The organism is Aquimarina sp. AD10 (assembly GCF_003443715.1).
In the GTDB taxonomy this organism is placed as follows: domain Bacteria; phylum Bacteroidota; class Bacteroidia; order Flavobacteriales; family Flavobacteriaceae; genus Aquimarina; species Aquimarina aggregata.
Genome location: NZ_CP031965.1, coordinates 5,131,387 through 5,246,729 on the forward strand (window position 1 = coordinate 5,131,387; position 115,343 = coordinate 5,246,729).

Annotated in this window: 94 protein-coding genes, 2 tRNA genes and 2 rRNA genes (2 of these 98 only partly in view); 54 read left to right on the forward strand and 44 right to left on the reverse strand. The window is 33.4% G+C overall.

Translation table 11 applies throughout. The features are described from left to right. The 3 genes in view from D1816_RS21255 to D1816_RS21265 are tightly spaced (at most 22 nt apart) and all read left to right on the forward strand, a layout consistent with a single transcriptional unit that may run on beyond the window. Nucleotides 1-378, forward strand: partial view of a hypothetical protein gene (locus D1816_RS21255; RefSeq protein ID WP_066307957.1) — the final stretch only. The gene continues 504 nt to the left of window position 1, outside the view; only the last 378 of its 882 coding nucleotides appear in the window; its start codon lies beyond the left edge, outside the window; the stop codon is at nt 376-378. 22 nt (nt 379-400) lie between these two features. Next, complete coding sequence (locus tag D1816_RS21260; RefSeq protein WP_118505548.1) at nt 401-1,282, forward strand: hypothetical protein; 882 nt, start codon at nt 401-403, stop codon at nt 1,280-1,282. A gap of 12 nt (nt 1,283-1,294) precedes the next feature. Next, nucleotides 1,295-2,179: a hypothetical protein gene (locus tag D1816_RS21265; RefSeq protein WP_118505550.1), complete on the forward strand. Its 885-nt coding sequence runs from the start codon at nt 1,295-1,297 to the stop codon at nt 2,177-2,179. A gap of 117 nt (nt 2,180-2,296) precedes the next feature. Here D1816_RS21265 and D1816_RS21270 read toward each other — a convergent pair whose 3' ends face one another. Genes D1816_RS21270 through D1816_RS21295 form a run of 6 tightly spaced genes read right to left on the reverse strand, consistent with a single transcriptional unit; the run spans nt 2,297 to nt 6,590 of the window. Next, the gene (locus D1816_RS21270) at nt 2,297-3,091 is read right to left on the reverse strand and encodes a YgcG family protein (RefSeq protein ID WP_118505552.1); all 795 of its coding nucleotides are present in this window, start codon (nt 3,089-3,091) and stop codon (nt 2,297-2,299) included. Further along, on the reverse strand, nt 3,092-3,532 hold the full coding sequence (locus D1816_RS21275) for a TPM domain-containing protein (protein WP_118505554.1): 441 nt from the start codon (nt 3,530-3,532) through the stop codon (nt 3,092-3,094). It lies immediately after the preceding gene. Further along, a complete protein-coding gene (locus D1816_RS21280) occupies nt 3,532-4,134 on the reverse strand; it encodes a LemA family protein (protein ID WP_118505556.1) in 603 nt (200 codons plus the stop codon). The genes D1816_RS21275 and D1816_RS21280 overlap by 1 nt, the downstream gene beginning before the upstream one ends. A gap of 31 nt (nt 4,135-4,165) precedes the next feature. Next, complete coding sequence (locus tag D1816_RS21285) at nt 4,166-4,495, reverse strand: MerR family transcriptional regulator (RefSeq protein WP_066307935.1); 330 nt, start codon at nt 4,493-4,495, stop codon at nt 4,166-4,168. Between the two features lie 3 nt (nt 4,496-4,498). Further along, a complete protein-coding gene (locus tag D1816_RS21290) occupies nt 4,499-5,605 on the reverse strand; it encodes a CapA family protein (RefSeq protein ID WP_066307933.1) in 1,107 nt (368 codons plus the stop codon). 7 nt (nt 5,606-5,612) lie between these two features. Then, nucleotides 5,613-6,590, reverse strand: a complete 978-nt coding sequence (locus tag D1816_RS21295; RefSeq protein ID WP_066307932.1) for a M23 family metallopeptidase — start codon at nt 6,588-6,590, stop codon at nt 5,613-5,615. A gap of 279 nt (nt 6,591-6,869) precedes the next feature. On the opposite strand from D1816_RS21295, the gene alaS reads away from it, so the two are divergent. Next, complete coding sequence (gene alaS / locus D1816_RS21300) at nt 6,870-9,500, forward strand: alanine--tRNA ligase (protein ID WP_118505558.1); 2,631 nt, start codon at nt 6,870-6,872, stop codon at nt 9,498-9,500. Nucleotides 9,501-9,565: 65 nt separating this feature from the next. After that, nucleotides 9,566-10,513 (forward strand): GSCFA domain-containing protein, encoded by a 948-nt coding sequence (locus D1816_RS21305; RefSeq protein WP_118505560.1) that lies wholly within the window; start codon nt 9,566-9,568, stop codon nt 10,511-10,513. Nucleotides 10,514-10,526: 13 nt separating this feature from the next. On the opposite strand, the gene D1816_RS21310 is transcribed toward D1816_RS21305, so the two are convergent. Beyond that, nucleotides 10,527-12,287, reverse strand: a complete 1,761-nt coding sequence (locus D1816_RS21310; protein WP_118505562.1) for an aromatic amino acid hydroxylase — start codon at nt 12,285-12,287, stop codon at nt 10,527-10,529. Nucleotides 12,288-12,700: 413 nt separating this feature from the next. Here D1816_RS21310 and D1816_RS21315 point away from each other — a divergent pair, with 413 nt between their 5' ends. Continuing rightward, the gene (locus D1816_RS21315; protein WP_158597701.1) at nt 12,701-14,344 is read left to right on the forward strand and encodes a T9SS type A sorting domain-containing protein; all 1,644 of its coding nucleotides are present in this window, start codon (nt 12,701-12,703) and stop codon (nt 14,342-14,344) included. A 16-nt stretch (nt 14,345-14,360) separates the two neighbouring features. Here the strand turns inward: D1816_RS21315 and D1816_RS21320 are convergent, their stop codons facing one another. Next, on the reverse strand, nt 14,361-14,798 hold the full coding sequence (locus D1816_RS21320) for an META domain-containing protein (RefSeq protein WP_066307923.1): 438 nt from the start codon (nt 14,796-14,798) through the stop codon (nt 14,361-14,363). A 227-nt stretch (nt 14,799-15,025) separates the two neighbouring features. Between D1816_RS21320 and D1816_RS21325 the strand changes: the two genes are divergently transcribed. The 18 genes from D1816_RS21325 to D1816_RS21410 all read left to right on the forward strand — a co-directional run bounded on the left by D1816_RS21325 (nt 15,026) and on the right by D1816_RS21410 (nt 32,897). Continuing rightward, nucleotides 15,026-15,595: a TetR/AcrR family transcriptional regulator gene (locus tag D1816_RS21325; RefSeq protein WP_066307917.1), complete on the forward strand. Its 570-nt coding sequence runs from the start codon at nt 15,026-15,028 to the stop codon at nt 15,593-15,595. Nucleotides 15,596-15,698: 103 nt separating this feature from the next. Next, the gene (gene paaE / locus D1816_RS21330; protein ID WP_118505564.1) at nt 15,699-16,772 is read left to right on the forward strand and encodes a 1,2-phenylacetyl-CoA epoxidase subunit PaaE; all 1,074 of its coding nucleotides are present in this window, start codon (nt 15,699-15,701) and stop codon (nt 16,770-16,772) included. Between the two features lie 65 nt (nt 16,773-16,837). Then, nucleotides 16,838-17,794 carry a 1,2-phenylacetyl-CoA epoxidase subunit PaaA gene (gene paaA, locus D1816_RS21335; protein ID WP_118505566.1) on the forward strand — a complete coding sequence of 319 codons (957 nt, stop codon included), beginning with the start codon at nt 16,838-16,840 and terminating at the stop codon, nt 17,792-17,794. A gap of 65 nt (nt 17,795-17,859) precedes the next feature. After that, nucleotides 17,860-18,144 (forward strand): 1,2-phenylacetyl-CoA epoxidase subunit PaaB, encoded by a 285-nt coding sequence (gene paaB / locus D1816_RS21340; protein WP_066307909.1) that lies wholly within the window; start codon nt 17,860-17,862, stop codon nt 18,142-18,144. A gap of 60 nt (nt 18,145-18,204) precedes the next feature. Beyond that, entirely contained in the window at nt 18,205-18,960 is a 756-nt protein-coding gene (paaC, locus tag D1816_RS21345) for a 1,2-phenylacetyl-CoA epoxidase subunit PaaC (protein WP_066308522.1), read from the forward strand. A gap of 67 nt (nt 18,961-19,027) precedes the next feature. After that, nucleotides 19,028-19,531 (forward strand): 1,2-phenylacetyl-CoA epoxidase subunit PaaD, encoded by a 504-nt coding sequence (gene paaD, locus D1816_RS21350; protein ID WP_118505568.1) that lies wholly within the window; start codon nt 19,028-19,030, stop codon nt 19,529-19,531. A gap of 52 nt (nt 19,532-19,583) precedes the next feature. Beyond that, nucleotides 19,584-19,949 carry a VOC family protein gene (locus D1816_RS21355; RefSeq protein WP_066307905.1) on the forward strand — a complete coding sequence of 122 codons (366 nt, stop codon included), beginning with the start codon at nt 19,584-19,586 and terminating at the stop codon, nt 19,947-19,949. A gap of 6 nt (nt 19,950-19,955) precedes the next feature. After that, nucleotides 19,956-20,735, forward strand: coding sequence for an enoyl-CoA hydratase-related protein (locus tag D1816_RS21360; protein WP_118505570.1), 780 nt, complete (start codon nt 19,956-19,958; stop codon nt 20,733-20,735). Nucleotides 20,736-20,739: 4 nt separating this feature from the next. Then, nucleotides 20,740-21,894 (forward strand): 3-hydroxyacyl-CoA dehydrogenase NAD-binding domain-containing protein, encoded by a 1,155-nt coding sequence (locus tag D1816_RS21365; RefSeq protein ID WP_118506313.1) that lies wholly within the window; start codon nt 20,740-20,742, stop codon nt 21,892-21,894. Nucleotides 21,895-21,931: 37 nt separating this feature from the next. Continuing rightward, nucleotides 21,932-22,339: a PaaI family thioesterase gene (locus D1816_RS21370; protein ID WP_199729930.1), complete on the forward strand. Its 408-nt coding sequence runs from the start codon at nt 21,932-21,934 to the stop codon at nt 22,337-22,339. Nucleotides 22,340-22,405: 66 nt separating this feature from the next. Beyond that, complete coding sequence (locus D1816_RS21375) at nt 22,406-22,948, forward strand: hypothetical protein (RefSeq protein WP_118505572.1); 543 nt, start codon at nt 22,406-22,408, stop codon at nt 22,946-22,948. A gap of 76 nt (nt 22,949-23,024) precedes the next feature. After that, nucleotides 23,025-24,236, forward strand: coding sequence for a 3-oxoadipyl-CoA thiolase (pcaF, locus tag D1816_RS21380; RefSeq protein ID WP_118505574.1), 1,212 nt, complete (start codon nt 23,025-23,027; stop codon nt 24,234-24,236). Nucleotides 24,237-24,239: 3 nt separating this feature from the next. Further along, nucleotides 24,240-26,738: a phenylacetic acid degradation bifunctional protein PaaZ gene (paaZ, locus tag D1816_RS21385; RefSeq protein ID WP_118505576.1), complete on the forward strand. Its 2,499-nt coding sequence runs from the start codon at nt 24,240-24,242 to the stop codon at nt 26,736-26,738. Nucleotides 26,739-26,795: 57 nt separating this feature from the next. Then, entirely contained in the window at nt 26,796-27,548 is a 753-nt protein-coding gene (locus D1816_RS21390; protein WP_118505578.1) for an enoyl-CoA hydratase/isomerase family protein, read from the forward strand. Beyond that, nucleotides 27,545-28,141, forward strand: a complete 597-nt coding sequence (locus tag D1816_RS21395; RefSeq protein ID WP_118505580.1) for a transferase hexapeptide repeat family protein — start codon at nt 27,545-27,547, stop codon at nt 28,139-28,141. The genes D1816_RS21390 and D1816_RS21395 overlap by 4 nt, the downstream gene beginning before the upstream one ends. An 83-nt stretch (nt 28,142-28,224) precedes the next feature. Next, entirely contained in the window at nt 28,225-29,535 is a 1,311-nt protein-coding gene (locus D1816_RS21400; RefSeq protein WP_118505582.1) for a dihydrolipoamide acetyltransferase family protein, read from the forward strand. 133 nt (nt 29,536-29,668) lie between these two features. Beyond that, nucleotides 29,669-30,736 (forward strand): branched-chain amino acid aminotransferase, encoded by a 1,068-nt coding sequence (locus tag D1816_RS21405; RefSeq protein ID WP_233565222.1) that lies wholly within the window; start codon nt 29,669-29,671, stop codon nt 30,734-30,736. Nucleotides 30,737-30,797: 61 nt separating this feature from the next. Next, a complete protein-coding gene (locus tag D1816_RS21410) occupies nt 30,798-32,897 on the forward strand; it encodes a thiamine pyrophosphate-dependent enzyme (RefSeq protein ID WP_118505586.1) in 2,100 nt (699 codons plus the stop codon). Between the two features lie 5 nt (nt 32,898-32,902). Here D1816_RS21410 and D1816_RS21415 read toward each other — a convergent pair whose 3' ends face one another. The 7 genes from D1816_RS21415 to D1816_RS21445 form a co-directional block, all read right to left on the reverse strand. Continuing rightward, nucleotides 32,903-33,508: a methyltransferase domain-containing protein gene (locus tag D1816_RS21415; protein ID WP_118505588.1), complete on the reverse strand. Its 606-nt coding sequence runs from the start codon at nt 33,506-33,508 to the stop codon at nt 32,903-32,905. A gap of 268 nt (nt 33,509-33,776) precedes the next feature. Then, nucleotides 33,777-35,414, reverse strand: coding sequence for a M64 family metallopeptidase (locus tag D1816_RS21420; RefSeq protein ID WP_118505590.1), 1,638 nt, complete (start codon nt 35,412-35,414; stop codon nt 33,777-33,779). Nucleotides 35,415-35,449: 35 nt separating this feature from the next. Then, complete coding sequence (locus D1816_RS21425) at nt 35,450-35,977, reverse strand: hypothetical protein (protein WP_158597702.1); 528 nt, start codon at nt 35,975-35,977, stop codon at nt 35,450-35,452. A 412-nt stretch (nt 35,978-36,389) separates the two neighbouring features. After that, entirely contained in the window at nt 36,390-39,800 is a 3,411-nt protein-coding gene (locus tag D1816_RS21430; protein ID WP_118505594.1) for an amidohydrolase family protein, read from the reverse strand. A 115-nt stretch (nt 39,801-39,915) separates the two neighbouring features. Next, nucleotides 39,916-43,002, reverse strand: a complete 3,087-nt coding sequence (locus D1816_RS21435; RefSeq protein ID WP_118505596.1) for a glycoside hydrolase family 2 TIM barrel-domain containing protein — start codon at nt 43,000-43,002, stop codon at nt 39,916-39,918. 1 nt (nt 43,003) lies between these two features. Then, entirely contained in the window at nt 43,004-44,821 is a 1,818-nt protein-coding gene (locus tag D1816_RS21440) for a glycoside hydrolase family 36 protein (RefSeq protein WP_118505598.1), read from the reverse strand. A 21-nt stretch (nt 44,822-44,842) separates the two neighbouring features. Further along, a complete protein-coding gene (locus D1816_RS21445; protein WP_118505600.1) occupies nt 44,843-46,435 on the reverse strand; it encodes a solute:sodium symporter family transporter in 1,593 nt (530 codons plus the stop codon). A gap of 233 nt (nt 46,436-46,668) precedes the next feature. Between D1816_RS21445 and D1816_RS21450 the strand changes: the two genes are divergently transcribed. After that, nucleotides 46,669-47,538: a bile acid:sodium symporter family protein gene (locus tag D1816_RS21450; RefSeq protein ID WP_118505602.1), complete on the forward strand. Its 870-nt coding sequence runs from the start codon at nt 46,669-46,671 to the stop codon at nt 47,536-47,538. A gap of 26 nt (nt 47,539-47,564) precedes the next feature. Here D1816_RS21450 and D1816_RS21455 read toward each other — a convergent pair whose 3' ends face one another. The 9 genes from D1816_RS21455 to D1816_RS21495 all read right to left on the reverse strand — a co-directional run bounded on the left by D1816_RS21455 (nt 47,565) and on the right by D1816_RS21495 (nt 59,346). Next, nucleotides 47,565-49,424 (reverse strand): FG-GAP-like repeat-containing protein, encoded by a 1,860-nt coding sequence (locus D1816_RS21455; RefSeq protein ID WP_118505604.1) that lies wholly within the window; start codon nt 49,422-49,424, stop codon nt 47,565-47,567. Between the two features lie 94 nt (nt 49,425-49,518). After that, nucleotides 49,519-51,558, reverse strand: a complete 2,040-nt coding sequence (gene ppk1, locus D1816_RS21460) for a polyphosphate kinase 1 (RefSeq protein ID WP_118505606.1) — start codon at nt 51,556-51,558, stop codon at nt 49,519-49,521. A 107-nt stretch (nt 51,559-51,665) separates the two neighbouring features. Beyond that, nucleotides 51,666-52,907 (reverse strand): sodium:proton antiporter, encoded by a 1,242-nt coding sequence (locus D1816_RS21465; protein WP_118505608.1) that lies wholly within the window; start codon nt 52,905-52,907, stop codon nt 51,666-51,668. A gap of 147 nt (nt 52,908-53,054) precedes the next feature. Next, a complete protein-coding gene (locus D1816_RS21470; RefSeq protein ID WP_118505610.1) occupies nt 53,055-55,010 on the reverse strand; it encodes a thiamine pyrophosphate-dependent enzyme in 1,956 nt (651 codons plus the stop codon). A gap of 22 nt (nt 55,011-55,032) precedes the next feature. Beyond that, complete coding sequence (locus tag D1816_RS21475; RefSeq protein ID WP_118505612.1) at nt 55,033-55,416, reverse strand: DUF2721 domain-containing protein; 384 nt, start codon at nt 55,414-55,416, stop codon at nt 55,033-55,035. Nucleotides 55,417-55,418: 2 nt separating this feature from the next. After that, nucleotides 55,419-56,174: a hypothetical protein gene (locus D1816_RS21480; protein ID WP_118505614.1), complete on the reverse strand. Its 756-nt coding sequence runs from the start codon at nt 56,172-56,174 to the stop codon at nt 55,419-55,421. Between the two features lie 43 nt (nt 56,175-56,217). Beyond that, entirely contained in the window at nt 56,218-57,828 is a 1,611-nt protein-coding gene (locus tag D1816_RS21485; RefSeq protein WP_118505616.1) for a glutamate synthase-related protein, read from the reverse strand. Nucleotides 57,829-58,167: 339 nt separating this feature from the next. Further along, the gene (locus D1816_RS21490) at nt 58,168-58,824 is read right to left on the reverse strand and encodes a Crp/Fnr family transcriptional regulator (RefSeq protein ID WP_199729931.1); all 657 of its coding nucleotides are present in this window, start codon (nt 58,822-58,824) and stop codon (nt 58,168-58,170) included. Between the two features lie 186 nt (nt 58,825-59,010). Further along, entirely contained in the window at nt 59,011-59,346 is a 336-nt protein-coding gene (locus tag D1816_RS21495) for a single-stranded DNA-binding protein (RefSeq protein ID WP_066307832.1), read from the reverse strand. Between the two features lie 404 nt (nt 59,347-59,750). Between D1816_RS21495 and D1816_RS21500 the strand changes: the two genes are divergently transcribed. The 9 genes from D1816_RS21500 to D1816_RS21540 all read left to right on the forward strand — a co-directional run bounded on the left by D1816_RS21500 (nt 59,751) and on the right by D1816_RS21540 (nt 65,374). After that, entirely contained in the window at nt 59,751-60,302 is a 552-nt protein-coding gene (locus D1816_RS21500) for an RNA polymerase sigma factor (RefSeq protein ID WP_066307830.1), read from the forward strand. Beyond that, on the forward strand, nt 60,299-60,712 hold the full coding sequence (locus D1816_RS21505) for a hypothetical protein (RefSeq protein ID WP_118505618.1): 414 nt from the start codon (nt 60,299-60,301) through the stop codon (nt 60,710-60,712). The genes D1816_RS21500 and D1816_RS21505 overlap by 4 nt, the downstream gene beginning before the upstream one ends. Nucleotides 60,713-60,726: 14 nt before the next feature. Then, nucleotides 60,727-60,945 (forward strand): hypothetical protein, encoded by a 219-nt coding sequence (locus tag D1816_RS21510; RefSeq protein WP_066307825.1) that lies wholly within the window; start codon nt 60,727-60,729, stop codon nt 60,943-60,945. 165 nt (nt 60,946-61,110) lie between these two features. Continuing rightward, nucleotides 61,111-61,512, forward strand: a complete 402-nt coding sequence (locus tag D1816_RS21515; protein ID WP_118505620.1) for a hypothetical protein — start codon at nt 61,111-61,113, stop codon at nt 61,510-61,512. A 220-nt stretch (nt 61,513-61,732) separates the two neighbouring features. Further along, complete coding sequence (locus tag D1816_RS21520) at nt 61,733-62,452, forward strand: DUF6503 family protein (protein ID WP_118505622.1); 720 nt, start codon at nt 61,733-61,735, stop codon at nt 62,450-62,452. Between the two features lie 41 nt (nt 62,453-62,493). Then, nucleotides 62,494-62,994, forward strand: a complete 501-nt coding sequence (locus D1816_RS21525; RefSeq protein ID WP_118505624.1) for a hypothetical protein — start codon at nt 62,494-62,496, stop codon at nt 62,992-62,994. Nucleotides 62,995-63,058: 64 nt separating this feature from the next. Next, nucleotides 63,059-63,859: a hypothetical protein gene (locus tag D1816_RS21530; protein WP_118505626.1), complete on the forward strand. Its 801-nt coding sequence runs from the start codon at nt 63,059-63,061 to the stop codon at nt 63,857-63,859. A 29-nt stretch (nt 63,860-63,888) separates the two neighbouring features. Next, a complete protein-coding gene (locus D1816_RS21535) occupies nt 63,889-64,425 on the forward strand; it encodes a sigma-70 family RNA polymerase sigma factor (protein WP_118505628.1) in 537 nt (178 codons plus the stop codon). Between the two features lie 61 nt (nt 64,426-64,486). Continuing rightward, complete coding sequence (locus D1816_RS21540) at nt 64,487-65,374, forward strand: PhzF family phenazine biosynthesis protein (RefSeq protein WP_118506316.1); 888 nt, start codon at nt 64,487-64,489, stop codon at nt 65,372-65,374. A gap of 480 nt (nt 65,375-65,854) precedes the next feature. On the opposite strand, the gene D1816_RS21545 is transcribed toward D1816_RS21540, so the two are convergent. From D1816_RS21545 to D1816_RS25875, 3 genes are all read right to left on the reverse strand, one after another. Beyond that, the gene (locus D1816_RS21545; RefSeq protein ID WP_066307813.1) at nt 65,855-66,469 is read right to left on the reverse strand and encodes a DUF4230 domain-containing protein; all 615 of its coding nucleotides are present in this window, start codon (nt 66,467-66,469) and stop codon (nt 65,855-65,857) included. 140 nt (nt 66,470-66,609) lie between these two features. Further along, entirely contained in the window at nt 66,610-67,146 is a 537-nt protein-coding gene (locus D1816_RS21550; RefSeq protein WP_066307811.1) for a DUF4136 domain-containing protein, read from the reverse strand. Between the two features lie 82 nt (nt 67,147-67,228). Next, nucleotides 67,229-67,405, reverse strand: coding sequence for a DUF5522 domain-containing protein (locus D1816_RS25875; RefSeq protein WP_158597703.1), 177 nt, complete (start codon nt 67,403-67,405; stop codon nt 67,229-67,231). Between the two features lie 29 nt (nt 67,406-67,434). Between D1816_RS25875 and D1816_RS21555 the strand changes: the two genes are divergently transcribed. Further along, entirely contained in the window at nt 67,435-67,761 is a 327-nt protein-coding gene (locus D1816_RS21555) for a hypothetical protein (protein WP_066307808.1), read from the forward strand. Nucleotides 67,762-67,807: 46 nt separating this feature from the next. Here D1816_RS21555 and D1816_RS21560 read toward each other — a convergent pair whose 3' ends face one another. After that, complete coding sequence (locus tag D1816_RS21560; RefSeq protein WP_118505630.1) at nt 67,808-68,743, reverse strand: polysaccharide lyase family 7 protein; 936 nt, start codon at nt 68,741-68,743, stop codon at nt 67,808-67,810. A gap of 75 nt (nt 68,744-68,818) precedes the next feature. Here D1816_RS21560 and D1816_RS21565 point away from each other — a divergent pair, with 75 nt between their 5' ends. From D1816_RS21565 to hemL, 3 genes are read left to right on the forward strand one after another with little or no spacing between them, the layout of a single operon-like run. After that, complete coding sequence (locus tag D1816_RS21565) at nt 68,819-69,763, forward strand: 1-aminocyclopropane-1-carboxylate deaminase/D-cysteine desulfhydrase (RefSeq protein WP_118505632.1); 945 nt, start codon at nt 68,819-68,821, stop codon at nt 69,761-69,763. Between the two features lie 7 nt (nt 69,764-69,770). Then, complete coding sequence (locus D1816_RS21570) at nt 69,771-70,709, forward strand: glucosaminidase domain-containing protein (protein WP_118505634.1); 939 nt, start codon at nt 69,771-69,773, stop codon at nt 70,707-70,709. Between the two features lie 2 nt (nt 70,710-70,711). Further along, nucleotides 70,712-71,998, forward strand: a complete 1,287-nt coding sequence (hemL, locus tag D1816_RS21575; protein WP_066307794.1) for a glutamate-1-semialdehyde 2,1-aminomutase — start codon at nt 70,712-70,714, stop codon at nt 71,996-71,998. A gap of 71 nt (nt 71,999-72,069) precedes the next feature. Here the strand turns inward: hemL and D1816_RS21580 are convergent, their stop codons facing one another. The 3 genes from D1816_RS21580 to D1816_RS21590 form a co-directional block, all read right to left on the reverse strand. Then, nucleotides 72,070-72,618, reverse strand: coding sequence for a hypothetical protein (locus D1816_RS21580; RefSeq protein WP_118505636.1), 549 nt, complete (start codon nt 72,616-72,618; stop codon nt 72,070-72,072). Between the two features lie 379 nt (nt 72,619-72,997). After that, complete coding sequence (locus tag D1816_RS21585) at nt 72,998-73,453, reverse strand: hypothetical protein (RefSeq protein WP_118505638.1); 456 nt, start codon at nt 73,451-73,453, stop codon at nt 72,998-73,000. Between the two features lie 141 nt (nt 73,454-73,594). After that, nucleotides 73,595-74,539 (reverse strand): hypothetical protein, encoded by a 945-nt coding sequence (locus tag D1816_RS21590; RefSeq protein WP_147405020.1) that lies wholly within the window; start codon nt 74,537-74,539, stop codon nt 73,595-73,597. A gap of 193 nt (nt 74,540-74,732) precedes the next feature. Here D1816_RS21590 and D1816_RS21595 point away from each other — a divergent pair, with 193 nt between their 5' ends. Then, nucleotides 74,733-75,377, forward strand: a complete 645-nt coding sequence (locus tag D1816_RS21595; protein WP_118505642.1) for a DUF4494 domain-containing protein — start codon at nt 74,733-74,735, stop codon at nt 75,375-75,377. 196 nt (nt 75,378-75,573) lie between these two features. Here D1816_RS21595 and D1816_RS21600 read toward each other — a convergent pair whose 3' ends face one another. The 4 genes from D1816_RS21600 to D1816_RS21615 all read right to left on the reverse strand — a co-directional run bounded on the left by D1816_RS21600 (nt 75,574) and on the right by D1816_RS21615 (nt 85,431). Further along, nucleotides 75,574-78,702, reverse strand: coding sequence for a family 16 glycosylhydrolase (locus D1816_RS21600; RefSeq protein ID WP_118505644.1), 3,129 nt, complete (start codon nt 78,700-78,702; stop codon nt 75,574-75,576). 478 nt (nt 78,703-79,180) lie between these two features. Beyond that, the gene (locus tag D1816_RS21605; RefSeq protein ID WP_118505646.1) at nt 79,181-80,668 is read right to left on the reverse strand and encodes a hypothetical protein; all 1,488 of its coding nucleotides are present in this window, start codon (nt 80,666-80,668) and stop codon (nt 79,181-79,183) included. Nucleotides 80,669-80,960: 292 nt separating this feature from the next. Then, nucleotides 80,961-83,477, reverse strand: a complete 2,517-nt coding sequence (locus D1816_RS21610) for a zinc-dependent metalloprotease (RefSeq protein ID WP_118505648.1) — start codon at nt 83,475-83,477, stop codon at nt 80,961-80,963. Between the two features lie 472 nt (nt 83,478-83,949). Continuing rightward, a complete protein-coding gene (locus D1816_RS21615) occupies nt 83,950-85,431 on the reverse strand; it encodes a hypothetical protein (protein ID WP_118505650.1) in 1,482 nt (493 codons plus the stop codon). A 154-nt stretch (nt 85,432-85,585) separates the two neighbouring features. Between D1816_RS21615 and yiaA the strand changes: the two genes are divergently transcribed. The 4 genes from yiaA (at nt 85,586) to D1816_RS21635 (ending at nt 88,903) form a co-directional block, all read left to right on the forward strand. After that, the gene (gene yiaA, locus D1816_RS21620; RefSeq protein ID WP_066307771.1) at nt 85,586-86,062 is read left to right on the forward strand and encodes an inner membrane protein YiaA; all 477 of its coding nucleotides are present in this window, start codon (nt 85,586-85,588) and stop codon (nt 86,060-86,062) included. Nucleotides 86,063-86,217: 155 nt separating this feature from the next. After that, nucleotides 86,218-86,958, forward strand: a complete 741-nt coding sequence (locus tag D1816_RS21625) for a ceramidase domain-containing protein (RefSeq protein ID WP_118505652.1) — start codon at nt 86,218-86,220, stop codon at nt 86,956-86,958. 31 nt (nt 86,959-86,989) lie between these two features. Then, nucleotides 86,990-88,291 carry a DUF2157 domain-containing protein gene (locus D1816_RS21630; RefSeq protein ID WP_118505654.1) on the forward strand — a complete coding sequence of 434 codons (1,302 nt, stop codon included), beginning with the start codon at nt 86,990-86,992 and terminating at the stop codon, nt 88,289-88,291. A gap of 51 nt (nt 88,292-88,342) precedes the next feature. Then, nucleotides 88,343-88,903 carry a GDYXXLXY domain-containing protein gene (locus D1816_RS21635; protein WP_066307760.1) on the forward strand — a complete coding sequence of 187 codons (561 nt, stop codon included), beginning with the start codon at nt 88,343-88,345 and terminating at the stop codon, nt 88,901-88,903. Nucleotides 88,904-88,979: 76 nt separating this feature from the next. Here the strand turns inward: D1816_RS21635 and D1816_RS21640 are convergent, their stop codons facing one another. Next, on the reverse strand, nt 88,980-89,582 hold the full coding sequence (locus D1816_RS21640) for an SPOR domain-containing protein (protein WP_066307758.1): 603 nt from the start codon (nt 89,580-89,582) through the stop codon (nt 88,980-88,982). A 196-nt stretch (nt 89,583-89,778) separates the two neighbouring features. Between D1816_RS21640 and D1816_RS21645 the strand changes: the two genes are divergently transcribed. After that, complete coding sequence (locus D1816_RS21645) at nt 89,779-91,512, forward strand: alkaline phosphatase (protein WP_233565223.1); 1,734 nt, start codon at nt 89,779-89,781, stop codon at nt 91,510-91,512. A gap of 82 nt (nt 91,513-91,594) precedes the next feature. Here D1816_RS21645 and D1816_RS21650 read toward each other — a convergent pair whose 3' ends face one another. Next, on the reverse strand, nt 91,595-93,187 hold the full coding sequence (locus D1816_RS21650) for a hypothetical protein (protein WP_066307754.1): 1,593 nt from the start codon (nt 93,185-93,187) through the stop codon (nt 91,595-91,597). A gap of 95 nt (nt 93,188-93,282) precedes the next feature. Next, complete coding sequence (gene lysS, locus D1816_RS21655) at nt 93,283-94,971, reverse strand: lysine--tRNA ligase (RefSeq protein WP_066307751.1); 1,689 nt, start codon at nt 94,969-94,971, stop codon at nt 93,283-93,285. Nucleotides 94,972-95,274: 303 nt separating this feature from the next. On the opposite strand from lysS, the gene D1816_RS21660 reads away from it, so the two are divergent. Continuing rightward, nucleotides 95,275-96,789, forward strand: coding sequence for a hypothetical protein (locus D1816_RS21660; RefSeq protein ID WP_118505658.1), 1,515 nt, complete (start codon nt 95,275-95,277; stop codon nt 96,787-96,789). A 66-nt stretch (nt 96,790-96,855) separates the two neighbouring features. Here the strand turns inward: D1816_RS21660 and D1816_RS21665 are convergent, their stop codons facing one another. The 3 genes from D1816_RS21665 to D1816_RS21675 form a co-directional block, all read right to left on the reverse strand. Further along, complete coding sequence (locus D1816_RS21665) at nt 96,856-97,413, reverse strand: thioredoxin family protein (RefSeq protein WP_118505660.1); 558 nt, start codon at nt 97,411-97,413, stop codon at nt 96,856-96,858. Between the two features lie 98 nt (nt 97,414-97,511). Then, the gene (locus D1816_RS21670; protein WP_118505662.1) at nt 97,512-97,994 is read right to left on the reverse strand and encodes a DUF1573 domain-containing protein; all 483 of its coding nucleotides are present in this window, start codon (nt 97,992-97,994) and stop codon (nt 97,512-97,514) included. Nucleotides 97,995-98,106: 112 nt separating this feature from the next. Next, the gene (locus D1816_RS21675; protein ID WP_118505664.1) at nt 98,107-99,171 is read right to left on the reverse strand and encodes a LuxR C-terminal-related transcriptional regulator; all 1,065 of its coding nucleotides are present in this window, start codon (nt 99,169-99,171) and stop codon (nt 98,107-98,109) included. 112 nt (nt 99,172-99,283) lie between these two features. On the opposite strand from D1816_RS21675, the gene D1816_RS21680 reads away from it, so the two are divergent. The 3 genes from D1816_RS21680 (at nt 99,284) to lipB (ending at nt 101,910) form a co-directional block, all read left to right on the forward strand. Continuing rightward, nucleotides 99,284-99,442 carry a YqaE/Pmp3 family membrane protein gene (locus tag D1816_RS21680; protein WP_082832250.1) on the forward strand — a complete coding sequence of 53 codons (159 nt, stop codon included), beginning with the start codon at nt 99,284-99,286 and terminating at the stop codon, nt 99,440-99,442. Between the two features lie 83 nt (nt 99,443-99,525). Continuing rightward, nucleotides 99,526-101,118, forward strand: a complete 1,593-nt coding sequence (locus D1816_RS21685) for a S41 family peptidase (protein WP_118505666.1) — start codon at nt 99,526-99,528, stop codon at nt 101,116-101,118. A gap of 96 nt (nt 101,119-101,214) precedes the next feature. Beyond that, on the forward strand, nt 101,215-101,910 hold the full coding sequence (lipB, locus tag D1816_RS21690; RefSeq protein ID WP_118505668.1) for a lipoyl(octanoyl) transferase LipB: 696 nt from the start codon (nt 101,215-101,217) through the stop codon (nt 101,908-101,910). An 84-nt stretch (nt 101,911-101,994) separates the two neighbouring features. On the opposite strand, the gene D1816_RS21695 is transcribed toward lipB, so the two are convergent. The 3 genes from D1816_RS21695 to D1816_RS21705 form a co-directional block, all read right to left on the reverse strand. Continuing rightward, nucleotides 101,995-102,786: a hypothetical protein gene (locus D1816_RS21695; protein ID WP_118505670.1), complete on the reverse strand. Its 792-nt coding sequence runs from the start codon at nt 102,784-102,786 to the stop codon at nt 101,995-101,997. A 215-nt stretch (nt 102,787-103,001) separates the two neighbouring features. Beyond that, the gene (locus D1816_RS21700; RefSeq protein ID WP_118505672.1) at nt 103,002-105,470 is read right to left on the reverse strand and encodes a hypothetical protein; all 2,469 of its coding nucleotides are present in this window, start codon (nt 105,468-105,470) and stop codon (nt 103,002-103,004) included. Between the two features lie 155 nt (nt 105,471-105,625). Continuing rightward, nucleotides 105,626-106,225 (reverse strand): ribonuclease HII, encoded by a 600-nt coding sequence (locus tag D1816_RS21705; protein WP_066307729.1) that lies wholly within the window; start codon nt 106,223-106,225, stop codon nt 105,626-105,628. A 125-nt stretch (nt 106,226-106,350) separates the two neighbouring features. Here D1816_RS21705 and D1816_RS21710 point away from each other — a divergent pair, with 125 nt between their 5' ends. The 6 genes from D1816_RS21710 to D1816_RS21735 all read left to right on the forward strand — a co-directional run. After that, nucleotides 106,351-108,324: a putative porin gene (locus tag D1816_RS21710; RefSeq protein WP_118505674.1), complete on the forward strand. Its 1,974-nt coding sequence runs from the start codon at nt 106,351-106,353 to the stop codon at nt 108,322-108,324. 208 nt (nt 108,325-108,532) lie between these two features. Continuing rightward, nucleotides 108,533-110,833 carry an FdhF/YdeP family oxidoreductase gene (locus D1816_RS21715; protein WP_118505676.1) on the forward strand — a complete coding sequence of 767 codons (2,301 nt, stop codon included), beginning with the start codon at nt 108,533-108,535 and terminating at the stop codon, nt 110,831-110,833. Nucleotides 110,834-111,661: 828 nt separating this feature from the next. After that, nucleotides 111,662-113,183, forward strand: a 16S ribosomal RNA gene (locus tag D1816_RS21720). Nucleotides 113,184-113,323: 140 nt separating this feature from the next. After that, nucleotides 113,324-113,397: transfer RNA gene (locus D1816_RS21725), tRNA-Ile, on the forward strand. Nucleotides 113,398-113,505: 108 nt separating this feature from the next. Continuing rightward, nucleotides 113,506-113,579, forward strand: a tRNA-Ala gene (locus D1816_RS21730). A 217-nt stretch (nt 113,580-113,796) separates the two neighbouring features. Then, nucleotides 113,797-115,343: ribosomal RNA gene (locus tag D1816_RS21735) — 23S ribosomal RNA — on the forward strand; it runs 1,273 nt beyond the window's last position. Together the 16S and 23S rRNA genes with 2 tRNA genes alongside form the textbook arrangement of a ribosomal RNA operon.

The following is a 115,343-nucleotide window of genomic DNA, read 5'->3' on the forward strand; positions in this document are numbered from 1 at the left end:
GAAGAAGATAAAAAATATATGGGTATTCATAATGATGGTGCAGAACCTACAACTGTTCATGAATCATATAAATCAGGAAATCGTTTTACCATAAACCTTGGGTCAGAAACACGTTATTTTTTATATATGAACCTTTCATTACCCCAAGCTTATACTATGCTTGAAACAAAATTAGGCCTAGCTATCAAAGATGTTGATTTGTTTACAATTTCAAAACTATTTTTTGAGCATTTTCCAGATTATCCTGTGATTAAGATTCCTCAAAAGCCATATCAATATTATATCGCTCCAACAGATCATTGTTTTCATGATGGATCAACTTTTGGAATGACAAAACTTGATGTGCTAATGATATATTTTGGCAAATTTCAATATTAATCATCGTTTTAAAAAATAATATATGAAAATCAAAAGGCATATAATGGTTCATAATTCGCTTCCAGAAGGGACAGGTGCACTGGCTATAAATTCTGGAACAGTTTACCATAAGCAACACAAAGCAGCTTTAGTTCATTATTTAGATGAGGAGTTTACTCCAGAATACCTAGATCATGCATATGTAAACAAAAGAGATTGGCGAGAATTAACGGTAGAAGAACTTGAATGTTTAAAACCAGACGAGAGTTGTAATGATGTTAATACTGTGTATTTAGGTGAGATTCCTAAACCTTTGCAAGCATGTTTTAAAGAGTTACAGTTGCAAGAAAGTGAAAGTAGAGATGAGGTTTTTAGTAATTTTGAAAAGAATCCAGAGTTGACTAAACAAGCAACACAATTACTTCATGAATTTTTGCTCCCTCTATCTAATGATAAAAAGTTTCATTTTCACTGTATTGGTGTGAATTATCCAAATGTAGAATTAGTGGCTGCAAATACTACCATGCTGCCAGATGGTTTTAAGCAGGCAGATAAAAAATTTTTAGGACTGCATAATGATGGAACACAGTCTATGACAATTGATACCGCACATGAGTTCGGAAACAGAATTAGCATTAACTTAGGTAAAGATTCACGTTATTTGTTATTCGTAAACCTGCCTATAAAAGAAGTATATGCAATGCTAAAAGAAAAGCTGAAAACCAGTGAGTTAGCACTTGTAAATATCTCTAATATTCCAGAATATTTCTTTAAACATTTCCCAGATTACCCAGTGATTAGAGTAGAACAAAAACCCTATCAATATTACATTGCTGCAACCGATAATTGTTTTCATGACGGTTCTACATTAGGAAGTAGGTACTTAGATGTATGTATAGTATATTTTGGGAGTTTTCAATATTAAAAAGTAAATATAATGACACAATCAGTTACTATTAAAAAAGGAATTAGTATTCACAATAGATTACCAAAAGGATATGAAAGTATACAAATTAATTCTGGTGTCGTGCATCATACAGACCATGAAGGTTCTAGGGTGAATTTTGAACAATACTCTTTTATGCCATTATATATTGATGAAGCGTACATACCAAAGAGAGATTGGAGGACTTTAAGCAATAATGAAAAAAGAAGATTAAATTCAAGTGCTGATCTAAAAGATCATAATAACATTTATCTTGGCGAACTCCCTGAAAAAGTGAAGAGCCTATTCAAAAAAATAGATTTTAGTGAATGTAAAGATAGAGATGATGTTATGAGTTGCTTTGGCAAAACAGAAGCGTTGACAAAAGCCTTGAATGAAGAACTTACTGATTTTTTGAAAACAATATCAAATGCTAAACCCTTCCATTTACATTGTATAACTGCAAATTTACCAAATATTGAAATGGTAGCATGTGATATTACAAGGTTGCATCCAAATTTCACGATTGATGAGAAAAAGTATATGGGATTGCATAATGATGGTACGCAATACATGACATTACATACTACGCATAAGTTCGGAAATCGAATATGCATCAATATAGGAGAAGAAACACGTTATTTTTTATATGTTAATCTTTCTATGATACAGGTGCATAATATGTTAAAAGAAAAGACAGATGTTACAAAAGTTGATGTGTATAATGTGGCAGAAACTTTTTTTAAATATTACCCAGATTATCCTGTGATTAAAATTAAGCAAGAACCTTTTCAATATTACATAGCACCAACAGACAACTGTTTTCACGATGGATCAACTTTAGGGAATACTAAATTAGATATTAATATGGTTTATTTTGGAAACTTCACACATTAGAAAAATATTCATTTAAATTAAACAGTATTTCGATTAAAGCTTTTGTGTGATTTTTAGATACATGATTTGGGTAGTATTATGAGATATTAAAGATTGATAGATGAGTGTGAGTTAATCTTACCAACTACCACCTGCTCCACCGCCTCCGAAGCCGCCACCTCCGAAGCCGCCTCCAAAACCACCACTGGATCCACCTCCAAAACTACCTCCGCCATAACTACCTCGTCCCATATTGCTTAGAATAATAGCATCCAAAAGGCTGCCACTTCTTGATCGGTTTCCTCGATTTCCTCGGCCATTATTTCCGTGATTACTTTTAGAGAATGCCTTGATAATGATAATAAAGAAAATAAGTAATAAGAACAATTGTCCTATCGGGATATCGTTGCTTTTTTTACGAGAACCTTTAAAAGTACCATTTAGTACCTCAAAAATAGCTGTAGTGCCTTGGTCTAATCCTTGGTAATAGTTCCCTTGTTTAAATGCAGGAGTGATAATTTCATCAATTATAGTCTTTGAATTAAAATCGGTAAGCTTTTCTTCGACACCATAACCAGTAGCGATCCAGATTTTTCTATCGTTTTTGGCAACAAGTATAAATACGCCATTATCTTCTTTTGCTTGACCAATACCCCATTGGTGAGCCCATTCTGCCGCGTATAACCCAATATATTCTCCTTGTAATGACTGTATAGAGGCAATAACGACTTGAGTGGATGTTGTATCACTATATTGTATTAATTTTTCTTCTAAACTTTTTGCTTGTGAAGGGGCAAGCATGTTTGCCTCATCATAAACTGATGTTTGTAATTTTGGCTTAGGAGGAATTGCTCTTTGTGCATTAATAATATTACAAAACAGAGAGATTGCAAGAACCAGAAATAAAGTAAGAGTGCCTTTGGTGTTTTTCATTTATCCTTTTGAGATTTCATCAGAAAGTTCATTAATATCATCATGATCCCATGGAAAATAGTGTTGCAATTGTACTCCTGCAAGTAAAATACCATCGACTAATCCTTGGGTAAAGTTACCTTCTTTAAACTTGTGCTGGATTGCATTTTTGGTACTTTCCCAAAAATTATTAGGAACAACTTTATTAATTCCTTCGTCTCCATAAATCGCAAAAATATGGTCATCTACTGCAACATAGATTAATACACCATTTTTCTGAGCGGTAGTATCCATTTTTAGAGAGTGAAAAACTTCTTTTGTTCTTTCTAATACATCTAAATCAGTATGCCTTTCAATATGAACACGTATTTCTCCAGAGGTAGTCTTTTCCGCACGTCGTATAGCAGCAACTATTTGTTGCTCCTGATCTGCGGTTAAAAAATCTTCAATTGTGTTTGACATTATTTAAAATCAAAATCTACATCTGGTGCTTTTTCTGCTCCCTCATCGGCTTTAAACCTAGTCATTTTCTCAAAATTTCCAAGCATGCCAAGTATGATGTTGTTAGGGAATATTCTAAGATTTTTGTTGTACAGTCCAACTGCCTCATTATATCGATTACGTTCTACGTTAATTCGATTTTCTGTTCCTTCTAATTGGGTTTGTAGGTTTAAAAAGTTTTGATTAGACTTAAGATCAGGATAACGTTCTACTGTAACTAGTAGTCGTGATAGCGCAGAGGATAATCCACTTTGTGCTTGTTGGAACTGAGCCATTTGCCCTGGAGTGATATTACTAGGATCAATATTTATAGAAGTAGCTTTGGATCTTGCTTCAATAACCTCTTTTAGTGTAGAGCGTTCAAAATCTGCAGCTCCTTGTACTGTTTTCACAAGATTTCCGATAAGATCACTACGCCTTTGATAAGCGCTCTCTACATTAGACCAGGCAGTTTGTGCATCTTCTTGAAGTATTATAGCCGAATTATATCTTCCAGCAGATAGAGAATATAAAATACCGCCAAGTATAAAAATAACAGCTAATACAATTAAGAGTTTTTTCATGATAAAACTATATTAAATACCCATTAAGGGCTTAAAGTTGTTCTTTTATTTTAAGTAATTGGCCTTTGATAGATTCGAGTTTTCTAATAATGTCAAAACTATCTAGTGCGTCTTGTTTTTGTTCTTTTAATCGAATTTTAGCACCTTCAAGGGTAAAACCACGTTCTTTAACCAAATGATAAATCAATTCTAGGTTTTTAATGTCTTCTTGAGTGAATTTTCGGTTGCCCTTTGCATTCTTTTTTGGTTTAAGGATATCAAATTCTTTTTCCCAAAAACGAATTAGAGAAGTGTTTACATCAAAGGCCTCGGCAACTTCACCAATTCCGTAATACATTTTTTTCGGTAAGTCTACATACATAGATTAGTTGTTTTGTTGTGTAAAACTTCCATCATCATTAAAAATGAGCTTGCTTTCAGGAAAATCTTCTGCGGTTAGTTTTTTAATTTCCTTTAAGGCCCTTTTCTTATCGTCCATAAAAGGATAAATCTCATCGATTTGTTTAGCTGAGTGCAGCATCCCTTTTATAAAATTACCTTCTAGATCAATATCAATCTCAGCAATTGGTGCATATCCTTTTATACCACTAAGATTAAACCTTGAATACGTGCAAAAATTACCAAGACTATAGGCTATAAATTTATTTTTATAAATTTCAAAACCTCTAGATACGTGTGGTCCGTGGCCAATAATCATATCTGCTCCGGCATCTATCATTGTGTGAGCAAAGAGATAAACATCACCACGGTCTTCTCCATAAAACCGTTCAGTTTTTCTGGGGACATGTGTGTGATCCAGTCCTTCGGCACCGCCATGAAAAGAAACAATCACAATATCTACTTTTGATTTTAGTTCGGTTACGATCTTTTTTGCCTTTGTTAAGTTATGAATTTTTAGGCAATCTTTATTAGGAGCAAAAGCACAAAATCCATAAGTAATGCCATTTTTTTCAAAAACCATAGAGGGTTGAGCAAAAACTCCAGCATATGCAATATTATGTTTTTTTAGTGTTTTCGAGGTGTTTTTAATACCGATTTCACCAAAATCCCCAATATGATTATTTGCAATACTCATAACATCAAAACCGGTTTCTTCAAGATATTTTCCAAATTTTTCTGGTGATCGAAATGAATAACATTTTGATGGGTCAGAGCACCGTTTTGCATTTTCGCCTTCGTCGGTTAACGTGCCTTCTAAATTTCCAAAAAGAATATCTGCTTTAGTCAAAACTGTATTAACATCGTCAAAAGGACCCTTACCATCAGGAGGTAAGTAGCTTTCATTTGGAAAATCAGTTCCCATCATAATATCCCCAACAGCCATTATTTTAATTTGAGAGGGTTTAGCAAGTTTTTGTTGTGTTTGTTGTACGATAACGTACATCGAGTCTAACACTTCTTTTGAATATTTTTGGGCTTGAACAGAAAAACTATACCCAAAAATAACAAGAAGAAGAAGGAGTTTACGCATAAACGATTTAATCTAGAGTTTCATTAATTAAGTTTGATGCTTTAAGCATTTCGGCAAATTCCTCAGGGGTTAGACTTCCGTAATAGAAGTTTCTTGGATTAATTTTTTTGCCATCTTTGAAAATTTCATAATGCAAGTGCGGAGCTACAGATCTACCAGTATTACCAACATAACCTATAACATCTCCACGTTTCACTTTTTGTCCTTTTTTTACATTATATCGACTAAGATGTGCATATAGGCTTACATAGTTAAAGCCATGATCAATGCGTATATGTCTTCCGTAACCTGTAGAGTTTGCATCTGCTCTTTTTACAACACCATTACCTGATGCGTATACAGGGGTTCCCGTAGGTGCCGAAAAATCCATGCCATAATGAAATTTTCGAGCTTTAGTAAAAGGGTCACTTCTCCAACCGTAACCAGAAGCCATACGTTTTAAATCAGAATTTTGTATCGGTTGTATAGCAGGGATTGTAGCTAGAAGCTCTTCTTTTTTCTCTGCTAAAGCGGCTATTTCATCAAGAGATTTTGATTGTACAACAATCTGTTTAGTCAATTTGTCAATTCGTTCACTACTTTCTACAATCATTTTCGAATTGTCAAATCCTTCTAGATTTTTGTATCTATTAACGCCACCAAATCCAGCGTTACGAAGTTCTTCAGGTATTGGATTTGCTCCAAAATAAAGACGGTAAATATTGTCATCTCGCTCTGCAATTTCTTTTAATATATCTTCATCACGTTTCAAGCGCTTATTCATTAAGTCATATTGCAGTTGCATATTTTCGAGCTCCCTTTTGTATGCTTTTTCCTTAGGAGTCTCTAACTGGGGGATATTTAAATAAATAAGTAGTAAAATGAAGCCTGCCAAAAAAGTACCAACAACACCAATTGCAGCTAAACCGAATTTTCGTCCTTTCTTGTGCTCGATTCTTCGATAAGAAAGTGTCTCACTATCATAGTAATATTTAACCTTTGACATAATCTAAAATATGCTATTTTTGCAGGATATCAGTCAAAAAAAACTTGTTTTTTTATCAGACATCGCAACAAATATAATAAAATGTTGCAAAGTGCCGAAAAAACTGACAGATATTGAAAAAATGATTTTGATACAAGTGGTATTTAATAGGTTGATTTTTAGATTTTTATTCGGCATTTAAGAGTGTTGAACTAATATAACTGAAGATTTCAATAATTTATTAAAAATGATTATCTATGCCAACTATATCAGACCTTGAAAAATAGTAAACTTAAACGGATGAAATCCCAAGAAATTAGAAACCAATTTTTAGACTTTTTTAAATCAAAGAAACATGATATTGTATCATCTGCACCAATGGTGATTAAAGATGACCCAACATTAATGTTTACCAATGCAGGGATGAATCAGTTTAAAGAATTCTTTTTAGGCAATGGTACACCTAAAAATAATAGATTAACTGATACACAAAAATGTCTTCGTGTAAGCGGTAAACACAACGATTTAGAAGAAGTAGGTATGGATACCTATCATCATACAATGTTTGAAATGCTGGGGAACTGGAGTTTTGGAGATTATTTTAAAAAAGAAGCTATTGAATGGGCATGGGAATTACTAACAGATGTCTATGGTATTGATAAAGATATTCTCTATGTTTCAGTTTTTGAAGGAGCAAAGGATGAGAATCTAGAAATGGATCAAGAGGCTTATGACTTGTGGTCTGCAATTGTACCCGAAGACAGAATTATCATGGGGAATAAGAAAGATAATTTCTGGGAAATGGGAGATCAAGGTCCTTGTGGTCCGTGTTCCGAAATTCATGTGGATTTAAGGTCTGAAGAAGAAAAAGCTAAAATTCCCGGGCGTGATTTGGTAAATCAAGATGATCCCTTGGTTGTAGAGATTTGGAATCTGGTTTTTATGCAGTTTAATCGAAAAGCAGATAAATCTCTTGAGAAATTACCAGCACAACATGTAGATACTGGTATGGGGTTTGAGCGTCTGTGTATGGCATTGCAAGGTGTAAAGTCAAATTATGATACAGATGTTTTTACGCCTTTAATACGCGAGATAGAGACCATTACAAACTCAAAATATGATAAAAATAGCTTGCCAACAGAAGAAAATGGTAAAGTGAGTGTTGCTATTCGAGTGATAGCTGATCATGTTAGAGCTGTTTCATTTTCTATTGCCGATGGTCAATTGCCCAGTAATACAGGAGCAGGTTATGTAATTCGTAGGATTTTACGTAGAGCAATTCGATATGGTTTTACTTTTTTAGATACTAAAGAACCGTTTATTTATAAATTGGTAGAAACCTTAAGTAATCAAATGAGCGATGCTTTTCCTGAACTTAAAGCTCAGAAAAATTTAATTGTTAATGTAATTAAAGAAGAAGAGCAGTCTTTTTTAAGAACGTTAGATCAAGGATTAGTGTTGTTAGATAATGTGATAAAAAACACAAAAGGTAACGTGATTTCTGGTGAAAAAGCATTTGAGCTTTACGATACGTTTGGTTTTCCTATTGATCTTACAGCTTTAATATTAAGTGAACAAGGTTATGAGTTAGACGAACAAGGTTTCGAGTCAGAATTGCAGAAACAAAAAGATAGGTCTAGAGCAGCCTCTCAAGTGTCTGCTGGTGATTGGGAAATCCTGTTAGATAATGCTACCGAAGAGTTTATAGGATATGATACGCTTACTACAGATGTGAAATTAACACGTTACCGCAAGGTAAATAGTAAAAAGGATGGTGAGTTGTATCAAATGGTCTTTGATAAAACACCATTTTATCCAGAAGGAGGAGGGCAAGTTGGAGATAAAGGATATTTAGAAGTGCCTAATGGAGATGTCGTATATATAATAGACACTAAAAAGGAAAATAATCTGATTATTCATTTTGCTAAAAATTTACCAAAACATATCAACGAAACTTTAACCGCGGTTGTTGATGCAAAACAACGATCAAGATCAGCTTCTAATCATACTGCTACACATTTAATGCATCAGGCATTACGAACAATTCTAGGCACGCATGTAGAGCAAAAAGGATCTATGGTACATAGTGGTAATTTGCGATTTGATTTTTCACATTTTTCAAAAGTATCGGCCGAAGAATTGAAAGAAGTCGAAGATTTTGTAAATGCTAGAATACGAGAGCAACTTCCTTTAGAAGAACAACGTAATATTTCTTATGATAAGGCTATAGAAGAAGGTGCAATTGCATTATTTGGAGAAAAGTACGGGGATACTGTGCGGGCAATACGTTTTGGAGAGTCAATGGAACTATGCGGAGGAACCCATGTTACGAATACAAGTGATATTTGGCATTTTAAAATTACTTCAGAGAGCGCAATCGCTGCAGGAATACGAAGAATAGAAGCAATTACAGGTGATGCTGCAAAAGAATATTTTACAACACAATCTGAAGCGTATGCAGAGGTAACCAGTATACTGAAAACGAAAGACCCTATAAAGTCTATTTTGGCAATACAAGAAGAAAATGCAGAGCTTAAAAAACAACTTGAAGCCCTACTTAAGGATAAAGCTAAAAATTTAAAAGGCGATCTTAAATCTGAATTCGAAGAGATTAACGGAGTCAATTTCCTTGCAAAAAAAGTAGATCTTGATGCTGCCGGAATTAAGGATATTTCTTTTGAACTGGGAGGAGAGCTAAATAATGTATTTATCATATTTGGGACAGAGCAAAAAGGAAAAGCATTATTGTCCTGTTACATTTCTAAAAACCTTGTCGAAGAGAAAGGGCTAAATGCAGGTCAAGTAGTTCGGGAACTTGGTAAATATATCCAAGGAGGTGGAGGCGGACAACCATTTTTTGCAACTGCCGGAGGTAAAAATCCTAAGGGTATTCAGGAAGCACTAGAAAATGCGAGACAATATTTAGGTTAAATTCACGCTAAGTCCTTAGCAGATTATATGTATCTTTTTAGTGACTTAGCGAGAAACAGAATACTATGAACCTACAGACAAAAATAAAAGTAGATCCCCAAGATCAAAAAATCGATTACGAGTCAGAATTGTTTATGCTCGGTTCTTGTTTTGCAGAGAATATTGGAGAGAAATTTGAGTATTATAAATTTAAGAATGAAATCAATCCATTTGGGATTTTGTTTCACCCTAAAGCCATAGAAACTTTTCTTTGGATGGCTACCCAAGGTGAAATATATACAGAAACAGATTTGTTTTATCATAATGAGCAATGGCACTGTTTTGATGCGCACTCGTCTTTAAGTGACTCAAGTCAAGAGGCATTATGTAAGCGTTTAAATACTGCCTTGACTCAAGCAAGAAAAAAAATAGCGTCATCTACACATATTTTTATCACTCTTGGCACTTCTTGGGTATATAGATTAAAATCTTTGGATATGGTGGTAGCTAATTGTCATAAAATACCGCAACGAGAATTTGAAAAACAATTATTATCTGTTTCTGAAATAGAACAATGCCTTCAGAATAGTATCAATTTAATAAAAAGTGTAAATGCTAAGGCCAAAATAATATGTACAGTTTCTCCTGTAAGACATATTAAAGATGGAGTTATAGAGAATAATAGAAGTAAATCGCATCTGATAGCTGCTGTTCATGGAGTAAAGGATGCTATTGATGAGTTGGTTTATTTTCCTTCATACGAGATTGTGATGGATGAATTGCGTGATTATCGTTTTTATAATGCAGATATGATTCACCCTAGTGAAACTGCTATTCAGTATATTTGGGAACGTTTTTTAGAAGTTTGGTTCGAAGAAAAAGTGAAAAAAACAATGCGCGAAGTCGAAGAAATCCAAAAAGGATTAGCTCATCGTTCATTTAATCCTAACAGTAAGCAACATAATATGTTTTTGGAAAAATTATGGTCAAAAAAGAATCAGCTCCAAGCTGAATATCCTTTTATGGATTTTTAATAAGAAACTTTAATTAGGCAATTGTAAGATCTTTATCAATTATTTCTAAACCACTGTCGATTAGATGTTTTATTTCAGTTCTTTTGAGTTTTAATTCATTAAGATATTTTAAAATTTGAGATGTAAATTTTGGATCTCTATCATGAACCAATTCATAGATTTCCAACGATAGTAACCAGTCGTTTTGATGATCTTTTTCAATAATTTCGAAAATAGCTTCTAACGAAAATTTTGAATTTTCACCATTACGAATGTTCCGCACCGATGCATAGAGTTCATGCAATTCATTTTTCTCAGAGCTATGTTCTTGTTTCACAGTCGTAGTAGTTGAAACATGTGTTACCAAGTCAAAAGAATTATCATCTGCTGGTCCCGAGAAAGCAGAAACAATTTCTTTACCAACAGCTAAATCAAAAGTTCCCCATTCAGGTTTAAATAAAAATTCGTCTTTGTATTTAATGGTACATTCACTAAACTGAATCAAAATCAATTCGCCTTGTACGTTTCTCATTCCTGTGATATTGTTCCCTGCTACAGTAATTCCGCTTTCAAACTCAAATTCTATATATTCACCATCGTAAAAGTTATATGCTTTTAGGTCTCGAGGAGACATGTTTTCGATAGCAAGGTTAATGCCTTTTAATTTTCCAATAGGAGATCTAAAACCATTAGAATGCGTATCAACTCCGTGTCCAATAAGTTCTTTTTCTCTAAAAGATATTGCTGTTGGACCTTTGGTTTCAAAATAGATGACTTCATTGTCTTCATTTTTAATCATTCGATTAAATATTCCCGAAACTTGTAACCCTGTGCTTAATTCTATTGTTCCTAGATTCTCTGATTCAATAAGTTTGGCAAGTCCTCTGTGTCCGCCTTTCCGTAAGGCCATAGTATCTGCAAATTCTTCTAAGACTTGACATAAATACGCAAAATCAGGTGTCACAAATAATTGCGGTTGGGGTTTTGTAATATCAAAATCCTGAAAAGCCGCTTCTGGAGAGTATGATATTTTTTTTACATTGTCGGTCATACACCACTCGCTCTCTCCAATAGATGACAAGAGTCCAGCACCATATATTTTTGGATCTTCTGTAGTACCTATCAATCCGTATTCAACTGTCCACCAATGCAGGTTTCTAATTAAAGCCATTTCAGAAGGTGTTGATTTTTGATTTTGCAGTGCTTCTACTTTTTTTTCTGCATTGTCAATATCATTTTGATCAATATTTGATGCTTCTTTTAAAATTGAAAGTTTACGAACTGCTTCATACATCTCATAGTCTTTTTTAGAAGAAATAGCTTTGCAGCCAATTTTTCCAAAACGCCTTAGATACTCAGCATAATCTGGATTCGCAATAATAGGTGCGTGTCCTGCAGCTTCATGTATGATATCAGGAGCAGGAGTGTATTCTATATTTTCTAATTGCCTTATATCAGATGCAATAACTAGAATGTTATAAGCCTGAAACTCCATAAAAGCATTAGGAGGAATAAAACCGTCTACAGCCACAGCAGCCCACCCAATTTCTTTTAGAATCCTGTTCATGCCATACATACTTGGGATATCATCTACTGAAATTCCAGTTTTTTCAAGACCTTTTAAATATGATTTATGTGCAACCTTACTGAGAGAAGTAACATTTTTACGCATTACATATCTCCAAACAGCTTGATTAATTGGGGTGTACTCTTCATAATTTTGAGGCTTTATGAATTGCTTCAAGTGTGCAGGTAACCTATCAATTAAAGGATTAGAAGTTATGGTTTGCGACATAAAAAAATGTTTTATTCAACTATAATAGAATGGGAAAATAGTGGTTTTATTTAATATGGCGAATATAAAAGTAGAAATGATCTAGAATTTCATCATAAATGTTAATCTTTAGTGAATTTCTGAAACTACCCTTGCGTTATTCTGTCTTTTTATCCAGACAGAATACATAACTGGCTGATTAAAAAATTAAAAAAAGAGTAGGGTGTTTTGGTGTTAATGTGTTATATAATAGAAAGATGTACTTAATTAGTAAAATTATACGTTATACTACAAGACAATCAAGATGTAGTAGTTGGTAATTTTAATTCTTTAAAATATCCTGTTATAACATACAAGAATTTACAAAATTAAAAGTTAAGATAATTTCATGTTATTTTTAAATGATTAAATTTGATTTAGATAAAAATAGAGTTGTGAGATATAATGTTTTGATAATAGTATTGTTTTTTGCTTTTGGAATGGTTGATGCACAAATCACTAATGAAGGAGTCCCGCATAGTTATAATCTAATAAGCAAAAAGAGTATAACTCCAGAGATAATGGAGACTTTTGATATGGATAAAATCAAAGCAGAAGATGCAATAAATGATCAAAAACAGGGTGTGCCTTTTCGATTTGGACATGAGCTCCAGGTAGATTTAGGGTTTAAAAATGCTGGGGTTTGGGATGAACTTCCAAATGGAGATAGAATCTGGAGAATTAATATTGTTTCTGATGGAGCCAAAACAATAAATGTTGTTTTTAATACCTATAAAATCCCTAGAGGAGGTACAGTATATTTATATAATGATGATAAAACAGATCTTTTAGGGGCGTATACAAATATATTTAATCGGCCTGATGAAATGCTAGGAACTTGGTTGGTTGAAGGAGATGATATTTGGGTGGAGTATTATGAGCCTAGAAAAGTGAGAGGAAAAGGAATGTTGAATATTTCTAAAGTAATACACGGTTATCGATCTGTAACAGATGCCGAAGTACAGGCAAAGGCCCTTGGGAGTTCTGGGGATTGTAATCAAGATGTTGATTGTCCTGTAGGTTCTGATTTTGAAGCTTTAAAAAATGAATTAAAGAAGTCGGTAGGGTTTATTGTTCTTAATGGATTTGTTTGTACTGGAACATTGATAAATAATACAAGAAATGATAAGGCTCCGTATTTCCTAACGGCAAATCATTGTGATTCAGGATCAACAGCGACTTGGGCATTTCGTTTTAATTGGATAAGTCCAACTCCTTCTTGTTCAACAACAGCAAATAGTCCTGATGCCACGGTTAATCAGACGACTAGTGGTGCAACGTTATTAGCATCTAATAGTGAGTCTGATATGAAACTATTAAATCTGGATGGAGGATTAGATCCAGCATGGGATCTAGAATGGGCAGGTTGGGATCGTAGCGGTACAGCTCCAAGTTTTGTGGTGGGGATACATCACCCTTCAGGAGATATTATGAAAGTATGTAGATATGATCAAGCACCTACCCAAGGAGTTGTTAATTTTAATGGTAACCCTACCACAGAAGTTTGGAATATAACAGATTGGGACCTTGGAGTTACCGAAAGAGGCTCGTCAGGATCTGCTCTTTTTGATCCACAAGGTAGGATTATAGGAAAACTTTCTGGTGGTACTGCGGCATGCGATGGTGTAAATGATAATGGTGATCCGGATTTTTATGGGCGATTTGATGTTTCTTGGGATTTTGGAACAACCGATGCAACAAGACTTTCAAATTGGTTAGATCCTACGAATACCGGAAAAACTACTTTAGATACGTTTACTCAGGAAATAGAAAACGGAGGCGGAGTCAATCCTCCTATCGAAGCTGGAGAAGTTGATGTGTTTTTTGATGTTTCTAGATCTACAGTCACCATCAAGAATGGCGCTAGAAAAGTACTAGGTTTTAGTATCTTTGATATAGCAGGACGCACTATTGAGACAGGTCAATTATCAACTGACGAAAAAATTATCGATATGACAGATAGGGCTCCTGGAATGTATTTTGTTTATATTACTAATACTTCTAATAGAACGTCTTTTACAAAAAAAGTGTTGCGCTAATTTTAGGATTGATTCCTTATTCTTCTTTTGCGCGTATTCCACTGATTAAAACTTTTTTGTTTTTATCTCTTAAAAATAAAGAGTCTTGTTTTATATGTTTGCTTTTTGATTGTATGATGCTCTTAAGAAAACTGTCTTCTAATTTAATTTTCTTTTCGCAATACATTTTGGTACTAATCGGAGATTCAAAAGAAACTATTTCTTTATTATCTGTGTATGAGCACGAAAAAGTATTACAGCCGCTAAACCCATAGGTTGAATTACTTTTTTTGTCAAATGTAATATGAAGTTTTTCTTCTGAAATATCTTTTCCATTAAGAGTGATAATATAAAATTTGGATGGTATTGTTTCCTGGATTGTTTGGTCTTTATGAATATCAGTAGTCTTTTTATTGTTGCAATTTTTCGTATTTGAGAAAGTGAAGAAAAGTAAAATAATAAATAAGTGCTTCATGTGTAGTATAGGGTTAATGAATAATTAAGATATGGTTAAAGCAGTTAAATTACGATAATCTAGGTTTTTATTTGTAAAAATATGTATTATAAGAGATTAAAATTTATTTTTGGTAATTGTGATAAAGACTATGTTGTAGTATAATTCGTCAAAATGATATAGTCATACGGTTTAAAAATAAGATATGAACAACCCTATATTCTATAAAAACTAATACTTAACAATCAATGAGACCCGAAAGCAGAAAGCAAGAAATAATTAATGCAGCCGCAATACTTTTTAAAGAAAAAGGATACAGTGCAGTTACCATGAGAGACTTAGCTAAAGCTATGGGGATTAAAGCTGCAAGTTTGTACAATCATATACAATCAAAACAAGAGATACTCTCTACGATCATTATTGATTTAGCAGAAGAATTTACAACAGGTATGAATCAAATTGCAAATTCTGATCAAAATGCAATTCAGAAATTACAAAACATAATAAACCTGCATATAGATGTTACGTTAAGGAATTCAGATGGATTAGCTTCTCTAAATAATGATTGGATGCATTTAGAAGAAGAAAACCTTCAATATTTTGAAAAAATGAGGCATGAATATGAAGAAAGTTTTAGAAACATAGTGTATAAAGGTGTAGATAAAGGGGATATTAAATCGTATAATATTGAGATAATGGTGTTTTCAACATTGTCAACGCTTAGAACTCTTTATTTATGGTATCCCAAACAAAAAAATATCGATGCAGACATACTTAAACGTGATATGATGTCTGTTCTACTTAAGGGGATTGTATAGGTAATAATCCGCTGCGGTAAAAAATTAACAAACAATTAGTTTGTATATAAAACTAACAATTGTTAGTTTTGTTCTACTATAACGTTTTAGTTAAATAAACTGTATGACTGATTTTTATCCCATACGAGTTTCTCAATTAACAAAAGAAACTAAGGATTGCACTTCGATTACTTTTGACATTCCTGAAGAGTTAAAAGAACAGTTTTTGTATAAGCAAGGTCAACACCTTACGCTAAAAACTTTGATTAATGGTGACGAAGTTAGACGATCGTATTCTCTATGTTCAAGCCCTGTTGAAAACAAATGGCAGGTTGCTGTTAAAAGAATAAATGGAGGAGTGTTCTCGAATTATGCGAATGATATTCTTAAAGAAGGTGATTTTATAGATTTAATGCCTCCTTTAGGAAATTTCTTTGTTGAAGTAGAGCCTGCGAAAGCAAAAAACTACATAGCTTTTGCTGCTGGTAGTGGTATTACTCCTGTGTTGTCGATTATTAAAACCCATTTGGCCAAAGAGCCAAATAGTACTTTTAAACTGTTTTATTTGAATCGAAACGCTAAATCAATTATCTTTAAAGAAGAGATAGAAGCACTTAGAAATAAGTACTTTGGCCGGTTAGAGATATTTTATTTCTTAACTAAAGAACAAAGAGATATACCATTGCTTAATGGAAGATTTACTGCAGAAAAAATACAAGAGTTAACAAACAAAATTATTGATATCTCAAGTATAGATGAATGTTTCGTTTGCGGTCCAGAAGAAATGATTTTTTTAATAAGAGATGAGTTGGTAAATGCAGGTTTGTCAAAAGATAAAGTGAATTATGAGCTCTTCTTTTCTGGAGGAACAGAAGAAGATCAAAAACGGGCAGCAGAAGTAGCAGAGCATAAATTCGACGGTACCGAAGTCACAATTATTGATGGAGGAAAAGAATTTCACTTTGCAATGGATGATGATTATGACAACATCTTAGATGGCGCACTAGCATCAGGAGCGGATTTGCCTTATGCATGTAAAGGTGGTGTTTGTAGTACCTGCAAATGTAAAGTTATCGAAGGAGAGGTAGAAATGAAAATAAATTATGCGTTAGAACCGGACGAAGTAGCAAAAGGTCTAGTTCTATCGTGCCAAGCAGTACCTACAACAGAAAAAGTAGTTGTAGATTTTGACGTGTAATGATGTTTTTACATCATTTTGATTGTATACAATAGAATTCATTTTCATAATAAAAACAGATTGTTATGAGCGAAAAAGAAATAAAAAATTTAGAGGAAATCTTTGATCAAAGGATTGCCAGAGATGAAAAGATCGAGCCAAAAGATTGGATGCCCGAGAAGTATCGAAAAACCCATATTCGTCAGATTTCTCAGCATGCTCATTCTGAAATTGTAGGAATGCTTCCTGAAGGGAATTGGATTTCCCGAGCCCCATCGATGAGAAGAAAAGTAGCATTATTGGCTAAAGTACAAGATGAAGCAGGACATGGTTTGTATTTATACAGTGCTTGTGAAACTTTAGGTATTTCTAGAGATGAGTTATACGATCAACTACATACAGGTAAGGCAAAATATTCTAGTATTTTTAATTATCCAACGATTACTTGGGCAGATATAGGAGCCATTGGTTGGTTGGTAGATGGTGCTGCTATTATCAATCAAGTACCGCTTTGCAGTACATCTTATGGACCATACGCACGGGCTATGGTAAGAGTGTGTAAGGAAGAAAGTTTTCATCAAAGACAAGGATATGAAATTATGATGACTCTTGCTAAGGGAACGCCAGAGCAAAAAGCAATGGCTCAGGATGCTTTAGACAGATGGTGGTGGCCAGCATTAATGATGCTTGGACCTACAGACGCAGAATCTGTGCATACCGAACAGTCAATGAAATGGAAACTAAAAAGAAAAACTAATGATGAATTGCGTCAACAGTTTATAGATCAAACAGTACCGCAAGCAGACTTGATAGGATTAACAATTCCTGATGCAAATTTAAAGTGGAATGAAGAAACAAATCACTATGATTTTGGAGAAATAGACTGGGATGAATTTTGGCAAGTCGTAAAAGGTCATGGCCCTTGTAATAAAGAAAGATTATCAGCAAGAGTTAATGCTTGGGAAGAGGGAGAATGGGTTCGTGATGCTGCAATGGCATATGCCAAAAAAGAAGAGGATAAGAAACTTAAAAAGGCAATCTGATTTTTTGATCAGAGAAGTTCTTAATCATAAGACAAATTATAGAATAATTACTAAAACATAAACGTGTGAAAAATAATTGGCCCCTTTGGGAAGTATTTGTACGAAGTAAAAATGGTTTAGAACATCGCCATTTTGGAAGCCTGCATGCTGCAGATGCTGAAATGGCTTTAGAAAATGCAAGAGATGTATATACACGTAGAAATGAAGGTGTAAGTATTTGGGTGGTAGAATCCAAAAATATTACAGCTTCTAATCCAGATAATAGCGAAGAATTATTTGACCCTGCTCACGATAAGGTGTATAGACATCCAACGTTTTATACGTTACCAGATGAAGTGAAACATATGTGATAGGCATCCAAAGAAATGTTTCAATAAAATGTAATGTTTCTAATTAAAGCAAATTTTACAATGAAAAACGAAAATAAAGTACAATATATCTTTGGTATAGCTGATAATGCCTTGATTCTGGGACAACGATTATCAGAATTATGTGGACATGGGCCAAATCTAGAAACAGATATTGCTATGACCAACATGGCGTTAGATTTATTAGGGCAAACGCGTAGCTATTATCAATATGCTGCTCAACTTACCGAAGGAGAAAAAACCGAAGATGATATTGCTTTTCTAAGAACAGAAAGACAATATAAAAATGTACTTCTAGTAGAACAACCTAATAGGCATTTTGGGTATGTCATTACAAGACAATTTTTTTATGATGTTTTTCATCTGCTATTCTTAAGAGAATTAGAAAATAGTACCGATTCAACTTTAGCTGCAATAGCTAAAAAAGGAATTAAAGAAGTGAGTTATCATCAGCGATTTTCATCAGATTGGATGAAGAGATTAGGAGATGGAACAAAAGAGAGTCATGAAAAAGTACAAGAAGCCGTAGATGATTTATGGAGATTTACAGACGAGCTATTTCATATGACAGCAGATGATACTTTAGCAGTAGAACATCATATTGGTATCGATGTAAAGACATTAAAAGATAGATATTACCAGATAGTAAGTGAAATTCTTGAAGAAGCTACTCTTAAAGTGCCCGAAACCAAATGGTTTCAAAAAGGTGGTAAACAAGGAATCCATAGCGAACACATGGGGTATTTACTTTCAGATTTACAATATATGCAAAGAACATATCCTAATATGAAATGGTAATTTAATTGCATTTTTATATTTATGATTTTTCTATTGTACGTATTTTTTTGACTACAACTACTATAAAATGACAATACAATTAGAGCAACATATAGATCCTGAACTAATTCCAATTCTGGAAGAAGTTCATGATCCTGAAATCCCTGTTTTGTCAATTATGGATATGGGTGTTGTTCGAACTGCAAAAGTCCTAGATAATATTGTAAAAGTGACTATTACGCCTACATATAGTGGTTGTCCAGCTATGGATGTAATAGGAGATGATATTGTTCATGCTTTTGAGAAAGTAAATATTAAAGCCGAAGTATCACTAGTATTGGCTCCAGCGTGGACAACAGACTGGATTACCCCCAGAGGGAGAAAAGCCTTAGAAAGATATGGTATCGCTGCTCCTTTAGAAGCTGAAGCGGATAAAGAAGTACTACTGGGAGGTAAAAGAATAGTAAAATGCCCGCAATGTAGTTCACCAAATACTAAAGTAATAAGTCAATTTGGATCAACGGCTTGTAAAGCGCTATTTCAGTGTGATGATTGCCTTGAACCCTTTGATTATTTTAAGTGTCTTAAATGATAGTAGGCGATTTTAATCGTAAAATACAGAGTACAAACAAAACTATAAAATAATGTTAGGCCTAAGAACCACAATTTATAAAGTTAGTGATCTGGAAAAAGCAAAAGATTGGTATGCTAAGGCTTTTGATAAACAGCCTTATTTCGACGAGCCTTTTTATATCGGATATAATATCGGAGGGTTTGAATTAGGATTACAACCAAGAGATAATGATGGTGATCAAAAAACAGAAGCTGCAATTTCTTATTGGGGTGTAGATAATATTAATAATACATATCAAAAATTATTGGATTTAGGGGCTTCCGAATATGAAAAACCAACAAATGTAGGAGGTGAAATTGTGGTAGCATCAGTAAAGTGCCCTTGGAACAATATCATTGGAATTATTTATAATCCAGAATTTAAAATAGAGAATTAAAGAACTATGCCTTCAATACAATTACACATTGAGAATGGTGTGGCGCAAGTGACGCTAAACCGCCCAGAAACTTTTAATAGTTTCAACAGAGAAATGGCCTTATTACTTCAAAATACCTTAGATGAATGTGGTGCTAACCAAGAAGTAAGAGCAATTATTTTAACAGGTAACGGTAAGGCTTTTTGTGCAGGTCAGGATTTAAATGAAGTTACATCACCAGAGTTGAACCCTGGTTTCAGAAAAATATTAGAAGAACATTATAATCCAATTATAGAAAGAATAAGAACGATAGAAAAACCTATTGTAGCGGCAGTAAATGGAGTAGCAGCAGGAGCCGGAGCAAATATTGCATTGGCCTGTGATATTGTAGTGGCTGTAGAAAATGCGAGCTTTATTCAGGCATTTAGTAAGATAGGGTTGATTCCTGATAGTGCAGGTACGTTTTTTCTTCCTAGGTTAATTGGTTTTCAAAAAGCTTCTGCACTCATGATGTTAGGAGATAAAGTCTCTGCAGAAGAAGCTGAGCGATTAGGAATGTTATACAAAGTATATTCCGCCGATACTTTTATCGAGGAAGCAAATAAGCTAGCTTTAAAATTAGCACAGATGCCAACCAAAGCATTAGGACTTACAAAGAGATTGTTAAATCAATCTATGGTGAATACTCTTGAAGAACAATTAAGCGTAGAATCAGATTTACAAATAGAAGCAGCAGAAAGCGAAGATTATGCAGAAGGAGTAAATGCATTCATTCAAAAAAGAAAACCGATTTTTAAAGGTAAATAGAAATATGATTGTAGGTATTATAGGATCTGGAACAATGGGTAGTGGTATAGCACAAGTTGCAGCTACTGCTGGATGCGTGGTAAAAGTATTCGACACCAGACAAGAAGCACTCGATAAAAGTAAACAAGCTTTAGAGAAAATACTAACTCGATTGACCCAAAAAGATAGAATCGATGAAATCGAAAAAAACCGTATTCAATCTAATATTTCCTATGTAAGTTCCTTAAAAGACTTACATGATGCTAATCTTACTATAGAAGCAATTATTGAAGATCTGGATATTAAAAAGAAGGTGTTTTCAGAATTAGAGAGCTATGTTTCTGCTACGACGATAATTGCATCAAATACATCATCCTTGTCAATTGCATCAATAGCCTCGTCTTTAGATAAACCAGAACGTTGTATTGGAATTCACTTTTTTAATCCAGCACCTTTAATGAAATTGGTAGAGGTAATTCCAGCAGTACAAACTTCAACTCATACGACAGAGAAAGTTGTTCAAATTATTGGGGACTGGAAAAAAGTAGTGGCTATCGCAAAAGACACTCCCGGATTTATTGTTAATCGAGTAGCACGACCATTTTACGGAGAATCCTTAAGGATTTATGAAGAAGGCCTTGCTGATATCGCAACAATAGATTGGAGTCTTAAAACTCTGGGAGGATTTAGAATGGGAGCTTTTGAACTCATGGATTTTATAGGAAACGATGTTAATTATACCGTTACCGAGACTGTTTTTAAAGCTTTTTATTGTGATCCAAGATATAAACCTTCATTTACTCAAAAAAGATTGTCTGAGGCAGGATATCTCGGTCGAAAATCAGGAAAAGGGTATTACGAATATGGTGATGATATAGTGCAACCGCAACCAAATAAGGATACAGCCTTATCAGAGTATATTTTTAACAGAGTATTAGTCATGTTAATTAACGAGGCGGCTGATGCATTGTTTTGGAATATTGCATCTGCAGAAGATATTGATAATGCAATGACCAAAGGAGTGAATTACCCTAAAGGTCTTTTGGCTTGGGCAGACGAAAAGAGTATAAACTGGTGTGTTGCGATGCTGGATGATTTGTATGACGAATATCATGAAGATAGATATCGATGTAGTCCGATTCTTAGAAAAATGAATAAAGAAAACAAAACCTTTTTTTAATCCCAGAAAAATAAGAAGTAGTAATTCACCATAAAGTATGATTAAAGCAGAAGATATTCCATATAAAATGTTACGTCAGGATGCATACAGCAGTTGGCTCGGAATTGAAATTTTAGAATGCGAGATTGGAAGATGTAAAGTGGGTATGACAATTAGAAAAGAAATGCTTAATAGCATGGGGAAAGCGCATGGTGGAATTAGCTATTCATTAGCAGATACAGCATTTGGTTTTTCAGCAAATACACATGGTAAATACGCTGTTTCTATTGAAACATCAATTAATCATATTGAAGCGCTTGAAGAAGGAGATTATATCATAGCAGAAGCTGTAACCGATATAACTAAAACTAAAATAGGGTTTAATATCGTTGAGGTAAAAAGAGAAAATGATATTGTTGCCCTATTTAAAGGAGTAGTATATAGAACCGGTAAAGACTGGGAATAAATATAAAATAAACCATATTAACCATAACTAAACACAAACTCTAAACAATTGAAAACAATTTTAATAATGGCTTCTTTTTTACTGCTTATTTCTTGTGGAAAAGAGGTGAAGACTAAAAAAGAAACTTCCTCTGATGTCGATCCATCAAAATTTGAGATAACAAGCGAAGAAGGAGATTACACAGCAGAAGATTTAGAAACAGCACTTAATGAAGCTTTCAATGATAATATTGAGATGGAAATTGACGAAACTGTTTTTGTAGTGGATAATGCCATTAACAAAGAAAACGAGGAAAAGACGGCAGGGATTATGAAAATGTTAGCTTCAGATTCTTATGAAGAGTTTAAAAGGCAAGCCGAGGAAAAACCAAAAAACCAAGATGGAAGAAAAACCTTGAAACTAGAAGAAGTAGAAATACAAGGGAAGAAAGTTTTGGTTGAGAAGTTATTGGCAGTAAATGAAAAAGGTAATAACGTTATATTAATGATGCATGCCTTTCCTGCAGGAGAAAAAACAATTATGGTATCTTCTTATTTTTTGGAAAAAGAAGAATCTAAATATTTACCAGTAATAGAAAAGTCGGTATTGTCAGCAAAACTGAAAGAATAAATATATTGTAAAATGTAAAATTTTAAATAAACAAGTTTTAATCAGATTTGCATTTACATTTAAAAATTTAAAAATTTTGAAAGAAGCATACATTATTGATGGAGTCAGAACTCCAATAGGCAATTATAAAGGAACCTTATCAGCAGTTAGGACCGATGATTTAGGAGCTTTGGTTATAGAGAAATTGGTAGAAAATAACCCAGATATTCCCAAAGAAGCATATGATGATGTAATAATGGGATGTGCTAATCAGGCAGGAGAAGATAATCGTAATGTTGCAAGAATGTCATTGTTATTGGCTGGTTTGCCATTTACGGTTCCCGGAGAAACTGTAAATCGTCTTTGTAGCTCGGGGTTATCTGCCATAATTCATGCTAATCGTGCTATTAAAGCAGGAGATGGAGATCTTTTCATCTCAGGAGGAGTAGAAAATATGACACGTGGACCATATGTGATAGCCAAACCTTCATCAGCTTATGGTAACGATTCTAAAATGTATGATTCTAGTTTTGGATGGCGTTTTGTAAACCATAAAATGCAAGAATTGTATGGAACAGATGGAATGGGAAATACGGCAGAGAACTTGGTTGAAAAATATAATATTTCAAGAGAAGATCAAGATGCTTTTGCATATTGGAGTCAAATGAAAGCTACGGCTGCTCAAAAATCTGGAAGACTAGCAAAAGAAATTACGACTGTCAAAATTCCGCAACGCAAAAAAGACCCTATCCTATTCTCTAATGATGAGTTTATTAAACCAAATACGAGCAAAGAGGTATTAGGAAAATTACGCGCAGCTTTTAAAAAAGATGGAAGTGTTACTGCGGGTAACTCATCTGGACTTAATGATGGTGCTGCTGCTACAATAATTGCTTCAGAAGAAGCAGTACAAAAATATAACTTGAAACCCTTAGCAAGAATAGTAAGTTCTGCGGTTGTAGGAGTAGAACCAAGAATTATGGGTATAGGGCCTGTTCAAGCATCAAACAAAGCTTTAGAGAAAGCAGGAATAACAATGAAGGATATTGATGTTATAGAACTTAACGAAGCATTTGCTTCTCAAGCTTTAGCATGCATACGCGAGTGGGGTTTAGAAGACAATGATCCAAGAATTAATCCAAATGGGGGGTCCATTGCTATAGGACATCCTTTGGGTGTTACGGGGGCTAGAATTGCATATTCTGCCGCCTTAGAATTACAAGAACAAAATAAAAGATACGCGCTTATCACTATGTGTGTGGGTGTAGGACAAGGATATGCTTGTATTATAGAAAACGTTAACCTTTAATTTATGAAAAAACTAGAAAATTACGTTAATGGTAAATGGGTTGCTGGTTCTGGAGATGGACTCATAATGCATGATGCCGTAACTGGCGAAGTTATAGGTATGTCGACTACAGAAGGTCTCGATATTCCTGAAGTTCTACAATACGGAAGAACAAAAGGAGGTGAGATTTTAAGTAAAATGACGTTTCAAGAACGTGGTAACATGCTAAAAAAACTAGCATTGTACCTTACTAAACGCAAAGAAGAGTTTTATGAATTAAGTTATCGTTCTGGTGCAACTAGAATTGATAGTTGGATAGATATAGAAGGAGGGTTTGGTAACCTTTTTGTAAACGCATCCTTGCGTAAATTATTTCCTAATCAATCATATCATGTAGAAGGGGATCCTATAGATCTTTCCCGAGGAGGAAGATTCATGGCACATCATATTTTAGTCCCTAAAAGAGGTGTAGCCGTACACATAAACGCATTTAATTTCCCGATATGGGGGATGCTAGAAAAGTGCGCAGTAAACTGGATGGCTGGAGTACCAGCAGTAGTACTACCAGCACCCCAAACCGCATATTTAACAGAAGCTGTAGTTCGTGTAATTATTCATTCAGGGATATTGCCAGAAGGAGCATTGCAACTACTAAGTGGGATGACTAAAACAATATTGGATACAGTGGCTTCTCAAGATGTTGTTACGTTTACAGGTTCGGCACATACCGGTAGAATTCTTAAAGCACATCCAAGATTGATAGAAGAATCTGTACCCTTTACAATGGAAGCCGATTCTTTAAACGCGTCTGTATTAGGAAAAGATGCTGTGCCAGGGACACCAGAATTTGATTTGTTTATCAAAGAAGTTAGAAAAGAAATGACCGTAAAATCTGGTCAAAAATGTACTGCGATTCGAAGAATAATTGTGCCTTCAGATCTAGTTGAAGATGTACAAATAGCATTAGGTCAGCAATTAGATAAGGTAACTATTGGAGATCCAAGATTGAAAGAAGTTCGAATGGGAGCTCTGGCAAGCAAGAAACAGGTCGAAAGTTTTAAGGATAATGTAGCAGAGATTGCCAAAACTGCACAATTAGTATATGGGGATCTCGATAAAATAGAAACTATTGGTGCTGATGCTCAAAAAGGAGCATTTGTATCTCCTGTTTTGTTACGAGAAGATAATCCATTTAAGAATACAGGTGTTCATGAAATAGAAGCATTTGGACCTGTATCTACGATTATGCCTTATGATAGTTTAGAGGACGCAATTACATTATCTCAAATGGGTAAAGGTTCATTGGTGTCTTCTATTTTTACGTATGATGATCAAATTGCAAAAGAATATGTGGTGGGCGCAGCGTCTCATCACGGACGTATTTTGATAGGAAACAGAGAAAATGCAAGGCAAAGTACAGGTCATGGTTCTCCACTGCCAATGCTTACACATGGCGGACCCGGAAGAGCAGGAGGCGGTGAAGAAATGGGAGGAATGCGAGGTATCAAGCATTATATGCAGAGATGTGCTATTCAAGGTACACCAACTACTTTAACAGAAGTTACAGGAATTTATCAAGCAAATTCAGCTTATAAAAAATCAGAACAGCATCCATTTTCGTATCATTGGGAAGATATCCAACCAGGGATGTCTATTAAAACCCATAAGCGTACGGTAACAGATACCGATATTATTAATTTTGGAAATCTAACATGGGATCATTTCTATGCCCATACAGATATTACATCTTTAGACGGTAGTATTTTTGAAAAACGTACTGCCCACGGATACTTTATCCTGGCTGCTGCTGCGGGTCTATTTGTATATCCTAATAAAGGCCCAGTGGCTGCAAACTATGGGTTAGAAGAATGTCGTTTTTTACGACCAATATATCATAATGATACGGTATATGTTAGATTAACTTGCAAACAAAAAATCGATCGTGATCACCGTGGTAAAGAACTGCCAAGCGGAATTGTAAAATGGTTTGTAGAAGTATTTGATCAAGAAGATGAGTTAACTGCAATTGCCACCATTTTAACGATGGTACAAAAAAAATCTCCATTTGTACAAGTGAATCGATCAAATATAGAGGGATATTTATCCAAACTTAATGAAGGTATAAAACCTAAATGGGGAATTATGACTGCTCAACATATGATAGAGCATGTAGAAAAGACCATTAGAATAGGAGCTGGGGAAATTCAAGATTTTGAAATCGCTACTCCAGAAAAATATTTAGAGAAAGTACAGGAAATGGTGTATAACCATAAACCAATGCCAGAGGGGCATCAACACCCTTTAATGAAAGAAGGAATTGTAGAGGATTTGGTACATGAAAATTTAATCGCTGCCAAAACAAAATTGTTAGAAGCTTTTGATGAGTTTGAAGCATATTTTAAAGAGAATCCTGAGGCGATTACAAAAAATGCTGTGTTTGGCGATATGAATAAATTTGAATGGGATTTATTAAATGTAAAGCATTTAAATCATCATTTCGAGCAGTTTGGACTTTTTGATTAAATACTAATTAAGTGTTGTACATACTATACAGATGTATGTTATAACAAAACAAATATTATGACACAACCATACGTTAACATAACTATAGAAAATCAAGTAGGGATTATAGAGTTTTTTCACCCTGCTCATAATTCATTACCAGGAGATATTCTGGCAAAATTAGCTCAAACGATTACCGATGCCGGAGAAAATGAGGATATAAAAGTCATTGTTTTAAAAAGTGGAAGAGACAGAACTTTTTGTGCAGGAGCTAGTTTTAAAGAACTTATAACGATTGATGATGCCGAAACAGGAAAGGTATTTTTCTCAGGCTTTGCTAACGTAATTAATGCGATGCGCAAGTGTCCAAAGTTTATTATCGGAAGAATCCAAGGAAAGACTGTTGGAGGTGGAGTAGGAGTTGCAGCAGCTACGGATTATTGTATGGCAACAAAATACGCGTCTATAAAATTAAGTGAACTCAATGTTGGTATTGGCCCATTTGTAGTTGGACCTGCGGTCGAACGTAAAATAGGACTATCAGCAATGACCCAGATTGCCATAGATGCAAATTCGTTTTATGATGCCGAGTGGGCAAAAGATAAAGGGTTGTTCACTAAAGTTTTTGAAGATATAGAAACATTAGACCAAGAAGTAAAAACTTTTGCAGAACATTTATGCTCTTATAATCCTGAGGCTATGGCCGAGATGAAAAAAGCGTTCTGGGCGGGTACAGAAAATTGGGATACTTTATTAGCAGATAGGGCTGTAATCAGTGGCAGATTAGTGCTAAGTGAATTTACAAAAGAAACACTAAAAAGGTTTAAATGATATATAGCTTCAAAGGATATATACCCGTAGTGCACGAATCTAGTTTTGTGCATCCTCTTGCTGCAGTAACAGGAAATGTAATTATTGGTAAAAATTGTTACATAGGTCCTGGTGCAGCAATACGAGGAGACTGGGGAGAAATTATTCTTGAAGATGGTGTTAATGTACAAGAAAATTGTACAGTGCATATGTTTCCTGGTAAATCAATTATATTAAAAGAAAGTGCACATGTTGGACACGGAGCGGTAATACATGGAGCCAATTTAGGACGTAATTGTTTGATTGGTATGAATACGGTAATTATGGACGACGCAGAAATAGGAGATGAATGTATTGTAGGAGCGATGTCCTTTGTAAAAGCTAAAACCATCTTTGCTGCTCGAAGTTTAATTGTAGGTAATCCAGCCAAAGTAATCAAAGAGGTAAGCGATGATATGATCGACTGGAAAACAAAAGGAACTATGTTATATCAACAGTTACCTGCGGATTGTTTTGAATCATTAAAAGAAGTAGAGCCTTTGCGAGAAGTACCAAAACAAAGATCTACTCAAGAAGCGTTTTATAAAACATTAGAAGAATTTAGAAACAAATAACGAAGAGATCCAATAGGTTTTAAAAGCGTATGAGGTCTATAGACAATATATAAATCACAAACTAACGAACATTAGTTAACCAAATGACAACAGTAGAATTAAAAATGCCCAAAATGGGTGAAAGTATATCAGAAGCTACCATTCTTAATTGGTTAAAGAAGGTTGGAGATTCTGTAGAAGAAGATGAAACGATCCTTGAAGTGGCTACAGATAAAGTGGATTCTGAAGTTCCTTCTCCTTGTACTGGAGTAATTGCTAAAATATTGTTTGAGCCTAATGAAGTAGTCGAGATAGGAAAAGTTATTGCTTTAATACATGCAGATGCTAGCCAAGTAGCTACAGAAGTAAAAGAAGAAGAGAATGCCTCTATTTCTAAAAAAGATACTCCTAAAAAAGATATTGTCAAGAGTAATAATAATGCCGTAAAGGTAGGTGTGGTTCAACAAAGATTGGTAGCTAATCCAGATGCATTTTTATCACCGTTAATTATAAGTATTGCCCAAAAAGAAAATTTATCGCTAGAAGAAGTGCAAAGTATTCCTGGAACAGGAGTAGATGGACGAATTCGCAAAAGTGATGTGATGCAATACTTAAAGCACAGAAAATATCCGCTACAAAGCATACCTCAAGCACCACAGGTACAAAAATCAACCTATGCTGCACCACAGATCCCATTTACAGAAGGAAAAGATCGCATTGTAGAAATGGATCGTATGCGCAAAATGATTGCAGATCATATGGTGTATTCTAAACATACATCGCCACATGTCACTAGTTATATCGAAGTTGATGTCACTAATATTGTTAATTGGAGAAATAAAGTGAAGATTGAATTTCAAGAGAAACATGGTGAGAAACTAACATATACTCCCATTTTTGTTGAAGCAGTTGCCAAAGCTATTCAAGAATACCCAATGATCAATGTTTCTGTAGATGATAAAAATATAGTCGTCCGTAAAGATATAAACATAGGTATGGCGACAGCATTACCAAGTGGCAACCTAATTGTTCCTGTTGTAAGAAATGCAGATGAAAAGAATCTTTTGGGGTTAGCAAAAAATGTAAATCACTTGGCAAATAGTGCAAGAAATAATGCATTAAAACCTGATGAGATCGGAGGAAGTACCTTCACAATTTCTAATGTAGGAACATTTGGTAGCTTAATGGGGACACCAATCATAAATCAACCTGAGGTTGCGATACTTGCTTTAGGGATTATTAAAAAACGACCAGAAGTGATTACAACAGAAAAAGGAGATGAGATAGCTATTAGAAGTATGATGTATTTATCACTATCCTTTGATCATAGAGTTGTAGATGGCTTCTTAGGAGGATCATTTTTACGTAAAGTAGGAGATGAGTTAGAAGCTTTTGATAGCAATAGAGAAATATAAATTAAATGCGCAAGGGATAGAAGTGGTATCCTTTTTAATTGTCACACTAGGCTTGTCGAAGTGCGAAAAATTAAAAAAGATATAGCGAATAGCCCGACCCAAAGGGATGTGCACTAAATAAAACAAAATGGAAATGCAGATTAAAACTACAAGAACCACAAATTCTAAACTAAAGGATATCGATTTTTCTACTATTCCTTTAGGAAGAACTTTTACGGATCATATGTTTATTTGTGAATATGAAGACGGAAAATGGAATAACCCAAGAATTGAACCTTTAGAATTAATTCCCACACATCCTGCGGCAATGGCGTTACATTACGGACAGGCCATTTTTGAAGGAATGAAAGCAACAGTTGGAAATAATAATACACCGTTGTTGTTTAGACCCGAAGAGAATGCCAAACGATTTAATCATAGCGCAGCCAGAATGGGAATGCCGGCAGTGCCAGAAAAACTATTTGTTGAAGCTGTTAAGCAAATTGTAGGTATAGAACAGGCTTGGATTCCACCACGAGAAGGAAGTGCATTATACTTGCGCCCTTTTATGTATGCAGATGAACCTTTTATAGGAATGAGAGCCGCAACAAGCTACAAGTTTATTGTAATATGTTCTCCTGCTGGCCCATTTTTTACAAAAAAAATTAGACTATACGCAGAAACAGAATATATACGGGCAGCCGATGGGGGAACAGGAGAAGCAAAAGCGGCGGGTAATTATGCGGCAGCTATTTTACCTACAGAAAAGGCTAAAGCCAAAGGATATGACCAAGTGTTATGGTTAGATGCCAATGAGCATAAATATGTTCAAGAAGTAGGAACAATGAATATCTTTTTTAAAGTAGCTGGTAAGTTTATTACACCAAGTACCAATGGCTCTATACTAAAAGGAATTACAAGAGATAGTGTAATCACATTACTAAAAGATAAAGGTTTTGAAGTAGAAGAACGACCGATTACGATCGACGAAGTTATTGCATATTCTAAAGAAGGAAAGCTTGAAGAAGCTTTTGGGACAGGAACTGCAGTTGCAATAGCAATGGTAGAGGCAATAGGTTATGAGGATGAGGTGATTACATTACCCGAAACTAATCCAGTAAGTATCGATGTAAAAAATACTTTGGATGAAATTAAAGTGCAAAAGAGAGATGATATCCATGGCTGGATAATACCAGTAGATGTTGAAGAAAAAGTAGGATAATTTGAACTTGCGACTTACAAGAAGACAATACTGAAATATCGTAAGTCAAAAATTGAAAAATATGTTAGCCCAAAAAACAATAACAAAAGAAATATTACAAAAGGCATTCTCTACATTGTGTACTGCAAAAAGTATGACAGAGCTTTATGAAGAGAATTTTAAAACGGTATCAAAATATGTACATGCTACATCAAGAGGGCATGAGGCAATTCAGATAGCAGTTGCTATGCAGTTGCTACCTCAAGATTATGCATTTCCTTATTATCGTGATGATTCTTTATTGCTAGGTATAGGAATGCGACCATATGATTTAATGCTACAGTTATTGGCTAAAAAGGAAGATCCCTTTTCTGGTGGAAGAACATATTATTCACATCCTAGTTTGCGGGATGCTGATAAGCCTAAAATTCCTCATCAATCCTCTGCAACAGGAATGCAGGCAATTCCTGCTACCGGGGTTGCTATGGGAATGCAGTATAAAGAAATAATAGGAATTGATCACACTTCGCAAGATGATTTAGATAAGAGTGAGATAGTAAAACAGCCTATGGCTGCGCCTCTGGTCGTGTGCTCGTTAGGTGATGCATCGGTTACCGAAGGAGAGATAGCAGAAGCTTTTCAAATGGCGGCTTTAAAACAGTTACCAATATTGTACCTAGTACAAGATAATGGTTGGGATATATCGGCTAATGCGGCCGAAACCAGAGCACAAAGTGCTTTTGAATATGCTAATGGGTTTAATGGATTGGATGCGATTACTATTGATGGAGCCAATTTTACAGAGAGTTATCTTGCTTTGCAAGAGGTATTTAAAACAATTCGCGAAGAAAGAAGACCCATCTTAGTACATGCAAGAGTACCTTTATTAAATCACCATACATCAGGAGTGCGAATGGAGTGGTATCGAGATGATTTAGAAGAAGCACGTTCTCGTGATCCGTATCCAGTATTAAGAAATCAATTATTATCAAATGGATTTACAGAAGATGAAATTAATGCGTTAGAAGAAGATGCAAAAAGTAAGGTAAGTAAAGACCTTGAAGAAGCGCTTAAAGCAGAAGATCCAAAACCTGAAGATCTGTTTACTCATGATTTTGCGCCAACACCAATTACCGAAGAAAAAGGAGAAAGATCACCATCTGACAAAGAAGAAGTTGTTATGGTTGATTGCGCTTTATTTGCGGTAGAAGAATTAATGAAGAAACATAAAGAATGTCTTTTATATGGTCAGGACGTAGGCGGACGTTTAGGAGGTGTGTTTAGAGAGGCAGCTACATTGGCTCAAAAGTTTGGTGATGAACGTGTATTTAATACTCCAATTCAAGAAGCATTTATTGTTGGGTCTACCGTTGGGATGTCGGCTGTAGGGTTAAAACCAATTGTAGAGGTACAGTTTGCCGATTATATTTGGCCAGGTCTTAATCAATTATTTACCGAAGTGAGCCGCTCTTGTTACCTATCAAATGGTAAATGGCCAGTTTCAATGATACTAAGAGTTCCTATTGGAGCATACGGTAGTGGTGGGCCATATCATTCTTCATCAGTAGAGTCGGTAATTACAAATATTCGCGGAATTAAAATTGCATACCCTAGTAATGGTGCTGATCTTAAAGGGTTAATGAAAGCTGCTTATTACGACCCTAATCCTGTAGTTATTTTAGAGCATAAAGGATTGTATTGGTCTAAAGTTAAAGGAACAGATGCTGCCAGAACAATAGAACCTTCAGAAGATTATGTCTTACCTTTTGGAAAAGCAAATATTGTACAACAAATATGGCCACAAGATGAAAAAGAAACACTTACTGTAGTTACTTATGGTATGGGAGTACATTGGGCTTTAAATGCTACAAAAGACAGAAAAGAAACAGTAGAAATAATTGATTTGCGAACGCTGTACCCTCTGGATGAGGAAACAATAATGGAATCTGTAAAGAAAAGTAAAAAGTGCCTTGTTGTTACAGAAGAACCAAGTAATAATTCATTTGCAAGAGCCTTGGCAGGAAAAATTCAAGAAGAATGTTTTAGGTATTTAGATGCTCCAGTAGTAACCATTGGATCAGAAAATATGCCTGCAATTCCTTTAAATAGTACGTTAGAACAAACAATGATTCCTTCAACAGAAAAAGTAAAAATTAAAATCGAGGAATTACTAAAATATTAGAACAGCTATTTTTTTAAGAAAATTCCGAAGAATTCATTTCCCAGTCTTTCAGGAATAGAATTGTAACATTTTTCGAAGGTGACGGTATTAAAATTGGTTTCTAAATAGGAAAGATAAAGCTGTTTATCTCCGCCAAAAGGGCGTTTCTCCATATCTCCTGTAAGTGGTATGTCGAACCAAAGCCCTACAAGTTTACCATTTGTTGTTAAGAGGTTTGCCATTTGTTTTACATAGGCAAACCTATTTTCAGGGGTAGGAACAAATGAGCAAAAGAAAGTCTGTTCTAAAATTAGATCGTAGTCTCCAGATAAGGTAAAGAAATCACCTAGTAATAATTGTGACTTTGGAAAATTAGAAACTCTTTCTAAAAAAGAGTCTAACGGGGTTTGAGAAATGTCTAGTACATATACATTATAAAACCCGTTTTGAAATAAATATTCGGCTTCATAGGCATTTCCAGCTCCAGGAATTAAGATTTTAATGCTTTTGTCAGTTAATTGATCGATGTAGTTCTTAAAGGGCGTTGCTGCATATCCAATATCCCAACCAGTTCGATTTTCGGCATATCGTTTTGTCCAATACGAGCTTTCTTCAGATTGATTCTTATTCATGTTAAAAAGAGAAATATAATGTTCAAATTACAAATAGTTCAATTTATGACATCTAACTTAAACCAGGATTACTTATTTGAATAGTTTTAGAAAACTAATCTTTTTTGGGATATCGAATTGATAGATTTTAAAAAAAATATCTAAAAATTATTGATAGTTGTAATCTGTGCCATTGAGCGGAGTCGAATTGTGTTGAAAATCAAGATATACAATTTCTCGACTCCGCTCGAAATGACAGAAAAATTATCTTTTTAGACTACCTCTTTTTTTATTCTTTTACAAATCTTTTGACTATAGAAGAGCCATCATCATATTTTACAATAACAATAAAAGTTCCTGATTGTAATACAGACACGTCTAACATTAGGGTATCGGTATTAAATTTTTCTTCTAAAATTAATTCTCCGGATAGTGCGAAAACAGAAATTACTCCGGTATTTTGATCTGGTGGGCCTTGTATATGCAGTTCGCGAGTTACTGGGTTTGGAAATAAGGCAATTTGGTTTTTTACTTCTTTTGAATTAGGTAGATTTTCTTCTGGTCTAAGAGCCGAAGATCCAGCACTGCCAAGTACAACAGTAATATATTCTGTATAGTCACTAGTTCCTACACTATTTTTACTCCTAACTCTAACATACTGGGTACTACCAGCAGGAAGGTCATTTAAATAGTAATAATAAGAACTAGTATTCCCATGAAATTCCCATTCACTTCCAGTCCATCTTTGAATATCATAAGATGTAGCTTCGTCTACAGTGGTCCAATAAATCCCAAAATAAGTAGGGTTTATATTGTAAGATTTTAAATCTGTAGGTCGGGCAGGGGTCGCTACATCGGTACCATTAAGTTGAACGGTAACATAGCTGGTCCATTCACTTGCACTTGTAGAATTAGTTGCACGAACCCTTGCATACTCTGTACCATTGGGCACTAGACCTGAAAATGAAAATGAAGTAGTACTAGTGTTGCCTTTATTTATCCAATCACTTCCATTCCATAATTGTATGTCATATGAAGATGCGTTTGATACACTAGACCAAGTAATTCCAAATGAGGTAGCTCCAACATTTTGCGCTACTAAATTTGCTGGAATAGCGAGGGTTTCTCCACCACCATCTCCGCCTAGGTTATTGGTAACCTTACGGATATGATTTTGGCAAACTAGGCAAAAATTACTGGATAGATAACGCATTTTACAGGATTGATGAGGTCTGTAATAATTGCTCCCAGGGCTTTCATAGCGATAAATTCCTACACCAGCTCGTCCAATAAATTGGCGCCATCTGTTAGTAGAAGAACTTCCGTTAGAAGTCTGATTTGCTTTCTCTTGAGCTCTGAACCAGTATTCATCGGCCAAATCAGCATAACTATGCCCTAGTTCATGCACAAGAAGATCAGGAGCCGCACTATTGGTTGAAAGTGTAGCATAAGCCCCTCCTGATCCGCCATATCTGGAATCATTAACTATAATTATTCCTTGATCAGACTGCGGAAACGAATTATTAATTACACTGGATATTCTTCCACTTCTTGTTGCAACTAGAAGCCGTTGTATTCCGCTATAATTAAAAGTACTACCAAAATAATTATTAATTAGATTATTTGGTGAACTTGCCGCTCCTTGGGAATTTGACGGCACCTTAACAGCAATTACATTAAAATTAGCCTTAAGTGATCTAAAAGGTTCCATTTGAAACATCTTGTTTGTCGCCGAAGTTACATCCGAAATATATCTATTCATTTGACTAGGCAGATATCCATCACCAACAAATACCAAATTTATTTTTGACGATGGAGCGCCATTTCGTATGATATATTCATAAGGAAAAGATTGTGCTTTGACTACTAGAGATCCAAACAAAAGTGGAAATAGTAACAAAATAATGTGTAGTAATTGTTTTTTCATGTGATTTAGGTTTTAAGATAAAATATGAGTGAGAATTATTCTCGAATTTTAAATAGTTTAGCTGCGCCGGGGTTTCCTAAAGAATCGGTTTTTTCAATTAAAATAGCTTTCATGTCTGGTGAATATCTGGCCCGAACGGTTAAGGTAGCCTTTTCAAGTTGCATTTCTACGTGCTCAAATTTAAGGTCATCTTCGTTACCAATAACATATTCATGTTCTACGGTCAATGGATCGTCGAGTATCGTGTTTTTAATTAGTTCATGTTCTGCGTTTAAAAAAGATAACATCCATTTTCCTGAAACACGTTTAGGAGCTGGCGTAATGTCTTTTTTTAAAAGACCATCTACAATACTGATTTCATAAAGAGAGAGTGAGTCCTTCTTTGTACTGGACGATTTATAGACATTTAAAATGATTGAAATGATCATGTCTTTAGGATCTTTTAGACTACTGCTTTCTTCATTTTTTGTAGTATCTAATTTGATTGGTGAACATGAAAAAATTATTGAAAATAAAAGGAGTGAAAATAAGTGTTTTGGTGTTTTAAATAAATGATTGGTCATTTTGGTTAGGGGGTCTAAAAGTGATTTTTGGTTGTAAGAATGCACAAAAATAGTCATTTCTAGATTTTAAAAACATTGAATTTGGTTGATTTTGTTTAATACCACAAATAGATTTATATAGAGTAATATGAATTCAACGACTTGATTATTAGTGGTTAGTGTGTTTTTTAAGCTAAAACATACGGAGAAAGCATAGCCTTTTTCCGTTTAAAATACACTTAATACTCTATTAAAATGTAATGAACTAGATTTCGCATTTTAATGTACCGTAATTAAAAAGCCTTAACATTTAAAATAGATTAAAGAATTATAATTGAAGTTTCTATTTTTTCTTAAAACTAAAAGTGCTAGCAAGATACTAGCACTTTTAATTTATTTTATATAAACGGTATTATTTGAATAATTTAAACACTTATTTTTTGATCCCTGGGATTCCCTTTGGTTTTTTAGTTTGCCAATGAAAAACTTCAGCTTTTTGTTCTTTAGGCCATACTTCATCTAACGTATCGGCATTATATACTCTACCATTTTTTATAACTTGCGTAAGTGTATTTGTATTACGAATATTTTCTAATGGATTTTTTGCTAGAATCAATATATCGGCAAGCTTTCCTTTTTCAAGACTTCCTAGGTCATTATCTAGGCCTAACGCCTGCGCTCCTAGTATTGTAGCGACTTTAAGCGCATCATGATCTTTCATTCCGCCACTACCTACAGACCATAATTCCCAATGAAATCCTAGGCCTTGTAATTGTCCATGACTTCCAACACCAGCAAGACCTCCTGCTTCAACTAAATCTTTCATAAATTCTGCATGCTTTTTAAACACATGTTCTTCATCCATAAACCATCCTGGTCTTCTTCTAGATTTACGTGCTAATTCTTCGTAGGGAGTAAAGTATTGTATTTTTTGATCCCCCCACACATTTTCTCGTGAGTAATAATAGTTTTCTGCCCATGGCCCTCCATAAGAAACTAATAGAGTTGGTGTTAATGCCATTTTAGAATCGGCAATAGTTTTTACGACATCTTTATAAATAGGATAGATAGGTAACGAGTGCTCATGACCTGGATATCCGTCCAATAATTGCGTCATATTTAATTTAAAATTAAGAGCTCCTTCTGTTGTAGGTATTAATTTCAATTCTTTTGCCGCCATAATGATCCATTGTCTTTGCTGACGATTACCAACCATATACATTTTGATACTTTTAGTATTGTAATAGTGGCTGTATTGCTTTAATACATCTTTTGCATGATCCAGACTCTCTATTTGATATTGCCAGAATCCGACACCTGGACCAGTACTATATATACGTGGTCCGTGCAGTGTACCAGCTTCTACCATATCAGAATAGGTAAGGACATCTGTAGTACCAGTTTGAGGGTCACGGGTTGTAGTTACCCCGTAAGCAAGATTAGCAGAATATGTCCAGGCTTGATTTTTATGAATGCCCCAAGTGGGTCTCATATGTGCATGGGTATCAATAAATCCAGGCATCAGAGTTTTTCCAGAAACATCTATAGTTTTTGTATTGGAAGGTACAGTTAAGCTTCCTGAAACTCCAATAGCTTTAATTCTATTATTTTCTACTAAAATATCTCCGTTTTCAATTACTTCAGAACCATTCATTGTAATAATTCGTCCTCCCTTTAATAATAAATTACCTTTTGGAGTGTCTTTTTCATACGTGACTTTTACTTTAAACTCTTGGGCTTCAAATTTAGGTTCCTTCTTTTTTTCTTTATCGTCGGTTTTTGTAGAATCAGATTTTTTTTCAGTTTTCTTAAGTTCTTTTTCTTTCTTTTTAGCAGCAGCTAAGCTATCGGCAAACTTTTTTCCAGCTGCAATGTCATATCTAAAGTGACTTGCTCCCAAAGACCAATGAACTTTTTTACTGTCTGTAGACCAGCTAGGAAATTCTCCTCCCATAACTGTTAGTTTCATAGCAGGAAAAGCTGCTTGATCAGCTTTTGCTAGGGATATAGATGGTGTTTTACCATATCTTGGAATAATGACGGTATAAATATCATTATTTATTTGTGCTAAGGCTGTTTTTCCGTCAGGAGAAATTTGTATTTCAGATGGCCGTGAAGCATTTTTATTTGCAGCACCGTATTGTTTGGATAACAAAGCAAAACAAGCATCCATTACATGATGATGATCGTCTTTACCAGAGCTATCACGAAAACCATAAGTGGTAATTCCAGTTAATTCTAAGTGTTGTTTTTCGTCAGATCCATCCCATCGAATAGAAATTAGCCCTTTTTTATTGCTAGTTAAGTAAATACGATCATCTACTTTGGTAAAGTGAGGGTTTTGTCTTCCTTTAGTTTTGTCGATCATCTTAATATCACCACCTGCTGCGGGTATCCAGACTAAATCTTCCTGAACTCCATTTGAAAATGGATTTATTGCATCATCATAGACCTGTGCCGATCCTTTATGAAATGCAATTCGATTAGAGCGATAAGACCAAGATGGTTTAGTATATATACCTGATTCTTTTGTTAACTGTATTGGTTTAGGTCTCCCTTCGATATTAACTTTAAACAAATGCCCTCCTCCTTGTTTCCAGGTTGTATATACAATGTATTTTCCGTCAGGAGACCATGTTGGCTGCGCTTCGGTAAAGTTGTTTGTAGTTAGCCTTTTAGGAGTACCGTTAGGCAAATTCATAAGATATAAACGATTTAATGCTGTAAACGCGAGTTTAGAACCATCTGGAGACGGTTTTGCATCACGTATCTGAGTCACTAAAGCATTTTTGTCATCTTTTATAGGGTATTTAAAATCTAATCTAGGTCCTAGATTGAGTTTAACATCTACTTTGAAAGGAATTTCTGTTGCGGCATTATTCTCTAAAGAAATCTTATATATTTTACCACCATACGAAGCGATAAGGTTTTTACTATCAGGTGTAAAAGACATTGCTGGTAAGACGCCTAGTGGTGCTATAGATTCTTGTTCATCTCTTTGTACAGGGTAGGCTAACCAACGTTCTTTTCCTGTTTTTAAGTTTCTAAGCATAAGTCCTGTTTCGTCCTCAAAACGAGAACCATATACCAACCAATTGCCATCATTAGAGAGTGTTGGAGTAAATGCAGATCCATATCGAGATGTTATGATATCAACATCTCCATCTTCCATGTCATAAGTTCCTATTTGATATTGTGGTAATTGGGCGTTATAATCCCAGGAACCTTTACGTCTTGAGAAATATAGTAGTTTACCATCGGGGCTAATAGCTGGGTCAATAGCTTTTATATCTTCTGGCTTATCAAACAATTGACTTCCTGAACCACTTTCTTTATGATAAACATGTAATTTAATACTACCACGTCCTTTTGATCCAACGATATATTCTCCATCAGGAGTCCATTCTGCAGAATAGAAATTATGCTTTTTTTCTTTGGTAATTTGTTTATCCTCTTTGGTAGAAAGGTCTAAAGTCCAAATATTATCTGATCCACTTTTATCAGAAATAAAAACTAATGATTTACCATCAGGACTATATCTAGGGTGTACATCATAAGCCATTCCTTTTGTTATTTGTGTAGCATTACCTCCTGTAATGGGTATGGTGTAAATATCACCCATAAGATCAAAGACAATAGTCTTTCCGTCGGGACTTACATCTAGAGAAATCCAAGTTCCTTTCTCTGTGGTGAAAGAAATAGTTCGTTCAGGTTCTAGAGGAAGCTCTTTTGTAGCTTTTTTAATAGTATCATTTTCCGTTTTGTTTTCCTGAGATATTCCAATAAAAGAGATTAGAAAAAAAAGGGCATAGACAATCCTATGCTGATTAGTGTAAAATTTCATTGACTGAGAATGTTGAATTAATTTAGTCCCTAAATATAAATAAATTAAAAAACAGTAACTCTTAAGGTTATCTTAACTTGAAAAACAGTATCCTGTACAAAATAGTCTAAGATGGCTAAAGCGTTTTACTTGCTTTTAAGGTAAAAGAGAAAGTGTAATGATCTAATGAATATCGATATTTGTCTAAAGGGAAGGCTCCCCACGAATCGATACCCCCAATACCCATTTGAAAATGATCTAAACATACAGATACTGCATTTTCTTTTTGAAGCTCAATATGATGTAAAATTCCCCGTTTCTCTTGGGTTAATGTCTCTGGACTATAATACAATGTACTAAAGCTGAATTTCGGGCTTCCTGAAATTTCTAATTGTGCTCCATTAGTGTTTTTTAGAATTAGTTTTCTAGTATCTTCTCGATTACCGGTTTCTTGCGGACTTATATAATCATGTGACATATGATCTACCTCTTTTTCATACAGACCTATATGTGCAGCATGTTTTCTGTCGATATAATTTTCAAAAGGACCTCTGCCAAACCATTTAATCTTAGTAAAAGAGCTGTTGGTTTTAAAGTATAACCCTAATCGGGGTAACTCAGGCAACTGCATAGAGCCTGGTTCAAAATAACAATCAATAGATAATACGCCATTATTAGTGATAGAATATTTCATTTTAAAAGAACAATCGACATCAGGTAGTATTAAAGTGGTATTGATAATAACTTGATGTTTAGATTGTTTGACAAGTTTGATATCCTTTAACGTATGATTTTGTCCAGCATATCTCCATATTTTTGTACGTTCAGGCATAGTATTGCCAAAGTCGTTGTCATTAGGAGCTCTCCAGAAATTAGGGCGCATAGGTTCATCAATGTACTGTGTCCCGCGATAGGAAAATGAGGTTAGTAATCCAGTTGCTAAACTTATCTGAATAACAAAATTTTCACCAGATATTTGGTATGATTCTTTTATCTCTGAAATAAAAAGTTCTTTTTCTGAAAAGAAGTCGTTAGATTCTTTTCCGGAAGGAGATTGGAGTAAAAATTGTTCTTTTGCGACTTCATGACCAAAGGGAATTGACTTATCGTCTTCTTTACTAAAAATAGCCTGAAGATTTAAAAAATATTCTATACTAGGATTAAGATCAAATTGATAATCAATTTGAAATTGACTTGAGTAACCGGCATCAATTGTAAGGTCTTTAAGTAACCCAGAACAAATATTCCCTTCTTCTGAAGATACTTCCCAATTAATATGAAAGTCTGAAAGAGAGATAAAATCAAAATCATTGCTAATTTCTATAATACCTTTTTTTAAATCAATGACTTTGAAATTAATAGATTGGTAACATTTCTTTACTTCCCAAATGGCAGGATGTGGTGTACGATCTGGAAATAACAATCCATTAATACAAAAGTTACCATCACTGGGAATATGTGTAGCGCCAAAGTCTCCGCCAAATTTCCAATATTTTTCACCTTCTTTTGTATATGCTGTAATACCTTGATCTACCCAATCCCATATAAATCCACCTTGTAAAGTGGGGTATTTCTGAATCAAATTCCAATAGTCTATTAGGTTTCCTACACTATTTCCCATAGCATGTGCATATTCACACATGATAAAGGGTCTTTTTGGATTTTTTTTGGCATATTTCTCAATCTCTTCGATAGTCGGATACATAGGGCATACGATATCCGTATTTTCTTCTTCTCCTGCTTGCTCATATTGCACAGGTCTGGTAGTGTCTTTAGATTTTATCCATTGATATGCTGCTTTGAAATTTGGACCATTTCCAGCTTCGTTGCCCAAAGACCAGATAATTATAGAAGGATGATTTTTTGTACGCTCAAACATTCTAGATACTCTATCCAAATGAGCAGATTTCCACTCGGATAAATTACAGGGATGAACAGATGCATCATATGGAGTTGAATAATTTGATCCCATACCATGAGTTTCTATATTAGCCTCGTCGATAACGTATAATCCATACTCATCACATAACTCGTACCATCTAGTCTTATTTGGATAGTGACTATTTCGTACCGCATTGATGTTATATTGTTTCATCAATTTGATATCAAGAATCATACTTTCTTCAGAGATAACACGTCCAGTCACTTCGTCATGTTCATGACGATTTACACCTTTTATGGTTATTGCTTTTCCATTAATCAAGAGTTGAGCATTCATTATTTCTACTTTTCTAAACCCTATTTTGGAGTGTATAACTTCTAAAATGTTTTTTTCTTGATCTATTAATTTTAATGAAAATTGATAGAGGTTTGGTGTTTCTGCAGTCCACTTTAATGGTTTAGGAAGATGTTCTTTAATAGAAAAGAGAGAATTTTCTGAAGTAGATTGAATACCTATTGTTTTCGTAAAGAAAAGATCATTATTATTGTCGAATATCTCACATTCAACAGTGCCGTTCCATAATTGATTGTTTGTGTTTTGGATTGAAACATTAAGATCTAATATTCCATCATTATAATCTGAAGTTAGGTCTGCTTTCACAAAATAGTCCTGAATGTATATTGCATTTCTTGAAAACAAATAAACTTCTCGTTGTATACCGCTTAAACGCCAAAAATCTTGACATTCTAGATACGACCCATCACACCATCGATATACTTCTACGGCCACAGTATTTTCACCTTTTATGAGATGTTCTGTAATGTTAAATTCTATAGGAGTCATCGAATCCTGATTATAGCCTATCCATTGCCCATTTATCCAAAAATGAGCTGCGGATTTTACAGATCCAAAATGAATAAAAACTTGCTGTCCTTGCCAATTATCTGGAACGGTAAATGTCTTTTTATAGGAACCAACAGGGTTGTCATCATGTGGAATATAAGGAGGGTTTTTAGGAAAAGGATAGCGATCATTGACGTAGATAGGGACACCAAACCCTTCTAATTCCCAATTTGCAGGGACATTAATTTGATCCCATGCAGAAGTGTCAAAAGACTGCTTTTGAAAATTACTAGGTCGACGATCTGGACGATCAGAATATTTAAAATACCATAGGCCATTTAAAGATTTAAATCTAGAGGAATATTCTTTTTTATTTTCTTTAGAAAAGCTAAAATCCTCATAGGGAAACATATTGGCGTGTGGTTTTTCTTGGCCAATGGCAAATACTTTAGGGTTTTCCCAAAAATGGGCGCTATCAAAATTGATTTCTGATTTCATGTTAAACTGCTGATAGAGTTATCATTCCTGAAATAGGTGCTTCTATGGATATGAGTCCTTTTTGAAATGAATTTGTAGTGTTTTTAATTATATTCCCTTGACAATCTATGATGGAGATTTTATAAGATTTTTGACTAGATACAGTATTAAGAATTATTTTTTCTGATGTTTTTCCGTTAATTATATCAATATATTGAGCTTCACTAAAGAGGTCAATTACAACATCTGCATACACTGCAATAATCTCCTTTTTTTCTGTAATAGTTCTCACCACAGGATAATTTTCTGAAGGCCCTATTGCCGTTAAATTTCTACTTAATAGTATGTCTTGGTTTTGTATCCAATAGGAAGTGTAGAACAAAACCATTTGTTTATGAGATTCTAAAATTTCACCAAGACGAACAGATACCTGAGGAACCGAAAACAAAATATTTACAAATTGCAAAGCAGCTAATGCCACAGGTTCATCATAATTCCACATAAACATATCCGAATGTATAGCGGTATCTCCAGAAAGTAACCTTAGATCAATTATACGTCTTCGGTTAGTAACAGCATCATTGGGGCAATCATGTGCTCTTAGCATATTACCACATTTTCGTAATGCAGGTCCTATGTAATGTTGTCTAAATTCAATTAAAATATTAGGATTAATTGCTATTAAGGCCTCTTTTATATCTGTCATTAATCGATCTACTGCTGGACCAATTGCGGCATAATCTCTGCCATCTTCTAAAGTCAAAATGGTTTCTGGATACGGTATAAAATGATCAATAAAATCAAGTTTAAAACCATCTAGCTTCCAGTTTTTAAGAGCATTTGAATAAATAGTAACGAGGTATTCTCTTATTTCAGGATATCTGGGATCAACAATAGCGGCTTGAAACTCTTCAGAAAAATGAAGAAACTTTCCTTTAAATTTCTCATAAGCTTTAGAGTATTTTCCAAAAAAGGGAACAGAATACCATAACATTATTTTCATATCTAAACCATGGATATCAGAAACAAAATTAGACATTTCCGGAAAACGTTCTGGTAACCAATCTCCGGTATATGCATACCCACGATTATTATCATTTGTTTGCCAACCATCGTCAACGATTATAGTACGGTAACCCATTTCTGATGCTATTGTACATTCTTTTAGAAGGGTATCACTACTAATTTCTTGATGATAGGAGTACCATGTAGAATACATGGGTTGTTTTGCTATTTCAGGAACGCTCATGGGAGTATATTTAGTAAAAGACTCCCACCAATCAGAAACTTTACCTAAAGAGTGTTCATATCGATGTTTTCTATAATCTAATAAGATGCTAATTTCATAATCTTTAAAATCAGGAACATTTTCGGTAAACAAGATTACATTACAATATACCCACCCATCTTCTTCTCTAAGTCCTGCACCTAATGATAAGGTGTTAATAGCATCAGAACAGGCAAATGTATGTAAGTTTTGATCATTATGACCATAAAGACATAGTATAGGTGCCTCGTAAGCAGTTCTTGAAACAAGCATGCGTTCTGCATCAAACTCTGCAAACACACGTCGATCACTTTCATAATTTGATAACCAGGTTCCTTTAAGATTAATAGCAGGGATTTTCCATACTAGTTTAACAGGTTTTGTATTTTTAGGAGTAGATGAGCTTAGTTTTACAGTTGTAACATATAGCTCTTTTTCTAATTGGTTTATTTGAGATGATATGCTAAAACCAAAGTGTTCCTCCTTTGTATATAGTGATATTCCATCATAAGGAAGTTGTTCTTTGCCTATTTCTTGAAGAAAACACCAGCCTTTTGTTGTTAAGTTAGCCATAATGATATTGAGTTATTCTTGTTACGATGCCACACCTAATGGGGAAAAGAAAATATAAGTTGCGATTACAATAATGATCAGTAATAAGGATATTAGGTGTCTATATTTCCAGGGTTTAATATCTACTATTTTTTTATCTATTGGTTTATACGGCACTTTCATAGGATAGAATTTACCAAAGAATAGCATGATTGCCGTACTTGTTAGAAACAAAATTGCCATTATATGAAGAAAATGTAGTCCTGTTTCGAATACCAATTGCGTAAGTCCGTAACAGGTGATAAAAAATATCAGAGCTACTTTAGCACCAATTGGAGGTACTTTTTTAGTGACAAATCCTACGAATAGAATTGTGAATATAGGTACACTAAAAAATCCGGCCACTTTTTGGATATAGTCAAAAAAACCACCATCTACGAAAGCTATAAAAGGAGCGATAAACATAGCGGTCATAGCCAGAAATACCTGTAAATATTTACTTTTCTTGATTAGTTTTAAATCTCCAATTTCTTTGTTTTTATCCTTTAGGTACGGCTTGTAAATATTCAACATAAATAAAGTACTAGAACTATTAAGACCAGAATTAAATGTAGTAAGTGCTGCCCCAAAAATGATGGCTGCCATAAACCCTGTTAAATATTCTGGCATTACATCCCCAATTAAACGCGGATAAATTTCTGCAGTGTTCTCTACATTAAAATAGATATGCAAGGCTATAAGTCCTGGAATATTTAATAAAATCGGAGAGATTACTTTTAACACACTTGCCAGTGCAATACCCTTTTGACCTGCAGCTAAATTTTTGGCTCCTAAAACACGTTGCATGATATATTGTTCGGTTCCCCAGTAATTTAAGTTAACCAATAGCATACCTGTAAATAATGTGCTAAAGGGAACGGGAGAATCGGGTTTGCCTATAGCATTAAGGTGCTCTGTGTTTTGTGTTAAAATCATGTCGAGACCTACAGAAAAACTACCTTCTCCTATGTATAGTAATCCAAAAAACGGAACTAACAAACCACCAATAACAAGGCCTATACCATTGATTGCATCAGAAACAGCAATTGCCTTTAACCCTCCAAAAATGGCATATATACTTCCTACGATACCAATAGACCATACAAGAATCCATATTGTAGCCCAATTGCTTAATCCAAAAACGCCAGAGAGATCAAACATTCCATTAAAAGCTACTGCACCTGCATATAAAACCGGTGGCATCATATTAATAACATACCCAACTAGAAATATAATAGATATCCATTTTTTTATACTCGAATCAAACCTATCTTCTAAAAAGTCGGGTGTGGTTACAGATCCATTTTTGAGATAAATGGGTAGAATAAATTCGGACACTATAATTAAGGATAATATAGAGGTCATCCCCCAAGCCATTACAGCAACACTATCATTATATACCTGTTCATTTTCTCCGATAAAGTTATTAGCACTCATATTGGTTAAAAAGAGTGATCCACCAATAACGAACCATCCGAGACTTCTTCCTCCTAAAAAGTATCCATCAGATGTATTTAGAGCTTCTCCTTTGGTTTTACGATAAGATATATACGCAACAAGCAAGGTGAATAGTATAAATGTAGAAACAGCCAGCATAGTTTCGAAGAGTATTAAGGTGATACTTTTTTAAAAGAATCAGGATTAAAATAGTTATCTGTATGTAGCACAGAGTAGCATAATTTGTCAAACTTAAAAAATATTACTTTAAAATATGCATTTACATCCTTTTATTTATCAAAATTTTAAACATTCTTTTTTGTGAATAGTGAGGTATTCTTAAAATTTATATTAAATGTTTTATATTGCTTTAAAAATAACTACTATTTATTATGGATAATGTATCAACAATTATTTTAGCTTCATCATTAATAATAATTATGTTGGGGATGGGGTTATCTCTTGTTGTTGATGATTTTAAAAGAATTTTAATTTATCCAAAAGCCATAGTTATTGGGTTAACTAATCAGCTAATTATCCTGCCTTTATTAGGATTTTTGCTAGCTTCTACATTTTCTTTACGACCAGAAATTGCTATCGGAATTATGATCTTGGCTGCTTGCCCCGGAGGAGCTACGTCAAATTTGATTTCTCACTTAGCAAAAGGTGATGTAGCTTTATCAGTAACGCTCACGGCGATAAGTAGTTTTGTGTCTATTTTTACGATTCCTTTTATCATAAATATCGCATTATTACATTTTTTGGATGAATCCAGAACGATTGCCTTAGATATCCCGGGAACTATAATTCGAATAATGATAATAACAATTATCCCAGTAATCATAGGAATGGTAATAAGACATTACAAAGAGTCATTTGCTTTAAACATGGCAAAACCGGTTCGTATAGCTTCTGGAATAGTGCTTGCTCTGGTAATTATAGGTATTTCGATTAAAGAAAAAGACAATATGATTTCATATTTTGAACAAGCGGGTCTTATTGCTTTATGTTTGAATATTGGTACCATGATGATTGGGTATTATTCTGCTAAAATTTTCAAGCTTAGAAATGAAAGTGCTATTTCTATTGCAATAGAATCAGGAATTCAGAATGGAACCTTAGCAATTACGGTAGCAGTCGTTATTTTAGAAAACAGTTCGTTTGCAATAGCTCCAGCAGTATATAGTTTATTAATGTTTTTTACAGGAGGGTTTATTATTTATTTCGGTATTAAAAAGAGTAAAGCAGCTTTAAAGAACTAAAAACATGTACAAAATTAATGAATTTATTATCCATTTTTTATAAGAGATTTAATTGAGCTACTTTGTCCAGATGTAATTTTATAAAAGTACATACCATTTTTAAGTCCAAGAGTAGTAGCATTAAGTTGTATGCTATGTGGACCTTTACTTTGATGTGATTTTTGTATAATCTTAATAATTCTTCCTGATTGATCATATAATAGTATTTCAACCATATCTGCTTTTGGAATAGTATATTTAATTGTTGTGGATCCTGAAAATGGATTAGGGTAATTCATGATCTCTAAATTAAAATCTTCGTCATTATTCTCGGTAAATATATCAGTATCACACATTGAGTTTCTTCTCGTGGCGATCGCAATATCTTTATTAATTATCCACGCCATACTTACTCTAAAAGTTGCAGAAAATACATCTGTATGCGTACCAGGGAAAAAGATAACCGGAGGGTTTCTGGTAGCAGCAATTAATTTGTTTCTATTACTTTTAGGAATATATACTGTGTTTTGAGTTGAATTAGTGTATCCAAAGGTCGCTGTTAAAGTACCATCAAGATTATCAGTAATACAAGTGGTAAATGGTACTATATTGGTAAATTGAGTTTGAGGAGTGCTATCTCGTAAATATAATTTTTCGATCCCATCATTTGCATTTGATACTAATATATCGTCTAAACAATCACCATTAACATCGGCAATTTCAATATCAAAACTAATATCATTGTTTTGCGGTAAGAAAATAGAAGAAGCGTCAGTAAAGATTCCTGAACCATCATTTATGTAGAGTATATCTGGGGCAGGAGCTAAAGGGTGACCACCTCCAGCTGGCCCCATCGGATTAGGAGCAGAATTGGCAAAAATGATATCAAGGTAACCGTCATAATTAAAGTCAAAAAGTTTTACGTCGGTACTTGTATCTATTTTTTCTGGTAATGCATTTGTCGTGTTTTCTTGAAAAAAACCTTTTGAATCATTTATAAAAACCTGATTTTGTTCCGAATTACTGTTAGCAATAATAAGATCAAGATCTGTGTCATTGTCAATGTCTGCTAACACCATAGCGCGACTAGCTGTATTTTGTTGAGAGATTCTCAATTCGGTCTCATTAGTAAAAAAACCATTTCCATCATTGATCAAAACTTGATTTTGACCAACATTAGCTATAATAAGATCATTATCGCCATCGCTATCAATGTCGCCAAAGACAAAGCTTCCTGTTTGATTTTTTACATTTGGTAAACGACTTAAAGATTCGTTAGAAAAAGTTCCATCTGTATTTTGGATGTATAGAAAATTTTGCGCTCCTCCTGGTCCTATATCTGGTATCGGAGGTATTTCATTAGCAATAAAAATATCTAGAAGTCCATCTTTATTTACATCTTCAAAACCTATTTCGGTAGAAATATCTTCAAATATATTGATAGGAGGAGGAGGTAATAAGTTGATACTCTCATCAGAAAATATACCATTACCTTGATTTATTAGTAATTGTGTTGGTCCTAGATTAGTTACTACAATATCCACATCTCCATCATTATCAATATCACCATAATCTGCACTTATACTATTTGCAGGATTAGGGGATATAGGTAAATTACTTTCTGAAACATCTGTAAAAAATCCTTGATTGTTTATCAAAAGTCGATTGGCACGACCAGAGAATCCAGCAGTACCTTCAGCAATAAAAATATCCAAATCTCCATCGCCATCAACATCTACAAGATCCGAATCAAAAGAGTCTGCACCTGTTGGTGTAACTTGTGGGATTTGATTAGAGGCATTTTTAAAAATAGATTGACCTGATAGTGATGTGCAAACTGTGCAAATACATATAGTAAGGCACACCAAAAAATGAGCTTTTAGTGTATTATTTTTAGAAGATTTCATGTGGTGAGGTTTTAAGTTATTACTAAGATAATTTAAAACAGAACCAAACCAGATGGTCAATATTTATTTAAAATAATTTTAACATAAGTAGTTGTTAATCAGTGGTTATCGTAAGGTTTTTGATTTTTTCTATAGTTTCTAATTGAGACCTGAGTACTTGCGTAGAATTAACATATATGTTGTTTTGATCTTCATTTATAACTCTTGCTTTTACGGTATCGTCTAATTGTAGTTGTATCATAGCTCTAATTTTAGAATACACATCGATATCTAAAATTGGTGTTATCACTTCGATTCTATGATCTAAGTTACGTGTCATCCAATCGGCAGAGCCTATATACATTTTTTCTTTTCCTGAGTTAGCAAAAATGTAAACACGTCCATGTTCTAAAAATCGATCTACAATACTAGTGATATATATATGTTCACTTTGGCCTGGAATTCCTGGAACTAAACAACAAATACCGCGAACTATTAATCTAATCTTTACACCGGCATTATTTGCATCATATAGTAAATCTATCATCTTTGGATCTTGTAGGCTATTCATCTTTAATATGATATAGGCTTCTTGCCCTTTCTTGGCGTTCTCGATTTCGGTCTCTATTAGTTTTTTAAACGTATTTCTAGTTGTGAATGGTGATATTAATAGTTTTTTAGTTTTCGGAATAATAATGGTTCGTTCTAATAACTGAAAAACTTGACTTAATTCTGAAGTAATGTCTTTATTAGCTGTCATTAGCCCAAAATCGGTATATATTTTAGCAGTTTTTTCATTAAAATTACCGGTGCTAATGTAGCTGTATCTTACGGTTTGCTTATTTTCTAAACGTTCTATTAACAGTATTTTAGAATGTACTTTTATGCCCGCATAACTATAGGTTACTTTTGCCCCATGATTTTCTAAAATTTTACCCCATCGTATATTATTTTCTTCATCAAATCGAGCTTTTGTTTCAATAAAAACAAAAACTTCTTTTCCGTTTTTTGCAGCCAAGAGTAATGCATCAGCGATTCCTGATTGTTTTGCTATGCGGTATAGTGTGACTTTTATTTTAGTAACGTTTTTATCTGTTGCGGCTTCTTGCGCTAAACGAATTACATCTTGAAAAGACTCGTAAGGATAATAAAACAGTCGATCCTTTTTTGAAATAGCATCAAACATATTCGAGAAACCTAATAGACTTTGATCTCGAATAGGCGCTATAGCATCTTCAACTAATTTTTTATTTGTTGGATTTGGAAAACCGAAGAAGTCCTTAAAATTATGATATCTACCCCCTTCAGAAATATCAGTTTCATTTACATCTAATATCTTTTTTATGGCATTTAGTAATTCTAAAGGCATTGTATTATCTATTAATACTCTAGTTACTTGGCCAGTATCTCGATTACTAAGAGAATCTTTGATTTTAGTGAGCAGATCTCCAGAATATTCATTGTCGATATACAATTCTGCATCACGAGAAATTTTAATAGAATGAAATGAAGAAATATCACTTTGAGCATAAAACTTAGATAAATTATATTTTAAAATATCGTCTACAAAGGTGATGTAATGTATACCTTCCTCTATTGGAAAAGATATAAACCTAGGTGTTTCGGAAGGGATTTTAACTACAATCAATTCATTAGTATCGAGTAAAGTAGTTAAGTAAAGCTCTTCATTTTCTATAAAGATGTTTTCATGATCTCCATCGGTAACAATTCCTAATGTAAGTTTACTTTCAAGATGTTCTTTATAGTATTCTTGCGCTATTTTTTTTTGACTTACAGAAAAATCTTCGCAATACACTAATTGTATTCCTTCTTTTTTTAAATCAGGAATGATCTGTTGATTAAAAAGCTCTCCAAATTCTTCTTGTTGAAGCAGAACCTGTTTTTTTATCTTTTTTAAAAGCTTATTTGGTTTAGTAATTAACTTTTTTCGTAAAGATTTATCTAAATCTTTAATTTTTCTGATATCAGAAACACGAACTTTAAAAAACTCATCAAGATTTGATGAGAAAATAGCTAGAAACTTGATTCGATCATAAAGTGGATTACTTTTGTCTGCTGCTTCTTGGAGTACTCTATGATTAAAACGAAGCCAGGAAAGATCCCTGTTATAATATTTTTTGGAGATTAAAGCCATTTTTTTAAAATATAAGTTCTTGGTTAAATGTATTGAATTTGTGAATAATCTACACTAGAAGATAAAGTCAAAAGTTAGGTTTAGGTTATTTTAAAATGAAATGTAGTTTAACGATATAGTTTTTTAACAAAGCTCCCTATACTAAGCCCTTGAATGATTATTGAAAATATGACAACAACATAAGTAATATAAAGAATAATTTCTGAAGAAGAATTGTTTGCTAGACTTAATGCTAATGCAATTGAAATACCTCCTCGAAGCCCTCCCCATGTTAAAACAGAAACTGTTTTAATAGGACTGTTTTCTTTATGTTTTAAAAGTGAATAAGGCATAAAAACTGAAACAAACCTAGCGATAAGAACAATAGAAATAGCTATAATCCCTAGTGTTAAGTGTTTGCTGTCAAACTTTAGAAGATGAATAGCTAATCCAATAAGGACGAATAAAATACCGTTGAATACATCATCAAGCACTTCCCAAATTTCGTTAATCATTTTCCTAGCGGCTCCTTTATTGGTTTTAATATTTAATTTATGACCAATAATCATTCCTGACACTACCATTGCAAGTGGACCAGAAACATGAATGAGTGACGCTATGGCATACCCTGCCATTACAATTGCTAAGCTAATCATGACAGATAGTTGAGGGTTTTCTGTTACAGATTTTATACACCTATATCCAATAAAACCTAGTAGTCCTCCATATAAAATACCTCCTATAGCTTCTTCAAGAAATAATTTTCCAATCTCTAACCCAATTGAAGTTTCGTTATGATGTTCACCCATACCAGATAGAATTAGGATACCCGAAAAAACGACTACTCCTATACCGTCATTAAATAAAGATTCACCTTCTATTTTTATGCCTAGACTAGTGGCAATATTTGCTTTTTTAAGAATCGCCATTACTGCAATAGGATCAGTTGGTGATATTAATGCCCCAAAAAGTAATGCATCTAAAAATGGAAGGTCAAGGCTAATGAGTTGTGCAGTTCCGAAAGTTAACGTTCCTACTATAAAAGTTGATAAAAGTACTCCTATGGTAGCAAATAGTAAGATAGACCATTTTTCTTTGGCTAGTGCATCAATATTAACATGAAGTGCACCAGCAAAAAGTAAAAAACTTAGAATTCCGTCTAGTAATAAAGTTTTAAAATCAGAATTAGTGACAATATCACAAAAAAACATGTAGAATTGAGGGAAAATACCTTTGCTAAGCGTAATGAGTATTACCGTTACTAGACTCATTAACATGAGACCAATTGTTGTGGGTAACTTAATCCATTTATAGTTTATGAAATTGAAAAAAGTAGCAATAGCAAAAATAATACTAAAGGATTGTAACATAATTTCTAAGATTTTACATTGATATATTTTCCTGCAGATAAACCAATTACCATTGTCAAATAAAATTGCCCAATATTCAGAACTAGTCTTATTGATTAAGATTGAAGAGTTGAAACTTCATTTGTTAAATGTCGAATCATTTTAATTTTATATTAATGTAACATCGGTAATGATTTCTAATAAAGCAGGGCCATTGTGAGCTTTAAGTTTTTCTAAAGCAGGGATTAATTCTTCTTGTTTTGTAACTTGAATACCTAATGCGCCGCAGTTTTCTGCGTATTTGGCAAAACTTACGTTATGCAAGGAGGTTTTCCACACGTCTAATTCTGCAGCTTTTTGCTCTTTAGATATTTTTCCTAGTTCAGAATTGTTTAGTAATACGTGTTTTATATTCATATTGTATTTGACTAAGGTCATCATTTCTCCTAAGTATTGTCCAAAACCACCATCACCAGATACAGACCAGACAGGTCTTTCATTACCTTGTGCGGCCCAAGCGCCCATAGCAGCAGGAAGAGAAAAGCCAATTGACCCCAAATATCCAGACATTAAAATAGATTGATTTTTAGGTTCAAAATAGCGGCCAAAAGAATAAGTGTTGTTTCCAACGTCTACAGCAATTACCGCATTTTCGGGTACAACTTTGTTCATCGCATCAAAAACTGCAATAGAGCTTACTCCTTTGTTACTTGTGTCGTGTAATCTACTTTGTTTTTCTTCTTGCCAAATTTCCCAACGTTTTGCAATTTCGGGACGTCTATCTATAGTGTTAATCTTATCGGTTATTTGTTCTTTTATACTAGATAAGGTTTCAGAAATTTCACCCCATAAAGCGGCATCTATTTTATGAAACTTGCTTAGTGCTGTGGGGTCGTAATCAACTTGAATAATAGGTTTTTTAGGAGTGATCCCGGTATGATTAGAAAATGATGCACCAAATACGATTAGTAAATCGCTTTCATTCATAAACCATGATGCGATAGGAGTACCGCTGCGCCCCAAAACACCACATCCTAATTCATGATTATCTGCAATAAGCCCTTTACCCTTAAAAGTAGTAATCACAGGACATTTTAATTGTTTTGCAAAAGCAGTAATTGCATCCATATGAAACCGTGCACCATGTCCTACTATAATAGCTGGTTTTTGTGATTTAGAGATCATATCTACTGCCTTTGCAACCATTTGCTTTGGTGGCGATATGTTCATAGGTGTAATTCTGCCGTCCGGGGTTTGCGCTTCTTCTATCTTAGGTTTAGGCATAAACGCGACTTCATCAGGAAATGTGATATGTGATACATTTCTATTTAACAAAGCACTTTTAATAGCTAAACTCATTAGTTCACTATGTTTTGAGTTTTGTTGTACCGCATGATTAAAATCGGCAACTGTTTGAAAAGCACGTACTAGATCAACTTCTTGAAAAGCTCCTGTACCCATTACTTGGGTATTGACTTGCCCCGAAAATGCTAACATGGGAGCTCTGTCAACTTTTGCGTCCCACATTCCTGTAAACATGTTCGTAGATCCAGGTCCTGCAATCCCAAAACAAACGGCTGGTTTTCCTGTTAACTTACCATAAGCAGAAGCGGCAAAAGCTGCTGCTCCTTCATGGCGTATACCAAAAAATTGTAGTTTACCTTGTTCTTCTAATCTCATCATGGCATCTGCTACACCTAGATTAGAATGACCTACCATTCCGAAAACAGTATTTACACCCCAATTTGTCATAGTTTGCATCATGACATCAGAAATGGTATCTTGATGCGTAGTTTCTTCTGGAATACCTACGTATATAGCTTTATCTTCTTCTTTTACATCAAAAGTAGTTACCCCATCATCATAACCTCCTGGGGGTAATCCAGTACATGGATCAAAATCCCAACCATGCCAAGGACACCGTAACATTCCATTCTCTATGGATCCTTCTCCTAATGGACCACCTTGATGTGGGCAACGATTATCGAGTGCAGAAAATTTACCATTATAATGAGTCAAACAAACACCTTGATGTCCCGCAGTTACAGTTTGAACCCTTCCCTCAGGCAATCGATCTTTGTTATCTAGTACTTTATACCAAACAGTTTCTTTTTTTGAAGTCATGAGCGTGTTTTTTTTCTGAATGTTAGCATTTGTTGTGAAATTGATCTTGTCTTATTTTAACTGCTCTAAAGGAATACGTAATGAGCATAATTAAGGCAATAAGAGCACTTATGATTCCTATAATCGTAATATATATACCAGAGTCAAAAGTAGAAGCTACACTTTTATATACTCCTGCTACTAAAGCAGAAATCACTAGGCATGCCACGGCTATATAAAGAAATACCATGGCGTTATTTAGTAGTTTAAGCTGCTTTAATTTTCGATTTATAAGAATGGTTTTAGTGGTATCTTCATTAATTAACCACTTGATCTCGGCACTTAAATTTACCAACAGGTTTGAAGTAGATAATATTAAAAGCCCTATACCAGGTATTATTGTAGCCGGGATATACCAATTTTCCATGATCAATAGTTTCTAAGTATTGAAATAGCTTCGTTAAAAAACAAGGTAGCCATTTCTTTAGTTGTTTCTGTGACAGGTAAAATAGCTCCTTTAAACTGATCAGAATACCAGTTTCCATAAGTAAGTTTAGAAAGACTAGAAGTATCCAGAGCGTCATGGCCTTTATAACCACTAATATAGAAATAGTAATCGTCATGCATACTATCCGGTATTGCCATGCCAAATCCAACAGAAATATCTTTACCCGTGAAAATGCTAAAGGCACCTGTGTCAAAATGGTGAGGCCAGATTCTAACGTCTGATTTTAACTGTTGCTGTTGTAAAACATCTTGCAAAACTGTATTTGCTAATGCTCTTTGTTGCATTAATTTTTGAAGTATCGAATTATCGGTATCTAACACTGAAAAACTATAGTCTTCTGTAACCGAGTATGGGAGTTCATAATGTAAATCATATTTAAATGGTTTTACAGTTTTTATTTCTTTTAAAACTTTTTGTATCCATTCTAATACTTCATGATGTGTTTTTCCATTTAAATTTAGGCTAAAGCGTGTCGTATTTTTTTGTGTCCAGTGTAAGGCGAATTTTTGATAATCAAGGGCAAGCTTATATCCGGCATCATTTAATGATCGGGTTTCTAGAAATCCCTTTTCAATATTAAATCCAATATTAGTATGACTATCATCATCTTTTTTATCTAAAAAACTTATTTGCGCCGCAGCCAAATATTGTGAAGCAATATGCAATTGAGTAGTCATAGATTTTATGTTTATTAATTAATAGTAGTTTACTTTAAGTGTCCTAGATAATACCAGCATAATTGATACCTGTTAATCGATGCATTTCATAGTCAAAAGTTGTAAGGTCATCAAAGTTAAATTTAGTAATATCATCATGACCACAGGATCGGGCAATTACTTGCATTAACTCTGTCGAGGCTTCAAAATAATTAGCTAATTGTCTTGCAGAAGATTGTATTTTTAATCTAGCTCTTAAGTCCTCTTTCTGAGTAGCGACACCAACTGGGCAGTTGTTTGTGTTACAAGCTCGCATTCCTACACAACCTATAGCCTGTATAGCGGCATTAGACACTGCAATAGCATCTGCACCTAACATCATAGCCTTTGCATAATCTTCTGCGATTCTTAGGCCTCCTGTAATTACTAGGGTTACATCTTTTACACCTTGTTTATCAAGAAATTTTCTAGCTCTGGCAAGTGCAGGAATAGTAGGTACATTGATATTATTTCTTAATACAGTCGGTGCAGCACCGGTACCGCCACCGCGACCGTCAAGAATAATGTAATCTGCATCTGCTTCTAAAGCAAAAGCAATATCTTTTTCGATATGACTTGCAGCTAATTTAAAACCAACGGGTATGCCTCCTGAAACTTCACGAACTTTGTCCCCCCATTCTCTAAAATCTTTTACGGTAACAAGATTAGTAAAAGTAGCAGGAGAAATTGCAGCTTCTCCTTCGTTTAAGTTTCTTACTTTGGCGATCTCTCCTTTTACTTTTTCGCCAGGTAAATGACCTCCTGTTCCCGTTTTGGCACCTTGCCCTCCTTTAAAATGAAAAGCTTGCACTTTAGGAACTCTATCCCAAGCAAAACCAAATCCGGCTGAGGCGTATTCCATAAAGTATTTTGAATTTTCAGCTTGTTCATCTGGTAGCATTCCTCCTTCACCAGAACAAATTCCTGTCCCAGCCATTTCTGCACCTTTTGATAGCGATATTTTTGCTTCTCGAGATAGTGCTCCAAAACTCATATCACTTACAAACAAGGGAATATCTAATATTAAAGGTTTTTTGGCTTTAGGGCCAATTACTACTTTAGTGGCAACCGGGTGATCATCTAATAGAGGTTTTTTTGCTAGCTGAGCTGGAAGAAATTGTATGTTGTCCCATTTTGGTAAGGTATTACGATCAACACCCATAGCCTCGGAAAACCCATGATGCCCAACTTTTTTTAATCCATATTGAGCAAGATGTTTAATATAATTCGTGTAGGGTTCTGTGTCTTCGGGGTGAGTATCAGCATATGCTCCCAGATATTCGTCTCTATTAAATGATTGCGGGTGCGCTTTTAGATATGTATTAATCTCCTCTTCATCTACGTATAGGTTATCATCGTCTATTTTGATAGTGAATTTATGCAATACTTCATGATTATTATATTCTGAAACACCAGTATCTACTCTGTAATCCCAACCATGAACACCACAAATTAGATTGTCTCCTTCTACATGACCGTCAGACATTAATGCACCTCTATGTAAACATCTTCCATATAAAACAGAAATTTCTTTGTCAAATTTTACAATAACTAGATCTAGCCCATTAACCAAGGCGTGACTTGGTTTTTTATTTTCTAGCGTACTGATTTGTGCAATTAAAACTGGTTGCTTCATGATTGTGTGTTTTGATTTTGATTTTTTTAATTCAGTTTTTTCATTTTGTATGTCGGTACTATAAAAACGAGTACAAAATTATTTTCTACCTGATCCCTACTGTGACCAAAATTTTCTTTAAGATAATATTTTATAATGCATTTCTTTTTTTAGTACGGTAATTGTAACTTATATAAAAAGCATCTAAAGAAAAATATATGATTGTTTTAATGATTGATATAACATTATTGAGTGTTTTATAATTTGACGAAAAGATCAGTAAAGGCTTTCGATTTATTATGAAATAGATTTAGTTTGTAATGGATGTATATTTTTTTTTGCACTATATTTTTACGTTTTTTATTTTAGTAATGATAAAAACTGAGTATTGTAATCTATTATTCTTTGTTTTCTTAAGGTGCTCATTACATTACTTACAGTTTGTCTTGATGTATTTGTGAGATTTGCTATATCTTTATGTGATAATAGATTTTTAGCAGTTATTTTACCTTTTTCAATTTCTCCAAACTCATTAATATAATCGACAATAAAATCTGTAATTCTTGCAGTGCTATCTTTATATAGTAAGTCTCGCAAACGCCTTTCTAGTTTTTTTATTCGTAAACCATATATCTTGAGGATGCCGTTTTTAAGAGATTTATGTTTTTCTATAATCTTTTCCATTCTATCAGCTTCTATATAACATATAATACAATCTTCTAGGGCTATGGCATATTCTTTAGTTGTAGGTTGTTCTTCTAAAAGAGAGAGCTCGCCAAAAATATTTCCTTTTTTAACAATGTATTTCACATTTTCATCAGAGGCATCTACTATTTTGATGGTTCCTTTTTTGAGGAAAAAAATACATTTTTGGTCTCTAGTAAGTAATTGGATAGTAGTTCCCTTATCAATATTTTTCATTTCAAGGATTTCGCACATACGCATCATTGTAATTCTACCAAGTTTATTAAAGAGGTTGAATCCTTCTAAAAACCAATATTTAGTATATGTATTCAAATTAAAGAAGTTATAAGTTAATATTGTTAAAAGTAAAGTATTTCAATACTATTGATTGTAAATTAATTTGAGAAACTTACTTCAGGCGACAATCTGATAAAATTTGCACCTATTAAATTATGGTTCTAATGTAAAAAAAGCCCTTTGTTAGAGGGCTTTTTAAATTTGTGTTTCAAGATATGATGATTATTTATTTCCGAGCATTAGAAGTTCATTGCAGACGACCTCGGTAATGTATCGTTTTTGACCATCACTATCATCGTAACTACGAGAAGTAAGTTTTCCTTCAATAGCAAGTTCTTGACCTTTACTTACATATTTTTCAATAATATCGGCCGTTTTTCCCCAAGCTACAATATTGTGCCATTGTGTATCTGTTATTTTATCACCTTGTTTGTTGTAGTAATAATCATTTGTTGCAATAGAGAACTTAGCTAGTTTTTTACCGGATTCCAGATTTACGATTTCTGGTTCTTGTCCAAGGTTTCCAATTAGTTGTACTTTGTTTTTAATCGTGTTCATAATTTTTGTTTTCGTGTTAAACCTTTATTATTTGTATTACGTTCTAAAGTTTATATTCAGAACTTTTTTAATGTATTTTAAATTAGAAACAGTTTGTGTTGTACTAATTCAATTCGACACTGCAAACCTATAGTATGACTTATATCAGATTCGGTTAGGAAGTATTTAATTTCATTTGTATTCGTTTGTAAACGTTTGTTTTCGTTAAGAGCGTTTTTATTTTCTGAGATTATTGTATAAACACCTTGATCTCCTAATTCTTTTTAAATCAGTTGCATATTGTTATTTATAAAAACTAATAACCAATGCTTAATTTGATCTTTTTTAAATAAAAATGTTCTAAAATGCAATAGATTTAAAAAGAATCGTCTTTTAAATAAAGGCCTTTCTTAAATGGTTTTTACATGAATTTGGAATCAGACAATAGTAAAAAACTTAAAGATTTTTTTGGAAGAGAATATCAATCTCTCAAGATGTATGTAAACACAAAAATAAGTGATACAGCAAATCGAGATGCAGAAGATATTATCCAGGATGTTGCCTTGAAATTGTTTTCGGGCGCGGATAGATATGGTCCTATACAAAATGTGGCTGGTTTCGTTTATAGATCAATAAAAAATAAAATTATTGATATTATGAGAACAAATAAGTACAAAGAAACCTCAATAGATAGTGAAGATGATCTTTTAGAATTGGTAGACGTATTACAACAATCAAATGAAGTCTATCCTTCAGACAAATTAATCACACTGCTTAAGAAATGTATAGACAAGCTTAAACCGGCTTATAGAGATATAATCATAGCTGTAGATTATGAAGGGTATTCATATCAAGAAATTTCAAAAGAAACAGGAATTCCTGCAGGAACATTAATGTCCAGAAGACATAGGGCAATCGGAATATTGTATAAAAATATAGAATTAGAAATAAAAAAACATAAAATACATGTATCATGACAAATTTTTTCACTCATAAATTCAGGAAAAAATCACCAATCGAAATCATTGGGATAATACTATTTGGAATAATCGCCATAACCGGATTAGCAATTTTATTTGGATTTGTTATTATGTGGTTATGGAACTGGCTTATGCCCGAAATTTTTGGACTTACCACACTTACATATTGGCAAGCAGTAGGTTTGTTTATATTGTTAAAATTACTAATCGGCGGTTGTGGTAGTGGAGGCAGTGGTAAAAGCTCATCAAAAAATTCTAAAAACGATTGTAAAAAGGATTCAAAAACTGATTTTTCGAAATGGAAATATTATGATAAATTCTGGAAAGAAGAAGGGGATGAATATTACAGGCAATTTGTAGAAAGGCAATCAGGTCAAACAGAAGAAAATACATCAGAATCAGAATAATACGATAAAAAATAATGGAATTACTATTATTTCGAACGGATATTAAATCAAAGAAAAAAGTAAAATCTTTAAAACCGACTTTTAATAATCATTCAGAAATTATAAAATGGTCTATTGATCTTGAAGATATAGATAATGTGCTCAGAATTGAAGCTACAAAAAAATTGTCAGAAGAGGATGTTATTAAACTGGTTCAACTTAAAGGTTTTTATATTAAAATATTACCAGACTAAATGTTTGAAATCATGATGGCTTAAATATCCTATTATGTAACTTCTAAGATTAAAATTGAAATACTACAAAAATAGTATCTTGCTTTAAATGTATAAGACGAAATTTTTTGCAAGTATCAATGGTGATATAATAGAAATTTTATCCTAACTATTAAACCGTTAAAAATGAATAAAATAGCTTTAAAATATCATTTAGCTCTTCTACTCATGAGTTTTGTTACTTGGGGTTTCTTTGTACTTGTTGGATTGCCAGATTATTATCAGCGCTGGAGTTACGAAGCAAAGGTAATTATAATAATACTTGTAACAATTATGTACATACCCCTTGCTCCATTTTTATTAAAAAAGATGTTTCCAGATCGTGAATATTTTAAAAACTCACTTTGGTTGGCTTTATACTTAACAGTACCATTATTTATATATGATGTGATTTTTATAGGTTGGATTGGTGGAGAAGGACTACAGTTTATACCGATATATTGGTATTTAACTTTTTTTTACTTCTCATTTTGGGTGCAATTTCCATTGATTGGGCTTTTGATGGAAAAAAATATAGAGGATGAATAGATGTTCTCAAGAAAAAATCATAAAGTAAAGTATAATTTTATAATAAATTAATGTTAAACTATATGATTCACTGTTTGTTGTGATGTAATTTTCGTTTGAAAATTATTATACACGAAGTATCTTGATTTTGATACGGTATAAATAGCTGTAATCATCATTTTTATCAATAAAAAAGTACTCATCATACTTAAAACTTTTACTTCAATCAAAAAACGTATTTATGAAATTAATAGTATTTGGGCTATGCATACTACTGTTGTGCGGTTGTGCTGAGAAAAATTCTCTTAATGGTTTACAGCTTTTAGAGAAAACAATAGCGCAGCATGATTCACTAAATTTGTGGCATAAAACTAGGTTAGATATTCATATTCAAGAACCTAGACTAGCTAATCCTCATCGTTATTCAATTTTAAAATTAGATAACTCAAAAAATACTTTTGAGTTGTCAAGAAATCGAGATCAGTATATTTCTACACATGTTTTAGATAACAATGCTAATAGTTATGTTCTCTTAGATGGAAAAAGAGATATCGATTCTGTACTTAAAAAAAGATACAGATTAGATGCATCCAGAAATATAGGTTATAAGAATTTTTATCATCTTATGTACGGCCTACCTATGTCGTTAAACAAGTATCTGCATACAATACGAAAGACAACAAAGACAAAATTTAACAAAGAAGAATGTTATAAAATTGAAATAGAATTAAAGGAAAAGATGATTTCAAAACATTGGAATGTCTTTATTTCTGAGATAGATTATAAAATTAAAGGCGTTGAAATCATTTTTCCGGATGATCCAAATAAAGGAGAACGTTTGTATTTTAATGGAGATGTTGTCATAGACAATATTACAATTCCAAGATTTAGACATTGGCATGAGTTAAAGGATGATAGTTATTCTGGTAGTGATATAATCATAAAAGAAATAACAGAATGAGAATTATGATAGCTAACAAAAAGTTGAATTTGATGTGTTCAATGAATTATTTAGGATTATTGATCAGCATTTTATTGGTATGTGCTTCATGTAGTTTTAACTATACAATATCAGAAGAGGAAGAAAAGAATAAAATTTTAGAATTACATCAAAAACAACGGGAGTATCATTTTAATAAGATGGCAGAAGAATTTGCTTCTCAGTTATCTTCGACTCATATTTCTGTTAATAGAGGCGAAATAAATATGCCCTCAAAAGAAAGTAACATTAAACGTTTTAGCAGTTACTTTAATTCTGTAGAATTTGAGAAATGGGATGATGTTAACCCTCCGATTGTTAGATTTTCTGATGATTATAAGATGGCGTATACGATTGTAAACAAAGAGGTTGTTGTAAAGTATTCTAATGAAAATGAAGAACTAATAAGAGAGAAAACTGAGTTTTCTTGGGTTGCGATTTATAGGAAATACGATGAAGGATGGAAAATTGATTGTGTTGCTTCTACTAATAAGCCAAGTGTATCAGAGAATATGAATATTTAAAATAATATGTTTACACGAAATATGGTAATAGAATTGGTTTATCCCGTAAATAAAAATCTAAATAATGAAAAGAATAGAGCTTTTTGAGTTTGAGGATTTTATTTGGTTTCCCGAAGTGATACGAACTTGTATGACTAATTTGATTGTAGTTTTACATAAAATTTTAAATACTAGTGAAGTACTCGTAGGTTTATTAGAAAATGTTCAGAAACATCACGAATTTTCTAAAGTAATAGATTTAGGATCAGGTTCTGGAGGAGCAATGCCTGAAGTGATCAAGTTGATTAACGAAAAAGAAGATGAACCAATACAGTTGATTTTAACAGATCTGTACCCAAACTCAAAATGTATACATAAGATAAATAATGGAAGTTTAAAGAATGTGGTATATAAAGAAACCTCTATAAATGCAACAAATTTAGATAAAACACCAAAAGGGCTTAAGACAATGGTGAATAGTTTTCATCATATGCCTCCTGCTCAGGCAAAGAAAATATTAAAATCAGCTCAAGAAAATAAAGAACCAATTTTGATATATGAAATGGGTGAAAATTTTGTACCTACTCTTATCTGGTGGTTATTTTTACCAGTTTCATTACTAATCTTATTTGTGATGTCTCTTTTTATGACTCCCTTTGTACGCCCTTTGACATGGCAACAAATAGTATTTACGTATTTTATTCCGATCATTCCGATTTGTTATGCTTGGGATGGTCAAGCTTCTACAATGAGAACCTATACTTTTAAGGATGTAGAATATTTATTGCAAGATATAGAAGGTGAAGATTATACTTGGAAAATAGAATCTGCTAAGAAAAAAAACGGAAAAAAATTAGGCTACTACATTCTGGGACTTCCAAAATAGGTAGATGTAGTACTTATAAAAATAAATCCATGAAAAAAGATGTTGAAAATATTTGGATAGACCTTAATGAAGAACTCTATAAGTTTATTTACAGTAAAGTAAAAGACAAAGAGGTCACCAAAGACATCCTTCAAGAAGTTTTTATAAAGATACAGTTAAAGATAGTACAGTTACAGCAAGTACAGAAACTCATTCCATGGATATATCAAATTACGCGCAATACTATTATTGATTACTTTCGTTCGTTAAAAATTAAAAATATATCGGTTGACGATATTGATATTCCCCAAGAACAAAGTGAAGATATAGCATATACAAAGTTGAGTACATGTATCAACCAAAAGATAGATTTGCTGTCTAGTAAACATAAAGAGGCTATTGTTTTAGTGACGTTTAAAGAGTATTCTCAAAAAGAACTAGCTAAACATTTGAAAATCTCATATTCAGGAACAAAATCCAGAGTACAGAAAGCAAGAGATATTTTAAAAGAAAATATTATTAATTGCCCAAATGTAGAAACAGATATTCAAGGAAAGTTAATTGACTTTGATTCTAATAACTCATAATTTTTCACGTCTTTTTCTATAGTTCTGCGTCCATTATATATCATACTAAAAAATGGATAAAATGAGCGATACAAAAAAAATTGAAGTACAAGTTTTAAATGCCTTTGTAGATAATGATCAAGGAGGTAATCCTGCAGGAGTTGTTTTAAATGCAGATAACTTATCAAATGAAAACAAATTAGAAATTGCTTCGAGAGTTGGTCTTTCGGAAACTGCATTTGTTTCAAAATCTAATCGTGCAGATTTTAAGTTAGATTTTTTTACACCAAATAAGCAAATAGCACATTGCGGTCATGCTACTATAGCGACATTTTCATATTTAAAACAATTAGGGATAGTAAAAAGTGACCACTCTAGTAAAGAAACAATTGATGGTGTTTTAGAAATATTGCTAAAGGAAGACTATGCATATATGGAACAAAAAGCACCAAGATACATTGATGTATCTCATAAAAAGAAAGACATTTTAATTGCGCTTGGGTTAGATAAAAATGACCTTATATCAAATAAGCCAATTCAAGTCGTAAATACAGGAAATTCATTTATGCTTATTCCAGTTAAAAATTCTACTATACTAAAAAATATAGAGCCCAATCATGATATAATTACAAGCATTAGTAATGAATTTGATTTAATTGGTTTTTATCCGTTTACTCTGGATACAAAACATAAGGATAGAGATGCCAGTTCAAGAATGTTCGGGCCTAGATATAATATTTTCGAAGAAGCAGCAACAGGTATGGCCGCTGGGCCACTTGCTTGTTATCTTTATGATCAATTTAAAAGTCAAAAAAAGAAATTTTTAATAGAACAAGGGGAGTATATGAAAAACCCCTCATCAAGTTTAATTACTGTAGATCTTACTGTAAAAAATGGGCGTATTACTAGTCTTATGGCAGGTGGAAAAGGTATGTTTAAAAAACGTATTAATATCGAAATAAACAGTTGATTATGGTTCTATATTTATTTTGATCAACTACTACTACAGACAAGGTAGAATCCTTTGATGATTATAAATGAAAGGTTTTATTTATAGGTACTAAGTGTAAAAATATATTAGATAAGAGAGCACAAGAGATGCGACTTAATTTACTATCAATTAATTTTTTTTAATTTTTGATATAACAGGGGGGTAGGGTATTTTAAATGTATCGCGTTTTAACTATGTAAACTAATTAGTAATCTGTAGAAAATTTTAGAGATTGAGGGACAAACAAATTTCTATAAAAGCAGATTTATAATAAGGTGGAAAGGGTTTTCTCTTTCCATCTTTTTTAAAATACAGAACTGTCATCCCAGTCGATCTTTAGACTTTTTCTGTGATCAGTTTTGATCAAGAAAGATAAATTATACGAGTTTGTAGTACTATAGTTCCCAGGTCAAAGATGGGATGACTTTTGTTTATTATTAACTATAGGGTATTCGAAAGTTAATCAATGAATTGTTTTAGATTAGCAGGAGTTTCTATAATAGTGTTGTTATACTTTAATGTCCATCCCAGAGAATTAGTTAAAATATATAATTTTTGTAGTTCACTAATTAATCTATCTTGAGAATTAGTTACTAATGTAGATTTTTTTACTTTTTCTTCTAATTGTTTTTTTACTTTTTCCCTAATTAAATTATGATCATCAGGAATAAATTGATTAAAGAAATCAGCTTGTAGATCATGGTATTTTATAGTTGGATTAATGTTTATTTCAGCTTTAGGAATTTTAGTAATTACCACTGTTTTAGTTGTATTATCGATATGATGTTCAACAGTACTTAAATCATAAGAAACCTGGACATGGGCGTTTACTTCTACAATTGCTTTTTTGGTAGCAGTTAATAAATCCAAATAGTATTTTTTATCATCCTTATACGTAATAACCTCGGCAAAGTGCCCCTCGGTTACTACTAATTTACCAACGTTTTTAATTTGAGTTAGAATAAGATCAGATGATTCAAGTTCGGTTTTTCTGATAGTAGATTTATCAATAAAATATTTTATTCCAAAGGCTACCATAAAAGCTAATGCTGCACCAAGTAAAAAATTACGCATAAACGAGTATTATCAGTATAAGTTCAGAAACTTAAAAATCAATTTAAGGCTATCTTATATTCAGTTTTGTTATAAATGTACACAAAAAAAAGCCTCTCATAAAAGAAAGGCTTTATCTATCTATAATAAAAATGTTTTTCTTAGTTATTCGCTAAAGGCGGATATTCTTTTAAAATCGCAGTAACGATTTCATTCATTTTTTCTTGTTTTCTATTTACATCTTTAGTTAATGCAGAGGTTCCCATACCTTGCCATACTAGTTCTTTTTTAGAAGCGTCAATAAGATCAATATATAAAGTACCCTCGGTTACACGAGAAACGCTATTAAAATTATTTCCACCCCAAAACCAAGGATTCCAACCCCATCCATAACCCCATCCAAAGTTATTTTGGTAGATATTGATGTTTTCTTTGGTCTTAGTAAAAATACTTACAAGCATATCTGGATTATCTGATTTAGAGAACCCCTTTGTAGCCATATCTGCTTCAATAGCTCTTAAAATACGCTTTTTATCCAGATCACTGATGTCAGCTTTATCTATTCCGGGTTTGTAAAACGCGAAACTCCTGTAAGTGTTAAAATTTGCTTTCTTATCATAATCTGAAGCAACACGAACGGTAGTGCACGAACTAAGAGTTATGATAAGGATTAATGATAAAAGTGAAAAAAATTTCATAATCCCTGATTTTAAAGGTTTAACAATAGCTTTTTTTAGAAAAAATAAGCACAATAATCATACCATGCAGTAGGTTAGGCAATTATTTTTTAGAATAAGTGTTTGTTTTTTTGTCATAGCCATACGGACAGTGTCTACATCCACTCTCACAACAATACCCTCTTCTAAGGTGATATTGTTCTGTAAAACATCGATACCCTTCTGGGGTAATATAATAATCTCCTTCTTTTGGAGTTAATACTTTTTTAGGGTCTCTCATTTCGTACAAAAATAGTATCTTAGAGTTATATGCGCATAGTAGTTAACAAATATTTGATAGGTAGGCATTTTGTTGGGATAGCGCTTTGGCCGTTTATTGTGGTTAAAGATCCTTTCTTAAAAAAAGACGAATACTTTATTAATCATGAAAAAATTCACTTGAGACAACAAGTAGAATTACTTGTCATACCCTTTTATTTTTTATATTTTACAGAATACTGTTTTAGGCTATTACAATATCGAAATGCGCAATTAGCATATTGTAATATTTCATTTGAAAGAGAAGCTTACCTTAATGAAGATGATTTACACTATCTCAAGAGAAGAAAACCTTGGAGCTTTATCAAATATCTTTAAAAGTTTGAATATATACTTGATTAAATATTCCTTGTCTTTATAAAACCTAGTTATGTGTTGTTTTTGCGCTATATAATATAACTTCTGCTGATTGCGTGTAGTCAGAATTCCATTTAAAGTAATTTCCTGTTTTAAAATAATTCTCATAAGTATAACCATTACCTACGTAATCGTATAATGTTATATATCCGGTATCTAAGTTTTTATTTGGGCAAACTAATTTGTAGATAAATTTTCCATCTTCAACTTTTAAATGAATGGTAAATTTTTCATTATCAACACGACCAATAGTAACTTTACCATCACCCTCGCTAGTCCATTCTCCACTAGTAGGTTTTTGATAGTATTCGATAACAATATTACCGTCAAACCACTGTGCTTTAATCGTAGCAGGTGAGTTTTTGAGTCCTAAGGCTTCGTTCTTGATACCATGAATTTGAGCTATATAGGTTTGCTTTCTTCCTTCGCAATAATTTACTTTTAGTGTAGATTCTAAAAGGTGAGTTCCTTCTGCCATAGACCAATTGTCAGAAGTACTTTGATTACCTCTCCAATATTCTCTAAGCTCCGTCCTGCAATACTTGCTTGCATCTAGAGCAGATTCTCCAGACGTCGTATATCCAGTAAATTCTGTAAAAAAGGTATAACTACCATCTTGATTTTTATAAAAATATTTTTTTTGATCCGCAGTAAGTCCGTCATTTTCTATAGTTTCATAATATATAGAAGTAGCCTTACCATTTCCGCGGTTTAAAGGCACAGATAAGTACCAATTTTTCCAAACAACACTTTCTTTTTCAGTTGGCTCTTCTTCCTCTGTTGTGTCTTCATCAACTGGATCTCCATCAGAAACTGGTTCGGTGACCGGCATATTGTCTTCTTCAGAACTACTACAGCTAATGAGTATGCTTAAGCATAAGAAAAGTAATACTCTTATAGAGGATAGTAATATAGAGCAAGTTCTTAAAGAATTGATTTTCATAGCACTGTTATTTTGGTCAACCAAAAGTAAACAAAAATAATTAAACGTAGTTTTGCAATATCAAAAACAAAGAATATGCAGAATTTTTTTTCTTCGGAAACTAAGTTTTCAGAGAATAAACAAATAAAGCACGAGCTTTTGGATAAGGCAAAGGTATCCTTGGATATTAAAAGAGAAGATCTTATACATCAGTATGTTTCTGGAAACAAATTCAGAAAATTGAAGTATAATTTATTAGAAGCTAAAAATTTAGAGCACAACACTATTCTTACTTTTGGGGGAGCATATAGTAATCATATTGCGGCAACCGCAGCAGCAGGAAAAATACTGGGGTTAAAAACAATAGGTGTAATTCGCGGAGAAGAGCTAGCTAACAATCTTGATAAAACCCTATTAGAGAATGATACACTTGGATTTGCCGCTAAAGCCGGAATGCAATTTAAGTTTATAGATAGAAAAGAATATAGAGATAAAGAGTCTTTATCGTTTAGAAATAAATTAGTAGCCGAGTTTGGAGATTTTTATTTAATTCCAGAAGGAGGGACCAATGACTTGGCAGTCAAAGGTTGTCAGGAAATACTAACAAATAATGATATTGAATATGATATTATTTGCTGTGCTGTAGGTACAGGATGCACAATGTCGGGAATTGTTAATAGTACAGGACCGAACCAAAAAGTTTTAGGTTTTCCTGCGTTAAAAGGGGATTTTTTATCTAAAGAAATCAAAAAATATACTTCAAAGACAAATTGGAATTTGATAAATGAGTATCATTTTGGAGGATATGGTAAAATAAATGAAGAAGGAGTAAATTTTATAAATAACTTCTATGATCAGCAACATATCCCTCTAGATCCAGTTTATACAGGTAAGATGGTCTTTGGGATTTTTGACCTAGTACAAAAGGGGTTTTTTATAAAAAATACTCGTATTTTAGCCGTGCATACCGGAGGGTTACAAGGCATTGCTGGTATGAATAAAAAATTAAAGAAAAAGAAGCTACCCCTTATTACAATTTGATAGTAAAATGAGGAAATTTATTTCATTAGTATGTGTTACAGTTTTTTTAATTTCTTGCGGAGGAAATAAAAAAGTGTTAACAACGTCATCCAAGACAAAAAGAGCAACGTCGAAACAGACCACTGTTACAAAGATTGAGAGAAATACAAGAGAAATTGTAAAAGAAGAAACTCCTACCTCTGTAAAGAGACCTCCAAAAGCTGCACTTCCATATAAAGAGCGTGTAAGACAGTATATTTTTGAATTTTCAGAAATTGCTAAAAGTGAGATGAAAACGTATGGTATCCCAGCAAGTATAACCTTAGCCCAAGGTATTTTAGAGTCTGGAGCAGGCTATGGAGATTTAACAACTAGGGCTAAAAATCACTTTGGAATAAAATGTCATGATTGGACCGGAGATCGGGTGTATCATGATGATGATCGCCTTCAGGAATGTTTTAGAAAATATGACCAAGCAAGTGATTCTTTTAGAGATCATTCTTTATTCCTTAAAAACAGAAAACGCTACGCTAGATTATTTACTTTTAGTAAAAAAGATTACAAATCTTGGGCTCGTGGTTTAAGAGAAGCGGGATATGCGACGGATAAAAAATACCCTCAAAAACTCATTGCGATCATAGAGCAGTATCGTTTGTACGAATTTGATAATGATGTCTTAGGAAGAAAAAAACGACCAAAAAAAGAAAAAATTACTGAAGCAGTTGTTACGACACCTCAAGTCTCTAAGCCTGTCATTAGTACCATTAGTGCTCTTACGGCTACTACTAAAAAAGGAGAACACGAAGTAATTAACGGAGATACGCTATATTCTATATCGCGTAAATACAAGATTTCTGTCGAAGAATTAAAAGCATTTAATAAGTTAGTAAATAACAATATCAAAGTCGGACAGGTACTAAAAGTAGCTAAAATAAATGTCGACGAAGAGGAAGAAGATTTTAATTAAAGATGATCTATCAAAGAAGTAGCGCATTGTTTACAGAAGCGCAAAAAGTAATTCCAGGAGGAGTTAATTCACCTGTAAGAGCCTTTAAAGCAGTGGGAGGAGATCCTATATTTGTCAAAGAAGCTAAAGGAGCTTATTTATATGATGAAGATGGAAACCGATTAATAGACTATATAAATTCTTGGGGTCCGATGATTCTTGGACATGCACACCCGCCTGTTGTAGAAGCAGTAGTCGAAAAAGCCAAAAAGGGAACTAGTTTTGGCATGCCCACAGAAATAGAAACACAAATTGCCGAATTAGCAGTATCAATGGTGCCTAATATCGATAAAATACGGTTTGTGAATTCAGGTACCGAAGCTTGCATGAGTGCTGTAAGATTGGCTAGAGGATATACCCAAAAAGACAAGATAATTAAGTTTGCAGGATGCTACCATGGCCATAGTGATTCTTTTTTGATACAAGCAGGTAGTGGTGCGGTAACGTTCGGAAGTCCGAATAGTCCAGGTGTTACAAAAGGAACAGCACAAGATACTCTTTTGGCAAAATATAATGATTTAGAACATGTAAAGGATATTATTTCTTCTAATCTAGAAGAAATTGCATGTATTATCATTGAACCTGTAGCGGGAAATATGGGCTGTATCCCGCCGGCAAAAGGATTTCTTGAAGGATTAAGAGCATTGTGTGATTCACATAATATTTTACTCGTTTTTGATGAGGTTATGACTGGTTTTAGGTTAGCAAAAGGTGGCGCTCAAGAACTATTAGGTGTAAATGCAGATATAGTAACCTTCGGAAAAGTAATTGGAGGAGGACTACCTGTTGGTGCGTTTGCAGCAAGGGCAGAAATTATGAATCACTTGGCCCCATTAGGACCAGTGTATCAGGCAGGGACGTTGAGTGGAAACCCTCTAGCAATGGCTGCAGGATTGGCAATGCTTAAAGAGCTTAATCAGAACTCTCAAATTTTTGATAGTCTCGCTAAAAAAACAGAATACTTGCATAAGGGAATTGCAAAAGCCCTTGTCGAGAATAATATTACCCATACAATTAACAGAATTGGATCTATGATTTCGGTTCATTTTGCTGAAACGAATGTTGTAGATTTTGATACGGCTACCCATGGTAATAACGAAACTTTTAAAAAGTTTTTTCATGGAATGCTCAATAACGGTATTTATATCGCACCAAGTGCTTATGAAACTTGGTTTATAACAGAAGCACTAACATATGAAGATCTAGACACTACGATAAACGCAGTGCAAAAAGTGGCACAAACATTATAAAAGAATTTAAAAAATAAAAAAGCTATCCCAATTTTGTAGTGTTACAAAATTGGGATAGCTTTTTAGCTCATTTATGATGATAACCAAGCACCAAGCTCTTTTGTATCTCCATTGGGATATCTTACGCCATATATTTCTGCTTCAATTTCATGTATATAAGGATATTTATCCAAATACTCTTCACCACCATAATCACTATAATCTCCTCGTATTGGAAAAATAGCGATATGCTCCATATCTTTTAAGCCATGTAATTGCCCCAATACCCATTTACCTAATTTTGAAGTAATGGCATCTTCGGTAGCTAAGAAAATAAATTTTTTATGTTCCTTTATTTTATTTTTAATAGCTTGATGTACAAGTTTAACAGCTGCAGTAGAAGTGTCATCAAACATATTTGCTTCGATCCAATCTGCAGCAAGTAAAACATCAAAATTGCTCAAAAAATTAATAGCGCTGTCTAATTCTTCTAATTCATCATGTTTGTGAAATATAAATACAGGGACTTTAAAATCAGGATTTTCTTCTCTGAAAAGTTTTAAACTTTCAGTAACAGTTTTCATATATATCCTAGCAGAGTTTCTGTACTGTTTAAGCCCATAATGTGGTAAAATACTCATTTGTGTGAAATGTATTTATTGTTGTGTATAACGTTTTAACACTAGAATTTGTTATACTACGTTTTGTTAAATAAAATTTTTAACTCGTAATATAGATTGTACGTTATTTCTTTAAGGTAAGTTTAAGCTATGTTGTATTAAAAATACATTATTTTTCTATGTATTAGTGTTAAAAAAGCAAAGAAAACAAACAGGTAGATATAACTATTAGACGAAGTAATTTTGATTTGATATACTATTTTGAAAAGAGTATTAATTAAATTAAAATGTAAGACCTCTCAGAGGTTTCAAGAAATTCTAGAGAGGTCTTAACACTAATACAAACTCAATTTTCAATGTTTTGATAAGATGCAGCTTAAAAGCTGTTTTATTATTGCGTTTATTCTTTTTTTGTAAAAAGTAGGTTCATTTCGTCATATACTTTTTTTACATCAGGTTCATCTTTCCCAGCCCTATACCGTATTGCTTGATAAAAACTTAGTGCGTTGGTATAGTTGTCATAGTCAAGTAAAATTTTAGTATCTGTTAGTTGTTGGGTTAGTTGTTTAAGGATATCAATATTTTCTTTGATTTGAAGACATGTGGTGTAATCTCTATCAAACTCTTCTTTATCTAAAAATGTTGGTACCAAATCTGGATGTTGTTCCATATGATTTTTGGCAGTATCGATGATGCACATGTTTTGATTTGCAATATGTGTATATTGATCACGTTGATCTGTTGTAAGCTCTATAGCCTTACCAACGATTACTTCTTTTATAGCTAGAATACCTTGATTAAGCTGATGTAATTCTGCATCAGAAAAGGTAATGCTACTTAGATTTTCTAAGGACATTTTAATGGGTTTACGGGTTTACTAGAAATGTGATATGGCAAACCTAAGTGAAATAAACGTGTGATGTAAAGGGGACAATCTCCCTTTCTTACAGGGGAAATTTCTGGAAACTTTAAAGTTTAAAAGGTGTTTTGTGTCATTTTAGTCATTTTCTATAATAAGTTCAAGCATCCCATAACCTTTTGTTTTAGAGGTTTTAGTGGGCTCTAGAAGACTTTGTCTATAGTACGCCAATCCATTTGCAAACTTAGCGCCATGACCCACTTGAGAACCACTACTTTTTAAAGTAATATCAAGATTCCATTCAGGAGCTTGTACCTGGATTGTTTTAGGAATATTATCTCGACCACTTATTTTATCTTTAGTCGTAGTTATCGTTTGTAATATAAAACTTGGCAGAGAAGAGACTTTAACTTGTGTGCCATTAAAAGACCATTTGGTAGCAGTTTGTTTACCTTTATGCTGCTCAAAATGAAAGAAATCACCATTAATTACCAATGGGATCCAAAAAAAAGTTTCAAAATCACCAAAATTCTTTACAGCTGAAGCACTCCATCGGATGCGTTCATATATCATCCATCCTTTTCTAATCTTTTTTTTGACTTTTGCAGTAGTCCTAAAAGCATAAATCTCTTTCTCGGTAGTATCTGATGGCATAGCTACCCATTTTGATTTTTCAGGAATTGTTAGGTGTACTGCTGGAGCTCCCGGAATTTTAGTAATGATTTGTCTGGTTGTGGTTTGAAACTGAAATGTTTTGGTGCTAATGTGTTCCCAAGATTCCTTTGGTATACTATCAAAAGCACTAGTTACTTTTTTCTTGACATATGCAATTGGCCAATGATTTTTTGTGCCATACCAACTTTTAAATTCCTTTGTATATCCGTTGGTATTAATTGACCAATTCATATCTAATGGAATAACTAATGGTGCTGCTTCATCATCGGCAATAAAGACAAAATAATCACTGTAATACGAATAATTGTCGGGTGAAATAAGTTTTTCTGAGTAGTGATTGTAGTTAAAGAAAGATAGTAAACTCATACATATACTAAGTAGCGTAACTTTTCGAACTAATGAAAACATAAGATTGTTTTTTTAAGTAGACTTAGTATAAAGTATAACCTTACAGGTTTTATTTTTAACCTTTACATTACTAAAAATATAATGGATTATTGTTTTTAATGTTGCTTTTAGAATATTGTGAATATCTATTTTTGAGAATAATAGTACGACCTTTTTTTAAAATTTATATTTGCCTCCCTAAAAAAGAAACGATATGAGTGCAACTTGGTATGAGTGTAAAATAAAATATAGAAAACTAAATGATTCGGGTGTGCAAAAGGTAACTACAGAACCTTATTTGGTAGATGCTATATCCTATACCGAAGCCGAATCCAGAATTAATGAAGAGATGTCGGCATATATTAGTGATGAGTTTAAAATTACAAATATAAAGGTAGCTAACTTTGCAGAGATTCATCCTTTTGAAAATTCTGACCGTTGGTTTAAATCAAAAGTATCCCTAATTGCTTATGATGAAGAAAGTGGTAAAGAAAGGAAGTCAAATATCTACTTATTAGTACAAGCAAATGATGTTAAAGAAGCCTTTGATAATACAAACGCAGCATTGAAGGGGACAACTAGTGATTATACAATTCCTGCAATAGCAGAATCTCCTATTATGGATGTTTTTCCTTATTTTTCCGGAGAAGAAGAACAGGCAGAACAGATAGAGCGTTTTAATGCAATAAAGGAATCTGGCGCTCCTAAGGTAGAGGTTGAGTTGGAAGAAGATTTTGATGAGGTTACTGAAAAAGTGGTATTAGAAGAATCTGAAGTTATTGAAGACGATGTAACAAAAGAATCTAGTGAAGAGGAAAATGTTGTACAAGAAAGTACTACTGAAGAAGATTTTTCTTAACAAATGATCACAATAAAAATTTATAAACCCGGATGAAGATCCGGGTTTTTTAATAAAAAGACCGCTAAGAAAAAATAAACTTAGCGGCCTTAAGATGGATGGTTAGTGACTATTGTGTTAAAATATAAAATTTTAAGTGCCATATCCATTTTTTGAATATGGCACTTAAAGTTGTACCTGCCTATTTAGTTTTATATTATTTAATAACTAAAGTTTTTGACATAGAAACAGATCTAGTCTTGTACGAAATAAAGTATACTCCTTTGGCAGAAGAAGCAGCTTCAATTAAGCTTGTAATCTCGATAGCAGAAGTAGTTCCTTCAGCTCCATCATAATTCATTGAAGCAATAATTTGACCACTTAAATTATGAATTGAAATTCGAGCACGCTCATTTTTGTCTGAATAAATGTTCAAGAAAGACTCACCATTTGCATTAACTGGGTTTGGATAAATACTGAAACTATCAGATTTACTAATGCTTGTATCTTTTCCATTTCCACCAAATCGACTACGACTTGATAGCCATTTCATGTCGTATTTGGGCCCTTTACATTTACATCCTTTACTACCTTGATCTACACGACCAGGACATACTTTTTCATCCTTAATTCTCTTACCTTGAATAGTAATAGCATCTCCGTGTCCAGGTTCGTTACCACACTGTATAGTATTGTATCTAGGATCTCCATTTCTTAAATCTCTGAACTTAGGGTGTTTTTTAAGTTCATCACAAACATCTCTAATGTTTCTTCTTTGTCCGTTGATAGTGATTTTAAAATTACCAACACCGTGATCAAATGAAGATTTACAGAAACAATAACCGTTTGCTTTATAACTATCTTTCCATGAATTTGCATTTGGAACAATTTTCACACCTTGATCAAAAGTATCTCTACCAGTACAACCTGAGTCTCCTCCATTGTCTGGTTCTCCGACAGTGCCATCACCACCATTACCTCCGCCTGTACCAGAAGTAGAAGCGTTTACTTGAGAAGTAGGAGTTGGTCCGCCTGAATTACAAAGAGCACGTATAACGAATGTATATTCTGTTCCAGCATTTAGACCACCTATGGTTAATGGAGAACTAGCACCGCTCTTGTATGCATCTGCACCATTAATGTTACCAGTAAATGTGCCTTTCTTAAAGGCTCTTAATTCATATGTTTTTACTCCACTTAATTGATTAAATGCAATAGTAACAGAATTATTAGTATTTCCTGTAGAATTTAAACCTGTAACCTTATTAGTGGTATTACACGCTCCTCCAGTTGGTGTTGGATCTGGATCTGTTGTTCCAGTTGAAAGCGTTATGTTGTTTTTAGAACACGCTTTGATATTTTGTTGCCATCCAGCACCTACTGGTCTAATACTTCCTTTCAATAAGTAATTAGAACCTGCTGCAGGAGCATTATTAAGGTTAATAGTTACTGTTGTAGTACCAGATCCTGCGCTAACAGTTTTTCTACCTTGTCCTAACCATCCTGAATTCCATAATTCTACTACTACATCTCTATTTTGATCAGCAGAGTAGGTAACAGGAACTTGAATAGAAGTACCCGTTGTAAGTGTAGAAGGTAAACTATTACAATCTATCGATACAGCATCACGATTTGGATCTGAATTAGGAACAGGATCAGCAGTAGTGTTATATGTAATAGTTAAAACTGGTTTTCCGTTTTGATTTTCATCAGATGCGAAACTTACATCATTTCCTCCTGTTTGTGTAACCACTAGTGTTAAGAAGTTTCCACTTACCGATAGGTTGTTTAATTTGAAATTTTGTGCTTGGTTTAGACTATAAGTTTTATTTAAGCTTCCTAATAAAGCACCTGTTCCAGGAGCATTAGAAGTGCTTAAATTACTTTCGTTCCAGTTATTGCTATTACCATTGTTTACATTGATATTACCGTTACCAGCATCACCGTTAACTGTTAATTTTAAATTTGCATCAGTAATAGTACCGCTAATGTTAGATACGTCAAATTTTAGATAAGACACTCTTTTTCCATTTTCTGTACGTAAAACAGTACTGTTAAAACGAGTACCTCCTTGTAAATAGGCATCATCAATAGCTGATAAAGAAACCGTTTGTGGAGAAGTTGGGTCCGGATCTGGGTCTGGGTCTGGGTCTGTTGTTCCAGTCGAAAGCGTTATGTTGTTTTTAGAACACGCTTTAATATTTTGTTGCCATCCGGCACCAACCGGACGAACACTTGCTTTTAATAAATAATTAGAGCCTGCAGCAGGAGCATTATTTATATTAATAGTTACTGTTGTAGTTCCGGATCCTGCACTTACAGTCTTTTTTCCTTGTGCTAACCATCCTGAATTCCATAATTCTACTACTACATCTCTATTTTGATCAGCAGTATAAGAAACAGGAACTTGAATAGAAGTACCCGTTGTAAGAGTAGAAGGTAAACTATTACAATCAATAGAAACAGTACTAGGATTTGGATCTGGATCTGTATTACCACAATCAGAATTGCAGTCTACCAATCTATAAGATCTAACCCAATCATAATATGTAGTTCTATTAGCTTGAGAATCATTCATACCGTCTCTTCCGTTCTTTGGAGGGTTCCAGTCGTAAGTCTCTACTACCATTCGTAAATACATAGGAAGATTAAAGTTTGCAGCAGGAGTAACTTCATATACAAACTTACCATCTAGGTAAAATAGAAGTTCTTTTGCACTCTTCCACCATACACCATATGTATGATACCCTGCGTATGCTGGTTCACCGATGTCAGCTTTGTTTCCTCTAATGCCAATAGGTGTGCTATTACATCGTGCGCCTCTACTATGCGTATTAGAATTTATAGTAACAATATTTCTATTAATCCAGGCTTGCCCACCAGTGTTAACACCTATATTTTCAGTTACGTCAAGCTCAGTAGTTCTGAAATCACATCCTGTGAATTCATTTCTTTTATTAATCAGCCAAAAAGTGGATGACATAAAAGTTTTGTTAGCTTTCATACGAGTCTCATAATACCCATATTGGTTTCGGGTTTTTGATCTTACAAGACCGCCATTGTGTGTCCATCCACCAAAAGGATTTGACTTTTTCGAAGCTGATACTTTAAGATTTCCATTGCCAACAGATACCGACGAAGTTTCAAATCTGGCAGGTCGTCTACCTTCCCATTGCGGATCGTTTATTGCCCATTTGGAGGTGTTTAATGATGAACCGTTAAATTCATCTGACATGACTTCAATTTTTTCCCACTTTTTTCCATTTGGAGGTGCGGGTTGTGCGAAAGACTTTTGAGATGCAATACAAAATAGTATCGCACACAAAAGATAGGTGATTTTTTTCATGACTTGTGCGTGTTAGTTGTTGTTTGAGTTAATTTTTTAGTATAATTAGAGTTAATAATTTAATATAAAACTAATGATGACTAGTATAATTATATAAACAGGTTTAGTATTCGTAGTGAATTATAAGAATTCGTAGTAATTTGATTAGAATTCGAAAAACAGAAAATGTACATTTTACATTTATAATTTTATTTAATTGTGTCTGATTTATAGATAGTTGTGGTTTTGTGGGCGATTAAGAAACGATATAGGAAATACAAAAATAAAGTAGCTCATAAATACGATAGAAGTTTTGATTGCAATTTTTAGACAAAACACAATAAAGCATAACCTAATAAATAGAGAAATACTAAATTATATCTAGTGCTTTGATATATCAAAATGGTATCGAGATGTAATTAACAAAAGCTCAAACTTAACCTTCATAAAAAAAAGCTTCTATCGCATCCCGATAACCATGGTTTTGAATTAGCAACAATTATTCTTGTATAGTATTGTTTTCTAAGGTGTTTGTATACTTTTTTATTAAGGTTTTAAAACCAGTTGTGTCTATATTGCCTTGGATTGACCATGCAAAATCTAACTTTAATTGGCCAGTAAAAATACTATCGTTTAAAGGGATATAAGCATCTCCTATATAGGGGGTCGAAGAATTTTTACTAGTATTTAGCGCATCAGGATTTACAGTAGCCATACTATGACAACTCATACAATTTGTTCTAACGCCTGCGTAAGTGGGTATGGTGTCCTTTTTTGCTGTAGTAATCTGGCTAATCTTTTTATTAAATACGTCAGGTCCAAATCCAGCTTCTAAATATGGGTTAAAGGCATAGTTCGGATTACCTTGTATATTTATACCATTATTAGGTTCTTCAGGATTTATCATATAATAGGCTACAGCCATAGCATAATGAGATGCTGCATGAGTAAGGGCTTTAGGTCTTTGGTTAGCAATGGCTTGTGAACTCGGAGCTACAGGATTATCAGGGTCTGCCACCCACCAAAAAGTCTGCCAGGTCCATCGGGTATTTTCTCTAGAATTAACATGCATACCTACAAGAATAACGATATCTCCTGGGTTAGCGGTCATGGGATTACTCGTGTTTTCGGTAAACTCTTGATTAAAAAAATGAGCATCCTCCTTATTCATGGTATAGTGTATAAAATCACTTAGGTCATAGGTTGTGGCAGCTGTGGGTTCAGGAGGAGTGGTACTATTTGGAAAATACAATTGATTACCATCTCCATGACTGTGATTGGTGATGTCTATATAAACTGCAGAATGCCAATCTTTTTCAGGGAAAGCAGCAAGAGAATCTATAGTGCCAGGCCAAGTAGAAATGGCAAACAGTTTTTGATCTTTTGCTTTAGAAACAGGCAAAATTTTAAATACTGGTTTAATTGTAATGGCATCGTCTGGAAATATCGGAATTTCAGTTTTACCCTGTTTTGCGTATTGGTATAAAGATGATGCTAGAAACAACTTGTTCTTTATAGCATGATTCGCAGCAGACGGACTATATGAGACTGATTCATGTATGCTGTCATTTACAGTATGTCCGAAATGAGTGAACTGATTTGGACGTTTGAGATTAGCTCTGTTGGATCTTTTATTTGGTTTTTGCAAAATAGAATCAATCATTTCTTCTGGAGTAAGCCAAGTTTCAAAAACAAGTAAATTTTGACCTCCTGCAGTTTGGCTTGTGGGCTGTGTTAATCCAGCCCATATACCCCAACCATGAGTATATATCTTTAAAGTATCATTTTTACGAATCCATTCGTTAAGTGTAGTAGAGTCTTCAGGAAACTTGAAGTTTGGTACGTTAACTTTAGGGAAATTTACCGGTGTAATCTTATCATAGATAAAAGGATCTTGTGTCGCAATTGGCTTTTTCTTTTCAGGGCTACATGCCTTAATAGTAAGTATGAGTAATGCTAAGCCGAGAGTAGTGAGTTTAGTTTTCATAAATAATGGTTTAGTATTTATTGATTTAAAAACTATTTTGGACGAAGGGTGTTTACTACTATGCTTACAATATTTTTTTGAATGTTTAATTTACGTCAATAATTAAGGAATTACATACGGAATTCCGTATAAAGGTTTGAAAAGTTTTGTGTATATAGAAAGAGTACTGGTTTGATTTTGAGTAAGGTGATTGCTATGTAAATGTAATATTCTTATTTTGTAGAAATATTATATAAAATAATAAACCCCTAACTGAGCATCAGTTAGGGGTTTATTCATATAAGTTTAATTACTATTTCTTGGGCTCTAGAATAGATGTAATTCGTTCAACAATATCCTGTAAATGATATCTTGTCATTCTGTCTCCTGTTCTGGCAATAGCACTTCTTGTATTTCTACGCAATGTATTTAGCTCTGCACGAACAACTGCTCTTATATCACTTTGTGATGCATTAACATTTGTTCTCACTACAAATCTTCTAAAATTTTCAGGAATTTTAGGTTGTTCTTTTGTCATTAAGAATTCCATTCTATCAACATATGCTCGTTGTACATTACGACGATAAACATCTATAGTTCTACCGCTAGATAACTCAGACCAAAGTCCTGATCTTAATTCTGTCATCATATCCAATAATGTATATGCATCTTTAGTATTTAATGCCTCATTTTCTATTAATCTTGCCATACGGCCATGATCTAATAAGTTATTAAGGGTTCGTACTTGTGTACCTCGAATACGTTCTATATTACCAGCCGATTCTATTTTATCAAAAATATTCTTATCTAATAACCATGCTGGAGTGGCAAACAACTGCTCGTGCAAAAATTTCATTGCACGTTTTTGATTTGCTTTCGTCACATGAGTATAAACGGCACCTTCTTGATCATAAGTTTTAAAATATTCATATACACCTCCAATATTAGAAGATACATGCCCCATATAGCGATTATACTGTCCTAATACTTGTCTGTACATGGTGCCTAAATCGTCGTAGTTTTTACCTTCTTCTGCTGTCCATTTTATAAGGTTAGGTACAATGCGTTGTAGGTTTTTAATTCCATAAGTACTTGCATTAACAGCATCGTCACCTAAATCTTCAGTTTGTGAACTAGGATCTATTACTCCAAACTGTTGTCTTCCAAATCGGTACATTGGATCATTTTGGTGCTCTAGAATCCAGCTGTCTAATGTTTTCTTTTCTCCTTTGGCAGTTTGATCCAAAATTGGGCGATATCCCCATCGTATAGCATGTTTGTCATATATTCCTACAGCAGGCATTAAAGCCACATCCCCGTCACCAGGTTGCGCAACATAGTTAAATCTGGCATAATCCATAATAGATGGCGCCGTACCATATTTTTTAGTAAACTCAGGGTCTCTAAGAGACTCTACAGGGTATGCAACACTGCTTCCCATATTATGGGGTAATCCTAATGTGTGTCCTACCTCATGAGCAGATACAAATCGAATAAGTTTACCCATTACTTCATCCTTGAATGCTACAGTTTGAGCTTGAGGGTTGATAGCAGCGGTTTGAACAAAAAACCAATTTCGTAATAAAGTCATTACATTATGATACCAGTTGATATCACTTTCTAAAATTTCACCAGATCTAGGGTCGCTTACATGGGGACCGTTAGCATTTGGAATAGGTGATGCTAAATAACGTACTACAGAGTAACGAACATCTTCAGGACTCCAATCAGGATCTTCTTCTACAGTAGGAGGGTCTTTTGCAATAATTGCTTCTTTAAAACCAGCTTGTTCAAAAGCTATTTGCCAATCTTCAATCCCTTGTTTAATGTATTTTCTCCATTTTTCTGGCGTAGCGCGATCTATATAATATACAATCTGCTTTTTAGGTATTACAAGCTCACCTCTTTTAAATTTTTCAAGATCTTCATCTTTTACTTCTAATCTCCATCTATCAAGGTAACGAACAGTTTTACTTTCTTGAGCTTCTAATCCATAATCAGTTTGTCCTCTGGCAAACCATCCCACACGTTGATCAAAATAACGACGTTTCATAGGAGTTTTAGGGAGTAAAATCATAGAATTACTCATTTCTAAAGAAATAGAGCCTGTACTACTATTTGATGGAGGCTCACCTGCGCTATATGTTTTGACATGACGCGCTTCAATATTTAATGGATAACTTCTGATCGTATCAATATATGATTTACTGTCATCGAGTTTAGAAATCTTGTATTGTTTTCTTCTTCTACTTGGAAAACCTAGCGCTTTGACATCTTTTTTGTATAAGCTAGTGACGTCTATTACAGTAGCGGTAGTTTTAGAAATAGAATCTTTATGAAATGCTTTTATTGGGAAAGCATATAAGATAGGTTCAAAATTCGAATTCTCTACGGCTTCATGAATTGGTAATGAATCTGCAGCAAAAATCTGATGAGAAACTACACGAAGTAATATTTGTTTATTTTTTCGTTGCCATCTTAAGACTTGAGTGTTTTGTTTACCACCTCCAAAACCAATTCCTGTGGCAGTTTTAGCAATTCTGGTAACCATTAACATTTCTCTGTTTAACAGAGAATCAGGAATCTCATAATAATATTTGTTATCTAGATTATGAACAGTAAATAAGCCTTTGTCACTTTTAGCTTTTTTGGTAATCACTTTGCCATAAGGCAATATAGTGTCTTTGTTTTTACCGGGTTTTTTTGCTGGTGCTTGGATATTTTTTCCTTTTTTCCCCTTTTTTCCTTTTTTAGACTGAAAAGCATAACAGTCGGTAGAAATAGTGATTACTGCTAATAATAACAGTAGTCGAAACGTATTTTTAAGCATGTGATGTGTTTTTTTTCCGGCGGAAGGTAATAAAATATAAACCGGACTTATGTGAAAGGAAGGTTAAAGGTTAACAGAGAGAGGGTTTTACTATAACGATTGTTAAGTTTTATAGAGAGTTTTTAGTTCTTGTTTAGTATATAACAAATAGTATGCTTTAATAGATTTTCTATTAATGACTCTAGTTATTAATATGATATGAAATACAAGGAAATATTTTTATCGAAGACTTTAGGTGAAATTTGAAGTGTCTTAGAATTTGTATATCTATTCTATTGTGAACTAGGATTAAGAATTTTAGACAATGTAATATTGGATTAAAAACAAAAGTAAAATGAAAATAAAATCGCTTTTTTATAACATTAGGCTATCAAAATTCATCTGTATATTTTGGGTAGTATCTGGACAAGATTAAACAAAGATAAGTTTGTAAGGGAATTGATCTTTCTTAGCACACGTGGGGTGATAAATGTTAACTAATTAATTTTAGAGTAGTTTCATAAAGCCCCATGTCTTGTGTTTTACATTTTAACCAAGCATAAAAGCTGATTTCAAAAATATCATCTTGTTTTGCTTTAGGAATATTAGCCAAGTCATAGACTTTGGTTTTAAACTCTTTAGTAGTGGCAATTTCAGGTTTTCGATAATATGCTAAAGTTAGTTTTAAAAAAGTTAATATTCGAATTTCTTGATTGTCTTTAAGATAACCGCCATGCTTTTTTCTAAAACTATTTACTCTAGATTCTACCAGATCCATATGGTCTAATTCTATATGTAGTATAATTTCAACAAGATTTTTTTTTATTACCCATAACATTCCGGCTTTTTCTATGTACCAATGATCACTATGGTAAAAATTGGTTAGAATCATAAATGCATTTCTAAATTGTGATTGTTGAATGTAGCATACAATTAAACCTAATTTTAAATCTAAAATGGAGGTTACTTGGTCTTTATATTTAATGTTGTCAAAAGACTCAAGTATAGCAATTGCTTTATGCGCATTTCCTGTATAATTTAGATTTAATGTCTGTAATAGGGTGTATTGAGGAAAAAAACGTTTGTTATATTTTTGTTGATGTTTTAACATTTGATCTTTCATTAAAGAAAGATATTGCATTGATGTTTTAAAATTTCGATTTCTAAAATAGGCATTGGCTACATAATACAAGATTTGAATATGATAGAACAATTGTTTGTCCATTAAATTTTCCTTAGCATCGATTTGTGAATAGGCTTCTTCAACAAAAGGAAGTATAGTATAATAATCTCGTGTTACTTGAGCAGTAGTGTTTGTGATTTCAAGGATTTTAAAAAGTGATCTAAAGGTGAGTCCTTTAGTAACCGAAATACCAAATGAACTTAAAGTCTTTTTAATAATGCCTACAAAATCTTTTTTTTGTTGCATTAATTTGTTTTGTATTGTAGCATAAAAGAGGTTAAGATTTTCTTCTTGCTGCAAAGCTTCTTTATTATTTCTAAAATCAGAAATTAGTTCATCTAACGATATTTTATTGTTGAGGTGACCATATTGAATTTTTGTATAATAAATTTCATTAAGAATACTAAAAAGATCATATGTTTTTGCTTTTTGTTCTGCCTTGAGAATTGTTTTAAAAGCAATTTTATATTGCTTTTGTTCAAAGAAAATTCTACTTGCTAGTAAAAGCTTTAGGATTTCCATTTCTTCAGAAGTCTCTCCTTCAAAACTTTTAGAAGCAATAAAATCAATTAAACTATCATGAACTCTTTTACTAAGTGCATGAAAAGCTCCCTTTGAGGGCTTTCCGTAGAGTAAAACATCAGGATTAAGAACATGATCTGTAGTGTCCAGAAGTTTGAACAATTGAATGTTTTTGGTGTCACCTCTTTTGTTTTTTTGTCGTTGAGAAACTATAAAACTTCGTTTTTCTTCATCTGATAATGTCTGTATTATTGAAGATATAGTATTCATTATATCATAAGTTATTTAGTATTTAAATGACTATAAATAAATACATTAATTTTTAAAAAAATAAATTATATCGTAAGTTTTTTAAAAAATTAGAATTTGATAGCTAACAGAATCATCACACATTTGTACTGTTAATCATCAAAAACAATTTATCATGGATTATAAATTTAGTAATGATGTATCAGAAGATACAGTAAATGAAAAAGTAGAAAAAAGAGTACAAAAAGTGTATGATCAAAAACCAACTCCTGCTTTTATATCAGCATCTTGGACAGCACTATTTATTGGTATGGTATCCTATTGTATTGGTCTTTGGAATGCTTATATGGAACTAAATGAGAAAGGGTATTACTTTACAATTTTGTTATTTGGGTTATTCTCTGCAGTATCTGTTCAAAAAAGTGTTAGAGATAGATTAGAAGGGATACCTGTTACAGACATCTACTACGGAATTAGTTGGTTTACAACTATCATATCAATTTTGTTATTAGTGATAGGGTTGTGGAATGCAGACCTAGAGTTAAGTGAAAAAGGTTTTTATGGAATGGCTTTTACGTTAAGTTTATTCGCCGCTATTGCCGTACAAAAAAACACAAGAGATAAAAAGTTTATTGAAAAAAGTGAAGACTAATCAAAAGAAGGAGCTGGTTCTGTTTAATGATAATTGTTTCATTAAATAGTATCGGGGGTAGGCTCCTTGTTTTGATGATTAGTAAAGACAGCCGCTAGGTTGCGGCTGTCTTTTTAATGAGTGCCGAATAATCGAGTCTATAATTTATATTTAAAATGAAGAAAGAAAAAATAGGAGGTTTTTTACTGGTGTCATTAGGTATACTTGCTATTACCATAATGTTTTTTCTAAACCCAATACTACAAAACGAGGAATACCATTCTTTTAGCGACACACGGGATATTTTTAGTATCCCAAATTTTTGGAATGTTATATCGAATCTATTATTTGTTATTGTAGGAATAAGAGGTTTGTATATGTTTAGTAAGGGTAGAAGGGCAGAGTTACAGTATTTGATACTTTGTATTGGAATTATTTTAACCGGTTTAGGGTCTGCTTATTATCATTTCTCACCAAATACGCAATCATTGATTTGGGATAGATTACCAATGACAATTGTTTTTATGACCTTATTTTCAACAGTAATTAGCGAATTTATCTCTAAGAAATTAGGTAACTTTATTTTAGCTCCTTTGTTGTTAATTGGACTAGGTTCAATTGTTTATTGGGTATATGGAGAAACACATGATTTGAGACCTTATGTTTTAGTACAGTTTTATCCATTGATAACAATACTCTTAATTCTTGTTTTTTACAAATCGAATACTAGTACTAAAAAAACATATTGGTTACTCCTGATTTCGTATCTAATTGCAAAAATAGTAGAATATTATGATGACTTTATTTACTATGTGTTGACCATTATTAGTGGGCATTCATTAAAACATATTTTTGCAGGATTAGGTCTTTGGGTCTTATTGAAATCCTACGAAGAAAGAATATCTATCATGAAATAAAAATATTTTTTAATTATTAAAGAAGAATGAAATGAGTTCAAAATTTAATAAAGAGTTGCAAACTCTAATAAAAGATAAGGTGATCTCACCAGAGTTAGCACAAAAAATAGAGCAATACTATGCTACAAAAGACATAGGAAAGTCTACTAAGTTGTTTACAATATTTGGAGTTTTAGGTGCATTATTGATTGGGTCTGGTGTTATTTTAATGTTAGCTCATAACTGGGATGATTTTACCAAATTAACCAAAACAATTTTGGCATTTACCCCATTACTAATAGGTCAGGTTTTAACAGGTTTCTCAATTCTTAAAAAGAAAAGTAGCACCTGGAAAGAAGCTTCTGGTACATTCTTGTTTTTTGCGGTAGGAGCTTGTATTTCTCTAATAAGTCAGATTTATAATATTCCAGGTACATTAGGGTCTTTTCTTGTTACCTGGATTTTACTATGCTTACCATTAATTTATTTATTGCGATCCCATGCAATAGTATTGTTTTGTATAATTTTTAGTACATATTATGCTGTCGAAGTTGGATATTGGCAGTACAGAAATTCTGAGACACCTTGGTTGTATTTTGTTTTTATGTTAGCAGTGATACCTTATTACCTGCAAGTGCTAAAAAAATCTATTTCTAGTAATATGATAACAGTACTTAATTGGATACTACCAGCCAGCATTTTTACTGTGTTGGGAACATTTATAGGGCATAATGGTCATCTGGGATTCGTTATGTACATTACCCTATTTGGATTGCTATATAACATAGGAAAGCTTCCCGTATTTGAAAAACTAAGGGTTTTTAGAAATGGATTTCTTGTAATCGGATCATTAGGATCTGTCATTTCTCTATTGTTTTTTACTTTTAGATGGATTTGGGATGAATCCTCATCAAGATTCAATTTTGATTTACAAGGGTTTTACGTATCATCTGCGTTATTTATGTTAAGTGCAATTACACTAAGCTTTGTAATATGGAAAAAAGGTCTTAAAAAAGTGAATCTGTTTCAAGTCGCTTTTATCTTATTTTGGGGGATTTACTTCTTGCTCTTTACTGTAGAGATTTTACCAGTAGTTCTTATAAATATTTTGGTCTTTGCGTTGGGAGTGTCTGCCATAAAAATTGGTGCAGATAAGTTTAATTTTAAAATTCTTAATTATGGTTTGCTTATAGTCTCTGTTCTTATTGTCTGTAGGTTTTTTGATACAGGAATGAGTTTTGTACTTAGAGGGATATTGTTTGTAATAGTGGGATTAGGTTTTTTTCTAACCAATTATATGATGTTAAAAAAGCAACAAAAAATTAAGAAACAATTAAATGATCTACAGGTTTAAAAATCGAATGTATTTCCTGTTAATAATTAAAGAATTCTAAAATGATAATAAATGAAAACAATATATATAACACTTGGATTTGTAATAGTAGCATTATTTCAGCTTTTTGTCCCGTCATATATGATTTGGGAACAAGAAGATGTCTTACTATCGGGTAAAGTTTATAAGTTTAAAACTAAGCCTATAGACCCTTCAGACCCTTTTAGGGGCAAATATATTACACTACGTTTTGATATAAACTCTTTTAAAACAAAAGACAAGGTCTTTATATATGGAGACAAAATTAAGGTATACATCAAAGAAGATGATGAGGGTTTTGCTAAAGTGGTAGACGTAAGCAAAAAGAAATTGAATATTAAAGCTGATTATATTGTAGCTAAAGTTACAAATACGTATGATAATACGGTTACATTCAAATTGCCATTTGATAGGTTTTATATGGAAGAGAGCAAAGCCTATGACGCCGAAAAAGCTTATTTTAAGGTGAACCGAAATAATTCAAAAGAAAATGTCTATGCTTTGGTATATGTAAAAAATGGACGTTCAGTCCTTGCAGACGTGATTATTAAAGGAATGTCTATAAAAGAATATGTTGAGAATGAGCATCAATAAAGATGTATATTGAAAAAGGGAAGTAAAAATTCACCATAATGTAGATTTACTTCCCTTTGCATGTTATTGGGTCTTGTTACCAGGCTTCTTCGATTTTTATGCGTTCCCCGTTTTGATAGGAAGCTATAAAAGCATTTCTAAATCCTAATTGAACAATTTCTCGTCTAAATTTTTTAGCTTCATTAAGTGTTTCAAAATTTCCTAATGCATACTTATTAAAGCCCTCACTTTTGATTTCTCTAAAGTTTACAAAGTTTTCAGAATACAAAGAAAGGTCTTTGCTCTCGAAAGCTCCAATCTGGACAGCATAAATAACTTCGCCTTCTATAGAACCAGCAGACTCCCCATTGTCTTCAGAAGCTAATTCTTGGTTCATTGAAAGATTTTGAATAGTACCTTGTAATTCGGTTACTTTAGTTTCTAATGCGCTTATCTTTTCTTTATGATCCTTTTGAGAAATCATATCTTTGGCGCCAAATTGCATAAAATAAATAGTGCCAGCTACACCAAGTAAGGCTATAATACCTAGTATTATAGTAGCGATTTTAAATTTTCTCGAATTTTCTTTTTCCTCTTTAACAGCTTTTTCACTTAAATAGGTTGCAGAGCGCTTAGCCTCTTCAACTTTTTCTATTTGATCCTTAAGATCTTGAAGTTCTTCATCCGTTATAAATGCCATGGTTGTTAGTTTTTAAACACACCAAATATAGGAATTCTTCTAAAACTTAAGGTGATTAATGGTAATGATGCTGTTATACAGGGTGTTATAGGCTATTAGTGTTGGTTGTAAATAAATATTAAGGTTTATTTAATTGAGTCATAACATTAATATAGTAATGGGGAAATACTTTTATACAGTATTAAAAAACACACAAATGGATAGAAGAAAATTTTTTGAGAAATCACTTTTAGTTACGGGTGGTTTAATGCTTGCGCCAATATATATTAGTTGTAACGACGATGATGATACACCAATAACAATTCCAGACTTAAATACAGATAATTTTTTTGAAGGTTTAGCAAGTTTTGATCCAACTAGTACAAGTGTTATTATTTGGACACGCTATACGCCAGAGGTTGATGCGGATATAATTACTTTAAATTGGCAAGTGGCAACAGATGCTACCTTTAATGATATAGTACGAAATGGAGAGGTAACAGCATCCACTACACAGGATTATACAGTGGCAATAGATGTGCAAGAATTGCCTTCAAATAGTAAATTTTATTACAGGTTTTTTGAGTTAAACACAAAAAAAGTGTCTGTTATAGGTGAAACAATTACGTTACCCGCATCTACTGATACTATTGCTAATGTTAAGCTGGGTGTTTGTTCTTGTGCGAATTTTGCTGCTGGTTTATTTAATGTATACGGTGCACTTGCAAAATCAGATGTGGATGTAATAGTGCACTTAGGTGATTATATATACGAATATGGAGAAGGAGAATATGGTACTAATGAAAACACAGTCCCTTTGGATAGAGTACATAGCCCCAAAGATGAGATCCTAAGTTTAGAGGATTATAGAAGTAGATATAAGCAATATCGCAGTGATAAACAATTACAATTAGCGCATCAAAAGAAACCATTTATAGGCGTTTGGGACGATCATGAAATAACAAATGATGCATATAAAGAAGGAGCAGAGAACCATCAGGAAAATGAAGGTTCTTATGAAACTAGAAAGCAAATTGCAATCCAGGTGTATAGCGAATTTTTACCTATTAGATCAGCTGATCCTTCTAAAATCTATAGATCTTTTGATTTTGGGACAATCATAAGTTTACATATGCTAGATACTAGGGTTATCGGTAGAGACAAGCAATTATCGTATGGAGATTTTTTTGATGCTACTACAGGTCAATTAGATGCAGTAGCTTTTCAGGCTGCCTTACAAGATTCTGGGCGTAGTATATTAGGAGAGGATCAATTAACATGGTTAGCTGGAGTAGTATCTGGAAGTAATGCTTCATGGCAAGTGTTAGGACAACAAGTGTTAATGGGAAAAATGTTTATGCCTGCCGAAGTATTAATTTTATTGGGAAGGATTGTAGGTGAAGTTGGTGCAACAGGATCTGTTTCAGAAGCCACTGCTACAGCTTTTCAAACTTCATTAACAGAGCTAACAACAATTAAAGGAAGGCTGTTAGCCAACGATACGTCATTGACGCCAGAAGAGAAAGCGAGAGTGCAAACAGTAATACCTTATAACCTTGATGCTTGGGACGGGTATGCTGTAGAAAGAGAAAGATTATTTGCAATTCTTGCAGATAAAAAAACAGTGTGCTTAGCTGGAGATACACATAATGCATGGTATAGCAAATTAAAGGATAGTAATGGAAAAGAAGTGGGTGTAGAGTTTGCCACATCTTCTGTAACGTCTCCTGGATTTGAAGGTTTTGCTGGATTAAAAGAAGATCAGATCATGGGTTTTGAACTTGCTTTAACAACACTTATTGATGATTTACAATATACAGATTCTTCTAGAAGGGGGTATTTAAAGGTAACGTTTACAGCAGGAGCTGCTGATGCGCAGTGGAGTTTCATTGATACGATTGCGCAAGAAGGATATACAGAAACTATTGGAAAATCAGTTTCGTATACTTAGAATTAGTTCTAAAAAGGGGAAAAGCGCAATCATAATTGATTGCGCTTTTATTATTTGCTTTTGTATTCGTAATGCAAAGGAGTTATTTAACTTCGCATTTTGTAAGTTCTTGACAATATTCAAGTAAACTTTCTTTAGTGTTTTTATATCCTTTACTTTTAGCTTTTTCTATTACAGCAGGACATCCTTCGGCAAATTTTGCAAGATTCTTTTTAAAACCAAAAACAAAACTTGTACCCATAGTAGATTTTCCTTTTTCTGCACCTGTAGGAAGGATAACCAATTCTTTATTGTTAAATATGTATAGGTTTATTTTGTCAGACTCAAAAAGAACTTTACACAATTTGTCGGTAGCACCAGCTAACATTTGACCAGCATCTACAGCATCACCCTTAAGAGCAGATTCTTTAAATTTAATGTTTCTGTAATGTAAACCGTCAACAAAAAGAAGTTCTTGACAGTTCTTAGCTGCCTGTACTCTTGTACCTATAGGACTTTTGTTATTGTCATATTCTACAGTTTTTAGATCAAAGCCTATTTTTACAATATCTTCTGTCTTAATGTCTACAAGTGTAGTATCACCTTTTTTAGTAATTAAATACGCTTGATTTACTTCTATTCCCGCAGGAGCAGCAGCTGGTTTTTCTTCAACTTCCTCTTCTTCATCAGGTATGTTACTAAGATCTTCAGTAAGCACCTTCATGTGACGAGTTTTCATTTTGTTGACTTCAAGTGTTTTAATTAGATTGTCAGCATACTTTATGTATTTTTTACCGTCTTTCTTGTCGTAGTCATTCTCAATAAGTTTTTGAGCGTATTCTTTAACTTTTTCTGGCATATCTAAGTAATAGTAGATGTTAGCTATATTATAGTAACTAGCATACTTTACTTTTCTCATTTTACGTTTTGTACCAGGGTAGTTTGGTATAATACTATTGAAGTATTCGATAACAGGTTCTACTTCTTTTTTTACATCGTCTAATGGCTCATCATACTTCATTTTAGCAAAAGCAGCTTTTACTTTTTCATGTGCTTCATGATGTTTTTGAAATTCTGGATGTTTTTTAGATCCAAGAATCCAAAGAAATTCTGAACTAGTAGTATAAGGAACATAACCATATCTTCTGTCTAAATAAGAGCGGATACTTCTTTTTATATTTCCTTTATGTTTAGATCCATGACTACTTCTGATATCGTACTTGTTAGTTTTGTAATGTCTTTCAGCTTTATAATAGCTATCAAATTCTTTACTTTCATAAGAGTTAGAATCACTAAATCCTTTTTCATAACTCTCGCCATTGGCTGCATTAATAACATTTATTGTAGCAGATGATGATATAGAAGATTTTGCTTTGTAAGTGTAAGTTGTTGATACTACGTTACCATCATCATCCTTTTTCTCATGTGTTATTTTCTCAATATTTACCTCGCTGGATTTTGTTCCATTAAAGCGGTAAGAAATATCTAAGGTTCCTGGTGATTTTACTTTAGAAAATCCAGAAATTCTTATTGAACTACTACTAGAAGAATACGTTCTTTTGGTATCATCTAAAATCGGTTCAGAGGGTAGTTTAACATAAGAAACTGTTAATGTTTCTTTGTCTAAATCTGTACTTTGTGCAAAAGAGATAAGACTAATTAATAATGCCAAAGGCAGCAGTAATCTTTTTTTCATAATATTTGAGGGTTTTTTTTGTATCCGCGCAAATATAGTTAAAAAAATGTTAACTCCTGAACTCTCTTAAAATAAGTGTTAAAAAAAGTTAAAAACTAGGCTATTTCAACAATTAGATTGTCATCTGTTTTGGTAACTTTTGTTAATCCTAATTTGGATAATCCTTTCATTCCTTTATCCCAGCCTTTATTGCTTAAACCTGCAGCATTTTTAAGGTCAGAAAGAGCTATGCTCTTTTCTTTTTTAAGAATGTCAAATATTGCTTTCTCGTTGTCGTTAAGTTCTATTTGTTTTTTCTCAGGACGCATTTGTGGGAAAAATAAGACTTCCTGGATAGATTGGTTATTCGTAAGATACATAATCAAGCGATCCATACCGATACCCATTCCCGAAGTAGGAGGCATTCCGTATTCTAAAGCTCTTACAAAATCCTGGTCTATAAACATGGCTTCATCATCTCCTTTTTCACTTAATTTTAATTGTTCTTCAAAACGTTCTCGTTGATCTATAGGATCATTAAGTTCAGAATATGCGTTTGCTATTTCTTTACCACAAACCATAAGTTCAAAACGTTCGGTGAGTTCTGGATTATCTCTATGTTCTTTACATAAAGGACTCATTTCTTTAGGATAATCTGTAATAAAAGTGGGTTGGATATATTTTCCTTCACATTTTTCACCAAAAATCTCGTCAATAAGTTTTCCTTTACCCATGGTATCATCAACTGCGATATTCATCTCTTTGGCCGCACTACGAATTTCATCTTCAGATTTGCCAGTAATATCAAAACCTGTAAAATGTTTGATAGAATCTGCCATGGTAACTCTAGCATAAGGAGCTTTAAAATCAATTTCATGTTCACCAAATGTAGCTTTTGTATCTCCGTTAACAGCTATAGCACAATGTTCTAATAGTTGCTCACAAAAATCCATCATCCAGTTGTAATCTTTATAGGCTACATAAATTTCCATAGCCGTAAATTCAGGATTATGCGTGCGATCCATTCCTTCATTTCTGAAGTTCTTAGAAAATTCATAAACTCCATCAAAGCCTCCTACAATTAATCTTTTAAGATATAATTCGTTGGCAATTCTCATATATAAAGGAATATCTAAAGAATTATGATGTGTAATAAACGGACGGGCAGAAGCGCCACCTGGTATAGGTTGTAGTATAGGTGTTTCAACTTCAAAATATTCACGCTCATTAAAAAACTCGCGCATGGCATTAAACAGTTTAGTTCGTTTGATAAATACATCTTTAACATGAGGATTTACAACTAAATCTGCATAACGCTGTCTGTATCTTAATTCAGGATCATTAAATTCATCAAATGTATTACCGTCTTTATCGGTTTTAGGTAAAGGTAATGGTTTTAGAGATTTACTAAGGATAGAAAAATCTTTAACCATTACAGTTTTTTCACCTACTTGAGTTGTAAATAATTCACCTTCAACACCAATAAAATCACCTATATCCAGTAGTTTTTTATAAATATCATTGTACTTAGTTTTGTCATCACCCGTACAAATTTCATCTCTGTTAAAATATACTTGTATACGACCATCAGCATCTTGTAATTCTGCAAAAGAAGCTTTTCCTTGAATTCGTCTAGACATTAATCTACCTGCAATGATTACTTTTTTACCTTCTTCAAATTCACTTTTAATACGTTTCGAAGTGTAATCAACAGGATATAATGCTGCAGGATATGGGTTTATTCCCATACTACGCAATGAATTTAATTTTTCTCTTCTTACAAGTTCTTGTTCTGATAATTGCATAAATTCTCCATTTTGAAGGCACAAAAGTAGCCTATTTGTATAATTTAAAGAAAAGTCTGTTTAAAAACTTTTGCTGCTTTTTCAAAGATATTATCAATTATAGAATTTTACAGTGAATTTCTTACTGAAACTCATGGTGATTTTACTGTTACATTAAAAAAATAAGAGGTGATGTCGAAAAGATATAGGTTCAATCAGATAACTCAAATCAATTGGCTTCTAAAATGCATTTTAGGCTACTTATTTATAAGAAAAGGAACCTTAATAAGTAATTCATCGATAAAAAATAAATAACCAATAGTAATGGAAGAACTTGCAGAGGATTATAACCTTTTAGTTAAGAAAATGAGAGCTTTAGAAATTCTTTTATTAGTTTGTGTTACAGTTTTACCATTTGTAAAACGACCATTGCTTACAGTTGTACATAGAAAATATGTGTTAGGTTTTTTGATACTTACTCTTGTTTTGCATTTAAGTATCGAAGGTTGGCGTTGGCAGATGTTAATCGCATATTTTTTGATTTTAGTCTTACTTTGGAGAATAATAAGAGTAAATCTAAGTAAGCCTTCAAAATTAGCTTTCTTTAGAGGACTAGGATTTCTTATTACTATACTATTAGTAATTATAGGGTGGGTTTTACCGATTGTACTTCCTGTATTTTCACTTCCAGAACCTACAGGCCCATATAGAGTAGGAACACAATGGATTCATTTAAAAACAGAGCTTAAAGAAACTATTACAAAAGATCCTACGGATAATCGGGAACTAATGATCAAAGTTTGGTATCCATCAAACGCTACAGTGACCAAAAAACATGAGCCATATGTGGATCAGGCAAATAGACTTGGCTTTATCACTAAGTATAGTCAAGGTATTTTACCAAGTTGGACAATCAACTACTTAGATAGAGTAAAAACTCACGTGTATGAAGGTATTGCTATTGCAAATGAAAAATTTCCTATTTTAATTTTTTCTCATGGATATGGTTCCAAATCTACCGGATACTATGCGCTATTAACAGAATTAGCCAGTCATGGATATGTTATTGTAAATATGACTCATACGTATGAAAGTCTTGGTACTACTTTTCCTGATGGTACTATGAAATTTTTTGATTATGATTTTCAAGCTAAAATAAGTTCTGAATCTATGAAACATATAGATCCAATAAAAGACGCTTTTACTAAAGATATTTCTTTTAAAGAAAGACATGCAATACTTAGAGAAGCTTCTAAAGAATATTCTGTTACTGAAGTAATAAAAAGATGGTCTAAGGATATAGTGTATACTATTGATCAATTTGACGGTTGGAATACTCAAGGTTTTTTTAAGAATAAGTTAGATGTGACTAAAATAGGGGTGTTTGGTCATTCTGTAGGTGGTGGTGCAGCGGGTCAAGCAACGATAAAGGATAATAGAATAAAGGCCGCAGCCAATATAGATGGTGTGCAATGGGGCGAAATGATGGATACCATTTATCACAAGCCTTTCTTATACATTTCGGCTGATTGGCCAACATCACATCCAGACATAAATTCTCATGCGTACTTACATAAGAGTACTGATTATTTTTATGAAACTAAATTGTTAAAATCGGGGCACCCTAATTTTATGGATATTCCGTTTATGATACCTATAAAATCTATTGCAGGAACAGGAACAATCGATGTCAGATTAGGTATAGAGATTACAACCCAACTTGTCACCACTTTTTTTGATAAACATTTAAAAAAGAATAAAAAAATCGATCTTAGAAAATTAGGAGAACACTATGAACTTTTAGAAATGACAATTCATAAAGGAGACTCTGTACGATAGATACCAGATGCGTTAAGCTGTTAGTATGATTCAATACGGTCAAAGTTGAGAGTTTGTTTCTGGATATTACTTCGTTACTGGATTAGGGTTATATTTTGGAATATATTGTTTAGATAATAAAGTTAACATGTCTTCTTCTAAAGAGCGTTTAGGTGATTCTACAATTCTATTAATTTCCTTTCCATTTTTATAAAATATAAAAGTTGGTACTTTATGAATGTTTAACCCTTCATGTTCTCCTCCGGGGCTCTTCTTATAATTGTCTTTGCTGTGATCTACAGCAATTGTCGTAACACGATCTAAAGAAAAATTACTGTTGTTTAATATTTTATAGAATCTTGGGACTTCACGTTTACTATCTCCACACCATGTACCCAAAAAAATTTTAATTGTATATGTATTAAGTTTATTTTTCAGTGTATCAATTATATTTTGATTAGGGGTGTATTCTAGATAGTTTTTTGTAAACCATTGATCATAAGGTTTTTTAGTTAAACCTTTATTGTTGATTTTGCCAACGAGAATTGGAGCTCGCCCTTCTCGTGCAATTTCTTGATTAAATGACTGAGCTGTTAGAGATATAGAAAGTAAAAACAAGAATGAGATGGATATAATAGTCTTCATTTTAAAATGTGTAATTAATAGATTGAAAAAAGGGAGTAATTATTTTAAGTAGTATGAAGGAGCCTCTCTTTTACGAGAGACTCTCTTTGATAGATATATTACTTGCTTAATGGAGTACCACTTATTGCTGTTTTCCCTTTTGGAGTTACCATAGCTTTAATTTTAAGAATTTCTTTTCCTTTTTCTGTATTTGTTGTAATGGTAACTTGTTTGTTTTGAAGATTTGGCTTGCCATTAGAGTTAAAGCGTACTAACATATCTCCTTTGGCTCCAGGTGCTATTGGTTCTTTGGTCCATTTGGAAACAGTACAACCACAACTTCCTTTTGCATTTATTATTACTAAAGGAGCATTACCTGTATTGGTAAAAGTAAAATTGTGTTCTACAATATCTCCTTCATTAATAGTACCAAAATCATGATTTGTTTTAGTAAATGTGATTGCAGGTAACAATTTGGCTTTGGCATCACGAACATCTGCCGTGGTGACATTTTTTGGATTGATTTTGTCTTTAGCATTATTGCTACAAGACATTAAGAAACCAATTGAAATTACACATAGAATTAAGATTGCTTTTTTCATTATTTTATTTTTAGTTCATAAATAGATTATGTTGCCAAAAATGAAAATAAGAGCAAGTAAAATCAATAAAAATGGGTTTGAAATGAGGACTAGACCCTAGGTGGAATTTTTGTTATTTATTGATATATAGTGATTTAACTTCTTCTCTTGAACGTACATTAAGCTTTTTGTACAAATTATTAATATGTGTTTTTATAGTGCTAATACTTACAAACATAGAAGAAGCTATTTCTTTATTCGTTTTATCCTCTAAAATAAAGTTTAATACTTTTTGTTCTTGTTGCGTGAGATTCTTACTTAAATCTTTAGCTATTTTATTTCTTGCCCGAGCTTGACTAAATTGAAGAATATTAATTGCTATTGAAGATATTAAAACTATGAATAATGCCCATAACCAATAGTTTTTCGGAGCATTTTCACCAGAATTAATCAGAAATTTATCAGAAGCTAATTCTGCTTTATAACGATTTGTATATATGTTGTTAGGGTATTTTGTTTGAAGCCGTTGTAGCAGTTGGTCATAATAAGGATTTGTATTAAGATCCTCAAGATAGTAGGCATACAGATTATTGGCTTTGTCTGATAGAAAAGCATAAATGTATAGCTCTGTAAGTGGCTCATCCTGATTTTGAACATATTGTTGTAAAGTAGAGAACCATTTTTTTACATTTAATTTACGATTTGTTTCACTTCGATATGAGGCAAAGGCAAAACGCATTTCATGAATAATAGAATCAACTTTTATAAAAGCATCACTTTTTTGATTATTAGATACAATCTTACAGAACATTTCTTTATCAAAAGAAAACGGTAGTGTAAGGGAGTCGTGATTATTTGCTATGAAAAGTATTTCTTTACTGTCTGGACAAAATCCATTAAAATGAATTGCATCTTTTTCATCTTCCGAACAATTTTCCATATGTATTCTATACATGCGATTTTCTGGAGGTAGATTGTCTCCAGAGAAACTAAAATACCCCAAGGAATCACTAGTAGTCTTTTGAATTATTTGTTCAGGATACACACCAGATAACTTTCTGTAATCCTCAATTAACGATAAATAGACATCCCCAGACCAATGTTGAGTGTCTACATATCCAGAAAAATCATATTGCGCAACTAGAGTTTTTTGACTAGCAAACAAGAAAATACAAAAAAGGTAACAGTACAATTTCATAATGAAATACAAAACTTTAAAAATATAGAAATTAATTTTACGATTTTATTGTAACAATATAAAATTCTTGGATACATATAATTATAACATTTAATTTATTTAGACCACGATTATGAGTATTTGGAGAGTTTTATTAGCTATTTTTTTTCCACCCCTATCAATATTAGATAAAGGCTGCGGATCAGTTGTTATAGTTTTGTTATTGACTATTTGCGGTTGGGTTCCGGGTGTTATTGCTGCATTGGTAATACTTAATAATCCAAAATCTTAATTAACACATAATAGATAAATGTTTTAATCTATATTTCTTTGGCAAAGAAAGGAAATCTCTCAGGTTATTTGTAAGTTAGTATAATGATGATAAGAAAAGTACTGAGCTGTCTATCTATAGTAGTATTGACCAGTTGTTCTTCTGTAGAAAAATATAATAATCAGATAAGCAAATTGCATAATCCTGAAGAAATTCGGGAAGACATTGATTTTGCATATCAAAAATTAAAGAGACTACACCCAGATTTGTACTGGTATATTAGTAAAGATTCCTTAAATCAAAAAATAAGTGATCTAAAGAAAAATATACAAGAACCGATATCTAGTTTAGAGTTTTATAAACAGTTTGCTCCTGTTATTGCGAGCATACGACAAGGGCATACTTCTATTTATTCACCAAGAAAAAAGCAAACAAAGAAAGAAAAGAAAAGTAAAGGGAAAAGAAGTTATCCTTTTAAACCGCTAGCATTTCATAGAATCGGAGACGATTTATTTATAAAAAAAAATTATGAAAAGGACAGTGTATTTGTTAAAGGTGTTCAAGTCTTAAACGTAGATAATCAGGAGATTAAAGATGTGTTTTCTGATTTTACAAATTTGTATACCGGTGATGGATATAATACAACATTTGTTCCGCGTTACGTAGGAAATGGTTTTGGCCCTTTGTATGCGGGCACGCACAAACAAAAGGATAGCGTTTTGATGACGTTAAAATCGGGAGATAGTATTTATTCTAAATTTTTATATGCGAAATACAGTAAGCCGAAAAAGACAACAAAAAACAAATTAAAAAAGGATAAGGATTCGACAATAATTCGTGCAAAAAAACAGAGTAAATCTGATGATAAGATAACTAGAAGAAAAAAGAAAGCACGTCGAAAACTTAATAATAAGTACGGATTTAATACGTACAAGAAAGAATATAATAGAAATTTTAAGTTTATAGCGTCTGATACAGCACTTGCAATAGCTTATATGAAGATAAGGAGTTTTACTAGAGGGAATTATAAGGACTTTTATAAAGAAAGTTTCATAAAGATAGATTCTGCAAAAAGTAAACATTTGATTATTGATTTACGTGATAACTTAGGAGGAAGAATAGCAGAAATTGATGAGCTGTATTCCTATTTAACGGATAAAGAATATGTGTTTATCAAAGAATCAAAAATGACCAAACGCACAAATTTTTTATATCCTGCTTTTCATGGAAAACCATGGGTGAAAAAAGTAGGAGCGACCTTAGTATCTCCAGTATTATTGGGATATCAATTATTTAAGGTTAAAAAAGAAAATGGAGAACCATATTTTAAATTAAAATTTAGTAGACTTCAAAAACCTAAAGTTAATGCATACACCGGAAAGATATATGTTCTTATTAATGGAGCAAGTTTTTCTGCAAGTAGTATTTTGTCAACACATCTTAAAGCGACAAAAAGAGCGGTTTTTGTCGGAGAAGAAACAGGTGGCGCATATAATGGAACAATAGCAGGTCTTTTTGCTTTAGTAGAGCTTCCAAACTCTAAAGTAAAAATGCGGGTTGGATTAATGAAGATAAACGCCCCTTATACAGTAGATCAGGATGGATTCGGAATCAAACCGGATATTTATGTATCCGAAACTATAGGAACGGATAATCCCTTAGACTGGGTCATAAACAATATTAAAGGATCTAATTAGTTTATTCGATATTCTTTTTAGAATGCGATAATCGAAATTAAAGATGAGGTAGGTTACTTTTTTTAATCGTCGTATCTTTGCATTTCTATTATACTTATGAATAAAAAAATTCAAATTCAAGATATTGGAATCAGAGATTTTAAAGAAACCTGGGAGTATCAGGAAGTGCTTTTCAAAGAGATTTTAGATATTAAGGTAAAAAACCGAAGAGAAGATGCAGGATTAGATACGCCAAATCATTTTCTTTTTGTAGAACATCCTCACGTATACACTCTAGGAAAGAGTGGTGATATGAGTAATCTTTTATTAAGTGAAGAACAATTAAAAGAGAAAGGCGCTACATTTTATAAAATTAATAGGGGTGGTGATATAACCTATCATGGCCCTGGTCAAATAGTAGGTTACCCTATTCTTGATCTTGATAATTTTTTTACCGATATCCATAAGTATCTTAGATTTCTCGAAGAAATGGTTATTCTTACTATAGCAGAGTATGGTATTAATGCTACCCGAAGCAAAGGTGAAACAGGAGTTTGGTTAGATGTAGGAACACCCTTTGCTCGTAAAATTTGTGCAATGGGAGTTCGAGCAAGTCGTTGGGTTACTATGCATGGATTTGCATTAAATGTAAATGCAGATCTAGGTTATTTTGATAATATTATTCCTTGTGGTATAAAGGGTAAAGCGGTAACATCTCTAAATGTAGAGTTGGGATTAGAAAAAGTAAATGAAGAAGAAATAAAACAAAAGCTGTTAAAACATTTTAAAATACTTTTTGAAGCAGAATTTTAGATCTCGGTAAAGAGACTTAAACAAAAATCCATTTATATTTTTATATAAATGGATTTTTGTTTTTTTGCAAAATAGAATTTTCTATTATTGTCTTCTAAATCTATGGTGTACTATAAAACCATCGATAGAACTTCCTCTAGGAATAAGACTTGTAGTACTAAAAATATCTCCTGCTTCATTTCTTAGACCAATACGATAAAATCTTGATACTTCATTGTCTTTAAGGTATGTAATAGATCCATTTTCTGTAATTTCAACAATAGGATATGCTTCTCCAGCTTGAACTCCATCAATTGTAAACTTAAATTCAGTTGCAGAAACTTCAAAACCATTAACCCCCGCAGGTGCATTACTTATTCTGCTTAAATCGTTTGTTAATAATTGATCTTCACCAGCAGATGTGTTAATTCTAAAACTTTCTACTGTCCATTTACCTAATACATAAGAAGCATTTCTTATTCTTGATATTGTTCCTGGGTCAGGTGCAATATTTCCCGCATTTTCTATAGTGAAAACTAATCGTCTATATGCTATTCTGATTTGTTCTAGTTCAGCTATTTCAGATTCAAAGAAACCAAGCCTTCTTAATGTTCTAGTATCTAAGTCAAGAACTTGTAAAAGGATATTTAGATCGTTTGAAAGAAAATTAGCTAACCCAAAAGAAACACTAATTCCGGCATCTCTTAATTCTTCGATAGTTTGTGGTAATTGTGGGTTTTCAGCTTTAGAGGTAATGCTTGAGTTTAAATCAAGTGATAATGGAGCTCTTGTTTCAAGACTTGTTTCTGGAGTATCTACATTGTCTTTTTCGCAAGAGGTAATCGTAAAAATAAATGTTGTTACTAATGCTAATTTGGCAATAAATGAAAATTTCATTTTTAAAATTGTTTTAAATTAATGACTTGTGTTTAATAATATAAGTACACAACAATTAAAAATGACTTTACCCTATTTTTTACGTAGTAATTGCTATAATAAAGAATCCCTAAACTTTATTGATTAAAAAAAGCCTTAAAGATTGTTGAATATTTAAGGCTTTTTTATTGGGTGTTTTATAATATTTTGTGAATGATATTTCCTTTTAGTTTTTGTTAGTTGATTTGATAAATAAGAATTCCATTGTCTTCTCCTTGCACAACAAACTCAAGATTTGGATCTTTATCCATGTTGCCAAGAGTCATGGCAGAATTTCCGTAGACGGGAAAATTAGGAAATAATACTGCATTACTGTCATATAAATACACTTTCTTAGCTTGTATATCAGTAATAGAGATGTAGATTTTGTTATTAATGTAATATAGTTTTGGGGCCGTATACACTCCAAAATCTAATTCAATAGTCCGTCCTTTTATAGAAAGTTTGTTTTCAGAAAATGTAACAAGAGTTTTATTTGTAGCTACTATTCTATTATTTTCATCTAGATTTAAATTTTGAGTTACCGCATTACCATCTTCTTGTATTTGAATTAGTTTTCCGTCTTTAGTGGTTGAAGAAAATTTGTCTTGATACTGATACCATTGATTTTTAGAGAAATCTACAGTGTTTTTAACATCAACTCTAGTTCTTCCTAATCGGTCTAAAATAGTAAGCTTTCCATTATTTTCGGCAAGTAAAATAAAATCTTTTGTTCCTATTCGTATATGTTTAGGAGCAAGAATCAGATCTGTATCTGTGCCTTTGAAACCAAATCCAGTAACAATATTACCTTCGGCATTTAGCATAGTAATTTGATTACCTTGAGTTATAACAATGCGATATCTTTTGCTTTTGTCATAATCAAATAGTGCAAGAGGTTGTGTAATAGCTTTTTCAAACTTTTTAGGATATGGAGCAACATCGTTACCGTCGCGATCTACCAAATACAAAGTATTTGCGGTATTAAATAATAATTGATATCTACCATTCTTAAAAATATCTATTTGTTGGATGTCACCAAGAATTTCTCCATCAATTTTCTTTTTCCAAAAAATAGAACCTTTGTCTGAGATCAGGTATAAAGTATTTTCAATATCCTGAATAGCTACATCCATACCTTTGGTTCTATGGTTTTTGACTAAAATAGGTTTAGTAAGTACTTTCTTTTCTAAAGTAGTAGAAGCTACTTGAGTTACCGATGTTGCTGCACCTTTGGTAACGCTTTTTTGTAGCACACCATGAACATGAGCAAAGTCATTTTCTTTGATTATTTGTAAAATACCAATTTGATAACCTTTGTGTTGTAGCTCGTCCCATTGAGAAGCATAGGATTCCTGAATATTAGTTGAAATATATTCTTTTATGTGTTTTACAGCCCCTCCAATTAAAATAGAAGAATTGTCGGATAAATCTTTAATCGTGTTTTTGTAATATTCTTGTTGACCGATCAAGGTTTTATTAAGAATATTAGCAATGATATCTTTAAGAATACCTTTTGAAGGACCAAAGACTATGAATTCATCTTTTACAAAATAAAATTTTGCTTCAAATTTTTTAATAAGCGGATTTAGAATCTGAGAAAAATTTTCAGAATTTTGATTCTTGTAGATTTCAATGTTTCTATAGGTATCGATTTTGTCTCCTGCTAAACTTTGTGCAGCACTATTAGAATCTAAAGAAGTTAATACTAAGGCATTTTCTTTTTCCATAAAAATGGTGCTTATTTCAGATGTTCCTGATAAGATGTCATCCAGGTCACTTGAAATATCTTCAATATCCCTATCTTGAGCTACAGACAGATTCTTCTTTAAGGTGTCAAAATCATCATAAGTAAAAGAAATAAAACCTTTTGCTGTAACGGGTACTATACGTGCAATTCGGTTTTCTTGCGGGATTGTGCTATCAAAGATGCCTATAGTGCTCGATAAAGAATCTTTTTCTATTGCAATACCATCAAGATGAATCATGTTTTGATCGATAGTTGTATCAAGAGAAGCCCAACCACTAAAGTTAGTTAAGAATGTTTGTTCGGCTTGTGGTAATAATGAATTGTGAATATTTTGAAGCTTCTTTCCGTTAACTAATAAAGACATCGCGTTATCTGAACTAGAAACATCATATACTTTTTTTAAATCTTTATCAATAGGAATCGGGTTAGCATGCACTCTAATCGAATTCTCTATTAATAATTGAGATGGTGAAGCAATAAGGATGCTATCTTGTCTGGTTGCAAAGAAAGACTGCCCTTTTGATGTAATCTTATAAATTGTTTTCTCGGCGTAATTCATAGTTTCAATCTGCTTCGTTTTTAAAGAATCAGTCTTTAGTAACGAGGGATCTAATTTTGACACATATGTATACTCGAAATCATTCTTCCCTCTGGGAGAAAAACATAATAAACCAGATTGACGTTTGTTTTCATTAAGAATTGTTAGGTCTTTGAAATATTCAAAGAATGCAATTTGAGGATTATTTTTAATGAAGTTGTTATCTCTTAGTTTACTGGTTGCTTCTTCAATATTATTTATTTTGATAATAATTTGAGAATCTCTAGGAACATGATCAATTAAAGAATTTGATGTTTTAGCAACATCATCACATGAAACAGCAAGAACCAAGGTAAGTATTGTAAGTATCTGTCTCATTTTCAAAAAAGGCCTTGTATTTTTAAACCAAGTGTTTAAAATTAAAAAATGAGGTTTCTTGTTCTGCAACATATAATGTCTGTTTTATTTATCGAAATATAATTCGAATATATTGGTACTACGTTCTGCTCTGGGTTCAAAGATATAATTCTTTGTTAAAAATCTATTGTCAGTTGTTCTGGTAATAGCCTAAAACTTTTTCGATGATATTTTGTAATACCATGTTTACGAATAGCTTCTCTATGTTCTTTTGTTGGATAACCTTTATTTTTTTTCCAATTGTACATAGGATACTCTTCATGTATTTTTTCCATAAATTCATCTCTATATGTCTTAGCGAGCACAGAGGCAGCTGCAATATTTAAATATTTTCCATCCCCCTTGATAACGCAAGTGTGGGGTATATTATGATACGGTTTAAATTTATTTCCATCTACTACAATATGCTCAGGTTGTGGGTTAAGTTGGGCAATAGCTTCTTGCATGGCTAGAATAGAGGCATTCAAAATATTGATTTCGTCAATTTTTTCCATGAAAATATGTGTAACACCATAGGTCAAAGAACAGTCTTCTAATAGTGGTCTTAAAGATTTTCTTTTAGTTTCACTAAGTTGCTTAGAGTCATTTAAAACAGCGTTGCTAAAATTATCAGGAAGTAATATTGCGGCAGCAGTAACAGGACCGGCAAGGCATCCACGACCAGCTTCGTCTGTGCCACACTCTAAGAGTTCAGGATGTAATTTTAAAGTAAGCATAACACGAAGATACAGTATGAATAGAAGATCAAAAAACTATTTTTTAAAATCATATCCTAAACAAATAATCTAGATGATATACTTTCGTTAAAAAAAGTATATTTTTGCCTGAGTATAGTATGCTAATGAGAAAAAATATAATAATTATAATTGCACTTTTGTCTAGTTCTTTGATTTGGGCTCAGGACAGAAATCAAGAAGAAGAAATAGAAGAAGGTTCCGGAGGTCCCCAAAGGAAATTTACACCCCAAGAAAAGAAAGAGAAACCCCCTGTGACCGATTATAAAATTATTACAATAAAAAATGATACGACCTATGTAGATACAACTTTGACCCTTCAAAAAGATTATAAGTTTAATTATTTAAGAAGGGATGATTTTGAATTACTACCTATTCATAATGTTGGTCAAACTTATAATAGTTTAGCTAAACGAGAAGAGCGTCAACGTGTATTGCCACTTTTTGGAGCTAGAGCAAGACATTTCAATTTTATGGAAGCAAGTGATATTAACTACTATCATGTGCCAACACCACTAACAGAATTATATTTCAGAACAACTTTTGAACAAGGACAGCAATTAGATGCTTTTTTTACGATAAATACTTCACCAAGACTTAATCTTTCTATTGCTTATAAAGGAGTGCGGTCTTTAGGAAAATACCAACATGCCCTCACGAGTACAGGTAACTTTAGATCAACGCTTAATTATATCACAAAAAATAAAAGATATAGGGTAAAATCACATTTTGTAGCTCAAGATCTATTAAATGAAGAAAATGGTGGTTTATCAGAACAAGGTATAGAAGAGTACTTAAATATAGGAGATTTTGTTGGAGAAGAAGAAGAGTTCAAGGATAGAGGAACAATAACCGTTAATTTTGAAAATGCAGAGAACATTCTTAAGGGAAAAAGATTTTATGTAGATCATCAATATGCAATAATAAAGAAAAGCGATAGTGCTAGTACAGGGTTATCTATAGGACATATTATGGATCTTACAGATAAATCATTTCGATTTGATCAAACCACAATTGCGCCCAATAATCTTTTAGGAGCATCTTTTAGATCGGGAGCAATTTCTGATAAAGTAGCGTTAGAAGATTTTAGTAATGAAGTGTTTTTAGGATTTGAAAATAAATGGCTTGGGGAACTAAAGGTAATTGGCGGAAGTTCAAATTATAATTATGGATACAATTCTGTGCTTAGACAAGTGGATGAAAGTGGAAATGCGATTGATATTACAAATCGTATTAAAGGAGATGTGTACTCAGTAGGTGGTGAATATCAGAATAATTATAAAGGCTTTGAACTATTTGGAAGTTTAAAAACATTAGTTTCTGGTGATTTTGACGGAAACTATTTTAATGCTGGAGCAGGATATAATCTTAAGGATAAATATGAAATTCAAGCCAAAATAAGCTCTAATTCAGTTGCTCCTAATTACAATTTTCTGTTAAACCAAAGTGATTATGTTAATTATAATTGGCAAAATGATTTTTCAAACGTCGAAACTCAAAAAATCCAGATTGATCTTAGAGCAAAAAAAATAGCAAGAATAGAAGCTAGTTTTTCATCAATCGATAACTATACTTACTTTGCCAAGAATAGCGATGATGCTATTGTGCCATTGCAAGCCGGAGAAAAAATAGATTTACTAAAAGTAAAACTTACACAAGGAGTGAAAGTGTGGAAACTTGGCTTAGATAATACAGTAATGTATCAAAGTGTAGAAGGAGGTGATCAAATATATAATGTACCAGAAATTATTACCAGAAATACATTGTATTATGAAGATCATTGGTTCAAAAAGAATGCTCTTTTTTTACAAACGGGCGTAACATTTAAATATTTTACATATTATACAGCAGATGCATACGATCCTGTATTATCAGAGTTTTACGTTCAGAATGATCAAAAAATAGGTGGGTTTCCGCAGGTTGATATATTTTTCAATGCTAAAATTAGACAAACACGTATTTTTTTCAAAGTCGAAAATTTTGGAGAAGCTTTTAAGCAAAACAATGAGTTTTCTGCCCCAGGCTATGCAACGAGAGATGCGGTGATACGATTTGGATTAGTCTGGAATTTCTTTCTCTAGAACATTCTCTTTTTTTTTGCAACTTTTTTTTGATTTATCCTAAAAAATGAAGTCTAGATATGTTCCTTTATAGAACATATAGTTAAAAACCTAATTCATATTACAAATAATAAAGTAGAAGGTATGTTTAGCATACTAAGACTTTACATTTTGATGTATCTTTGAAAGTGATCAACATTTACAATTTTGTTGACTACAAAAAACGAGAATGAATACTATCAAAAAAAGAAACATTTCTGTTTTAGGTTCTACAGAGTTTACAGGTATAAAATTAGAAAAGCCTACAGATTATGCAGCAGGACTTCCTGCCGTAAAAGTAGCATTGCAACACACTTTTAAAGAAATGGGAGTTGTAAGATCTTTTCGTGCACTAGCACATATGAATCAAAAAGAAGGGTTTGATTGCCCTGGTTGTGCTTGGCCTGACCCTGATAAACCTTCAAAACTTGGAGAGTATTGCGAAAATGGGGCTAAAGCTTTGGCAGAAGAGGCGACAAATAAAAAAGTAGACAATGATTTCTTTTCAAAATATTCTGTAGAAGAGCTCTCAACATGGTCTGACTTTCAGATAGGTAAAAGTGGAAGGCTAACAGAACCTATGGTGTTAAGGCCAGATAGTGTGCATTACGAACCTATTTCTTGGGAAAATGCTTATAAATTGGTAGCAGAAGAATTACATAAATTGGATTCTCCCGATGAAGCAATATTTTATACCTCAGGAAGATCAAGTAATGAGGCAGCATTCTTGTATGGGCTCTTTATTAGAGCATATGGCACTAACAATATGCCTGATTGTTCAAATATGTGTCATGAATCTAGTGGTGTTGCCTTGGGTGAAACCTTAGGAATAGGAAAAGGGTCTGTAAAGCTAGAAGATTTTGATAAGGCAGAAGTCGTTATGGTTATAGGTCAGAATCCTGGAACCAATCACCCTAGAATGTTATCAGCGTTACAAAAATGTAAAGAAAACGGGGGTAAAGTAATTAGTGTTAATCCCCTAGAAGAGGCAGGTCTTATACGCTTCAAAAACCCGCAAGAAGTAAAAGGTGTCTTGTCAACAGGTACCTCCTTAACAGATATACACCTTCAAGTTAAAATTAATCAGGATGTTGCACTTCTGAAACTAATGATTAAGAAATTAACCGTATTGGATACAGAGAAAGGAAATGTTTTTGATCATGAATTTATAAAAAAGTATACCAACGGTTTCGAAGAATTAATAAAAAGCATCGAGGGGTATTCAGAAAAAGAACTGTTAACATTGTCAGGGGTAGAAGAGTCTGTTGTAGATGCTGCTGTTGAAATACTTGCAAATAGTAAAAAGATTATTATTTGTTGGGCAATGGGATTGACGCAACATAAAAATGGCGTCGATAATATAAAAGAATGTGTAAACTTACTGTTACTAAAAGGTAGTCTGGGAAAACCAGGAGCAGGAACATGTCCGGTAAGAGGTCATAGTAATGTTCAAGGAGATAGGACAGTGGGTATAATGCATCATGTGTCAACAGAATTAAATCAGTCAATTCAGAAAACTTTTGGATTTACTCCTCCAAATAAAGAGGGTTTAGATACTGTACATGCTATTGAGGCTATGCATAAAGGGCAAGCAAAAGTTTTTATGGCTTTAGGAGGAAACTTTTTGTCAGCCGCATCTGATACAAATTTTACCGCAGAAGCACTTCAGAATTGTGAATTGACCATAAATGTAAGTACTAAATTAAATAGGACACATTTGGTTACGGGTAAAACAGCACTAATCTTACCGACTTTAGGTCGTTCAGAAGTGGATATAAAAGATGGGAAACAAAGATTCTTTACAGTAGAAAATAGTATGGGTAAGGTGCATCGTTCTAAAGGAATGATGTCTCCTGCTTCGGGTAACTTAAAAAGTGAACCCGAAATTATAGGAGAAATAGCTAATGCATATTTCAAAAACAACCATCCGGTACCTTGGAAACAGTTGGGAGAAGATTATGAACTAATTAGAGAAAAACTAACCTCTGTCATTAAAGGTTTTGAAAATCTTGAAAAAAAGTCGAAAGGCTCGGGGTTTTATTTACCTAATAATGTAAGAGATTTAGATTTTAGTAAACTTCCTAATCAAAAAGCCCAATTTAGTGTATGCCATTTACCAAAGCATGAAATAAAAAAAGGTGAGTTCTTATTAATGACTATTCGCTCACATGATCAATTTAATACTACGATATATGGATTAAATGATCGGTATAGAGGAGTGTTTAATGAAAGAAGGATAGTGTTAATGAATAAGAATGACATGAGAAAGTATGCTTTTGAGAAATTAGATGTAGTTAATTTAATTAGTAGTTATGATAATATAGAAAGAAAAGCAATCAACTTTTTAGTAATTCCTTTTAATATCCCCGAAGGAAATCTAGCATCATACTTTCCAGAGACTAATGTTTTGGTGCCTTATAATCATTTTGCAGATAAAAGTAATACACCTATTAGTAAGTCTATCGTGATCAGTTTGGAAAAAGTAGAGTAGTCCAGAGCACGAAAAGCCTTCATTTCGTATAGCCTGTACTAAAGATTTCTTGCGATGTTACCGTTGTACCTCATTATTTCTATTGTAAATTATAATAAGAAGAGACAATAGTGTTTGATAAATTATAAATGGTTGAGATGTAAAATAGGCTAAATAACACGATTTAGAAGAGAAGATGTTTTTGATGTGTAGATTTATTTTTCGCGTAACGTTAATGTTTCTAGAATATTATATTTTTTTTAAAAAATAGTTGTTTTTTTTTGTTGTTAGAATGAAAAAGGATTCTATATTTGCGCCCTCGAAACGGGGTAATGTGTTTCGGGTAGTTCATTGAGATTTGGTTTTATTTTTAGGTTAAAAAAACTTTATTTTTTTTCTATGAAATAGCTTGTCAGAATAAAAAAGGGTTGTATGTTTGCATCCGCTAAGCTCGAGGGCTTAGGAGTTCATTGAGAGTTTTGTTTTGGTTAGGGATTTAGGAAAAAGTTTTTTAAAAATAATTTCAAAAAAGCTTTGTAGAATAAAAAAGGGTTGTATATTTGCATCCGCTTAGCGAAACAGAGCGAGTTCATAAAAATAATTAGAATGGTTTTCTGCTGATAATTGAGGTAGAATTAGGGTTCGATTCCTTAAGTAATAACAAGAGTAATTTTGACTACTAGATGTGGTTTTAGATTACTAAGAAAGTTCATAGACATATTGATTGACAGCGCGTATTTAGCTATTTTATTTATAGGATAGTTAATACATACGAAATTAAAGACTAGAATCATTTAGAGATACGATTATAATTCCGTTGTATTGTTTTCAAATAATATTTAAAGACAAACGATGAAGAGTTTGATCCTGGCTCAGGATGAACGCTAGCGGCAGGCTTAACACATGCAAGTCGAGGGGTAACATAAGTGCTTGCACTTGATGACGACCGGCGCACGGGTGCGTAACGCGTATAGAACCTACCTTATAGTAAGGGATAGCCCAGAGAAATTTGGATTAATACCTTATAGTATTATTGATTGGCATCGATTAATAATTAAAGATTTATTGCTATAAGATGGCTATGCGTTCTATTAGCTAGTTGGTATGGTAACGGCATACCAAGGCTACGATAGATAGGGGTCCTGAGAGGGAGATCCCCCACACTGGTACTGAGACACGGACCAGACTCCTACGGGAGGCAGCAGTGAGGAATATTGGACAATGGAGGCAACTCTGATCCAGCCATGCCGCGTGTAGGAAGACTGCCCTATGGGTTGTAAACTACTTTTATAGAGGAAGAAACCCCGATATGTATATCGGTCTGACGGTACTCTACGAATAAGGATCGGCTAACTCCGTGCCAGCAGCCGCGGTAATACGGAGGATCCAAGCGTTATCCGGAATCATTGGGTTTAAAGGGTCCGTAGGCGGTTTTGTAAGTCAGTGGTGAAAGTTTTCGGCTCAACCGGAAAATTGCCATTGATACTGCAAGACTTGAATTATTGTGAAGTGGTTAGAATGTGTAGTGTAGCGGTGAAATGCATAGATATTACACAGAATACCGATTGCGAAGGCAGATCACTAACAATATATTGACGCTAAGGGACGAAAGCGTGGGTAGCGAACAGGATTAGATACCCTGGTAGTCCACGCCGTAAACGATGGTTACTAGCTGTTCGGACTTCGGTCTGAGTGGCTAAGCGAAAGTGATAAGTAACCCACCTGGGGAGTACGTTCGCAAGAATGAAACTCAAAGGAATTGACGGGGGCCCGCACAAGCGGTGGAGCATGTGGTTTAATTCGATGATACGCGAGGAACCTTACCAGGGCTTAAATGTAGATTGACAGGTTTAGAGATAGACTTTTCTTCGGACAATTTACAAGGTGCTGCATGGTTGTCGTCAGCTCGTGCCGTGAGGTGTCAGGTTAAGTCCTATAACGAGCGCAACCCCTGTTGTTAGTTGCCATCGAGTAATGTCGGGAACTCTAACAAGACTGCCGGTGCAAACCGCGAGGAAGGTGGGGATGACGTCAAATCATCACGGCCCTTACGTCCTGGGCCACACACGTGCTACAATGGTAGGTACAGAGAGCAGCCACTGGGTGACCAGGAGCGAATCTATAAAGCCTATCACAGTTCGGATCGGAGTCTGCAACTCGACTCCGTGAAGCTGGAATCGCTAGTAATCGGATATCAGCCATGATCCGGTGAATACGTTCCCGGGCCTTGTACACACCGCCCGTCAAGCCATGGAAGCTGGGGGTACCTGAAGTCCGTCACCGTAAGGAGCGGCCTAGGGTAAAACTGGTAACTGGGGCTAAGTCGTAACAAGGTAGCCGTACCGGAAGGTGCGGCTGGAACACCTCCTTTCTAGAGAAAATGTGATACGATGGAATGTATCTTTGATTTTTTTAGTCTTTAGTGCTGTTAATTAATACAATAGTTGTTAGTTATTGGTTGTAGTTTTAATAAGCTACATAAGATAGACCATCAACGGTCAACTATGAAGAAGTCTCATAGCTCAGCTGGTTAGAGCGCTACACTGATAATGTAGAGGTCGGCAGTTCGAGTCTGCCTGAGACTACTGTACTACAAGTTTAGTATACGTTCATTATTTATTTATTGAGAAAGGAAATTTTAGAAGTTGTGCTACTTGTCAACTATAATGGCTAGCGGCCACTTATAGAAAGACGGGGGATTAGCTCAGCTGGCTAGAGCGCCTGCCTTGCACGCAGGAGGTCATCGGTTCGACTCCGATATTCTCCACAATTCTTTAGATATAAGGATTGATAGTTTATAAAACACAGGATTCATGAATTGAAAGCGTTTTTATGATCATCATTTTTATATTGTTTACAAGAAAAACGTTCATTGACATATTGATTTAAAAATACGAGCACATATTAATAATATGTGATAATAAAAGAGTGATATTAATCTTTGGATTGATATCAAAAAACTAAAAGAGCAAGTTAAGCAAGACGCATAAGCTAATTAAGGGCGTATGGGGAATGCCTAGGCTCTCAGAGGCGATGAAGGACGTGATAAGCTGCGAAAAGCTGCGGGGACTGGCACATACAGACTGATCCGCAGATATCCGAATGGGGCAACCCAGTATGTTGAAGACATATTATCCTTTCGAGGAGGCGAACCCGGAGAACTGAAACATCTAAGTACCCGGAGGAGAAGAAAACAAAAGTGATTCCGTTAGTAGTGGCGAGCGAACGCGGACTAGCCCAAACCATATTTGTTACGGCAGATGTGGGGTTGTAGGACTACGATATTTGAACTATAATGAATTAGAACACTTTGGAAAGAGTGGCCATAGACGGTGATAGCCCGGTATAAGTAAAGCGTAGTGAGATAGTAGTATCCTGAGTAGTGCGGGACACGTGTAATCCTGTATGAATTTGGCGGGACCATCCGTTAAGGCTAAATACTCCTGAGAGACCGATAGTGAACCAGTACCGTGAGGGAAAGGTGAAAAGAACCCTGAATAAGGGAGTGAAAAAGATCCTGAAACCATACGCTTACAAGCGGTCGGAGCGCATTTATGTGTGACGGCGTGCCTTTTGCATAATGAGCCTACGAGTTACTTTTACTAGCAAGGTTAAGTTGTTCAGCAACGGATCCGTAGCGAAAGCGAGTCTGAATAGGGCGATATAGTTAGTAGTAGTAGACGCGAAACCGTGTGATCTACCCTTGGGCAGGTTGAAGCTTTGTTAACCCAAAGTGGAGGACCGAACCCGTTGACGTTGAAAAGTCTTGGGATGACCTGAGGGTAGGGGTGAAAGGCCAATCAAACTCGGAAATAGCTCGTACTCCCCGAAATGCATTTAGGTGCAGCGTTGATTTATAGTTTTATAGAGGTAGAGCTACTGATTGGATGCGGGGGCTTCACCGCCTACCAATTCCTGACAAACTCCGAATGCTATAAAATGTTAATCAGCAGTGAGGGCATGGGTGCTAAGGTCCATGTCCGAGAGGGAAAGAACCCAGACCATCAGCTAAGGTCCCAAAATATATGCTAAGTTGAAAAAACGCGGTTGAACTGCTTAGACAGCTAGGATGTTGGCTTGGAAGCAGCCATTCATTTAAAGAGTGCGTAACAGCTCACTAGTCGAGCGGTTCGGCATGGATAATAATCGGGCATAAGCATATTACCGAAGCTATGGGATAGAAATATCGGTAGGGGAGCATTGTAGTGGCGTTGAAGGTGATTCGCGAGGATTGCTGGAGTAGCTACAAAAGAAAATGTAGGCATAAGTAACGATAATGCGGGCGAGAAACCCGCACACCGAAAGACTAAGGTTTCCTCAGCTATGCTAATCAGCTGAGGGTTAGTCGGGCCCTAACGCGAACCCGAAAGGGGTAGTGGATGGACAACAGGTTAATATTCCTGTACCTGCTCACATTAAAAGTGACGGAGGCGAGAAGTTAGTGCGTACTGACGGAATAGTACGTTGAAGGGAGTAGTAATACCCCGATAGTACACTAAGACTACGGTCGAGGTGATAATCTAGCAAATCG

What these genes read in the sequence shown, in the direction of transcription:
- D1816_RS21260 (WP_118505548.1), top strand. Translation starts at nt 401, where the DNA reads ATGAAAATCAAAAGGCATATAATGGTTCATAATTCGCTTCCAGAAGGG.
- D1816_RS21265 (WP_118505550.1), top strand. Translation starts at nt 1,295, where the DNA reads ATGACACAATCAGTTACTATTAAAAAAGGAATTAGTATTCACAATAGA.
- D1816_RS21270 (WP_118505552.1), bottom strand. Translation starts at nt 3,091, where the DNA reads ATGAAAAACACCAAAGGCACTCTTACTTTATTTCTGGTTCTTGCAATC.
- D1816_RS21275 (WP_118505554.1), bottom strand. Translation starts at nt 3,532, where the DNA reads ATGTCAAACACAATTGAAGATTTTTTAACCGCAGATCAGGAGCAACAA.
- D1816_RS21280 (WP_118505556.1), bottom strand. Translation starts at nt 4,134, where the DNA reads ATGAAAAAACTCTTAATTGTATTAGCTGTTATTTTTATACTTGGCGGT.
- D1816_RS21285 (WP_066307935.1), bottom strand. Translation starts at nt 4,495, where the DNA reads ATGTATGTAGACTTACCGAAAAAAATGTATTACGGAATTGGTGAAGTT.
- D1816_RS21290 (WP_066307933.1), bottom strand. Translation starts at nt 5,605, where the DNA reads ATGCGTAAACTCCTTCTTCTTCTTGTTATTTTTGGGTATAGTTTTTCT.
- D1816_RS21295 (WP_066307932.1), bottom strand. Translation starts at nt 6,590, where the DNA reads ATGTCAAAGGTTAAATATTACTATGATAGTGAGACACTTTCTTATCGA.
- alaS (WP_118505558.1), top strand. Translation starts at nt 6,870, where the DNA reads ATGAAATCCCAAGAAATTAGAAACCAATTTTTAGACTTTTTTAAATCA.
- D1816_RS21305 (WP_118505560.1), top strand. Translation starts at nt 9,566, where the DNA reads ATGAACCTACAGACAAAAATAAAAGTAGATCCCCAAGATCAAAAAATC.
- D1816_RS21310 (WP_118505562.1), bottom strand. Translation starts at nt 12,287, where the DNA reads ATGTCGCAAACCATAACTTCTAATCCTTTAATTGATAGGTTACCTGCA.
- D1816_RS21320 (WP_066307923.1), bottom strand. Translation starts at nt 14,798, where the DNA reads ATGAAGCACTTATTTATTATTTTACTTTTCTTCACTTTCTCAAATACG.
- D1816_RS21325 (WP_066307917.1), top strand. Translation starts at nt 15,026, where the DNA reads ATGAGACCCGAAAGCAGAAAGCAAGAAATAATTAATGCAGCCGCAATA.
- paaE (WP_118505564.1), top strand. Translation starts at nt 15,699, where the DNA reads ATGACTGATTTTTATCCCATACGAGTTTCTCAATTAACAAAAGAAACT.
- paaA (WP_118505566.1), top strand. Translation starts at nt 16,838, where the DNA reads ATGAGCGAAAAAGAAATAAAAAATTTAGAGGAAATCTTTGATCAAAGG.
- paaC (WP_066308522.1), top strand. Translation starts at nt 18,205, where the DNA reads ATGAAAAACGAAAATAAAGTACAATATATCTTTGGTATAGCTGATAAT.
- paaD (WP_118505568.1), top strand. Translation starts at nt 19,028, where the DNA reads ATGACAATACAATTAGAGCAACATATAGATCCTGAACTAATTCCAATT.
- D1816_RS21355 (WP_066307905.1), top strand. Translation starts at nt 19,584, where the DNA reads ATGTTAGGCCTAAGAACCACAATTTATAAAGTTAGTGATCTGGAAAAA.
- D1816_RS21360 (WP_118505570.1), top strand. Translation starts at nt 19,956, where the DNA reads ATGCCTTCAATACAATTACACATTGAGAATGGTGTGGCGCAAGTGACG.
- D1816_RS21365 (WP_118506313.1), top strand. Translation starts at nt 20,740, where the DNA reads ATGATTGTAGGTATTATAGGATCTGGAACAATGGGTAGTGGTATAGCA.
- D1816_RS21370 (WP_199729930.1), top strand. Translation starts at nt 21,932, where the DNA reads ATGATTAAAGCAGAAGATATTCCATATAAAATGTTACGTCAGGATGCA.
- D1816_RS21375 (WP_118505572.1), top strand. Translation starts at nt 22,406, where the DNA reads ATGGCTTCTTTTTTACTGCTTATTTCTTGTGGAAAAGAGGTGAAGACT.
- paaZ (WP_118505576.1), top strand. Translation starts at nt 24,240, where the DNA reads ATGAAAAAACTAGAAAATTACGTTAATGGTAAATGGGTTGCTGGTTCT.
- D1816_RS21390 (WP_118505578.1), top strand. Translation starts at nt 26,796, where the DNA reads ATGACACAACCATACGTTAACATAACTATAGAAAATCAAGTAGGGATT.
- D1816_RS21395 (WP_118505580.1), top strand. Translation starts at nt 27,545, where the DNA reads ATGATATATAGCTTCAAAGGATATATACCCGTAGTGCACGAATCTAGT.
- D1816_RS21400 (WP_118505582.1), top strand. Translation starts at nt 28,225, where the DNA reads ATGACAACAGTAGAATTAAAAATGCCCAAAATGGGTGAAAGTATATCA.
- D1816_RS21405 (WP_233565222.1), top strand. Translation starts at nt 29,669, where the DNA reads ATGCAGATTAAAACTACAAGAACCACAAATTCTAAACTAAAGGATATC.
- D1816_RS21410 (WP_118505586.1), top strand. Translation starts at nt 30,798, where the DNA reads ATGTTAGCCCAAAAAACAATAACAAAAGAAATATTACAAAAGGCATTC.
- D1816_RS21415 (WP_118505588.1), bottom strand. Translation starts at nt 33,508, where the DNA reads ATGAATAAGAATCAATCTGAAGAAAGCTCGTATTGGACAAAACGATAT.
- D1816_RS21420 (WP_118505590.1), bottom strand. Translation starts at nt 35,414, where the DNA reads ATGAAAAAACAATTACTACACATTATTTTGTTACTATTTCCACTTTTG.
- D1816_RS21425 (WP_158597702.1), bottom strand. Translation starts at nt 35,977, where the DNA reads ATGACCAATCATTTATTTAAAACACCAAAACACTTATTTTCACTCCTT.
- D1816_RS21430 (WP_118505594.1), bottom strand. Translation starts at nt 39,800, where the DNA reads ATGAAATTTTACACTAATCAGCATAGGATTGTCTATGCCCTTTTTTTT.
- D1816_RS21435 (WP_118505596.1), bottom strand. Translation starts at nt 43,002, where the DNA reads ATGAAATCAGAAATCAATTTTGATAGCGCCCATTTTTGGGAAAACCCT.
- D1816_RS21440 (WP_118505598.1), bottom strand. Translation starts at nt 44,821, where the DNA reads ATGGCTAACTTAACAACAAAAGGCTGGTGTTTTCTTCAAGAAATAGGC.
- D1816_RS21445 (WP_118505600.1), bottom strand. Translation starts at nt 46,435, where the DNA reads ATGCTGGCTGTTTCTACATTTATACTATTCACCTTGCTTGTTGCGTAT.
- D1816_RS21450 (WP_118505602.1), top strand. Translation starts at nt 46,669, where the DNA reads ATGGATAATGTATCAACAATTATTTTAGCTTCATCATTAATAATAATT.
- D1816_RS21455 (WP_118505604.1), bottom strand. Translation starts at nt 49,424, where the DNA reads ATGAAATCTTCTAAAAATAATACACTAAAAGCTCATTTTTTGGTGTGC.
- ppk1 (WP_118505606.1), bottom strand. Translation starts at nt 51,558, where the DNA reads ATGGCTTTAATCTCCAAAAAATATTATAACAGGGATCTTTCCTGGCTT.
- D1816_RS21465 (WP_118505608.1), bottom strand. Translation starts at nt 52,907, where the DNA reads ATGTTACAATCCTTTAGTATTATTTTTGCTATTGCTACTTTTTTCAAT.
- D1816_RS21470 (WP_118505610.1), bottom strand. Translation starts at nt 55,010, where the DNA reads ATGACTTCAAAAAAAGAAACTGTTTGGTATAAAGTACTAGATAACAAA.
- D1816_RS21475 (WP_118505612.1), bottom strand. Translation starts at nt 55,416, where the DNA reads ATGGAAAATTGGTATATCCCGGCTACAATAATACCTGGTATAGGGCTT.
- D1816_RS21480 (WP_118505614.1), bottom strand. Translation starts at nt 56,174, where the DNA reads ATGACTACTCAATTGCATATTGCTTCACAATATTTGGCTGCGGCGCAA.
- D1816_RS21485 (WP_118505616.1), bottom strand. Translation starts at nt 57,828, where the DNA reads ATGAAGCAACCAGTTTTAATTGCACAAATCAGTACGCTAGAAAATAAA.
- D1816_RS21495 (WP_066307832.1), bottom strand. Translation starts at nt 59,346, where the DNA reads ATGAACACGATTAAAAACAAAGTACAACTAATTGGAAACCTTGGACAA.
- D1816_RS21500 (WP_066307830.1), top strand. Translation starts at nt 59,751, where the DNA reads ATGAATTTGGAATCAGACAATAGTAAAAAACTTAAAGATTTTTTTGGA.
- D1816_RS21505 (WP_118505618.1), top strand. Translation starts at nt 60,299, where the DNA reads ATGACAAATTTTTTCACTCATAAATTCAGGAAAAAATCACCAATCGAA.
- D1816_RS21510 (WP_066307825.1), top strand. Translation starts at nt 60,727, where the DNA reads ATGGAATTACTATTATTTCGAACGGATATTAAATCAAAGAAAAAAGTA.
- D1816_RS21515 (WP_118505620.1), top strand. Translation starts at nt 61,111, where the DNA reads ATGAATAAAATAGCTTTAAAATATCATTTAGCTCTTCTACTCATGAGT.
- D1816_RS21520 (WP_118505622.1), top strand. Translation starts at nt 61,733, where the DNA reads ATGAAATTAATAGTATTTGGGCTATGCATACTACTGTTGTGCGGTTGT.
- D1816_RS21525 (WP_118505624.1), top strand. Translation starts at nt 62,494, where the DNA reads ATGAATTATTTAGGATTATTGATCAGCATTTTATTGGTATGTGCTTCA.
- D1816_RS21530 (WP_118505626.1), top strand. Translation starts at nt 63,059, where the DNA reads ATGAAAAGAATAGAGCTTTTTGAGTTTGAGGATTTTATTTGGTTTCCC.
- D1816_RS21535 (WP_118505628.1), top strand. Translation starts at nt 63,889, where the DNA reads ATGAAAAAAGATGTTGAAAATATTTGGATAGACCTTAATGAAGAACTC.
- D1816_RS21540 (WP_118506316.1), top strand. Translation starts at nt 64,487, where the DNA reads ATGAGCGATACAAAAAAAATTGAAGTACAAGTTTTAAATGCCTTTGTA.
- D1816_RS21545 (WP_066307813.1), bottom strand. Translation starts at nt 66,469, where the DNA reads ATGCGTAATTTTTTACTTGGTGCAGCATTAGCTTTTATGGTAGCCTTT.
- D1816_RS21550 (WP_066307811.1), bottom strand. Translation starts at nt 67,146, where the DNA reads ATGAAATTTTTTTCACTTTTATCATTAATCCTTATCATAACTCTTAGT.
- D1816_RS25875 (WP_158597703.1), bottom strand. Translation starts at nt 67,405, where the DNA reads ATGAGAGACCCTAAAAAAGTATTAACTCCAAAAGAAGGAGATTATTAT.
- D1816_RS21555 (WP_066307808.1), top strand. Translation starts at nt 67,435, where the DNA reads ATGCGCATAGTAGTTAACAAATATTTGATAGGTAGGCATTTTGTTGGG.
- D1816_RS21560 (WP_118505630.1), bottom strand. Translation starts at nt 68,743, where the DNA reads ATGAAAATCAATTCTTTAAGAACTTGCTCTATATTACTATCCTCTATA.
- D1816_RS21565 (WP_118505632.1), top strand. Translation starts at nt 68,819, where the DNA reads ATGCAGAATTTTTTTTCTTCGGAAACTAAGTTTTCAGAGAATAAACAA.
- D1816_RS21570 (WP_118505634.1), top strand. Translation starts at nt 69,771, where the DNA reads ATGAGGAAATTTATTTCATTAGTATGTGTTACAGTTTTTTTAATTTCT.
- hemL (WP_066307794.1), top strand. Translation starts at nt 70,712, where the DNA reads ATGATCTATCAAAGAAGTAGCGCATTGTTTACAGAAGCGCAAAAAGTA.
- D1816_RS21580 (WP_118505636.1), bottom strand. Translation starts at nt 72,618, where the DNA reads ATGAGTATTTTACCACATTATGGGCTTAAACAGTACAGAAACTCTGCT.
- D1816_RS21585 (WP_118505638.1), bottom strand. Translation starts at nt 73,453, where the DNA reads ATGTCCTTAGAAAATCTAAGTAGCATTACCTTTTCTGATGCAGAATTA.
- D1816_RS21590 (WP_147405020.1), bottom strand. Translation starts at nt 74,539, where the DNA reads ATGTTTTCATTAGTTCGAAAAGTTACGCTACTTAGTATATGTATGAGT.
- D1816_RS21595 (WP_118505642.1), top strand. Translation starts at nt 74,733, where the DNA reads ATGAGTGCAACTTGGTATGAGTGTAAAATAAAATATAGAAAACTAAAT.
- D1816_RS21600 (WP_118505644.1), bottom strand. Translation starts at nt 78,702, where the DNA reads ATGAAAAAAATCACCTATCTTTTGTGTGCGATACTATTTTGTATTGCA.
- D1816_RS21605 (WP_118505646.1), bottom strand. Translation starts at nt 80,668, where the DNA reads ATGAAAACTAAACTCACTACTCTCGGCTTAGCATTACTCATACTTACT.
- D1816_RS21610 (WP_118505648.1), bottom strand. Translation starts at nt 83,477, where the DNA reads ATGCTTAAAAATACGTTTCGACTACTGTTATTATTAGCAGTAATCACT.
- D1816_RS21615 (WP_118505650.1), bottom strand. Translation starts at nt 85,431, where the DNA reads ATGAATACTATATCTTCAATAATACAGACATTATCAGATGAAGAAAAA.
- yiaA (WP_066307771.1), top strand. Translation starts at nt 85,586, where the DNA reads ATGGATTATAAATTTAGTAATGATGTATCAGAAGATACAGTAAATGAA.
- D1816_RS21625 (WP_118505652.1), top strand. Translation starts at nt 86,218, where the DNA reads ATGAAGAAAGAAAAAATAGGAGGTTTTTTACTGGTGTCATTAGGTATA.
- D1816_RS21630 (WP_118505654.1), top strand. Translation starts at nt 86,990, where the DNA reads ATGAGTTCAAAATTTAATAAAGAGTTGCAAACTCTAATAAAAGATAAG.
- D1816_RS21635 (WP_066307760.1), top strand. Translation starts at nt 88,343, where the DNA reads ATGAAAACAATATATATAACACTTGGATTTGTAATAGTAGCATTATTT.
- D1816_RS21640 (WP_066307758.1), bottom strand. Translation starts at nt 89,582, where the DNA reads ATGGCATTTATAACGGATGAAGAACTTCAAGATCTTAAGGATCAAATA.
- D1816_RS21645 (WP_233565223.1), top strand. Translation starts at nt 89,779, where the DNA reads ATGGATAGAAGAAAATTTTTTGAGAAATCACTTTTAGTTACGGGTGGT.
- D1816_RS21650 (WP_066307754.1), bottom strand. Translation starts at nt 93,187, where the DNA reads ATGAAAAAAAGATTACTGCTGCCTTTGGCATTATTAATTAGTCTTATC.
- lysS (WP_066307751.1), bottom strand. Translation starts at nt 94,971, where the DNA reads ATGCAATTATCAGAACAAGAACTTGTAAGAAGAGAAAAATTAAATTCA.
- D1816_RS21660 (WP_118505658.1), top strand. Translation starts at nt 95,275, where the DNA reads ATGGAAGAACTTGCAGAGGATTATAACCTTTTAGTTAAGAAAATGAGA.
- D1816_RS21665 (WP_118505660.1), bottom strand. Translation starts at nt 97,413, where the DNA reads ATGAAGACTATTATATCCATCTCATTCTTGTTTTTACTTTCTATATCT.
- D1816_RS21670 (WP_118505662.1), bottom strand. Translation starts at nt 97,994, where the DNA reads ATGAAAAAAGCAATCTTAATTCTATGTGTAATTTCAATTGGTTTCTTA.
- D1816_RS21675 (WP_118505664.1), bottom strand. Translation starts at nt 99,171, where the DNA reads ATGAAATTGTACTGTTACCTTTTTTGTATTTTCTTGTTTGCTAGTCAA.
- D1816_RS21680 (WP_082832250.1), top strand. Translation starts at nt 99,284, where the DNA reads ATGAGTATTTGGAGAGTTTTATTAGCTATTTTTTTTCCACCCCTATCA.
- D1816_RS21685 (WP_118505666.1), top strand. Translation starts at nt 99,526, where the DNA reads ATGATGATAAGAAAAGTACTGAGCTGTCTATCTATAGTAGTATTGACC.
- lipB (WP_118505668.1), top strand. Translation starts at nt 101,215, where the DNA reads ATGAATAAAAAAATTCAAATTCAAGATATTGGAATCAGAGATTTTAAA.
- D1816_RS21695 (WP_118505670.1), bottom strand. Translation starts at nt 102,786, where the DNA reads ATGAAATTTTCATTTATTGCCAAATTAGCATTAGTAACAACATTTATT.
- D1816_RS21700 (WP_118505672.1), bottom strand. Translation starts at nt 105,470, where the DNA reads ATGAGACAGATACTTACAATACTTACCTTGGTTCTTGCTGTTTCATGT.
- D1816_RS21705 (WP_066307729.1), bottom strand. Translation starts at nt 106,225, where the DNA reads ATGCTTACTTTAAAATTACATCCTGAACTCTTAGAGTGTGGCACAGAC.
- D1816_RS21710 (WP_118505674.1), top strand. Translation starts at nt 106,351, where the DNA reads ATGAGAAAAAATATAATAATTATAATTGCACTTTTGTCTAGTTCTTTG.
- D1816_RS21715 (WP_118505676.1), top strand. Translation starts at nt 108,533, where the DNA reads ATGAATACTATCAAAAAAAGAAACATTTCTGTTTTAGGTTCTACAGAG.